This is a genomic window from Methylomonas sp. AM2-LC (genome assembly GCF_039904985.1).
In the GTDB taxonomy this organism is placed as follows: domain Bacteria; phylum Pseudomonadota; class Gammaproteobacteria; order Methylococcales; family Methylomonadaceae; genus Methylomonas.
This window is the reverse complement of the sequence record NZ_CP157005.1, coordinates 57,672-173,014: the sequence shown is the minus strand read 5'-3', so window position 1 is coordinate 173,014 and position 115,343 is coordinate 57,672. Positions and strand designations below refer to the sequence as shown.

The following is a 115,343-nucleotide window of genomic DNA, read 5'->3' as shown; positions in this document are numbered from 1 at the left end:
CAGCACCAATAATACCGCCTACGCCCAATACTGTTAAATCTTTGGCTGTTAAAGTTTGCTTAAGGCCATTTTCTTCTAGGGCCAGTCGTGCCAGGGGTTTTCGCTGCAATAATTGTTTAGGTAGCGTCATTTTTAAATCCAGATTTGATTATTTAATGTCAGGTTTGTTCTTGGCACCATCAAAGCGTGTACCAATAGTGACGGTGTTGCTAAAATTGGCATCATGTAATTTCGACTCCGAGAAATTAGCATCTGTGAGGTTGGCGCCCGTTAAGTCTGCACCATCCATGTCGGCAGAGTACAGATCAGTCTGTTCTAAATTAGCATTATTCAATTTGGCGTGTCTTAACATGGCGCGCCCCAATTTGGCATGGCTTAAATTAGCGCCTGTTAAATTTGCGCCTTTTAGATTGGCTCGCATTAAACCCATTGATTGGTTTTTCATATCGGCAGCCCAATCGGCATTGCTGAGATTGGCATGCTGTAAATTAGCCCCATCCATTACCGCTATTACACGGCTACCACTCAAATCAGTATTACTCAGATCCGCATGCATCAAACTTACCCCAAAGATACTGGTGTTGGCCAGATTAGCATGACTGAGATTAATGCCCGTCATAACCGTTAAATCGAGGGTCAGGCCTTTTAGATTACTGTTGCTGAAATTGGCTTGGCGCAGATCAGCACCCCATAAATCAGCATTACGAAAATCGAGTCCTGATAAATCTACGCCTTTTAAATCTTTACGGCGTAAATCCGCAGGATGTTGTTTATCTGCTTGAGCCAGTAATGTTTCTACTTGTTTGCGGGTCAGGTCGGCTGCATTGCTTAGTGATGTGGAGCAAAAACATACTAACAGTACAACTTTGTAATTTAAACAAACTTTCATCATTAATCTCCAGAAAGTCTATGGGTTAATATCGTTGGATCAAAATCCCAACTGTTTCAGAACAGAGTAACACAACGATTTTAAAAGCTGAAGCCGGATAGCTTTGCTGTTTTTTCCTGAAAACAATGATCTAAGTTTAGGTGATCAATAAATGATGGGAATAAGCTGTTTGATGTTTAGTATGACAGAGCATTATGTTGTTTTTTGTCGCCAAGCTGATGGATTGGGTTGTTTTAAAAGCTGTGCGGCAAACTCACATGCCAGTTGTAAATTATGCTCGGCGGCAGCGGATAAATCGTCGCCTAATTCGAAAGAAAAGCCTTTTATGCCCAATAAAAAACTCGGTGGCGGCGGTGTGTTGGTTACGGTTTGGTATACTTGCAAAACAGCTGAGGGACTTAGAGCATGACTGCTAAAGCTGTGATCTTTTGCAGCAGTCAGTTCGATAAAATCAAAATAGTCATTATGAGTTACAGAGGCATCCACAAATAACACCAAGGTACGCTGTTGTATATCCAGTGCGTGTTCAACCTGCAACTGAAAATCAGTTACTAATTCAATGTCAGTTAATGTTTCATGCTGCTCAATGTAATCCAGCAATAAAGGTCCAAGCGCATCGTCACCTCGACTGAGATTGCCACACGCTACCACCAGTAGCGGTTTTTTCATTGCTGACCACGTACAAATTGTCCATCACTATGACGAGTAAGTAGATCGACTATTTTTCCATCAACATCGATTAACTCCAGTTGTAGTGGCATTTTGCCAACGGCATGGGTGGCACAGGACAGGCAGGGATCATAAGCGCGGATAGCCACTTCCAGATTGTTAAGCAACGGTTCGGTTAGTTCTTGTCCAGATAAATATTCAGCAGCCACTTGCCGAACTGATTCATTCATGCCCATATTATTACTAGTGGTGGAAACAATTAAATTGGCTTTGGTGACAATATCGTTTTCATCGACCTGATAATGATGGAACAAAGTACCACGAGGTGCTTCAATGACTCCAATACCTTCGTAGCGTTTTTCAGCTTTTACGACCAGTTCCCCCCGCATAATATCCGGATCGTTTAGCAGATATTGGATGCTTTCTGCGCTGTGCAGTAGTTCAATGAGACGCGCCCAATGAAAAGCCAGTGTGCTATGCACCATGGCTTCTTCCGCATGCGCTTTGAAATCGATGCGTGCTGCCTCGGCCAAGGGCGTGTCTATAAAATCACAGTTGTTAATTCTGGCTAGGGGACCCACTCGATACCAGCCTAAATCAGTACCTAACGCGGTTAGGTACGGAAACTTCATATAACTCCAGGATCGCACTTCTTCATGGATTATGTCGTTGTAATGGCAATAATTAAAATGATCCAACAAGGTTTCGCCACGATCATTTTTGGCACGTATACCACCATGATAAAACTCTAAAGCGCCGTTGGGTTTAATCAGTCCCAAGTAGTTACTGCGGATAGTCGCAAAATTGTCGTAATAAGGTAAATTAGAGGTGTGCACTTTTTTTATTAAAGCCACTGCGCCCGAAGCCCAGCTTATAATCTGTGCAACATCTTGCCATAAATAATCACGTTCTTCCCGGTTCAGTAACTTATTCATGCCTCCCGGTATCGCTCCTGTACCGTGTATGCGTTTACCAGATACCATGCGAATGACTTCCTGACCAAATTTGCGTAGCTTAACGCCTTGCAAACCAATATCTGGATAATCATTCAGTACGGCAATCACATTACGTTTACTGATGTCACTTTCAAAACCATATAATAAATCGGGACTGGAAAGATGAAAGAAATGCAGAGCATGTGATTGCAGCATTTGCCCAAAATGCAATAAACGTCTTAATTTATCGGCAGAAGGAGTTAAATTGTCCGGGTCAATGCCTACTAATTGATCAATGGCTTTTGCTGCCGCTAAGTGGTGGCTAACCGGGCAAATACCACATAAACGTTGCACCAAAACCGGCAACTCCCAGTAAGGGCGTCCCTGAATAAATTTTTCAAATCCACGAAATTCAACAATATGCAAGCGCGCTTGCTGAACTTTATTGTTCTCGTCCAACAATAAGGTGACTTTACCATGACCCTCAACACGGGAAACGGGGTCAATAACTACCCGTTTCAGGTTGGTGGGATTTTCTGCGGTTTCTAGATGTTCGTACATAATGAGTCTCTAAAGTACGTGTATGGGTAGGCTACAGGCATCTAATCAAAATGAATTAATTCATTGGCCAAGTTCGGTTCGCGTCCTTCTAGTAAATCGCTTAGAAAAGACCAGAATACATCAGCCGAGGGTGGGCAACCGGGTAAAAAATAATCAATTTTGACGACTTCGTGAATAGGTCGCACTTTATCCAATAATAAGGGTAATTCCGGATCACTGGGGATTTGTGCGTTTTCGACACCTATTCCATCTCGATAGGCTTCCAGTAAACACTCTTCCAGCGAAAAACTGTTACGCATGGCAGGCAGACCGCCATTAATGGCACAAGCACCCACGGCAACCAAAATTTTGCAGTTTTTCCGAAATTCGCGTAATACATGCACATTCTCGGAATTACACACACCACCTTCAATTAATCCGATGTCACATGTGCTGCTGCAGTGTTCAATGTCAGTGAGTGGTGAGCGGTCAAATTCTACCAACTCAGCTAGCGCAACCAGTCGCTCATCCAAATCCAGAAAAGACATGTGACAACCAAAGCAGCCGGCCAGAGAAGTGGTAGCAACGCGGATTTTATTCGCCATGTTCTTGCTCCTGCGTTAAGGCCACCGTGCTGATAGATTGGTGATCATAAATACGTTGACCAATAGGTACCTGATAACCTGTTCTTTTAATCAAAATTGCACCTGTTGGACAGACATGGGCTGCACAGTCGTTGATGTCAATTGCACTGTCTTTCAGTTTGCCACTGGCTGAATTTACAATTAAATGTTTATTGATGCCTCGGCCACTGATGGCAAACACATTTTTGCCATCTTTTTCTGCACTGGCACGTACGCATAAATTACAGAAAATACAGCGATTATGATCGAGTAAAATATCTGGATGGCTGGCATCCATTTCTCGGTGCGGATAAAAGTGCGGAAAATGATTGTCAACCATATTCAGCTGATAGGCGACTGCCTGCAATTGACAGTTACCGGTTTTTTCACAGGATGGACATAAATGATTGCCTTCTACGAACAACATTTGTGTAATTTTTTGCCGATCATGGGTCAGTTCACGGCTATTATTTATGATATTTTGACCCTCTGCGGCAGGAAAAGTACAGGCTGAGCAATTGCGACCATTCACATTCACGGTACACAACTTACAACTACCATGTGGTGTATATCCGGGCTTATGGCAAAGATGTGGAATATAAACTCCCGCTGCGGTTGCTGCTTCAATAATAGTCTGACCTTCTTGGAAAGGGATAGTCTGGCCGTCGATATTGATAGTGTTACTCATCTTAATCCTCCACTTGTATCAGATGAGCCGCGCTATCATTCCGATGCGCCATTCGCCTTGCTACATCCAGAGCGGCATCCAAATCAAAACCGGGTTCATAACTGATTTTTTTCAATTGTTGCTGGTACAGCTCAGGGTAGCGTTCCAAGGTGGTAAGAATTGGATTGGCTGCGGTTTGTCCTAATCCGCAGTGACTCTGGTTTTTTACCAGCTTCGACAGAAGCTCTAGTTCTACCACATCACCTGCCGAGCCATGCCCTTCGACAATTTTGTCGAAACGGTTTTTCAGTAATGAGGTTCCGACTCGACAGGGTGTACAAAAGCCACAGCTTTCATGAGCAAAGAAATGGGTAAAATTTTTGACTATGTCAAAAATATTGCGAGTCTCATCAAAGACAATAAATGAACCACCCGTGGCTAAATCTTCAAACGCAAGTTTGCGGTCTAATTCCTGATTAGAAATAAATACGCCAGAAGGCCCACCGATTTGTACTCCCAATACTTGTTTTGCGCCACATTCATTGAGAATAGTGCGGATAGGTGTGCCAAAAGCATATTCGTAAATGCCGGGCGATTCACAGTCGCCACTGATACTTAAAATTTTGCTGCCCGCTGATTTTTCAGTGCCGACTTGTGCAAACCATGCACCGCCATTAACAGCAATCGCTGCTGCCGCAAAAAAAGTTTCTACGTTATTGACTACGGTAGGTTTATTTAAAAAACCTTGGCTAACTGGGTAAGGCGGTCTATTGCGAGGAATACCCGGTTTGCCTTCCAGTGATTCGATCAAAGCAGATTCTTCGCCACAAATATAAGCACCAGCGCCTAGGCAAATTTCAATATCAAAATCAAATCCTTGCTGCAAAATGTTTTTGCCTAATAAGCCATTGGCGCGACGTTGTTGCAAAATAAATTCTAGCTTGTGTTTAAGATACAGATATTCGCCGCGTAAATAGAGAAATCCCTGTCGGGCGCCAATGGTAAATGCGCATAAGGTCATACCTTCAAAAACTTGATCAGCGAAGCTATTAAGCAATACCCGGTCTTTAAATGTACCAGGCTCACCTTCGTCGGCATTACACACGACAAAATGCTGATCGCTATTTTCTTCGGCACACAGACGCCATTTCGTGGCTGTTTTAAATCCAGCACCGCCACGGCCACGCAAACCGGATTGTTCGAGTTCGTCCAGGGTATCAGGTAATCCACGCGTTAAACTGGCTGTTAAGCTGGAACCTGAAGTAATAAGGTTATTCAGTAACAACCCAGATTTTTTGATATTATCCGCCACTACCAATAAATGCGAAGGCCACTCTGTGACAGGCATTTGCTGGAAAATTAATGTGGCAATTTCATCTATCTTTTCTCTATCCAGACGTGGTACTGGGTAACCATTAATTAGTGCGGCAGGGCCTTGATCGCAAATGCCTGTACAAGAGGTGTTATTGAGGCTAACTAAACCGTCTTTGCTCAGTTGACCTACTTTGACATCTAAAACAGCTGATAAGTAGTTGATGATGTTTTCTTTGCCGAGCATCAGATCAGTAATTGAATCGCTAATCAGAATATCGTAACGACCTTGTGGCGTTAAATGAAAAAAACTGTAAAATTCGATAACTGCAATGATACGCGTTTTTGGAATATTTAGCATTTCTGCTAAATAAACAATGGCCTCCGCCGGAATATGCTGGTATTGAGTTTGAACTGCTCTTAATATTTGTAACAGCCTAGTGGGTTGATATTCGGCTTCTGCAAGTACAGTTTGAATAAAATTTTTCATTGTTTCTCACCGATTGCTTAATTGATATTGGATTCTTCATGGCTAGTTTAAAAAATACTGCGTTTAAATCGGCATTGGATTTTCAAACTCGGCAGCTAACCTTGTCCATGGAAATTATCGCTACCCAAATAGCATTGCTAAATTTGGTTAGAAGTGCATTACCGGATGAAATTGCCGTTCATGTTCAACATTGTGTACATTCGGGTAAGAGGTTGTTGATCTATACCGAAGCGGCAAGCTGGGCATCACAAATCCGTTTTTTTCATGTGGCTATTCTAAACAAAGTTAGCACTGCTGGACAGATAAATATTCAGAATGTGCAAGTAAAAATTAGTCAGCAATCAGTCGAGCAAAATCTAATCCGTTCTGCTCGTTTACCCTCTATGGAAAATATTAGGCAGATTCATGCTCAATCTGCTCAGCAACAGCAATCGGATGTGTTGCAACAAGCTCTGAGCAGACTAGCTAATACTTTGGAACGACGTAAGATCTTAAACAAAAATTAACTCAGTAATCTGATAATCAATTCTCGGATTGTTTCGGGTTCGAAAGGTTTGTCCAGCAAAGCTGATACGCCAGCTTGCTCTACAGCGGCCAACCGATTTTTATTTTGTTCACTGGTTACCATTAAAATAGGTACAAATTTTTTATCATCATCAGCACGTAGATGTTTGATTAATTGTAGGCCATCCATTTCCGGCATATTAAAATCAGTAACAATAAAATCAAAATAGTGTTGTTTACAAATAGATAGAGCTTGTTTGCCGTTTTCAGCTAGAGTGAAATTTTCTATACCAATGTCAGTTAAGATGCGCATAATGTATTTGCGTGAAAAATCACTGTCATCGACAATAAGTACTTGTAAATCAACTATGTCAATCTGATGCAGGTTGATTTTATGTGGATGCAGATAATCGATTGTTGCCTTAAGTGCGGTCATTAACTCGGCTTTAGTAAAAGGCTTGGGTAAAATAGCAATAGTGCCTGCCTGACGAATCGGTTCAAGGTATTTGATATTGGTTTCGCTGGAAACTAATAAAAACGCCATATCATAAGATGCGTTGTTACTACGAATGGTGTGCAACAAATCCACGCCAGTCATGTCAGGTAAATACATGGCGCTTAGGATAAGATCAGGTAAAGCATGATCAAGTTCGGCAATGGTTTCACTGCCCGATTTGAGGTACTTTATATCGACTATTCCTGCTTCGGCAAGATATTGTCCAATTATATGTTGTTGAGTGTGCGAAGGCTCAACGAGAAAAACTTGTAATGTGGATAGCTGTTCATCTATCATCGCTATATGCCATTAAGATTGTGTAATTGGCAAAATAAATTTGCCATGAGCGGACCTATATAGTTCAGTGCACATCTAATCTGAAACAAACTACAGATTTTGTACTTAAAAAATAGGACAGAAAAAATAAGTATAGATATAGATTACACAGTTGGCTGAAATTAATACACACTCTTCTCGAATTCTATTATGGGTAACACGTAAATTACCGTGATTCAGCTTATTTAAGGCGGTTGAGTCTGTTGGGATTGTGTCAGGTGATGGTCTGAATAACTAGCTTTCAGTGAAAGTTTTATTCTAACTACAAAGAAGTGGATTTGCATACAGTTTAGTTTAAGGGGCCCAAACTACTGCCAGATGCTTAACTTCGCAAGCCTCGGCTTTTGATGTTAAGTAGATACGAAAAGCCTACCCTGCACTTAAGCTAAGTTAGTTGCAGGATAGGCGACATCCTATTGGGTTATTTTTTTAGAATGCCAATACCTTTCAATAAATTCAGCGCTTCGTTTAACGGATAGTCGCGCAAGATTTTATCATCAATCTCTTTTTCGGTATCCTCAACACCATCTTTATCTTTATCCTTATCAACGTCTTTTTCTTCTTCACGCTCTTTCTGATCTTTATGCTTTGGAGCGTTGGCATTGATTAAATGATGACTAAGATCAGCTTCTTTAATGCCTTCAAATTTAGCTTTGTCAATTGCTTCCAGTTTTACTCGTTCCAGTTTAACATCAGGCTCTATACCTTCTGCTTGAATGGATCTACCGGATGGGGTGAAATAGCGTGCTGTTGTTAGCTTGATAGCCGCCCCATTTGTGGTAGGAAGTATAGTTTGTACAGAACCTTTGCCAAAGGATTTTTCACCCATGATAATGGCACGTTTGTGATCTTGTAGTGCGCCAGCGACAATTTCTGAAGCAGATGCAGATCCACCATTGATAAGAACTACAATGGGTGCGCCATTAATAATATCACCCGATGCCGCGTTAAAACGCATTTCAGAGTTTTTAATGCGTCCTTCGGTAAATACGATCAAGCCGCTATCCAAAAAGGCGTCACTCACTTCAACAGCAGCATTCAGTACGCCGCCAGGATTATTACGAAGATCCAATACTACGCCTTTCAATTGTCCTTCATTTTCTTTTTTCAATTCGTTAACTGCGTCTATGAGACCTTGACCAGTACCCGATTGAAAACTACTGATTCGTAAGTAACCATAATTTTTTTCAAGTAAGCGCTGTTTTACGCTTTTAACTTTGATAATGTCGCGGGTTATAGCAAATTTTAAGGGCGCTTCCTGTCCTTCACGAACCACAGTCAGTACTATCTCGCTACCTGGTTCACCACGCATGGTTTTTACAGCGTCTGCAAGCGTCATCCCTTTTACTGGTTTGTCATCCAGTCTGACTATCAAGTCTCCAGCTTTGATACCGGCTTTTTGTGCGGGTGTATCATCAATGGGTGAAACAACTTTGACAAAGCCGTTTTCCATACCCACTTCAATGCCTAATCCGCCAAACTGACCTGTAGTACCTTCTTGCAGTTCTTTATACTCATCGCTGGCCAGATAGGCAGAATGAGGATCCAAGCCTGACAGCATGCCACGAATAGCATCTTCCAATAATTTTTTGTCCGAAACGGGTTCGACATAATCCTGTTTTATACGGCCAAAAATTTCGGTGAAATTGCGTAACTCATCGAATGGTAGAGCTTGCAATTCTTCTCTTTTGGGCGCTATTTGGGGTTGTTCTTTTTCCGCTAATACGCTACTGCATAGGCTTAACGTGGCACCTAAAAGAATTCCAACCAATAAAATTAAACTATTTCTGTGTTTTCGCATGTGTATTAAAACTCCAACAACCTGTTTCCTGTAAAAATTAATTTTTCCCTGGTGTTCTGCACCATAGCTCTGGATTTACCGGCCTACCCATTTTTCGTATACCGAAATAAAGTGCAGCTTCAGCTCGTCCACCACTACGACCAACAGAAGCCAAAGTTTCCCCTGCTACTACCTGTTCACCGACGTTTTTATGTAAACTTTGATTAAACCCATACAAACTCATGTAACCACCTCCATGATCAAGTATCAGCATTAGGCCATATCCACGTAACCAATCAGCATAGACCACTTTTCCAGCAGCTATTGCATGAATATCCGCACCTTCACGAGCGCTTAAAATCGCTCCATCCCAAGTGGTTTCGAATCTGCGACTACCAAAATGCTCGGTTATCGCACCCATAACAGGCCAGGGCAACTGTCCCTGTAGGTTTAGAAACGATTGATACGTACCGCTTTTATGCTCATGTCGGGCTTGTGTTTCTGATGATTTTTGGTCATCTATCTCATGGTTTGGCTCCTGTTTATTAACAGTCGCTAAAGGTTCTTGCTCGGTATTATCATCAGTTTTTTGTAATGACGCCACTAAGCTTGCTAATTTTTTCTCATCGTGTAGCAATCTTTCCATTTGCTGGTTTTTACTTAAGTAATCACTATCTAACTTTAGCAGTAATTTTTCTCGCTGAATTTTTAACGCTTGCATGTTATCCGTTTCTTGTTGTTTCTTTTCCAGAGCGAGTTTTAATAATTGATTTTCATTGTCTTTTTCAGATTCTAGTTGATGCAATGTTTTTGAGTTTTCTTGTATTAGTTGTAATTTTTGTAAACGTGCTCTACTGATATAGTCGTGATAAATCAACATACGTCCAGACAAACTAGGATCACGCTGATTTAGAATCAGTTTTAGACCTTCCATGTCACCAATGGTATATGCGGATTTTATCAAACCTTCAAGAGCGTGTTTTTGGGTGTGAAAATCTTTTTGTGCTAGGGTGATTTTGTTACGTATTTCTTGAAGCTTCTCTTCTTGCTGTTTTATATTTGCTTTAATACTAAGCACAATATTTGCCATCTCGCCATAGCGTTTTTCTAAAATTTTCAGTTGATCCAACTGTACAGATTTTTCGGCACTAAGATTTTTTAACTCCGTAGTAACTTGCCGAATTTGTGATTGCACATCACTTAATTGATTTTGCTTTTCGGTAACAGCTGCAAGTGCCAAGGCAGGACTGCTACCCATTATTGCAATCAATAGACCGATACAAAATTTCATGCTGATTAGATGAGTAAACATCCGATCATTTTAACGAATTATTGTTTGCCGAGTATGGCAAAACATAGTCACTGCTGAATTAGTTCGTGTTTCTAAATTTGGCAAAGCTATCTTTAGGTCGATATGAACCAGATAGACTGGATTTGTTGATGGTTTCCTACGCGTTGCCATTAATAAACTCCAAACATTAATTTTTTGCATATAGATAGAGATTTTTTAAGTCAATGGAAAAAATTAAAATTCCGCCTAGGGCAATTTAAATTACTTAGCCATGTATCCAGGTATTGAACAAAAATGCACAGTCTGTTAGATTTGATGATCTTTTTGTGACTATGCCGTGCTTAAATTCCACTGTTTTTCAACATTATAACAGTAGGTCAATTCTGTCGTAGTGTGAAAATACCGTTGGACTCAACACTTTATCTTTAGCAATTATTTAAAATATGGACGCCACTGACAATTTTATCCACTACGACGATGTAGAAATCGACAGAGCGGCGAGGTGTTTAAAGGCTATGTCACACCCTTTGCGCTTAAAAATTCTCTGTGTTTTGGGTAACAATTCAATTAGCGTACAAGATATCGTCAAGCAAGTGGGAACCAGTCAAAGTAATATTTCTCAGCATTTAGCCATCTTACGTGATAAAGGTATACTTGACTTTAAAAAAGAGGCTAACCGCGTATACTACTTTATAGATGACGAGCGTGTAATTCATCTAATCCAAATGATGCGTGGTGTGTTTTGCGGCGCTTGACCTATTAAATTTAACAACTAATTAGACTTTGCAATGGATCAATATATTCAATTTGTTACCAACCATTACCTGCTTTTTTTTGCATTGGTATGCGTTATTTTTTTGTTAATTCAGGATTTGTTATCAAATTCTTTTAACAAGTTTTCTAGCATTTCTCCGGTGATTGCCGTAACAAAAATGAACAGTGATGACACCGTTATTGTTGATATCAGAGAGCCTGCCGAATTTAGTAAAAGTCATATCGAAAATGCGATTAATATTCCTTTAGCTAAGCTTGATGAAAAATTGCCTACATTGGAAAAATTTAAAAATTCGCCATTGATTGTTGTTTGTCAAACTGGAGCACGTTCGGTAACAGGGTGTAAAACACTTAGCAAAGCCGGTTTTGTACAGGTTTTTAATTTGCTAGGTGGTATGCAATCTTGGGAAGATAATAAGTTTCCCATTAAAAATAGCAGCAAGATTAAAGATTAATTTAATAAACAAGGAGTAAAACATGTCTGAAACTAACGGCGCAAACGACAAGCAGTTTGCCATTCAAAAAATTTATACTAAAGATATTTCTTACGAAACACCTAATGCACCGAAAATTTTTACCCAACAATGGGAGCCTACGCTAGATCTAAACCTGGGTACCCATGTAGATACGCTGGAAAACTCAATCTATGAAGTGACTCTTAGAATCACGGTTACTGTAAAAATAGGCGAAAGCACTGCTTATTTGGTCGAAGTAAATCAAGCGGGTATTTTTTCGATAGCAGGGTTTTCAGATCAGGAGCTGGGACCAATGCTGGGTAGTTTTTGCCCAAACATTATATTCCCTTACGCAAGAGAAGTGGTTTCTGACTTAGTGAGCAAAGGGGGCTTTCCGCAATTAATTCTAACCCCCGTCAATTTTGATGCTCTTTATGTACAGCATCTACAACAAGCGCAACAGTCTACAGAAACACCGACTTTAAATTAGATTGAATGTCGCAATCACTTTCTATTCTAGGTGCTGGTTCTTGGGGAACCGCATTGGCATTGCTAGCTGCAAGAAATGGTTGCGATACCCTCTTGTGGGGGCATAATTCCCAACATGTTGCTGATTTAAAACATGCTCGCGAAAACCAGCGCTATTTGCCAGGGTTTTTATTTCCAGATAAATTAAAGGTTACGGATGATCTGCGGGATGCTGTACAGTCAAGCTCCATCATTCTAATTACTGTTCCAAGTCATGCTTTTAAAACAACCTTATTAAACATAAAACCCTATTTGAACGGCAGTCCACAAATTATTTGGGCAACAAAAGGATTCGATAGAGAAAGTGGTTTATTGTTAAGTGATGTGGTTTTTGACGTTTTAGGTAAAAATATTCAAATTGCTGTTTTAGCTGGGCCAACGTTTGCGCGGGAAGTGGCTGCCGATTTGCCGACAGCAATTACCATTGCCTCTAACTCGGATACTTTGACAGCACGGCTTACCCAGATACTGCATAATCAACGTTTTAGAACCTATACCAGCACTGATATTGTAGGCGTGCAGGTCGGTGGTGCCTGTAAAAATGTTTTGGCTATTGCTGCAGGTATTGCTGATGGCCTGGGGTTTGGTGCCAATACTCGCGCAGCACTTATTACACGAGGTTTAACAGAAATCATGCGTATGGGTACGAAGTTGGGTGGTCAGCCAGATACTTTTATGGGTTTAACGGGTTTGGGCGATTTGATTTTAACTTGTACTGATAACCAGTCCAGAAATCGCAGATTTGGTTTGGCTCTTGGTCAAGGTAGAGATTGGCAACAAGCTGTTGAAGAAATAGCTCAAGAAATTGAAGGAATTTCAGCTGCTCAAGAGGCTTATGGATTATCTGTTAAATACCAGGTAGAAATGCCTATTACCGAACAGGTCTACAATGTACTGTTTAATAAACTTGACCCCAAGCAAGCCGTGAATAATCTACTCGGACGTGATAAAAGATCTGAAATATAATTTGACTTTAAGTTTGTTATGTTGTGATTCGCTGCGCTTATGTGCGACCATCTCTTTAAAATATCCTTAGGACGTGTGTTCCTGCTTTCATTTCGCCATTAATTTAGTACGCCATACTGGATTGTTTTTGTTAAATTTATTATATAAATCATGTGCTTATGGTTTTTATGTGATTTCAATGACTATTTAAAGCGACATTCCTTTTTTCCAGACATTAAAAACTCCTGTATTGAGATCGGTGATACGATTTTTTTGTATTCACTTTCATCTAGTTTAGGTGTTTGGGCATATATATAAATATATTAGAATATACTAATTAACTTATTTTCAAACTTTATGTTTTAGAGCAATAAATACCATTAACTTTTTGATAAAGATGGGTTTTATTATTTAGATTTTCATCTTAGTTTCGACGCTAGAAAATGTTTCCTAAGTCATTGTAGAAAAAGAAAGAAATTAATTTACACAGCTCTTGACTAAGCGCGTGTTGAAAACTATAGTGGTACGAAAATGAGGGAAAGTGGAAAAATATGGAGATTTTTGGAAATTTGAGGTGAATTTTGTTTCGAGGCATAAGTTCTATCAGTTTGGATAATAAAGGGCGTGTTGCAATTCCAACCCGTTATCGGGATGAATTGCAAGAATGCTGTGAGCGGCAATTGATTGTCACTGTTGCGGTGGACGAGAAATGTGTTGGCGAATCCGGCTGTCTGTGGCTTTATCCGCTTCCTGAATGGGAAAAATTGGAACAAACCATCAGCAAATTACCTACGTTGAATAAAATGGCAGGTCAATTACGCCGTTTTGTAATTGGTAATGCCTCTGAATGTGAAATGGACAGTCAAGGTCGATTGTTATTGCCTGAAAAATTAAGAGAGTTTTCAGGGATGGAAAAGCATATTGTTTTGGTTGGACAGTTAAATAAATTTGAAATATGGAATGAAGCTGCTTGGCAGGCCAAGGAGCAGGCATGGCTGAATGGTAGCGATTGCGAGGGCCTAGAGGAGTTGGGCTCCTTGTCGTTTTAGATGTTTGCACATCAGGCTGTTTTATATGAAGAAGCGTTAGAGTCACTTAATATACAAAAGAGTGGTCTTTATTTGGATTGCACTTTTGGGCGCGGTGGACACAGCAGTGGCATATTAAGTCGATTGAATACCTCTGGACGCTTACTGGCTTTAGATAGGGATCAGGAAGCAATCAATAGCCCCGATGCTACCCGGCTGAGTTTAGATCAACGATTTAAATTACATCATGCTTGTTTTTCGGAGTTACTTGGATTTGTTGAAAGCCAAGGGTTCAAGAACAAAATTAATGGCATATTAATGGATTTAGGTGTCTCTTCTCCTCAGCTGGATATTGCTGAGCGGGGATTTAGTTTTTTAAGGGATGGTCCGCTTGATATGCGCATGGACACCAGTCGCGGTTTATCGGCTAGCCAATATCTTCAGCAAGTTGAAGAGCAAGCTTTAACCAAAGTGATTTTTGAGTTTGGTGAAGAGCGATTTGCAAAGCGGATTGCTAGAGCAATTATTGAGCAAAGGCAGAAGCAGCCATTGGAAACTACATTGCAGTTGGCAAAATTGATAGAAGACTGTGTGCCGTTCCGTGACAAATTTAAACATCCGGCCACTCGTACTTTTCAAGCAATTCGAATGGAAATAAATCAGGAATTGAGTGAGATAAGTACAGGTTTAAAGCAAGCTGTTGAAGTTTTGGCTCCTCAAGGTCGTTTAGTAGTCATTGCATTCCATTCGCTTGAAGATCGTATTGTGAAGCGTTTTATTCGGAATGAATCGGGACTTAAAAATAACCCTGGCAGATTACCCGTTAAAGAAGAAGATATTGAAAAGGGAATTTTAAAAAAAGTGGGGAAAGCAATACGCGCTGACGCACAGGAAGTAAAGTTAAACCCAAGAGCCCGAAGTGCGGTAATGAGAGTAGCAGAGAAATTATGATGTCTACAGCAAAAAACTTATTACTGATTATGCTGGTGGTCGCGCTCATATTATCTGCAATTGCGGTTATTTATAGTAAATATCAAACACGTCTGATCTTTATGGAAATCCAAAAAAAAGAACAGGAACTTGATGATTACGAAGTTGAATGGGGAAGATTGCAATTGGAATTAACTACATTAACTGAAGAAAATCGTATTGAAATTGAAGCAAGAAATCGTTTACTACTCACTTTGCCAACGCAGGACAAAATTATTTACATAAAACCGTAGATGCACATTAATACGCGTACAAAAACATTGCAACACAGTTCGGACATTTTTGATGTCAGGCGTAAGTTGCTGTTATACACCATGTTATTAGCTATGCTGATACTGGTTTGTCGTGCCGTGTATTTGCAAATATTAAATAAAGATTTTTTACGTGATAAAGGCGAAAAACAACATGTTGACGTTGTTTTAGTTTCAGCCTATCGCGGACAGATTCAAGATAGAAATGGCGAGCCTTTAGCAATCAGTACGCCAATGCAGTCAATTTTAATAAATATGCACCAGTTAAAAGATAACGGGCAAGAAAAGTTAAATGAAATGGCAAAAATTTTGGCTATTCCAGAAAGCGAATTTCAAGCCATTCTTAAAAAAGAAGCTAAAAAGCATTTTTTTTATCTGAAAAGACAAATTAATCCTGCTTTGGCAGAAAAAGTCAAAGATATTGATTTAACTGGTGTTTATTTTGAACGGGAATTCAAACGTTACTATCCTGCTGGTGCGGTGTCAGGACATTTGTTGGGTTTTACTGATATTGACGATGTTGGTCAGGAAGGATTAGAGCACGGATACGAGCAAATCTTGCGTGGCAAAATTGGCAAAAAACGAGTTATCAAAGATGGTAAAGGTCAAATTATTAAAGATGTGGAGAACATTGAAGAGGCTGAAGCAGGTCGGGATCTGGTTCTGACGATTGATGAACGAATTCAATATTTAGCCTACAGAGAATTACAAAATGCGATGGTTCAAAATAAAGCTCATTCCGCTTCATTAGTCGTCTTAGATGCGAAAAACGGTGATGTGTTGGCTTCTGTTAGTCAACCAGCATTTAATCCGAACAATCGTAAAGAATTAAGTAGTAGTCGTTATCGCAATCGCGCAATGATGGATAGTTTTGAGCCTGGTTCTACCGTTAAGCCCTTTGTTATTGCTGCGGCTTTGGATGGTGGTTATGTGGACCCAAATGTGATTATAGAAACCCATGGCGTCTATCATCTGGGACATAACGTAGTTAAAGATGTTCATAATTATGGCACCTTGGATTTAACTCATGTTTTGCAAAAATCCAGCAATATTGCGGTAACCCAAATTGCCATGACTATGCCGCCTGTTTATTTTTGGAATGTTTATAGCAAACTGGGTTTTGGATCATCCGCCGGAGTTGGATTTCCAGGAGAAGCAAGTGGTTCGCTATTGGATTATCAAAGCTGGCATGAATTTGATCAGGCTTCATTATCATTTGGCTATGGCGTATCAACGTCAATATTGCAATTAGCTCGAGCCTACACTGCATTGGCTGATGATGGCATAGTGCATTCAGTAACCATACTTAAGCGCGATGAGGATCCAGATGCGCAAAGAATCTTCAAACCTGAAACTGCTCGTATGGTTAGAGAAATGTTAGAGCATGTAACCAGCAAAGAGGGTACAGCTTACCAAGCCAGAGTAGAAGGTTATAGAGTGGCCGGTAAAACCGGAACGGTTAAAAAAGCAACGGCGGGTGGTTATGCGGATGATAAATATTTATCGGTATTTGTGGGGATGGCACCCGCGAGTAATCCACGTTTCATTATCGCAATTGTCGTTGATGAGCCAACCTCCGGTCAGTATTACGGTGGCTTAGTTGCCGCACCTGCATTTTCCAAAGTGATGGCAGGTGCCTTGCGAGTATATGGAGTCGAGCCTGATGGTTTGGATAATATGCATTTATTGTTGAGTAGACAATGAAACTTAAACAGTTACTTTGCGATGTTCTAGACACAGAAGTTGATTTTGAAATCAACGGCTTGGCTATTGATAGTCGTTTAGTGCAGGCGGGTAATGCTTTTATAGCTCTACAGGGTTCATCCCAACATGGCATGGCTCATGTTGATGAGGCCATTGCAAACGGGGCTTGCGTGGTGCTTTACGAACCAGCTGGTTTAATAATGACCAATTTAGACGAATTATTGATACCGCATTTTCCGGTTCCTGATTTGGCTCAACATTTAGGGAAAATAGCAGCGAGATTTTATGATTTACCCGCAAGAAAATTGGCGATCATTGGTGTTACTGGCACCAATGGGAAGACAACTTGTAGTCAGTTAATTGCGCAGGCTTTGGATGATTGTGGGGTAATCGGTACTTTAGGTTGGGGTGTTCCGGGTGAGCTCTCCCCTACTCTGAATACAACGCCTGATGCGCTATCAATACAGCATATGCTAGCGCAATTTGTCAGCCAAGGAAAAGCGGTTGTGGCTATGGAAGTTTCTTCACATGGTTTGCAATTGGGCCGCATTAACTCAGTGAATTTTACGGGTGCTGTTTTTACAAATTTAAGTCGCGATCATTTGGATTTTCACGGCAGTATGGAGGGTTATTTTCAAGCCAAATTGTCACTTTTTAAATCAAGTAACCTGAAATTTGCTGTATTAAATGCAGATGATCAAGCCGTGTTAACAGTCAGGAATCATTTGGCTGCAAATGTAAAGTGTTGGACATTTAGTACTAAGGGTCGATTTGTAGAGGGTGCAGAAAGCATTGTAGCGAAACACATTGTTATGAGTGCCGATGGCATTCGTTTTCAAGTTATTTGGGGGGAGCAGATTGCGGACGCATTCACGCCACTGGTTGGTGACTTTAATTTGGAAAATGTGTTGGCAGTGTTTGCAGTTATGTTAGCCATGGGTACGAGCTTTTCTGTTGCTGTAGCAAATTTGGGTAAATTGAAAGCGACTTTAGGACGTATGGAGAAGTTCGGTGGTAATCATAAACCAACCGTATTTGTTGATTATGCGCATACTCCAGATGCATTAGAAAAAGTATTAAAAGGTTTGAAAGGTCTAGGTCAGCTTTGGGTAGTGTTTGGTTGTGGCGGTAATCGCGATACAGGTAAACGTCGAGAAATGGGACATATCGCAGAAACTTTAGCTGATCAAGTCATTATTACCGACGACAACCCACGTGATGAAATTGCTAGCGAAATTATTAACGAAATATTGATGGGTTGTCAGAGTCAAAAAGTGAAGGTTATTCAAAATAGAAAATTAGCCATTGATACCGCAATTCAACAAGCCACTAAAAATGATTGTATTGTCATCGCGGGTAAAGGACATGAGGAGTATCAGGAGATAAACGGTGTTAAATTTCCGTTTAGTGATCAGGCTGCCGTTCAACATTCCTTAGCGAGTTGGAATCATTGAGATGAAAATGCAACTCACTGAAATTGCAAAAGTGATTGATGGCACTTTGCTAGGTAAGGATCGGGAAATTGTTGGTGTAAGTATTGATACCCGCACTCTTGTTGCAGAACAGATATACCTTGCGTTACAAGGCAAAAATTATGATGGACATCAATTTATCAAGCAAGCACAAAACGCGGGAGCTTCAGCATTAATAGTCGAACGTCACTGTGAAAGCGATTTACCGCAGATTATTGTTAAAGATAGTCATTTAGCATTGGCCGAGTTAGCTGGATTTTGGCGTAAACAGCTTAATATTCGAGTGGTTGGCATTACTGGTAGCAATGGTAAAACCACGGTAAAAGAAATGATTGCGGCCATTTTAAGGACTAAGGGAAAAACTTTGTATACGCAAGGAAACTTGAATAATGACATCGGTGTACCTTTAACACTGTTGCAACTTGATAATAGCTATCAATTTGCAGTGATAGAAATGGGTGCCAATCACGCCGGTGAAATTGCTTATACCAGTAAATATGTATTGGCGGATGTGGTCATGATTACTAATGTTGGTACCGCACATATTGAAGGGTTTGGAAGTTTAGACAACATCGCTAGAAGCAAAGGCGAGATTATAGAAAGCTTAGGAAGTGATGGTACTGCAGTGCTGAATAAGGACGATACTTTTTATGATTATTGGCTGCAATTGGCCGCCGAGCGTAAGACCTTAAGTTTCGGTTTTACGGAAACAGCAGATGTTACAGCTAAGAATATTTGTACAGAACTTAAAAGAGATGGTTTTGAAACTAGTTTTACATTAATTACTGCTGGTGAAAACTTAGATATTCAACTGCAATTAGCCGGTGAGCATAATGTCAAAAATGCACTGGCCGCTGCCGCTGCAGTTAAGCCATTCGATATTGATTTGCCAAGTATCAAACAGGGACTTGAGCAAGTAACACCCGTCATTGGACGTATGCAGTTATTACGGGGACGAAAGGGAAATTTTATCATTGACGATACTTACAACGCCAATCCAAATTCACTAAAAGCGGCTTTAGAAGTTCTGGATAAAAACACTAACAACTGGTTAATTTTAGGTGCATTTGCCGAATTGGGTACTGATAGTTTGGCTATACATCGGGAAATTGGAGAAATGATTAAATCCATGCCAGTAGAGCGTTTATTTGCAGTGGGTCGGGATGCCAAACAAACTGTAGAAGCTTTTGGATGCAATGGACAATTCTACGATAGTCAGGAGCAATTGCTGGCAGAGTTAAATAAAACACTAACGGGTAAGGAAACACTTTTAGTCAAGGGTTCACGATCACAAAAAATGGAAAATGTGGTTGCGGCTTTAGTCGATAATTTCAGAGCAGCATAATGTTACTATTATTCGTAGATTTTTTATCAAACTTGGATAGCGGCTTTAGAGTGCTACATTACTTAACATTCAGAGCAATTCTGGGTGTTTTGACTGCTTTGGCGATATCACTTGTCATTGGCCCTGTCATGATCAGACGCTTAACACGTAATAAAATTGGTCAAAGCGTCCGTGAAGATGGTCCACAAAGTCATTTTTCAAAATCAGGTACGCCCACAATGGGCGGAACCATGATTTTATTTGCGGTGGCGTTCAGTACTTTGTTATGTGCAGATCTTACTAACCGATATATTTGGGTCGTGCTGCTAGTAACACTTGCGCATGGAGTAATCGGTTTTATTGATGATTATCGAAAGGTATTGAAAGGTAATAGTGATGGTTTATCAGCAAAAGCTAAATATTTTTGGCAATCTGTAGTCGCATTGAGTGCCGCATTATATTTATTCAATACCGCTCAACTTTCTGCTGAAACTCAATTTATTGTGCCATTTTTCAAAAACGTAACCTTAGACTTAGGTTGGGGATATGTAATATTAACCTATTTTGTCATTGTGGGTTCTAGTAATGCCGTTAATTTGACAGATGGTTTGGATGGATTAGCCATTATGCCAACGGTAATGATTGCAGCTGCTCTGGCAATATTCGCCTATCTATCTGGACATAGCAATTTTGCCCAGTATTTAGCTATTCCACATATTCCCCGATCTGGAGAACTGGTCGTTTTCTGTGCAGCTTTGGTGGGTTCGGGTTTAGGATTCTTGTGGTTTAATGCCTACCCTGCGATGGTATTTATGGGTGATGTCGGTGCCTTGGCATTGGGTGCTGCTTTAGGCACAGTTGCTGTGTTAGTAAGACAGGAAATTGTGCTGGTAATAATGGGCGGAATCTTTGTCATGGAAACTATTTCAGTCATTATTCAAGTTGCTTCTTATAAAACAAGAAAAAAACGGGTGTTTCTAATGGCACCTATTCATCATCACTTTGAGCTTAAAGGTTGGCCGGAGCCACGTATCATTGTACGTTTCTGGATAATATCCGTGATTTTAGTGCTGATTGGCTTGGCAACTCTAAAGCTGAGATAAGTATGAATACTTCTGAACTACTCAGTGCTTTAGAATTCAATTTCAAGCTAAATGCCATTGATTCGCGCTTATTAATAGTTGGTTTAGGCATTACAGGATATTCAGCTGCGCAGTTTTTACAAAATACACCCATAAAATTTGCAGTTATTGACAGTCGCAGTAATCCACCTCTGATTGATTCATTGCGAAAACAAATGCCAGATGTCCCCGTATTTTTAGGTGGCTTTAATCAATCTGCGTTTGAGGTGGCTACACATTTGTTAGTTAGCCCTGGAGTATCGCTTAGTGAAGTGATGATACAAAAAGCTATAGCAGCAGATGTTACCATCATGAGTGATATTGATTTATTTGCATGTGCGACTGATAAGCCAATTATTGCCATCACTGGTTCGAACGGTAAAAGTACTGTGACTACTATGTTGGGAGAAATGGGTAATACCGCAGGTGTGAAAACTGCAGTGGGTGGCAACTTGGGTACGCCCGCCCTAGATTTATTGGAGCAGAATGCTGATTTATATGTGCTGGAACTCTCCAGTTTTCAATTGGAAAGAACAACGGCCCTTAATGCCATTGCTGCGACAGTTTTAAATATAAGTCCTGATCATCTTGACCGACACGAAGACGTTATCGCTTATTCCAAAGAAAAACAGAAAATTTTTAGTGGAACAGGTGTCATGGTTTTGAATGCTGATGATCCACTCGTTATGAATATGAAAAGTAAAGAACGTACTTGTCTTACTTTTTCTACTCAAAAGCATGCCGATTTCTATTTACGACGCGGTGAAAGCAGCTCTTTAATGCAGGGTGAACAATTTTTGATGTCTACTAGTGAATTACGACTGGAAGGAAATCACAATGTTGCCAATGCCTTGGCTGCTTTGGCTTTAGGTTCTACGATTGGTTTGAATATCGAAGCCATGTGTAAGGCATTAAAAAAATTCAAAGGCTTGCCGCATCGCATGCAGAAAGTCAGTGAAATTGGTAGGGTGCTGTGGATAAACGATTCTAAAGCTACCAATATTGGAGCATGTATCGCTGCACTTGAAGGATATGAGCATAAGGTTGTACTTATTGCGGGTGGTGATGCAAAGGGTGCCGATATGCGCGATCTCTTGCCAGTAATTAAGGCTAAAACAAAAAGCGTTATTTTAATCGGTAAGGATGCCAAGTTAATTGAAGCTGCTTTGGAAGCGTGTGTGCCTATTTATTATGCAAGCAATATGAAAGAGGCCGTGAGAATTGCACAAAATCAGACTATTGCAGGTGACACTGTGTTGTTATCTCCAGCCTGTGCCAGTTTGGATCAATATAAAAGCTATGCAGATAGAGGAAATAAATTTATCGAAGCTGTATTGGAGCTAGGCACATGTTAAAGCCAACTGCAAATCAACGTTCATCTAATCGCATGCATATTGATCAGATACTACTATTGGTTTGTTTCAGTTTGCTCAGTATCGGTTTTGTGATGGTGACTTCCGCATCTTTACATTTAGGTGTAAAGATGGCGAATGATATTTCGCATTATCCATTTAATCAACTAGCACATATTATTCTCGGCTTGGGTTTTGCTGCTTGTATTACACAAATTCCAATGCGTGCATGGGAGCGTTGGGGGCAGAGTCTATTCATTATTGGCATTTGTTTGTTACTAGTTGTTTTAATACCTGGGGTGGGTAGTAAAGTTAATGGCAGTATTCGTTGGCTTTCAATATTTGGTTTACGCATACAAGTATCAGAAGTCGTAAAGTTTATCTCTGTAATTTACGTTGCTGGATACATCAACCGTCATGCTGATCACGTTAGAACATCAGCCTATGGTTTGCTTAAACCGTTGATGTTGTTTTCAGTTGCCTGTGTATTACTCTTACTGGAACCTGATTTTGGTTCAGCTGTTGTTATTTTGATTATTGCCATGGGAATGATGTTCTTAGGTGGAGCCCGAATCTCGCAATTTTTAGTGTTACTGACTTTTGTGACGCTATTGGCCGTGACATTGGTTTATGTTTCCCCTTATCGTCTGGCTCGGGTACTTAGTTTCAGAGATCCCTGGGCCGATGCGAAAAATACAGGTTTTCAATTGACTCAAGCTTTAATTTCTTTTGGTCGAGGAGAATTTTCTGGGGTGGGTTTAGGTAATGGTATTCAAAAACTATTTTATCTACCTGAAGCACATACAGACTTTTTATTTTCAGTACTGGGTGAAGAATTAGGCTTAATAGGCGTCATTCTAATAATTTCCTTGTTTTCTGCTTTGTTAATACGTGCTTTTGCAATTGGTGCGCAAGCTGAAAAAAATGGAGCAAGATTTTCAGCCTTGGTAGCGTATGGTTTGGGTATATGGTTTTGCTTTCAATCGTTTGTGAATATGGGCGTAAACATGGGTATGTTACCAACCAAAGGTTTAACCCTACCGCTAATGAGTTATGGTGGAGGCAGCATGATAGTGATGTGTGGTGCTATTTCGGTATTATTTCGAATTCATTATGAAGTTACCGAACAAAGTAAAGGGACTATCAATAAGGATGTGTACAAATGAATCAACGCATTGTCATTATGGCGGGTGGAACAGGTGGACATGTGCTTCCTGCTTTGGCTGTTGCTGAGGAAATGCTGTTACGTGGATGGCAAGTCAGTTGGCTCGGAACTCAAAAAGGATTAGAAAGCCGTTTGGTACCCTCGCGGGGAATTGAAATAGATTGGTTAGCTGTCGAAGGCATTCGTGGCAAAGGAATAGTCTCTAAAGTCATCGCAATTTTTAAGTTGATGCAAGCTTGCTTACAGGCGTTGCGTATTTTAAAACAGCGTAAACCTAATGTTGTATTGGGTATGGGTGGGTTTGTTGCAGGCCCCGGCGGATTGATGGCAAAAATATTAGGTATACCCGTTGTTATTCACGAACAGAATCGTATTCCAGGAACTACAAATCGATTATTGGCGAAAATTGTTGCATGCAAAATATTAGAAGCGTTTCCTGATAGCTTTGTGAAGTCAATGCAAGCCATTTGGACCGGTAATCCACTACTCAATACCTTTCTTACTCAACCCGAAAAAGCCGAGTGGAATATTCAAGCTGGAAGATCTCTACGGGTTTTGGTCGTCGGTGGAAGTCAGGGGGCAAAAGTTTTAAATGATCACGTACCTTATGCATTGGCAGAGTTTGGTGGGATTGAAGTTAAGCATCAAACAGGGTATGCCATGCACCAAGAGGTAGAAAAATGTTATAGCGATTTAGGCATAAGTGCAGAAGTATTGGCATTTATTGATGATATGCCGACCGTGTATCAATGGGCAGATCTAATTATTTGCCGGGCAGGAGCCATGACTATCAGTGAGGTGGCTGCGTGTGGCTTGCCTAGCATTTTAATACCGTTATTGAATGCAATTGATGATCACCAAACTGCAAATGCTAATTATTTAACAGATGCGGGTGCCGCACTATTATTACCACAAACCGAATTGAATACTGAAAACTTGCGTAAAAAAATTGAACAAGCCATAAACTCCTTGCCTGCAATGCGGCAAGCTGCCAAACAAAAAGCCAAACTATCGGCAACACAATCGGTTGCTGACATTTGTATTGCGGAGGCGGCGTAATGAATAGACCCAACTCTCAGTTTATTCAACATGCTCTGGGTGATATAGACAAAATACATTTTGTTGGTATTGGCGGTACAGGTATGAGTGGTATTGCAGAAGTTTTGTCTAATCTGGGCTATCAAATCTCCGGTTCAGATATAAAAGCTTCTGCGACAACTGACCGTTTACAAGCATTGGGGGTTAATGTTTATTTTCAACATCATGCCGATAATGTTAATGGTGTTGATGTAGTGGTGACGTCAACAGCTGTAGATAGAAGCAATCCAGAAATCAGTACCGCTTATGAAAACCGCATTCCAGTGATTCCGCGTGCGGAAATGTTGGCGGAATTAATGCGTTTCAGATTTGGAATAGCTGTTGCAGGTACGCATGGGAAAACCACCACAACCAGTTTAACCACCATGATGCTTGCTGAAGGTGGATTAGATCCAACTTTTGTAATTGGTGGGCGTTTGAATAGCGCCGGCAGTAATGCTAAGTTGGGATTAGGTAAATATCTGGTTGCTGAAGCAGATGAAAGTGACGCTTCGTTTTTATATTTGCAGCCTATGGTTGCTATAGTCACCAATATTGATCAAGACCATATGGAAACATATGGTGGTAGTTATCTGCGACTGAAAGAAACATTTATTAAGTTTTTGCACCAGTTGCCATTTTATGGCTTAGCCGTATTGTGCATTGATGATCCAGGTGTTCGGGAAATTTTACCGGATATTTCTAAGCCAGTTAAAACCTATGGTGTAAGCCCTGAAGCTGATGTTCAAGCCATTGACATTAAAAAAGATGGTTTGCGTACGCATTTTACTGTATTGCGCTGGGGAAATATGCCGCCGTTAAAAGTGACGCTAAATTTGCCTGGTTGGCACAATATGCTCAATGCTTTAGCTGCTATCACTGTAGCCACTTCCTTAGGTGTGGATGATGACGCTATTTTGAAAAGTTTAAATGAATTTAAGGGAGTTGGTAGACGTTTTCAAATAAATGGAGATTTAGACATTGAAGGTGGAAAGCTGACTTTGGTAGATGATTACGGGCATCATCCCCGCGAACTGGCTGCCACCCTGGAAGCTTTAAAACAGGCATGGCCAACACGCAGGAATGTCGTTGTTTTCCAGCCACATCGATATACACGTACTCGAGATTTATTTGAAGATTTTGTAGAGGTGCTATCGGGTGTTGATGTTCTGATATTACTGGATGTCTATTCTGCGGGCGAAGCAGTGATAACTGGAGCTGATGGTAAAGCATTATGTCGATCAATCAGAATACGTGGCCAAGTTGATCCCGTATTTGTACAAAATCGTAATGATCTGGCCACTATTTTAGCTGGAATAGTGCAAAAAAATGATGTGATTTTGACAATGGGTGCAGGCAATGTAGGTCAAATTGCAGCTGAATTACCCGGTGATCTGGCAAAGGCGTTGTTGCAATATGTCTAAGCAAACGACCTTAAAAGGTACCTTACTTTACAACGAGCCACTGTCTAAATATACCAGTTGGCGAGTAGGTGGTCCTGCATCTCAAATGTATATACCTGAAGATAAGGCCGATTTAATTGCATTTATTTCGAGCTTGCCGACTGGAGAACAACTCTTTTGGATGGGTATGGGCAGCAATTTATTGGTGCGTGATGGTGGTATTAGAGGCACCGTTATCAATACTCGTAGTCGTTTGAAAAATATGTATTTGCTTGATGGTGAACGCGTATATGTAGAAACAGGGGTGCCTTGTGCACATGTGGCTCGATTTTGTAGCGACCTGGGTCTGGTTGGTGCAGAGTTTTTGGCGGGTATACCAGGCACTATGGGCGGTGCTTTAAGAATGAATGCAGGAGCTTTTGGTGGCGAAACCTGGAGTATTGTCGAGCAGGTTGAAATGATTAATGCGCAGGCAGAAGTGACTTTGCGTGGTAAAGAGGCTTTTGAAGTTGCTTATCGCTCGGTTAAAGGTATAGAAAATGAATGGTTTTTATCGGCGCAATTACAATTAGGTAAAGGTGATATTGAAGCCAGTCAACGGCAAATTAAGGCGCTTTTAGAAAAAAGGAATGCGAGTCAGCCAACCAATAAACCAACTTGTGGTTCGGTATTTAAGAATCCTCCAGGCGATTTTGCAGCCAGATTGATTGAAGCTTGCGGACTTAAAGGGTATCAGATTGGCGGTGCCGTTGTTTCTGAGAAACACGCTAACTTTATTGTAAATATGGGTAACGCAACTGCATGCGATATAGAAAATTTGATTGAAGATATTCAGGTCAAGGTAAATGCACAATTTGGCGTCAAGTTACAAACAGAAGTATGCCGGGTAGGTGAAATATTATGAAGAGATTACACACGCACAGCATGACTGATTTTGGAAAAGTTGCTGTATTGATGGGGGGCTCGGCTGCGGAACGGGAAGTTTCTTTGCGTAGTGGTCACGCTGTCTATCAAGCTCTAAAACAGCAAGGCATAGATGCCGTTGCCGTGGATGTGACAGGCAATGTGATTGATGCTTTAGCCAACATCAAAGTTGATCGTGTTTTCAATATTATACATGGTCGTGGTGGGGAAGATGGTGTATTGCAGGCAGTTCTCGAAGTAATGGGCATACCCTACACCGGATCTGGGGTTATGGCTTCAGCATTGAGTATGGATAAATTACGTACCAAGCTTTGCTGGCAAGGTATGGGTTTGCAAACGCCAAAATGGCAGCTATTAAAGAATGTTCAGGATATTGATATTTGCATAGAAAAGCTGGGTTTTCCTGTGATTGTCAAACCTGCCAAAGAAGGCTCAAGTATAGGCATGAGTAAGGCCGAAAATCGCCAGGAGCTTGTGTCTGCATTTGAGCTGGCGAATCAATTCAATTGTGATGTTTATGCGGAAAAATGGATAAAAGGAAAAGAATATACCGTATCGATACTGGCTGGTGAAGCTTTGCCTGTTATCCATGTACAGACACCTAATGTTTTCTACGATTTTGAAGCGAAATATCAGGCTAACACTACCCAGTACCATTGTCCTTGTGGGTTGAGCAAACCGCAAGAGCAACATCTACAGGAACTTGCACTACTGGCTTGCGATGGATTGCAGGTAAAAGGCTGGGGTAGAGTTGATGTGTTTATTGATAGCGATGATTGCGCACAATTGATTGAAGTAAATACCGTACCAGGTATGACAGATCATAGCTTGGTACCTATGGCAGCAAAAGCTGCGGGTATCGATTTTAAAGAATTAGTTTTGAGCATACTGGAAACCAGTTTAGAAGGTTAATGTGTCCAGGCTGAAGGTTTTTACAATTTTTTTATTGTTAATTGGGGGCGTTTGGCTTGGTTGGCGACAAGTTAAGCTGACTAACGTCTATTTTAGGCCGATTCATTACGTAAAAATTGAAGGCTCATTTCAATACACCAGTAAAGAACGTTTGCAACAGTTATTAAATCCGCTCATGAAGCGCGGATATTACCAAGCGGATATGGAGGCAGTGCAACAAGCCATTAAAACCCTATCAATGGTTGATAAAGTTGATGTAAAACGGGTATGGCCTGATGCGGTATATATAAAAATTACTGAACATAAACCGATAGTACGCTGGGGAAGTAATGCGTTACTCAATAAACAGGGTGAAATTCTAATTCCTGAGAATATTGAAGAATTTAAAAACTTACCTTTAATTACGGGTCCTGAAGGACAGGAAAAAAAATTGCTGGAAATAATGAAAGGTATTTATATCGTTTTAAAGGATAAATCCATGCAATTGGCAGAGTTTCACGTCAATGATAGACGTGCTTGGCGGATCAAACTGGCTAGTGGCTTGGAAATGCAATTAGGTAGGAAAGCACCACTCGAAAACATGCAACGCTTTTTAAAAACAATGGATTTAATAGGTACAGAACAGGTTGAGATGATGGCAAATGTGGATACTCGCTATCCAAATGGATATGCAGTGACCTGGAAACCTGATCTGCCGAAAATCGATTGGAAAGCAATCGTTGAGAAAACAAGAACCTGACTTAAACGCTTATAGAGCATAACAATGGCCAAAAAAACAGATCGAAATTTATTAGTAGGCTTAGATATTGGTACTACTAAAGTTGCCGCCATAGTCGGCGAATACCGGGGCGGTGACGAGATAGAAGTCATCGGTATAGGTACAGCACCTTCAAAGGGGTTGAAAAAAGGCATTGTCGTTAATTTGGAATCGACTGTTCATTCCATACAGCGTGCAATTGAGGAAGCTGAGTTAATGGCTGGTTGTCAGATCAAATCGGTATTTGCCGGGATCGCAGGTAGCCATATCAAAAGTTTAAATTCGCACGGTATTGTTGCGATTAAAGAAAAAGAAGTAACGCAACACGATATTGATCGAGTGATAGATTCGGCAAGAGCGGTTGCGATTCCTGCTGATCAGAAGATTTTACATATTTTGCCGCAGGAATTTGTTATTGATCAGCAGGAGGGCATTAAGGAACCTATCGGTATGTCGGGTATTCGCCTTGAAGCGAAAGTGCATATGGTTACTAGTAGTGTTAGCGCTGAACAAAACATTGTTAAATGTATTCGTAAATGTGGGTTGGATGTAGATGACATTGTGTTGGAACAATTGGCATCCTGCTCCGCAGTACTGACTGATGATGAGAAAGAGTTGGGTGTTTGTCTGATTGATATTGGTGGTGGAACCACTGATTTGGCGATTTTTTCTGAAGGTGCCATTAAACATACAGCAGTCATACCGATTGCGGGTGATCAAGTTACCAATGATATTGCCGTGGCATTACGCACACCCACTAAAAATGCTGAAGATATCAAACGTAAATATGCTTGTGCACTAACGCAATTAGCTGATCCACAACAAATGATAGATGTTCCCAGTATTGGTGATCGTGAACCGCGCAAAATTTCTGCACAAAACTTGGCTGAAATTGTTGAACCACGCTACGAAGAATTGATGTTGTTAGTTCAAGCCGAGCTAAGACGGAGTGGTTATGAAGATTTGATTGCCGCAGGTATGGTCATTACCGGTGGTAGTTCACAAATAAAAGGACTAATAGAGTTGGCAGAGGAAATTTTCCATATGCCGGTAAGAATGGGGGTGCCATTGTATGTTTCAGGATTAACCGATGTGGCACAAAATCCTATTTATTCAACCGCTGTGGGTTTGTTGTTGTATGGCAAAGACCATCACGGGAGAGCTTTAGGGTCAAATGATGATGGTTCAGGTGTGTTGTCAAAAATCAAAAACTGGTTTCAAGGTAATTTTTAATTTTAGGGTCTGGAGGGTAGCAAAATGAAATATGAACTAATGGACAATAGTGGTAATGCTGTTATCAAAGTGATTGGTGTTGGTGGTGGCGGTGGTAATGCGGTTAATCACATGGTTAACGGTGGTATTGATGGGGTGCAATTTATTTGTGCTAATACCGATGCTCAAGCATTAAGACAAATGAGTGTAGAAACCATCGTTCAATTGGGTGTCGAATTAACTAAAGGTTTGGGTGCAGGTACCCGCCCTGAAGTGGGTAAAGCAGCCGCAGAAGAAAACCGTGATCGTATCCGCGAAGTAATGGATGGTGCAGATATGGTTTTTTTAACGGCCGGCATGGGTGGTGGTACTGGAACAGGTGCTATTGCAGTATTTGCTGAAGTTGCTAAAGAACTGGGAGTATTAACTGTTGCGGTTGTCTCAAAACCATTCGATTTTGAAGGGGCTAAGAAAAAGGCGGTTGCCGAAGCGGGTTTAAAAGAACTGGAAAAATTGGTTGATTCCTTAATTATCATACCTAATCAAAAATTGTTGCCCACCTTAGGAAATAATCGTTCTTTAGTCGATTCATTTAGAATTGCAAATGAAGTGTTATTGGATGCAGTGCAAGGTATTACTGAATTAATTACCCATCCTGGTCTGATGAATGTCGACTTTGCTGATGTTAGAACTGTTATGACGAACATGGGCAGTGCCATTATGGGTACTGGTATTGCTAGTGGTGAGAACCGTGCCCGACTGGCTGCGGAAAAAGCGATAGCCTGTCCGTTACTGGAAGATATCAATCTGCAAGGTGCACGTGGTATTTTGGTCAACGTAACCTCTAATGGTGATTTAGGTCTGAATGAATTTGACGAAATCGGCAGTATTATGCACAATTTCGCCTCTGAAGATGCTGATATTAAAATCGGTATGGCTGTCAATCCAAGTTTGGGCAATGAAATTAAAGTCACGGTGGTTGCAACCGGGATGGGCGAAAAAGTAAAAGCTAATACACCGATTAAATTAGTGCAAAAAGTTGCAGCTGGCGAAATTAATTATGATCAATTAGAAAAGCCAACTGTTATTCGTCAGCAAAGACAGGAAGCGACTCGTGAATCGCGTGAAACACGTTTTGGTGCTCAACCCAGAAATGATATTGATCTGGAATATTTGGACGTACCTGCATTTCTACGTCGTCAGGCTGATTAACAGCAACTTGCAAGTCTCTGGGGGGAGCTATCATATAAATTGTGATAGACTTCCCAGCCTTGTTTTCCAATTTCTCGGTATTTCATGATTAAACAGCGCACTTTAAAAAACACCATTCGTGCCACTGGTGTCGGTTTACATACCGGCGACAAAGTCTATCTGACTCTGCACCCTGCTGAACCTAATACAGGTATTCGCTTTCGTCGTGTCGATTTGGAAAATCCGGTTACTATAGAAGCCCGCCCAGAAAATGTGGGCGAAACCAAACTTTCAACTACCTTGGTACGTGACGGTGTAAAAGTCTCAACTGTGGAGCATTTGTTGTCCGCATTGGCTGGACTAGGCATTGATAACGCACTTGTAGATGTCAGTGCACCAGAAGTTCCTATTATGGATGGCAGTGCTGGCCCATTCGTTTTTTTACTGCAATCTGCAGGTGTAGTGGAACAAGATGTTCCTAAGCAATATATTCGCATCAAACATGCAATAAGAGTTGAAGAAGGTGATAAATGGGCAGCATTTGAGCCTTTTGATGGTTTTAAGGTAACTTTTACCATTGACTTTGAACATCCCGCTTTTTCGGATCATCTTAAAACAGCTGTTATGGATTTTTCTTCTACGACCTTTGTTAAGGAAGTAAGTCGTGCTCGTACCTTTGGCTTTATGAAAGATATTGAGTTTTTACGTGAAAATAATTTAGCATTGGGTGGTAGTCTTGATAATGCCATTGTGGTTGATGAAGACAAAGTCTTAAACGAAGACGGACTGCGTTATGCTGACGAATTTGTTAAACATAAAATTCTCGATGCGATTGGTGATCTATATTTACTGGGTTATAGTCTGATCGGTGAATATCAAGGGTTTAAATCAGGACATGCACTCAATAATAAATTATTGCTGAGTTTATTGAACGATAAAGATGCCTGGGAAATGGTTTCGTTTGATAATGTAGACGAAGCACCCATTTCCTTTATGCGTTCTGCACAAACACCTATTCCAGCGGCAAAATAATTTAAATTCTAACGCTAACCGGTCTGGCTTTTGTCCAGTGCCGGTTTGGCTGTCGGCCGGTTTTTTAGTTTCAATCACAAGAATTTACGGCCTAATGCATGACTAGCACACATTTTCTGGTTTTAATCGGTTAAAATTGCTAGTTTTAAAATCTAGCACCGCGCATGAACATTACAGCAATTTATCCCGGCACTTTTGATCCAGTAACCAATGGACATTTGGACTTAATTCATCGCGCATCGAAACTTTATCATCAAGTTGTTGTCGCAGTAGCTTCCAGTCAGGGTAAAAATCCTTTGTTTTCGTTGGCTGAACGAGTGGAAATGATTAAACTTGAGGTTGATACTTTTAATAATGTTGAAGTAGTCGGTTTCAATACCTTGTTAGTTGAATGTGCTAAAACACATCATGCCTCAGTGATAATACGAGGACTACGTGCGGTGTCAGATTTTGAATATGAATTTCAATTAGCTGGAATGAATAGGCGTTTGTCACCGGAAATTGAAACGGTATTTTTGACGCCAGCCGAACAATATGAGTTTATTTCGTCCAGTATGATTCGGGAAATTGCAAAATTCAAGGGAGATGTCAGTAGTTTTGTGCCGGATACTGTAAAACAATGCTTAATTAACAAATTTGCAACGGAGTAATTATGGCACTGCTGATTAGTGATGAATGCATTAACTGTGATGTTTGTGAGCCGGAATGCCCAAACGGCGCAATTTCGCAAGGCACAGATATTTATATTATTGCTCCAGAGTTATGTACTGAATGTATTGGTCATCATGACAAGCCGCAATGCATGGAAGTTTGTCCGGTAGATTGCATTAGTCAAGATCCCGATGTGGTTGAAGACAAAGATAGTCTTTACCAAAAGTTTCTTAAGATCAGTGCTTAGTTTTCCTCTTTAACCCAGTCTTTATAGGGGTACTTGCTTAATTGATTGTTGTAATAGCGAATGTCAGTAGTGACTTCAACACCTATCCAGTCAGGCTTCGGGAATGTTTCATCCAATTGTGATAATTCGATTTCGGCAACAATTAAGCCCGTATTATCGCCCATAAATTCATCAATTTCCCACACATGTGGGCCTCGATACACAAAATGGCGGATTTTTTCAATCAAGGGTTTGATGCATAAATCATCCAGTATGGTTTGTGCGTCCGGCAGAGGAATGGCATATTCGAACTCTTGCCGATGATTGCCTATGGTGGCACTTTTGATATTTATCCAGGCCTGACTGTCAGAAATTCTTACCCGTACCGAGCTGAGTGGACTGCTACTAAGATAGCCCTGCTTATAATGAATAGAGTGTTTAATTTCATTACGCCAGTCAGCATTTGCCAGCAAAAATTTATGTTCTATTTCAATTGCCATTTGAATTGTAATTTACTGCTCTATTTGTGGGTAAGTTTGGTTAGGACAAATTTCATACAGATTTGATAATGATCATTTTTTCGCAAGGGTGTTAGAGCTATTTTTAAAAGCTTGGGCTAATTCATGAACAGCCATAACATAGTAAGTACTATGATTATAACGGGAAATAGTGACAAAATTAGGATGACCAAGCAAATATTCATCATTGTGATCATGTCTTAACAATAAAAGGCGTAATGGATAATCACATGGGCAATGGCTTACCGGTGTTACACCAGCTTGTTGTAATGTACTCAGCGAGTATTGTTGATCTATGCCGGGTTCTAAATTTTCTACACCAGACAAATAGCCACGAGTAGGACTGACCACTGGTTTACCCGCTTGCCAACCATGTTGAGCAAAATAATTAGCCACGCTACCGATAGCATCTTCAGGATTCCATAAATCACGGCGACCATCACCATTATGGTCTACAGCCCATTTTAGAAAGCTGCTGGGCATGAATTGTCCCAAACCCATAGCACCTGCGAAAGACCCCACCGGTTTTGCAGGGTCTATGCTTTCATTATTGGTCATGATTAAAAAGTTTTCCAGCTCGGAACGGAAATACTCACCACGACGCTGATAATCAAAGCCTAAAGTGGTCAGTGCATCCAGAATACGATGGTTACCCACATTTGCACCAAAACCAGTTTCTACGGCAATGATACCCAAAATGTATTCCGGTGGAACACCATACTGTTGTTGAGCGCGTTGCAAAGCGGAACTATATTTTTGCCAGAATGCGATACCACCATTAACATGGTGATCATCAAGAAATTGTGAGCGATAGCGAGTCCAACCGCCTTTGGCTGGTTTTCCTTTTAGGCCCTGATCAGATTTAGCCAGATAATCTAAAGTCCATTGTTTACGTTTCGCTTGCGAAAATAAACCGTATAAATACTCGCGCTTAAAGCCATGTTTTTGAGACATATCTTCTATAAACTGCTTTAAGGCAGGGTAAGCAGCATAATCTCCTGTTAGGGCGCTGGCATGGTAAGCACCGACAGTAGGATTTAACTGTTTTGATGGTTGAATGCTGGTGGGTGGCAAATTAGTTTGCACTGCGATAGAGTTATCACCTGGTTTTATCGGCGGATTTGCGCAGCCAACCAAAAGAACTAACAATAGTAAATTGCTGGTTTTGCATAAAGATAATTTATTAAACGCAAATAAATCTGTGATAGGCATAAGTGAAAAGTCAGTGCAAAAATTTTGTCCGCAATTGGCAGAACCGGCTAATAAATAGCAGTATACAAAATCCTGCTCTGATAATCACATCCCTGTGCAGATATAAATCAGGCGGCCTGCAAAACTAAAGCACCTCTAGCCAGTACAGCGTCTCTGGCTGCTTCTGCCATAGCCATTATTTTAGTGGCTTGTGGTTCGGCGAGGTTCAGTTTTTTTAGGGTGGAGGCTAAAATTTCTAACACCACATCATAATTCTCATCGTCTGGACCGAGTTTGAACAGATGTGAATGTGCATCGCAAATTAAGGTAACGGTACGAATTTCCCGTCCACCAATGACATCCAGCAGAAAAGCAAAATCGTTACCAGTAACCAAGCTAGGGTGAGCGTTACCTCGTGCAAAGGCTGCCATAAAATAATCACCCAATAAAGTGGCCAAATCAGTGGAGCTATGCTTATTACTGCCCAATGCAGCAGCAAGAAATGTTTTTAAAGGTGCGGATTGTTCGGCTATGGGTCTGCTATAAAAAAATCGATTAACTCGATAATCGTCCAGCATCATTTCATACCATAAATCTACAATAGCCGATATTGAGCCGATATCAACGCTACCTATATATTCTGAAGGAATTTCAACGCTATTATTTATGTCCATCACCTGTCTCCGAGTATTGTTATTATTGTAAGGAAATAGCGCATTCTTCCTGCAAAATTGCAATTGTCAAGGCAAAGGTAGATAAATGTCAAAGTGTGCTATTCAGCAATGGTTGAATATGAAGGATAGTGGATGCATTCCTGTTCATAACAACCGTTAAATTAAGATAGGGTACAGGAAATATAATTAACAATTAATTGCGTAATGTCATCACTTGTTTAAGCTAAATATCAATTTCATGTGTCCATTTAGGTAAACTACTCCGTGAAAGATAGTCTACTAGGCTTTTGGTTCCATAGTACTGTATACGCCCATTGTGACTATAAGCCAGTGCAGATTGATCAACTTTCAGTCCTAATGCTCTGGATTTTTTAGTAAGCAGAGCAAGCAAATTTGCATTGCCACTCTCACCCGTGGCAGCCGATTTTGCTTCAAAAACGACAAAATCTATCCAGCCGCCTGATGTTGCTCGTTCTCTAATGTGTGCGAGATTAATTTTCAAATGAGATACACCCAATTAGCGTCGTCAATATTACTGATAAAATACATTATCTTTAGCATAGTTGAAGTTTCGGTAAAAGCTATATTTGCTGGGAGCAATACTAAAATTTCACGTAGCCTCGCCTTGGTTTGTATGGGTATTTATGTAGAGCGTTAACATTTGATGTGTTCAAGATAATCGTCCAACCCAATATTGGACGATTTCCATGTTAGACAAAGTTAGTGTTTATGCAGTAGATTCGCAAACTCTTGTTTAAAAACCTAAGGCACTTTGTCCGATTTTATGACATCCTTTGGGTAAACTTATTTTTTCTGTAAAAACTGAGCCAATGCTAAAGTGCGATCACTAGCCACCTTTTGCACATGCGGGCGACCTTCCATTTGTTTGAAATAGGCATCTATACCAGGAATAATTTCAGCGACTAAGTCTTTGCCATAAATAATCTGGGTGGATGCACTTATCAGTTGCAAATGTGGCCAGGCCACTATGTCTGCGACACTGAAATGTTCGCCCAAGGCATACGGTGCTAACTTTAATAGCCTGGTTAAACCTTTCAAACCGGTTTCGACTTTGGTTTTTACGTCTTCTTTTACTTCATCTGATACCTTGCCGCCAAAAAAAGCTTCCATGTAAATACGGCGGGCAATCAGTTCTACATTCAATTCTAGATGCTGAATAAATTCGCGGGTTTTTGCGCGTTCATAGCTATCGGCCGGACAGAGTGGGTGTGCCGGGTAAGCATCTTCCAGATATTCCACTATCGCTTGTGATTCCGATAAATATTGTCCAGACTCGGTTTTAATAAAAGGTATTTTTCCCAGTGGTGAACGTTCTAATAAGGCTGCGTCTTGACTTGGGGTAACTGTTACTTCGATAAATTCGATGTTTTTTTCTAATAAAGTCAGTTTGACTTTGTTGTAATAGTTGCTAATGGCAAAACCGTACAGGGTAATCATCTATTTTCTCCTTTTTAGTGACATTAAAAAAACAGACTGTATAGACCGGTCTGTCTATTGAAACTATACATACTGTTCTGTATAGTTGCAAAATATTTTTTTGATGTATTGCTAATGTCCCGAAATCTCCATGACCATATTTTGCAAATTGCTTCTGGGCTGTTCTATAGTCATGGCATAAAAGCGACAGGCATAGACGCTATTGTCAAAGCCAGTGGCATTGCCAAAATGAGTCTGTACAAATATTTTCCATCTAAAGACGATTTGGTGTTGGCGTATCTGCATAAAAGTGCAGAAAAAATGCAAAATATGCTGTTAGTGGGTCTTGCTGCGCGGCAATGTACGCCCAGGCAAAAACTACTATTAATCTTCGAAATTTTTGCCGAATTAATTGCTAGCCCTGAATTTCGGGGTTGTCCGTTCTTCAACGCCACAGCCGAATGTGCTGATGCCAGCAGTCCTATCCAACAGGCGTCAACTGCTTTCTATGAGTCGTTTTGCACGCAACTAACAGTGTTGGCAGAACAGGCGGGTGCACAGGAACCTGCAGAACTTGCACGACAGCTTACTCTATTGATTACAGGGGCTCTTGTCAGTGGGCAACTGCAATCCAATTCTCACGCTATGCGTTCTGCATACAACGCTGCGGAAGTTTTGATTAATTGTAGTGTGGATAACAATCGATAAAGCGTGTATCCACGCTTTTGGCTAAACTTATAGTTGCCTATCCAGCAAACACATCGGGTGTAATAATTTCTGCGTATCGGTATGCATAAATGTCGTGCAACCAAAGTTACTACTCACCAATATATCTGCTTCGGCAGCCGCTATGACTTGTTTTTTCATGCTCAGCAACTTAGCAGCGTTATCTGGATGGCTGAGCATGTAGCTTCCACCTGCACCACAACAAATCGAATTATCGGCTAACGAAGTAATTTGTAAGTCGGGAATTTTTGCCAGCAAGGCATACACTGTTGTGGTGTTTTTTAGCACATTACGTTGGCTGCAAGGTTCGTGTACCGCAGCTTTCTCTTTGAGTGGACGTAAGTTTAATTGCTGCGGCCAATGCTTAAGTACAAAGTCATTAATGTCTTGCAAGCGTTGTTTAAAGTGTGCGCTTTGCTGATTATCATCAGATTGGTAATCCGCTAACATTGCTCCGCAACCTGTGGCGGTATAAAGCACAGCTTCAACAGACAATGCATTAAAAACTGCCATATTTTTCGCCATCATCGTTTCAGCGGGTAAACCATTGTGCTGATGAATGGCCCCGCAACACACTTGTTGAGGGGGGACTAATACCTCATAACCCATCGCATTCAGTACTCTAATGCTGGCTTGCAAGGTTTCACGATCAAAATGTTCAGCAATACAGCCAGTAAACAAGGCTACTTGACCACGATTAGTATTTTTACCTGGATAATATGCAGCCAAACTGGATAGTGCCGGAGGCGTAAGTAAGGCTTCTGCCTCTGCTAATGCCCATTTTCTTAATAAGCCACTGCGCTGTAGTGGCTTACGCAAACCCGAGCGCAGATAGATTGCCAACACAGGCATCAGTCTGCGCCGCCACTTTTTATAAGTGATTAACCATAATCCCCACTTGGCCAGACGCGTCGGTGTGCGCTTAAGTGCCAATAGAGCCTGATCAAACAGTTGCCCATAAGCCATACGGCTGGGACAAACCGTTTCGCAAGCTCTACATTGCAGACAGTTTAGTAAATGTTGTTGTTCATCGGCACTGATGGCTTGGTCTTCAATCAATAGTTTATTGATAGTACGGATACGCCGCCGAGGTGTTTCTTCATCAACAGCTAGTAAGCGAAAAGTCGGGCAACTGCTGACACACATGCCGCAACGCATACATTCGCTGGCATCTGGAATATAGGGGCCAGTGCTGGTTGGCAGTGCAGAGGAGTCTGCAAAATCCATATCCATGAAGTCGAACATATTAACCTTCCATTACTTTTACATAAGCGCGGCGTAATAACTCCATTTCTGCCGGAGGCCTGCCACGTAGTTCCGGCAAGGTTTTCAGCTGACAATGTTGATTAGCCAGTAGTTTATGTGGAGGATCCAGGACATTAAAACGTGCCATATAAACAGTAATAATGCCGCCAGGGGCATCTATCTGCTCGCTAAATCCAGATTCAACGCTCAGTAAATCTTTGTTGAGGTGCCAGGCTGTGTTGATAGTATTGACCAAAGCGGCTGGATGCATGCTTACCTTGTTATGCGCCATTTCATTTTCCTCCAATGCCACTGATAAAGCAGGTAAGGCATCAGGAAAACATATGCTGCCACTGGCTTGTTGGGCAAATAAGGTTAAGGCGCTGATATTGCCTTTGTAATACAACAATAAGCGATACTTATTAAACGGAGTCAGCGCAGCCATGCCTTAAGTCAACTAATTTGCGGTGGCATGCTGATCCCACAGTGTTTTGTAACTGCTATCCATGCGCGACAAACGAGTATTCACCTGTTCCAGAAGATGATAAGCCGGATATCGTGAAGTAACTCCAGATGCATACCATGTTTCCATTTCTGCGCTTATCCGGTTTTTTTCGGCTACGCAACTGGCAATTTGCTGCTGTAACCAACTCATGCTGGCTGTCGGTGCAAGTTCTGCAATACGGTAGCGTAAGCCATGACCAAAGATGCGTACCCCACCACCCTGCGCAATGGTTTGTTGTAAGCTTTTAATGTCATACACTTCTACGCCTGCCAGATAATCTATGCCAAATTCATGTAATTGTGGCAGCCAGGGTACGGTTGGCCCCATCAATACTGTTTTTGCGTTTTGCGATAATTCTGCTAATCGTGGAAAGGTTTTGTTGGGAATAGTGCTGGCTGTCAAAAATACCCAGTCGGCTTGTGGTAGCAAAAACTCACAGGCAGAATCGGGTAAGTCACAGGCATTGGGTTGCCGTTCCAGTATATTGAGCTGCATATACTGTTCATAGCGCTCTATACCGGGATAGCGGCCAATGACCACGACTTTTTTGCCTTGTAATTGTGGCAAAAAATGATCGAAAACGGCTAAATTGGGGAATTCTGCGTGACTGTCCAGCACCAGTGATTCGGGTAATGGTCTGCTATTGATACAGCTATTGATTACCGCCATGGCTACCGTGGCTTTGTACGGTTCCCATTCTAATATCCAGGCCGCCAGATCAATAACGGGTTTATCCAACAGAGTACCCGACCAGGGTAAAGTGCGCGTGGTAAGTCCTGGGCTCATGGCTAGGCCCGCTGAAGAACAATCTCTGCGTTGGCATAGTGTCCATACCAAACCGATGATAATATTATCGATTACGGCTTCGGCACTGCAATAATCCAATAATAATTCATAAAGGCGTTTTGGGCTGCTCATACCGGTGCTTCTTGTGGAATTTCCAATAATTTGGCTTCAGCTTTTATATTATCTTGTTTGCCCCAGGCATTAATGGCTTCAACAAACCACTGTTTTTTGCTGGGGTGAGGTTGTACTATATCAAATTCTGCGTAAAAACTGCCATCACCATTAAAACGGATTTGGCCAATACGCATTTTATTTTCAGCATACCAGTAGCCCACTAAATCTTTTGATTGAGTATAAGGATCAGTGACCAGAGTAAATTCTGCTGCAGTAAATACGGGAAGGTTAAGGTGGACAGTAGTCGGGAACCCCAGCTTGGTGATAACCTGACAAATTTTCTGACATACAGCATCGCCATAGGTTTGTTTTTCTGCAATATGGTCAGCTATTTGAGCGTTTATAGTCATACTGATTCCTCATCTAAGGCTTGCGCTAACTGCATGATAACTGAACCGCCACAGCGATCTTCAGGATCAATCTCACGTAAAAGTGTCAAAATCTGTTGCGCTTCAGATGTGTGTTGCTGACGTAATTTTATAAACGCCAGCGCTTTTAAAGTATACAAATAAAATAGACGGGTTTCGCTGGCATACATATCCCAACAATTTACCTCAAGCGCCAGCAGCCGATACTCTCCGGGCAAACCCGCTTGTTTAGCCGCAACCTCAAGCCCCGCCAAAACCTGATTTTCGGCTTCCTGTAAGCGCCCCTGATAAAAATAAAATTTATACAAGGCAAAATAAGTTTGCAGACAGTTGTTATCCAATTGCTGGGCTTGTTTAAACAGCTGTTCAGCACGTGGTCTATCTGCATGATTTGCCAGCACACCTGCTTGCAATAGATTATTAACTGCTTCCGGTAAATTTGGACTGAATAATACCCGGTCTTCCAGCAAGGTGAGCTGGCTCATGCCTACCACACCTCGGCCGGCACTTGCAGCGCTGTTACTGGCTTATTACCTAATAAATGTTCATCAATAATTGTTTTTACGTCCGCCTTGCTAACGCGCCCATACATAACGCCGTCTGGGTAGATCAATACACTTGGTCCTAACATACAGGGGCCCATACACCCAGTATTGGTCAACGCAATTTGTTCAAACAAGTTACGATTTTGGATTTCGTTCATAAATTCATTCATAACCTCAGCGCAACCACTGCTGGCACAAGAGCCGCGAGGATGCCCTTCAGGGCGGTTTTGAGTACACACAAATACGTGTTTATTAGGTTTGGGCATGGTAAAGACTCCTTACATTTGGACTCGATTAAATCAAAACGAATATAGCGTTTAGGTTAGTGACTTGTGCTGATGCGTAAAACAATCTTTTGGACACACTTTTGAACAAGCCTCACAACCAATACAATCGGCAGCATTTTTCAAAACCATTACCTGAGTATTGTCGTCATCTTCAAAATCCGCATAATCATCGCCAAAATCTTCTGCTTCAAGGACATCATCCCTATCTACCAGATCAAAAACATCGCGTGGACACACTTTAAAACAACGACCGCAGCCAATGCAGGTACGTGCATTTAAGTCAGTAACATACGCGGGCGTCCATACGGTTCCGCCAAAAGTTGTTCCGGTTACAAATTCAGTCATAATCGCCTCTTAGCTTGCGCCGCCACTAGCGGCCATGAATTTTTTATTCGCTTCATCCCACGCTTTGCATGCATCAAAAGTAGCTTGAGCAATTCCCATCAATTCAGCATAGGCATCGGGCAAACGATCTTCAATTAAATCGTGTAACTCCATGGCCTGTTCACTGGCTAATCGTTTGGTTTTTTTTACATCTTTTTCCAGTTTTTTAAGTTCTTCTTCTGTCATAAGCACCCCCATTAAGCCTCTGCGACTTCTCGGTATTGCTCAATCAGGCTAACCGCTTTGCTAATTGTTTGTTCAGTTTTTTCTACCATATCTTCCAGACTTGGAAATCCCCAGCGATGTACATCCCGCAGAATTTTATCCACGACTATTAATTTGCCAACCAACACAAATGCCCTGCCAAAACCTTCATGGCTAATATTGATTACAGGTACTGCCAACAAGCCGCTTTGTTTTTCAACCAAGGTAGCAATACTGTTGTAATAGGCTTTTACTCGTGCCAGGGTAATTTCATCAGGATCGCCGACGATGGGGATTTCGCGTTTACGTTCTTTGGTTAAAATGATTGGATCGATAATTTTTTCTTCAGACCAGCCTTCATAGCTGTCATATGTGTCTATTGCCCGTAATTGTTTGAGCATGGCTAGCACCACATCCGAACTCATTAGTGGGTTGCCGATTTCAACGGCTAGTGCAGCTTGAGTCATAAAATTCTCCTGTCAATGTTAAATGTAGGCAAACCAGGTTGCCCGCTTGGTTAATAATTAGTAGGTAGTTGGTCTGCGTTTTTGCTGACCAGAGTTGATTTATGCAATACTTAGATTTACTCCTGCCAGCCTTCATTTTCCATTTCATCAAAGCGTTGTGAGTTGGGTCCCTTGTGCTGATTGATCGCTTTAGCCAGCCAACTGGATGGGCCTGACTTCATCTCGTTTTGCAAGTCACCGACTAAGTCTTTAATGGTACAGCCTTCATGTACCTTAATAGGCTGAATGCCGTGCGCCACGATTTGTTTAATTGCAGAGGCTCCCACCGCCTGACAATATACTGCTGCGCAGCCTTCCAGTAATTGCAGTTTCACTGACAATTTATCTTCATTGCCATCCTGTGATAGTTCGCCAAACTGTAAGGCTTCCAGCATTTGCGCATTTTCTGGATCAACCGCATATAAGGCGAAACATTGAGCGGAGCCAAAATGTTGATTGACGTGCGCCATATCGGAGGTGGCAAAAGCCACTTTAATAGCTGTTTCCATAAGCATCCTTTGTTCGTGATGATGCACAATATGCATGCGGCGAGTTAATGACATGTTGGTGAGCAGGTATGACGTTCAGAAGCGGGCTTTTGCGCATACGGCGAGTGATAAACCTCAATCTCTTCATGTGCAAAATTGATCACCAAATTGGCCAGGTCAAACAATGCTTGTCGGGTGCCGCGATAACCAATCCAGGTTTTTTGATAGGCACCTATCATGTCATACAGTGGAAAGCCAGCACGTAGTATAGGTATCCCTAAGCGTTCAGCACTGGCAACCGCATGAGAATTGCCGATAACCAATTGCGCTTTACCTTGTTTGGCCAGCAACTCCAAATCTTCTAGGTCGCCAATTTTGATAGTTTTAACTGGCGCAGTTGCCAGCACCGGTGTATTTGCTGCCGCTATTGCCGCTACCACCTCTGCCCCCATACCATTCACTAAATGAATAAACGCATTTAATTGATCTGGGTCTGCGGCAATAGCTATGCGTAGTTGTCCTAACATAAAATGTGTATCCAACATGGCATCCTGTAATTGCGCACGTTGTCGCTCTATAATGGCCGGAACGGGTTGGGCACTGATTTCCGCCAAAGCCATGATGAGTGTATCGTTGGCCTGTAAACCATACAGATGATCGAATTGATAGCTAGGCACCCCAGTTCTTTCCTGCAGTAAATCTCCCGCTTTTTGTAGAGATGCTCCTATCACCAAAGTGGCGACGGCTTCGCCCAGAGTATATACTTCAGAAATAGAGGTGCCACCGATGGTGACTGGCGAGAATTCATCTTCGGTCAGGCTGCCATCCAGAGATTCTGAAATATCGGGTATCAATACTGGACGCAAATTAAATTGTTCAATCAAATGCCGTAAGGCTTCCAGATCGCCTGGAGTTAACATCGGGCTAACCAAAACATTAACCTGACGCTGACGATTTCCCGCTTTTGTTCCCGCTGTGTCAGCGTTTGGCACCAAGGCATCAATCAATGCATACACAGCAGCGGCATAACCTGTTTCCACGCAGCCAGTAAAATCGGGAGTATTAACTGCTACCACCGCCACATGCTGATATTCTGGATATCTTTCCCGAAATTCACGCACATTGCGATGTACATCCGCGCCCTGTGTTTCGGCTAAGCCTGTGGTTAACACCATAATCAAGGCTGGATTAGACTTTTCCGCGATGGCCTTAATGCCTTCTATGACATTTTCATCTGCACCCAATACCGAGCTACTCTGATCCATCGCTGTGGTTTGTAAGGGGATAGGTTCACGAAAATGTCGAACAAAAAACACTTTAGCGAAAGCTGTACAACCTTGTGAGCCATGCAAAATTGGCATGGCCCGATCAAAACCCAAGCAGGCCAAAGAGCCGCCCATAGGCTGACTGGCTTTTAGTGGATTAACCGACATTGCTTTATTACGTTTAATAATCTCCGCCATATCAAGCCGCCTGTGTTTGTAGTGAGTCGAGTGCTACTGCCGATTCTGTTACTTTCACTCTTGCTGTTTTCCAGGGCGGTGTGGCTCTTACTGCCGACCAAACCGGGCTTTCCATTGTCAATGCTAATTGCCGTACTAACTCCAGCATGCCCTGATAGCCTTCGTAACCAAACTCGCGTTCCTGATTGATATCCAGAAATGGTATGCGCGCCTTTAAAGCGGTGTACATATTCCGGCCACCAGCAATTAAAATATCGGCTTTATAATCACGCACTATTTGCAGCAATGCTTTAGGGCTGCCATCTTCTATCATTAAGGTATCTTCGCCCATCAATTCGCGAATACGTGCCTTATCCTCTTCGGTCGATTTTTTGGTGCCGGTAGCCACCACCACCATGCCCAAATCCTGTAAAGCTGAGATTACCGACCAACTTTTCACGCCACCCGTAAACAATAACACCCGCTTACCTTGTAAACGTTGTTTCCAAGGTTCTAATTCGATACGTATGCGTGCTTCCTCACGAGCAATAATGGCTTCTGTGCGGCTAATTAAATCAGCGTCGTTAATCACTCTGGCAAAGTCACGCAAGGCCTGACTGGTATCAGTAATGCCGTAAAAACTGCCCTCAAACCAAGGAGTGCCATAGTCTTTTTGTAAACGTCTGGCCACATTCACCATCGCTTTAGAACACACCATCATATTGACTTCGGCTTTGTGCATGGTTTGCACTTCACGGAAACGTGCGTCTCCAGATAAGGTACACAGAACCCGCAAGCCCATTTCATCCAGCAACGGCAACACATGCCAAAATTCGCCAGCGATATTGTATTCACCCACCAGATTTACATCGTGTACCTTAATTCCGGGGCGTTCTGATCCAGGTGGCAAAGGGTCTGGGTCACGAGTGCCGATCACGTAATTCAGCATGGCATCACCGGCAATGCGGTTACCTAGATTTTTGGTGCCATAAAAACCCGCGCAATCGATCGGTACCACCGGTACACCCCAGCGTTCAGTAGCCGATTTGCAGGTGGCATTAATGTCGTCCCCCACCAGAGCGGGTACGCAGGTGTTGTAAATAAATACTGCGGGTGGATTGTAAGTATCAATGGCTTGCTTAATTGAATGAAACAGACGCTTTTCACTACGTCCCATTACTACATCCTGCTCGGTAAGATCAGTGGTCATGCCAATTCGATACAATTCTGCACCCGAAGATCGAGTGCCACGGTTATCCCAAGAGCTACCTGCGCAAGCAATCGGGCCATGAACGATATGGGCCACATCGGCAATTGGCAACAGTGCAATTTGCGCACCGTCAAAAGCACATCCACCTGCAGCCGAACCCGGTTTGGGTTTGGAACAGCCGGACTTTTCCTTCTTGTTATGCTCACAAGCCGGTTCGTCTAACATTTCTGCAATATCTTTGCTCGATTTCATGGCAACACACCTCGCTTTGTTGTATTTAACAATGCAACGCGTATGCCATTTATTAAATCATTGATTTTTATTTGTTTTGTGGGCTATATTCTTGTCGCAAATGCTACAAAGGTGTGTGCAGGTGTTGGGCGTGAGGCTACAAAGGTTTGTATGGCAGTCATTGTGTCATGTATATAATTTCTAGTAGTCAGTCCGATTTGTTATAAGGAAAAAGTAAAATTTGTGCTCTGCAACACGCAACTGATAAGGTGTTGTTCTGCACCATTGTAGTAGGGGTATAATCATACGAAAATTTACCCTTATCTATCCAAGAATTAAAATGAAAGAATACCAAGGAAGTTGTCATTGTGGCGGTATTCGTTTTTCATTTAGGGGTGCTGAAATTGTGCGCGGTTTGAAGTGTAATTGTTCAATTTGTCTGCGCAAAGGGGCCATTATGACGGATTATTTGCTTGATCCATCTGCACTTAAGTATGAAGTGCAGAATAGTTGTATGGCAACCTATCAATTTGGCAGTCAGGTCGCTAAACATTATTTTTGTAATAAATGCGGTATCTATACCTTTAATGAATCGCTTCGAAAACCCAGTCATTTTCGTATCAATATAGGATGTATTGCCGACATAGATGCATTAGCACTAGAGTATGATGTTTTCGATGGCGCATCACTGTAAATGTGGAATTAGACACATTTGTAATCTTAACTGAGTCCTCTACTATGCAAATTTTAGATCTTAAAGACGAGCCTGAGCATTTGCCAACATTGGCCGAATGGCATCATCAGCAATGGTATGCTCTCAATCCTGGTGATAGCATTGAAAAACGCATTGTCTATATGCAATCTTATCTGAGTGCCGATTTTATACCCACCACTTTTATCGCAAAAAACGAAGTGTTACTCGGCTCGGCGGCCATTGTCGCTAACGATATGGATACCGAGATGGGTTTGAGTCCCTGGTTGGCGAGTGTGTTTGTGGCACCTGAATACCGAAATAAGGGGGTGGGTAGTCGTTTGGTTAAGCATGTAGCTCTAAAAGCTCAACAGGCGGGTATCGACACGCTTTATCTTTTTACAGATAGAGTCGGCTTTTATGAAAAATTAGGCTGGCAAGTTTTTTCACAGCAGGTTTATTATGGACATAGAGTTACGGTTATGATTATTGAACTAAATAAATCTTAAGCACTCATTTATAACTGAGTTGGTTCAGGAATATCGTAATCGCGAACTGCTCTTGATGTTACTTGGAGATTGCGAACATTTTGAGTTTGGTGTTGGTGTGTTTGGGCTGTGATTTAGGTGATGATAAGCTGACTTAAGCCTATTGGAGGATATTCACGACAGAGCTTAGGCACCAAACTTTCTGCTTTATATTCGTAAATACAACAGATAATGAGTGATTTTTTGTCAGTAACTTAGCTATAAAAAAGACTACTGCCGATAATTAGCGAATACTATGAAATTGCACTGTACTTTAGTTTTGCGCCAATTTAGATTGAGTCGCCTGCTGCTTGCCCTATTGCTGCTTATGCAAGCTGCATGTATGCCTATGACTTATCCGCCAGGTACCAAAACAAGTAACGCCCAGCTTAGTGAGCAAGCATACCTTACCGAAGATGGAGCCAGTTTGCCATTAAGGCAATGGTTACCAAAAAATGAACCCCATGCAGTAATCATCGCCCTGCACGGTTTCAACGATTATAGTCATTTCTTTGATTTGCCAGGTGCCTATTTCAGTCAGCACGGTATTGCTTGTTTTGCTTATGATCAACGCGGTTTTGGTGCAGCTCCCCAGCGGGGTTTATGGGCAGGCAATGAGGCATATGTAAAAGATTTACAGGATTTAGTCAGGCTGGTTAAGCAGCGTTATCCTGCTTACCCCCTGTATCTGCTGGGCGAAAGTATGGGAGGGGCCATTGTTATTACTGCCATGCGTCAGGCAGACATGCCGGAAGTGTCTGGTATTATTCTCGCTGCTCCGGCACTATGGGCCAGATCGACTATGCCGTGGTATCAAACGGGTTTACTGTGGACCCTCGCACACAGCATGCCCTGGTTAACCTTGACTGGCAGAGGTGTGCATGTAATGGCATCGGACAATATCGATATGCTGCGCGCCATGGGGCGTGATCCTTTGGTTATCAAAGCTACACGGATAGAAACGGTCTACGGTTTAACTGATTTAATGGATGCTGCATTTGAAAGTGCCACTTCGCTACGCGTCAATACGTTGATGCTTTATGGTGAAAAGGATGAAATTATTCCTAAGGAACCCACTTATGCATTTTTGCAGCGATTTCTGGCAACCTATGAGGTGGAAAAAACGGTGGCAATTTATCGAAATGGCTATCACATGCTATTACGCGATTTGCAGGCACCCACCACTTGGCAAGATATTGATGCCTGGATTAATAACACGCCAGAGCAGCTACCTTCTGGTGCCGATGTTTGGGCAAAGCAATTGTTAACTAGCCAATCTGAGCATGTTGAATAGCATTAACAGCGCGCAGTTGTTGTCCAATTAACAACCCCAACGTAAAGCGGCAGTATTTACAGGTGCATCCCAATAGTTGAGCATCTCATCATCCAGTAGGCATAAGGTAATGGAACAGCCTGCCATATCCAGTGAGGTGGTGTAATTGCCGACTAATGAGCGGGATATCTGTAAACCGCGCTGTTGCCAAAACTCCCAAGCTAACGCATACATTAAATGCAGTTCAACCATTGGGGTGGCGCCAAAACCATTAACATGCAATAAAACTTGTTGGCCGGGTTGCGGGTTCAGTTCTTCTTGAATATGTCCCGAAAGTCGTTCGACTATTTGGCTGGCGGATACAAGTTTAGTGGTTTCTCGACCATGTTCACCGTGAATGCCAACACCTAATTCAATTTCATCATCCGCTAATATAAAAGTGGGGTGACCCAATGCTGGAACTGTACAGCTAGTTAAGGCGACCCCCATTGACGCGGTAGCCGCATTTACGCGTTCAGCCAGTGCTTTACAGGTAGCCAGATCTGCACCCTGTTCTGCGGCGGCACCCACTATTTTTTCTACAATTAAGGTACCAGCCACCCCGCGTCGCCCTATACTATGGTTCTTCGGTAATGAAACATCATCGTTAATCAGTACCGTGGCATTAGGTAGATCTAGCATTTCTGCAGCCATTTCAAAATTCATTACATCGCCGGCGTAATTTTTGACTATAAAAAGTACGCCCTGACCAGCGTCAACAGCTTGTGCTGCTGCCAGCATCTGATCTGGAGTAGGAGAGGTAAAAATTTGGCCGGGACAGGCTGCGTCGAGCATACCAAGCCCCACAAAACCGCTATGCAGTGGTTCGTGTCCAGAACCTCCACCAGAAATGATGACGACTTTGTCTGTTTTGCCTGTTTTACGCTGTACAAAGCGCGGATCATTATGATACTTAACAATATCTGCGTGTGCCTTGGCAAAGCCTTGCAAGCTGGTTTCCAGTAAGTTTTCTATCGAGTCGATAAATTTTTTCATATGAGTCGTGCCCAAATAATAGTTTTAGGTCAGTTCACGCAGCATACGAGTTATATCTCGAATGTCTTGTCTGATCCAGGTTGGGGAATATTCAACGTGTTTTAGGTCATTTTCATTGGAAATTCCGCTCAACACCATCAGACTGCGGATACCAGCGCGGACTGCGCCAAGTATATCGGTATCTAGTCTGTCGCCAATGGCTATGGTGTAGTCCATGTCTATTCCTAATAATTCCATGGCCTGTTGGTAGATAATCGGTTCGGGTTTGCCGATAATGGTGGGGGCAACGCCTGTTGCAGTTTGCAGGGCGGCCAGTATGGCGCCATTGCCGTGAGTAACGCCATGTTCAGTTGGTAAGGAAATGTCGCCGTTGGTACCAATAAAATAGGCGCCTGCGCGAATGTTTAAAGTAGCCGTTGCTAATTTATCCCAGGATAAGTCTCTATCTAGTCCGCACACTACCAGTTGGGCGCGTTGTTCTGGGTTGGTTTCGTATAAACCTGTTAGGGTAAAACCCAGATCAATTAAAGGTTGACGAGCGCCAATACCGCCAATGACAAACACACGGGTGTGTTCAGGATGATAGTGTTTTGAAAGAAACAGTGCGGTTGCCATACCTGATGTTAAAATTTCATTTAAGGCAACACAAACCCCCATTTTTGCCAGTTTTTCCACGTATTGTTGGGCAGTCATGCTGGCATTATTGGTGGCCAGAACAAAGGGTAGTTTTATGTCGCGCAAAGTTTGAAAAAATTCGACTAAACCAGCCTGTGGCTGGTCGCCATGCCACAGCACGCCATCCATATCGATGATGAGTGCGCGTATATCGGTAAAGTTTTGCATAGTTTTGTCTCGGCTGCTGGGTTGGGTGCCTGTAATTAACTTGGCCCGACTGATTTTTTGCAAAAGAATTGCATAGAATAGTCGTTACTGTCCAGTTATCAGCTAATATTCTGCTAATAAACTTGACTTGTAGAGCATTAATTAGTCTAATACGCGGCTCTTGACGCCCAGGTAGCTCAGTCGGTAGAGCAGAGGACTGAAAATCCTCGTGTCGACGGTTCGATTCCGCCCCTGGGCACCATTAAGATAAGCAATCCGGGTGGTGCCAAAGCTCCTACAGTTGCTTTGGCACATCAGGCTGCAAAGTTAACTGGTTTATGTCAGTTTTTAATTTCTCCTGCAAGCCCTCCACATTGCAACATAATTAAGCCCTCTGAAAATAAACCTATTTTTTTGCCGGATGATTATTCAGGTTAATGCAAATTGGTTTTACATTTCAAGAAAATTCAGTTAGAATTGTCGTACTGACTTGCAGTAAGGTTTTTTCCTTATTAGTTATATTATTTACAGAGTATTTGTTTTTTACAAAACTGTTTACGAGCTGTAATTTTATTTTCAAGATTAATACCGCCCAGGTAGCTCAGTCGGTAGAGCAGAGGACTGAAAATCCTCGTGTCGACAGTTCGATTCTGTCCTTGGGCACCATGTCTTGGTTGGTTTTTTTAAACGACCCCTTTATGGGGTTTTTTATTTTGTGGGCTATTGAATTAGTCAGCAGAGTTATTGTTTAGGGAAGAGCCGTGGGCTCTTTTTTTTTGGGATTTAAAAAGGTGAGGTGTAAATGAAGCAGGCTCCTGAGCATTTGGTAGATTTGATAGAACCAATTGTGGAAGGTCTTGGCTACGAGTGTGTGGGTATTGAATACAATCCGCATCCGCAGCATGGTCTGTTACGTGTTTACATTGATAGCGAGAACGGTATTTTAGTGGATGATTGCAGCAAAGTGAGTCATCAGCTAAGTGGTGTTCTGGATGTGGAAGATCCCATTCAAGGGAATTATCAGTTAGAAGTATCGTCTCCTGGTGCTGATAGGCCTTTTTTTAAACTCAGTCAGTTTCAACATTATATTGGTGGTACAGTCACTATTAATTTGTTTAGTGCCATCGATAAACGTAAAAAATTAACGGGTCAAATTCACGCAGTTGAAGGTGACGATGTTCTGCTACAAGAAGGTGAGCAGATTTTAAGAATTCCATTCCAGGTGATGAGCAAGGCTCGCTTAGTACCGGAATATTTAATATCTAAAGGAGGTCGCAATGGCAAATAAAGAAATTCTATTGGTAGCAGATGTTTTTGCTAATGAAAAAGAAATTGATAAGGAACTTATCTTTCAGGCCATTGAATCAGCCTTGGAAGCTGCCACTGTAAAGCGTTACGAAAATCCGATTAAGGTTAGAGTTTCAATTAATCGCCACACAGGTGATTATGTTACTTACCGTCGTTGGCAGGTAGTAGAGCCTAATCCAGATATTAATGGTGATGTTGAATTTCCCGGTTCGCAGACTCTGCTAGAAGCCGCGCAAATGGAAGAGCCCAATATAAAAGCGGGCGAATTTATTGAAGAGGAAATAGAGTCCGTTGCTTTTTGCCGGATTGCAGCACAAACGGCTAAGCAAGTTATTATTCAAAAAGTTCGTGAAGCGGAACGTAAAAAAATTGTCGATGCTTATCAGGATCGAGTGGGCGAATTAATTACGGGTATAGTTAAACGTCTGGAAAAAGGTAGTGTTTATCTGGATCTAGGTGGACATGTCGAGGCGTATATTGCTCGCGAGGATATGATTCCCAAGGAACCAGTGCGTATGGGTGATCGTATTCGCGGTTATTTAAAGTCGGTACGCTCTGAGTCACGCGGGCCACAGTTATTTGTTAGCCGTACTGCGCCGGAATTGTTAATTGCCTTGTTTCGACTGGAAGTACCTGAAGTTGGCGAAGGCATGATTGATATTATGGGTGCCGCAAGGGATCCTGGCTCTAGGGCTAAAATTGCTGTTAAGGCTAACGATCCGCGATTGGATCCTGTTGGCGCTTGTGTGGGTATGCGTGGCTCAAGAGTACAAGCTATTTCCAATGAGCTTGCTGGCGAAAGGGTGGATATCATCTTATGGAATCCCAATGAAGCACAATTTGTCATCAACGCCATGTCGCCTGCGGAAATTCAATCAATAGTGGTCGATGAAGACAAGCACAGTATGGATTTAGCTGTTTCTACAGATAGCCTTTCTCAAGCCATAGGTCGCGGCGGTCAAAACGTGCGACTGGCCACTGAATTAACGGGTTGGGAGTTAAATATTCACGACTCGGCACAGGTAGACAAAAATCTAGATGCTATTAAATCAAAAGCCATAAAAGAATTTATTGAATTGTTGGATGTCGATGAAGAAATTGCCGCGGTATTAGTAGAGGTTGGGTTAAGCAATATCGAAGAAATTGCATATATACCAGTAGAAGAAATGCTGGAAATTGAAGGTTTCGATGAAGAATTGGTTGAGGCTTTACGTAGTCGTGCCAAAGATGCTTTATTGATAAAAGCCATAGCCTCAGAAGAAAAAATAGAGACATCTGTTCCTAGCGATGAATTATTGGCGATGGAAGATATGGACGACAAATTGGCGCACGAATTAGCCGCTAAAGGGATCGTCACTATGGATGATCTAGCCGAACAGGCGATTGACGACATCATCGAATTTTCTGGCATGACTGAAGAGCGTGCCGGTAAACTAATCATGAAAGCCCGCGAATCTTGGTTTGCAGAGGACAAGGGTTAAGGCAGGAGGACAGTATGAGCGATAAAACAGTACAGGAATTAGCGGAAGTAGTCGGTATTCCTCTTGATCGTTTTTTAGAACAACTGAAAGAAGCTGGCTTATCTGCCGATGCTCCTGATGATGTGATAAACGAAGAGGAAAAAGTTAAACTATTAGCGCATTTACGACAACGTCACGGCAAAACTGCAAAAGATCAGGAAGCTGCCGCCCCTAAGCGTATTACCTTAAAGCGCACCACTAAAACTGAGTTGCGACAATCTTCCATGCCCGGCACTGCCGCTAAAACCGTTAGTGTTGAAGTGCGTAAACAAAAAACCTACATCAAGCGTAGTGATACGGCGCAAAATGAAGAGTCTAAATCGGAAGAACTGGTCAATCCAGATCATGAAGAGCTTCAGCAGGCAATAATCGCTACGGAAATTGAGAATCATTCCGTAACGGAACCTCAAGAGCAGATTGAGATTGCACCGCCTGTGGACGTTCAAATTCCCGATCAGCTTGCTCAAGAAGAAGTGATGGCTAAAGTTGATGAATCTCCTGTAGAAACAGCGCCATTAGCACCCGAACCACAGATAATAGACTCAGTTCCAGTTGTCGAGCAGAATATTGAAAAGGTTGAACCGCTTCCTAAACAGGTTGAGCCTGAGCAAAGTGCTGAAGAGTTATTGGAGATTGAGAAAAAACAACGTTTGGAAGCAGCTGTTCAGCGCACGGCCGAAAAAGTTAAAAAACAGGCCGAAGCTAAACAGCAACAGACGCTACATAAGAAAAAACAGGAGTTTAAACCTGTGCGCCCCACTGCGGTAGCTGCAGAAACTGATTTGGATCGGGGAGATGTGGCACGACGTGGTAAAGGTAAAAAAGGTAAATCGCGTCGTGAGAAACCTGAATTTGATATTGGAGGCGTACCTTCCAAGCATAAGTTTGAAAAGCCTGTTATTCCTGTTGTAAAAGAAGTCACTATTCCTGAGTCGATTATTGTGTCAGATTTGGCGGCTAAAATGAGCGTCAAGGCTGCTGAAGTGATTAAGCATTTGATGAAATTGGGCATCATGTCCACCATCAATCAGCCCATTGATCAGGAAACTGCGGTCATTTTGGTTGAGGAAATGGGTCATACCGCAATTATGCAAAGTGAAGATGACTTTGAACAGGAAATGCTGGCCGAAGTTAAAAGCGAAGGCGATGATCGCAAATTGTTGCCAAGAGCGCCGATTGTTACCATCATGGGTCATGTTGACCATGGTAAAACCTCATTGTTGGATTATATTCGTAAAACGCGTGTTGCCGCTGGCGAAGCGGGTGGAATTACCCAGCATATTGGTGCATACCAAGTGAAGACAGATCATGGATCTGTTACGTTTCTAGATACACCTGGACACGCAGCGTTTACTGCTATGCGTGCCCGTGGTGCCGAAGTCACTGACATTGTTATTGTGGTGGTTGCAGCGGATGATGGCGTTATGCCACAAACCCGCGAAGCCATTGATCATGCGCGTGCAGCTAATGTGCCTATTATTGTGGCACTGAATAAAATTGATAAAAATGAAGCGAATCCTGACAAAGTAATGCAGGAGATGGCAACACTCAATGTAGTCCCTGAAGAATGGGGCGGTGATGTACAGTTCTTAAAAGTATCGGCTAAAACGGGTGCAGGCATTGATGAGCTGATCGAAGCCTTGATTGTACAGGCCGAAGTTTTGGAATTGAAAGCACCCGCAGAAGGTATTGCTTCTGGTATCTGTATTGAATCACGCTTGGATAAAGGGCGTGGCGCAGTTGCTACTGTTCTAATTCAGAAAGGTACCTTAAGTAAAGGTGAGTTTGTGTTATGTGGTCATGAATTTGGCCGTATCCGTGCTATGTTTGATGAAAACTCACACGCTATCAAGTCAGCTGGACCAAGTGCTCCAGTGGAAATTTTGGGTTTGTCCAGTACTCCAGATGCGGGTGACGAATTTTTAGTCGTACAAAATGAACGGATTGCCAGAGAGCTGGCTGCGCATCGTGAAGATCGTAAACGCAGTAATCGACATGCCGCGCAACATGCTTCTAAACTGGATGATGTATTTTCCAGAATGTCAGCCGGTGAATCTTTGACCTTGAACGTAGTGATTAAAACTGACGTGCAGGGTAGTTTGGAAGCATTGCGAGAATCTTTGGTTACTTTATCGACTGACGAAGTTCAAGTTAAATGTATTTATGGTGGTGTGGGTGGTATTAATGAAGGTGATGCCAATTTGGCACTGGCCTCTAGCGCCATTCTAATCGGCTTTAATGTACGTGCTGATGCGGTTGCTCGTAAGCTTATCGAAGAAAAAGATATTGATCTTCATTATTACAGCATCATTTATGAAGCTATTGACGAAGTTAAACGGGCTATTAACGGTATGCTTGCGCCTGAAATACAGGAAAAAATTGTGGGTCTGGCTGAGGTTCGGGATGTATTCCGCTCACCCAAATTCGGCGCAATTGCTGGCTGTATGGTAGTAGATGGTCTTGTTAAACGTAACTTACCTATACGGGTATTACGTAATAACGTGGTGATATACGAAGGACAGCTTGAATCTTTGCGTCGCTTTAAAGATGATGTCAATGAAGTAAAAATGGGTATGGAATGTGGTATTGGCGTTAAAAACTACAACGACGTAAAACCTGGCGATCAGATCGAAGTTTTTGAACGTATTGAAGTGAAACGGGAAATATAATCCATGCCAAAAGAGTTCGGTCGAAGCCAGCGCGTAGCATCGCAAATGCAAAAAGAGCTGGCAACGATTATGCAAAGAGATGTGCGTGATCCGCGTTTGGGTTTAGTGACGGTCAACGAAGTGGTGCTATCCAAAGACTTGGCGGTTGCCAAAGTGTATATCACCATTTTGAATAGCGATGACACTAATAAACTGGGCGGTGTGGCTATTTTGAATGAAATGGCACCCTATATCCGTCATGAGTTAGCCAAACGTATGCGTTTACGACATATATCCGAGTTACATTTTTATTATGATCATTCTTTTGATAATGGAATGAGAGTGTCTGCATTACTGCAGGATTTGGATACTCCTCAACAGGAAGAGGATGTCTAAACGTAAGTCTGGGTTAAATGTGCATGGCATATTGTTGCTCGATAAGCGTCTTGGGGTGTCCTCTAATCAGGCTTTGCAGGAAGTCCGGCGCTTGTTAAATGCAAATAAAGCCGGGCATACTGGCAGTCTGGATCCACTGGCTACCGGTTTGCTGCCCTTGTGTTTTGGTGAAGCAACCAAGGTTTCGACATTAATGTTGGATCATAATAAGCGCTACCAGGTAACCGTTAAGCTGGGTGTGATGACGGATACTGGAGATGCTGAAGGGCAGATTATTGCTGAAATGCCTATACCTGTATTATCGGAACAAATTTTGCACGATTGTATGCAGCATTTTTTAGGTGATATTGAGCAGGTGCCGCCCATGTATTCGGCGCTTAAGCATCAGGGTAAAAAACTGTACGAATTGGCTCGCGAGGGCAAAACCGTAGACAGGCCCGCGAGGCGTATTCATATTTTTTCGCTCAAGTTGTTAACCTTTACGGCCGACCAGCTAATGTTGGATGTGGCCTGTTCCAAAGGTACTTATATCCGTTCGCTGGCCGAAGATATGGGGCATTACTTGGGTAGTTGCGGCACGGTTACTGCTCTACGTAGAATAGAATCAGGCCCTTTTTCCATTCAGCAGGCAATTACTCTGCCTGAGCTGCAGGAGATGGGAAGTGCGCAAGTGATTGATAAGTTGTTGCCGATAGATCTGCCTTTGGCAGATATACCCATGGTGAATTTATCACCAGAACAATCTATTTGTATCAAACAAGGGCAGCAAATTTCTTACGCTGCGCCCAAGTTGGGATCGGTTAGAATTTACTGTCAAAATGCCTTTTTAGGGTTGGGAGAATTGCTAATAAATGGTAAACTAGCCCCTAAGAAAATCTTTAATTTGGATAATCACATATTAGGATAATCTGAAAAAAAATTCATTGGTTTCTGCACCCTATTGTCGAAACCATGATGTACTCGCCGTCATTATGGCGGTTTTATTAAAACTTTATATATTTGATAGGGATTAACAATGTCGTTAACCGCAGAACAAAAAAAAACCATCGTCGAAGAATACCGTTTATCAGACTCTGATACCGGTTCCACAGAAGTGCAAGTGGCTTTATTAACTGCCAACATTAATCAGTTGACACCACATTTTGCCGCGCATAAAAAAGACAACCATTCACGTCGTGGTTTGCTGCGTATGGTTAACCAACGTCGTAAGTTGTTGGATTATCTTAAAGATTCTGATATTACCCGTTACCGCTCACTGATTGAGCGTTTGGGTATCCGTAAGTAATTTCAAGTATGAAACGGCACATACAGTTGTCGTTTCATATTGCTATCAATTCAAATCAACCTAACCCAGGAAGCTTATAGTGACTCCTATCAGGAAACAATTTCAATACGGCGATCGTCTCGTCACACTAGAAACCGGAGAAATTGCCCGCCAAGCCCATGGTGCCGTAATAATCGATGTCGACGGTACTTCTTTGTTGGTGACGGTAGTTGGCAAAAAAGAAGCGAGTGGCGGTGATTTTTTCCCGCTTACTGTCAATTATCAAGAAAAAGCATTTGCTGCTGGCAAAATTCCAGGTGGCTTCTTTAAACGCGAAGGTCGTCCAAGCGAAAACGAAACACTGATTTCTCGCTTGATTGATCGGCCGATACGTCCACTGTTTCCCGAAGGTTTTACCAACGAAGTACAAATCATTGCGACTGTGGTTTCCCTAAATCCAGAAGTGGATACAGAAATTCCAGCCTTGTTGGGTGCTTCTGCGGCATTAGCTATCTCCGGATTACCTTTCAATGGTCCGTTAGGTGCGGCCTGTGTAGGTTATAAAGATGATGCCTATATTCTGAATCCTTCCTTGCCTGCTTTAAAAGAATCGCGTCTGCAATTAGTGGTAGCCGGTACTCAGAAAGCGGTACTAATGGTTGAATCTGAGGCTGATTTACTGTCCGAAGAAATTATGTTGGGTGCCGTTTTATTTGGGCATGAACATCTGCAAGTGGCTATTAATGCCATTACTGAATTTGCTGCTGAAGTGGCTACTCCGGCGATTAGTTGGACACCAGCTGCCAGCAACGATGCATTGAAAGCGGCAGTAACTGCTGCAGCTGAAGAAAGCATTAAAGCTGCTTATCAAGTTGCTGAAAAACTGGCCAGACAAGACCAGCTTAGCGATATTAGACGTGCTGTTGTGGACAAACTGACGGCTGATGAATTGTTTGCCGAAAAAGATATCCGCAATGCCATTGAACAATTAGAATACGAAGTGGTGCGTGGTGCAATTTTGCAAGATCACAAACGTATTGATGGTCGTGATTTAAGTACCGTTAGACCCATTCATATCAGAACAGGGGTACTGCCAAGAACTCATGGTTCGGCACTGTTTACCCGTGGTGAAACTCAGGCATTGGTTGTGGCTACATTGGGTACTGATCGTGATGCACAAATTATTGATGCACTGTCAGGCGAATACAAAGATCCATTCATGCTGCATTACAATTTCCCTCCTTACAGCGTAGGCGAAACTGGTTTTGTTGGTTCACCAAAACGCCGTGAAATTGGTCATGGTCGTTTGGCTAAACGTGGTGTAGCGGCAGTGTTGCCAAACATGAATGAGTTTCCTTACGTGATTCGGGTAGTATCAGAAATTACCGAATCTAACGGTTCCAGTTCTATGGCCAGTGTCTGCGGCAGTAGTTTGGCATTAATGGATGCGGGTGTACCCATTAAATCACCGGTTGCAGGTATTGCCATGGGTTTGATTAAAGAAGGCGATGCATTCGCAGTACTATCAGATATTCTGGGTGATGAAGATCATCTGGGCGATATGGATTTCAAAGTCGCGGGTTCTGAAAATGGCGTGACAGCATTGCAAATGGATATCAAGATTGATGGCATTACAGCTGAAATCATGAAAGTGGCGCTGGAACAAGCTAAACAAGGTCGCTTGCATATTTTGAGCGAAATGAATAAAGCCTTGTCCAGCACACGTGAAAACATGTCTGATTATGCGCCGCGTATCATTACCTTCAAAATTGATCCGAGCAAAATTCGTGAAGTTATCGGTAAAGGTGGTGTGACTATCCGCAGTATTACCGAACAAACCGGAGCAAGCATTGATCTTAATGATGATGGTGTAGTTAATATTGCCTCTGTAGACAAAGCCGCCGGCGAAGAAGCTCGTCGCATGATCGAAGAAATTACAGCTGAAGTTGAAGTGGGTAAAACTTACGAAGGTAAGGTAGTTCGTCTGATGGACTTCGGTGCATTCGTTACTATTTTGCCAGGTAAAGATGGTTTGGTACACATTTCGCAAATTTCTGATGAACGTGTAGAAAAAGTCAGCGACAAATTATCAGAAGGCGATGTCGTCAGAGTTAAAGTACTGGAAATTGATCGTCAAGGTCGAGTGCGTTTAAGCATGAAAGATCTAGAAGACTAATGATCTAGTCCTTTCTTAGGCAAACAGCAGATAAACCCGCGTAATACTTTAAGTGTTATGCGGGTTTTTTATGTATGAAAGAAATATAAGGTTTTAAAATGTTATTTTTATCTGTCCACATAGATTGCAACACCAATAGCGTGTAGACTAAGCATATAGCAATCGACAGTTTTTCCACGTCGGTCAACAAGTCAATTTATTCTGCCAAACAGCTAGCGGGTATGCCCACATCTTATCCTAACCCCTACCCCAGCGGTAAAACTATCCACATATATGGTGTAGTGCAAGGAGTTGGTTTTCGACCAACTGTTTGGCGACTGGCGCAAAAGTTTGGATTAATTGGTAGAGTTTGGAATGAGGGTGACAATGTCACTATTCAAGCTTGGGGTGCGCCATCAGCCTTAACCGACTTCATTCAGCAGCTAAGTTTACAAGCGCCACCACTGGCCAGAGTCCTACAAATAACCAGCAAACTACTGGATATGCCAGCTGATATTGCCGAGTTTTGCATTGTTGACAGTGAAATAGGCGCCACCTATACACAAATCGCAGCCGATGCCGCTACCTGTATTGCCTGCTTGGCAGAAATAAACAATCCAGCTAACCGTCGCTATCGTTATGCGTTTACTAATTGTACGCATTGTGGTCCGCGATTTTCCATCATACATAGCCTGCCATATGATCGTAAGCATACCTCCATGGCTGAATTTGAACAATGTCCCGCTTGTTTAAGCGAATATGAAAATCCGGCAGATCGGCGTTTTCACGCGCAGCCGAATGCCTGCCCTCTTTGTGGGCCACAGTTAATGTTAGTAAACCGGCAAGGTTTGTCGCCTGTTTCGCTAGATAACAAAAAAGATGTTATAGCCATCACCGCAGATTTAATTCGTCAAGGTTATATTATTGCCGTTAAGAGTCTGGGTGGTTTTCATCTAGCGTGTGATGCTACTAATCAACAAGCAGTCAGCGAATTACGCAAACGCAAACAACGTGATCAAAAACCGTTTGCGATTATGGTCAGGGATACCGATATGTTACATAGTTTGGCGTCATTCACTGTGGTCGAACAGCATTTATTAAAGCAAGCTGCAGCACCCATAGTGTTGCTGGCAAAAAAAGATAATGAAATGCTGGCAATAGCCATTGCACCTGGACAAAATACGCTGGGCTGTATGCTGCCCTATACACCGTTGCACCATAGCCTGATGCAGGATCTAAATCGTCCTATGGTATTGACCTCTGCCAATCGAAATGCCGAACCACAATGTGTGGATAATCATGACGCTCAACAACGCTTAGCGGATATTGCCGATTATTGGCTGCTACATAATCGACAAATAATAAACGGACTTGATGATTCAGTAGTGCGCGTTATTGATTCCCAAGCTAGGCTGTTAAGAAGAGCGCGTGGCTATGCCCCAGTATCGTTAGCATTACCGGGTGGTTTCGAAAAAGCACATGGCATTATAGGTATGGGAGGAGAATTAAAAAATACCTTTTGCCTGCTGCAAGACCAGCAAGGGATTTTATCACCCTATATCGGCGATCTGGAAAATGCCTTAACACATCAAAATTATCGGCATAAATTAGCGTTGTATCAGGATTTATTCAATTTTAAAGCACAAGTCATTGCTGTAGATCGTCATGAAGGCTATTTATCGACACAATATGGTCGGCAATGGGCAGCAGCACAGTCTCTTAAAATAGTCACCGTACAACATCATCATGCGCATATCGCCGCCTGTATGGCGGAGTATGGTTTAGCTATCGATACTCCTGCACTAGTGGGCGTAGCTTTGGATGGCCTAGGGTTGGGAGAAGATGGGCAGTTATGGGGCGGCGAGTTTTTCAAGGTAGACTATCGTCAATGTGCGCGTTTAGCAACTTTTCAGTCTATTCCTATGCTGGGTGGTACGCAGGCCATTTTGCAACCTTGGCGAAATACCTATGCCCACCTCAAACAGTATTTTGATTGGCAAACCGTAAACCAGCAATTTGCTGAACTGGACATCATGCGCTACCTTAACACGCAAGCTCTCAATGTATTTGACCGGATGCTGGAAAAACAAATAAATACACCACTAACCAGTTCCTGTGGGCGCTGGTTTGATGCCTTTGCCGCAGTGCTAGGTATTTGTTTGGATACTTGCAGTTATGAAGGCCAAGCTGCTATCAGTTTGGAAAATTTGGCAGAACCCATGTTTATTTCGCAGCGCGGTTTCGGGTATGCCTATAAAAGCAGTAGCGAAAATGATGTGTTGATATTAAGCTGGCAACCATTTTGGCTAGGTGTGCTGAACGATTTATTGGCAGGGGTAGATAAAGCCATCATCGCCGCACGTGTTCATCACGGGCTGGCGCAAGCTATTGCTCAAACTGCATTACAGCTATGTACGCAAGTTAATAGTGATATTGTTATTTTAAGCGGTGGCGTGTTTCAGAATCGTTTACTGTTGGAAGAAGTCAGTCAACTTTTACGTTTGGCAAATAAACTGCCGTTATCACCGGCTAAACTGCCTTGTAATGATGGTGGGTTGGCACTGGGGCAGGCTGTGATTGCAGCGGCTAGGCAGGAGAGTTTATGTTAACCCAATCGCGTATAGTCAGATAAATCTGTTACACATCCGCTTACTATGTCAGAGCTCAAAATTATGAAATGGTATACTAGTAAATAAGGTAGAGAGCTGTTAATCAACAGGTTAGGATTCCCGTGAAACACGCTCATCGCCGCTAATCAGCGAAGACAATGTGCGCTACAATAAATTTATTTGCGAGAATAACCACATGTCTACTTTATTCATACATGGTGATGACCACATTCCCTATAATCTCATTAATGCACTGGGCTTAAAACCTGGTGCTGAGCTAGCTTTTGAGCGTCAAGGTGACGCAATTGTTATGCGGCAGGTTAAATCAAAAAAATCTCTCGGGTTGAAGATGGCCCCCGAATTTTAGGTTATACCTGTTCAACAGTTACGCTGGAAGAAATGGATGCTGCCATTGCCAAAGGCTCGGCGCAATCGTTGTGAAGAGCCGTAGGCTGGGTTGAACAACGTGAAACCCAGCAAATGCTTTGAAATTACCGAGCTTTTTTGCAATCAAACTATCCTTTGGATTGCAATGCTTATCAGCTTTGAAGCTGGGTTTCATTATCATTTACCCCAGCAGTGCTTTGCCAAGCACTAAAATTATCTTAATCTTTCAATCCCAACACATCTTGCATATCGAACAAACCGTGTTGTTTGTCTGCTAACCACAACGCTGCTCTAACAGCGCCATTGGCAAAGGTCATCCGGCTGCTGGCTTTATGCGTAATTTCAAGACGCTCACCTTCATCCGCAAACATAACCGTATGTTCGCCTACAATATCGCCAGCACGAATAGTTGAAAAACCGATGGTTTTACGATCACGTGCGCCAGTATCACCCTCACGACCATAAATGGCACATTCCTGTAAATTACGCCCCAAAGTTGCGGCAACCACTTCGCCCATGCGCAACGCTGTTCCAGAGGGCGCATCAACTTTGTGGCGGTGATGAGCTTCTATTACTTCAATATCGGTGTACTCCCCCATCACTTTGGCAGCTATTTCCAGAAGTTTTAGGGATAAATTGACACCTACGCTCATATTAGGTGCCATAACAATAGCAATATCTTCAGCGGCAGCATTAATCACAGCTTTCTGCGCATCGTTATAACCGGTAGTGCCAATCACTATTTTTTTACCTGCTTGTTGGCAGATGTCAATAATGTGCATGGAAGGTTCGGCGCGGGTAAAATCAATCAGTACATCAAAATCATCAATAACTGACGCCAAATCATCCGTTACCTTAACTCCCAGTGTGGCTATGCCAGCCAGTTCTCCTGCATCTTTACCAATAGACAGGCTTTCAGGTCTTGAAATAGCAACAGTGAGTTGGGTTTGATCATTTAAGGCAACTGCCTTGATTAAACTTAACCCCATGCGGCCGGATACGCCGACTAATGCGATACGCTGCATGCTTTATCCTGTCAATTTATCGAAAAAGTTCTTAACGCCATCCATAAAGCTATGTTCCTGAGGGCTGTGGTGCTTACCGCCGCCAGACAGGGACTCGCCCAGTTTTTCGATTAAGGCTTTTTGTTCTTTAGTTAAATGCACAGGTGTTTCTAATTGCACCCGGCATAATAAATCCCCAGTGATACCGCCACGCACCGGTTTCACGCCTTTGCCACGTAATCTAAACAATTTGCCAGTTTGAGTTTCAGGCGGGATTTTAAGTTTAACTTTGCCATCCAGAGTCGGCACTTCCAGTTCACCACCTAAGCAAGCAGTAGGGAAACTGATGGGGACTTCGCAAAATAGATTAGCGCCGTCGCGCGTAAAAATGCTGTGATCCTTGACTTGTACTTGCACGTATAAATCGCCGGAAGGTCCGCCGTTTACGCCAGCTTCGCCTTCGCCACCCAAACGAATCCTGTCACCAGTGTCAACCCCAGCGGGTACTTTAACGGATAGTGTTTTAGTTTCCTGTATACGTCCTTGCCCGTAACATTTTGGGCATGGATCTTTAATTTGTTTGCCATTACCCCGACAAGTGGGGCAGGTTTGCTGTACAGAAAAGATACCCTGCTGCATTCTGACCTGACCGTGGCCATGACAGGTAGTACAGATAATGGGAGAACTGCCTTTTTTGGCACCACTACCGCTACATTCACCACAGGTAGTCAATACAGGCACTTTTACGGTGGCTTCGGTACCGCCTACCGCTTCTTCCAGCGTTAATTCTAGGTTATAGCGTAAGTCCGCGCCGCGCTGCACGCTGCTACGCTGCTGGCGTCCACCCGCAGCACCGCCGAAAAAATCGCCAAACATTTCGCTAAAAATATCGCCAAAACCTGCGTCGCCAGGGCCGCCGCGTCCACCACCCATGGATTGATCAACACCCGCATGACCAAACTGATCATAAGCGGCACGTTTTTTAGGATCGGATAAAATCTCGTATGCTTCCTTGATTTGCTTAAATTTCTTTTCGGCTTCATCAGGGTTGTCGTTGTTTCTATCGGGGTGAAACTTCATAGCCATACGCCGATAACTTTTCTTGATCTCGGCGTCGCTTGCGGTTTTATCGACTTCTAACAGTTTATAAAAATCTTCTTTTGCCATAACGTAGAAAACCGTTGGCGCTAACCAACGGTTACTTAATAAATAAAATTAAGAAAATGATGAGCAGTTATACACTGCTCATCCTGGCCCTGTCCACTATCGGTAAGGGTAGAATACGAATGACATTATTTTTTGTCGTCTTTAACTTCTTCAAATTCAGCGTCAACCACATTGTGATCATGCTCTGCTGTTGCATGCTCAGACGAGCTGCCACCCGCATGAGCAGCTGCATCACCTGCGCCTGCGCCATCTTTTTGAGCATAGACACGTTCCGCTAGTTTACCTGATAATTCAGTTAATACATGGGTTTTGGCTTCAATAGCCTCTTTGTCATCGCTTTTTACCACAGCTTGCAAATCTTTAATGGCTGATTCGATAGCGGCACGCTCTTCGCCTGATACCTGATCACCTAAATCTTTTAGTGATTTTTCGGTAGCATGAATCATGCCTTCTGCAGTGTTACGTGTTGTAACAAGAGCAGCAATTTTGCGGTCTTCGTCCGCATGTGCTTCAGCGTCTTTAATCATGCGTTCAACTTCGTCATCCGATAAGCCGCTAGAAGCCTTAATTACAATAGACTGTTTTTTGCCTGTGGCTTTATCTTTAGCCGATACATTCAAAATACCATTAGCATCAATATCAAAAGATACTTCAATTTGTGGAATGCCACGTGGTGCAGGTGGAATATCCTGCAAATCGAAACGACCCAGCGATTTGTTTCCAGAAGCAACTTCACGCTCACCTTGCAGCACATGAATAGTTACAGCGGTTTGGTTGTCTTCCGCAGTTGAAAATACTTGTGCGGCGTTGGTAGGTATAGTGGTGTTTTTTTCGATCAGTTTAGTCATTACGCCGCCCATGGTTTCGATACCCAGGGACAGAGGTGAAACGTCCAGCAACAACACATCTTTAACATCACCACCCAATACGCCAGCCTGAATGGCTGCACCCAAAGCCACTGCTTCGTCTGGATTAACATCTTTACGAGGCTCTTTGCCAAACAGGCTTTTAACGAAAGCTTGTACTTTAGGCATACGGCTTTGACCGCCGACTAAAATAACATCGTTAATTGCAGAAGATGAAATACCGGCGTCTTTAATCGCTTGCAGACAAGGACCTTTGGTTCTTTCAATCAATTCATCAACCAGAGATTCCAGTTTGGCACGGCTTAATTTAACATTCAAATGTTTTGGGCCGCTGGCATCTGCCGTAATATAAGGCAAATTAATATCAGTTTGCTCAGAAGAGGATAATTCGATTTTAGCTTTCTCTGCCGCTTCTTTTAAACGTTGTAATGCTAAAGGATCGTTATGTAAATCAATACCTGAGTCGCGTTTAAATTCACCCGCTAAAAAGTCAATAATACGTAAGTCAAAGTCTTCGCCGCCCAAAAAGGTATCGCCGTTAGTCGCTAATACTTCAAATTGGTGTTCGCCTTCAATTTCAGCAATTTCGATAATGGAAATATCAAATGTACCGCCGCCCAGATCGTAAACGGCAATAGTGGTATCGCCCTTGGGTTTGTCCATACCAAAAGCCAGTGCAGCAGCGGTAGGTTCGTTGATGATGCGTTTGACATCCAAACCTGCAATACGGCCAGCATCTTTGGTAGCCTGACGTTGTGAGTCATTAAAGTAAGCTGGTACAGTGATCACTGCTTCAGTGACTTCTTCGCCCAAAAACGCTTCAGCATCTTTTTTCAGCTTCATCAAAACGCGTGAAGACACTTCAGGTGGTGCCATTTTTTTACCGTGGCATTCTACCCAAGCGTCACCATTATTGGCTTCCATAATTTTATAGGGAACCATTTTAATGTCTTTTTGTACAGCCTCTTCTTTGAAGCGACGACCAATCAAACGTTTAATAGCAAACAAGGTATTTTCAGGATTGGTAACTGCCTGACGTTTTGCAGACTGACCAACCAGCACTTCGTTATCGCCGGTAAAGGCTATGATCGACGGTGTCGTTCTGGCGCCTTCACTATTTTCGATAACACGTGCTACACCGTTTTCCAGGACTGCTACGCAGGAGTTTGTTGTTCCGAGGTCAATTCCGATCATTTTAGCCATTGATGTCTCCAGACTTGAATTTGTTAAATTTGTGATTATTAAGAGTTGTTACAGATATGTGGTTGATAGTTTAATTTTCAAGCCTGCTCATCAATTTTTGCACTATCCGTTGGTTTGTCTTCAGCTTTAGCTACCACCACCAAGGCTGGGCGCAATAAGCGACCATTAATTACATAGCCCTTTTGGAATACGGTGATCACTTTGCCAGGATCAACAGTCGAACTGGGCTGCATAACCATGGCTTGATGTAATTCTGGATTAAAAACCTCACCGACAGGGTCAATGGCTTCTATGTTAAATTTGGCAAATGCCGACTCAAACTGTTTCAATGTCAATTCGCTGCCTTCACGCAGTTTAAGCACTTCTGGGTGGTCACTGTTAATAGCACGTAAACCCAATTCAAGGCTATCCATGACACTTAATAATTCTTTGGCAAATTTAGTTAAACCGTATTTGCGTTCATCATCTAAATCTTTTTGCACTCGTTTTTTCAGGTTTTCCATGTCTGCCTGAACGCGCAAGGCCTTGTCCAGATTGCCACTGGCTTGTTGTTGTGCCAGGGTCAATTCAATTTTCAGTGCTTCTACACTCAATTCCTGATTTTCCGCAGGGCTTGCAGCGGCTTCTTGTTCTTCAAATGCGGTATTGGTTTGATCAAGAACCTCGGCAATTAATTCGCTATCCGGCTTCGATTCGTGGCTTGATTGTTGATGACTCATTATAATTAACTCCGTAGTTCTAAATTTTAGCTTGGCCTTAAGGTAGGGGCTTTTATTTGGGATTCAAGGCCGCACCCAATAATTTTGCCGTGACATCGACAAAAGGAATCACTTTTTGGTAATTCATGCGGGTTGGACCTATCACTCCAAGTACCCCCACCACTTGCTCATTTACTGAATAAGAGGCAGTGACCAGACTGCAATGGTCAAAAGCACGATAGCCAGACTCTTCACCGATAAAGATCTGTACACCTTCGGCTGCCAGACACTGATCCAATAAATGAATAACACCGCGTTTGTGATTGAATGCTTCAAATAGCTGCTTGAGACAATCCATGTCGGCTAATTCTGAAAAGCCCATCAGATTGGTTTCGCCACTCAATACATAATCATCTTTGGGTTGTTGGGCAAATGTTAATTGTGCCATGTTCACGGCATCTATCATGCCCTGATTAACCAAGTGCCGATCATTGTCTAAATCCTTTAATACCATCTCGCGTATTTTGGACAAACTATGGCCTACGTAAACCGAGTTAAGGTAATTCGCTGCCTGTTGTAATTCTGCGGCACTAAATAATTTGCTGGTATGGATAATTTTATTGTGAACTTCATCCCCTTCGGTAACAAAAATCACCAATACTCGGGTGCTGGACATTGGTAGAAACTCTATCTGCCTTAACACCACCGATTCACGCCTTGGCAAGGTCACTACACCAGCCATTTGCGTGACATCGGATAATAATTTGGAAGCCTTGCCAACTACATCACTCATGTTTTCGGCGTCCACACCCAGGCTGGTTTGCAATTGGTTCAGTTCATTGGTTGCCAGTGGTTTAACCGTCAATAAATTATCAACAAACAACCGATAACCACTCACGGTAGGTACGCGGCCTGCGGAAGTGTGGGGTGAATGTATCAAGCCCATATCTTCCAGATCCGCCATAACATTGCGAATACTGGCCGGACTTAATTTTAATTGCGGATCTTTAGATAACAGCCTGGAGCCTACTGGCTGACCATCCTGAATATAACGTTCAACTAAAGTTTTTAATAGATACAGCGATCGCTCGTTTAAATCCTGATTTTTTATCACACTGACACCCGATTATGGCAATTAGCACTCTAAATACAAGAGTGCCAGAGAAAGCTATCAGTAAGTTAAATTATTGTCAATAAGATAGAAATCACAAATTAGAAAAAATACGTATTTTTTAAAAGTAATGTGAATTCAGGTGTTTCGTTAAGTGTTTTTGACTGGCAAAATTACCATTAGGCTTTAGTAAAACAAGTTTTGAGCGTTCCTTTATAATTTTGTTAAAATTAAAGTTATCCCGGCTTTGTTGTTTTATCCTCGCTAAACCACTATTTCTTTGTATAATCGCACCAACCTTTTAATCCAGCACAAATATGCTCACCACTTTCCCGCGTATTGGCATCATCGGAAAATTCGGTGACCCCGTCATAGCTCCAACCCTTAGTCAACTCTATCGGTATTTGCTAAGCCGGGGCCATCAGGTACTGGTTGATACTGAAAGTGCCGTTTTACTCAAAGAGACATCTGTTACAAATCTGGACATAGAGCAATTACCCAAACACTGTGATTTAATAATCGCGGTAGGTGGAGATGGCACGTTTTTAACTGCCGCACGGGCAGTAGCGGATGTTGAGATACCCTTGCTGGGGGTGAATTTAGGTAGAGTTGGATTTTTAACCGATATTTCACCAGAACAACTACTCAAACATCTAGAGCAAATATTACTCGGTAAGTTTAAAACCGAACAACGCCGCTTGTTGCAAGCTATGATTATCCGCGATGGTAATATTATCCATCGGCAAACAGCAGTGAATGAGGTGGTGGTACATCGCTGGGTAACACCCAGTATGATAGAAATTGTTACGACTATTGATGGTGTTTATTTAAATACGCAGCGCTCCGATGGCTTAATCGTGGCAACGCCAACCGGTTCCACCGCTTATTCTCTTTCGGCAGGCGGACCAATATTACATCCCGCCTTACATGCATTGGTGCTGGTGCCTCTTAATCCGCATACACTTTCCAACCGGCCTATCGTGGTGGATGACCGTGTGGAAATTGAAATTCGCTTTAGTCAGACCCGGCAGATCAATGCTTTGGTCACCTGCGATAATATGGAAATACCAGATGTACACATCGGTGACAAAATTGTCATTAAAACAGCTGAAAAACCGATTAGAATTTTACATCCTGAAGATCACGACTTTTTTCACATTCTAAGAAGTAAACTAAATTGGAGCGGCGGTTACCCCGTCTAATACGATGCTGGCAAACCTTAATATAATAGATTTAGCGGTAGTTGATGCTTTGGACCTTAACCTCGAGCAGGGCATGTCGGTGCTGACCGGCGAAACGGGGGCAGGTAAATCTATTTTATTAACCGCACTCGGTTTAGCGTTGGGAGACCGTGCCGATTCGGGCTATGTGCGCCCCAATTGTAAGCGTGCGGAAGTGAATATTGAATTTGAGTTGGCAGATGCGCCGCAAGCTCTACAATGGCTGTTAGATAAAGAGCTAGATGATGATCAGCAATGTTTGATTCGTCGTACTATCAGCGATGATGGCCGCTCTAAAGCTTATATCAACAATCGTCCGGTTAATTTACAGACCTTGCAAGAACTTAGCCGCTTACTGGTGGAAATTCACGGCCAGCATGCGCATTTAACCTTGCAAGATAACGAAGAGCAACGGCGGTTACTGGATGATTTTGCCAATAATCAAACCCTATTGGAGCAACTTAACAGCAGTTATCAAAATTGGAAACAGGCGCATAAAGAATTACAGCACTTAATTAAAACCAGTAGCGAGCAAACCGAACGCGAAGAATTATTACGCTATCAATTGGAAGAACTACAGCAGCTGGATCTCGATGAATACGATTTTCAGGCTATAGCCGATGAACATCATAAACTGGCAAATCTGGGTAAAATTCTAAGTGTAGGTCAGCAACAATTGGATGTTTTATACGATAACGATCAACATTCAGTGGCGGAAATGTTGGGCCATTGCCTACATGGTATTCAAGAGCTATCCCAATATGCACATGAACTGACTGAAATTAGCAGTTTATTGACTGAAGCGGAAATTCAGGTCAGCGAAGCGGCTCAACAATTACGCCGCTTTCTGGAAAACCAGCAAGCCGACCCACAGCAATTTGCCTATCTGGAACAGCAGATTGCTGTTATTCAAAGCCTGAGCCGCAAACACAAAACCGCCCCTGAAGCCTTACCGCAATTAGCAGCACAACTGGCTGCCGAACTTAACAATCTTAGTCACAGTAGTGAGCGTATCGAGAGCTTGAGTGTAGATAGTCAACGATTCCTTGCCGATTATCAAGCCTTATCGCAACAACTTTCTCAGCGCCGTCAACAGGCGGCGGCAGAATTGCAACAGCGCATTTCAGCCACTATTAAGGAATTAGGCATGCCACATGGCGAGTTTTTAGTTAATGTAACGCCTGCCTACCACAGTGAGCCGCAGCGCAACGGTCAGGATGGTATCGATTTTCTGGTAACTACCAATCCTGGTTTGCCTGCCAAGCCACTGGGCAAGGTGGCGTCTGGCGGAGAATTGTCGCGCATCAGTCTGGCCATACAAGTGACCACCAGTCCCGATAAAACCACCCCTACTATGATTTTTGACGAAGTAGACTCAGGTATTGGTGGTGGAATTGCCGAAATTGTTGGTCAGAAATTGCGCAGCTTAAGTAAAAATCGGCAAGTGTTGTGTGTAACGCATTTACCTCAGGTTGCGGCTCAGGCCAATCAGCATTTATTTGTAGCTAAAAATCAAAAAGCGTCTATCACTTCATCTACCGTCAGACGCTTAAGTGATGAAGAGCGCGTTAATGAAATAGCACGTATGCTAGGTGGGATTACTATTACCGAAAATACTTTGGCCCATGCCAAAGAGATGCTAGAAAACGGCAACGTGCAAATCTAGGCTTTTATAAAGATTTTATAAAACCGCGTATAAAACAGATTTGCGCTTGTTGTTGTGTAATGGCAGAGCTAATATTGTTCTCATGAATCAAATACGAGTCGAACAAATTACTGGCATCTTTAGGGGTGATATAGGTATAGGTTCCGTAGCCTTTTAAGTAGAGAAACTCATGGTGGAGTTGCTCTATAAAACCGGCACGCTCATGCAATAATGAGGCCTTGTTCATGACACTCTCCTGCTAGTTAGTTCGTGTATGCTATTGTATTTATTTTTAATAATTTATCTGTGATACGGTGATTAATTCAATACGAATGTTCAAAATAAATTTGCACCTTTGCACATAATACATAGATTTTTATACGCCCGATAAGTTCACTGTTTAATGTATGCTTTACCGCAAAGTTAAACTGAACACCCCTAACATTACCAATACTGCACCACCTATCTGCAAATTGGTTAAAGTTTCACCCAGAAATACGGTCGCCAATAATAAGGTGGAGACTGGACCCAGCGAACCAATCAGCGAAGTATGGCTGGAACCTATCATGCGGATAGCTGCCGACAGCATGAATACCGGCAATACGGTAGAAAAAATGGCCATTACTACGCTGTATTGATAAACCTGCATCGGCAAATCTAAAGCCTGTATAGGATGGGTGCACAAAAATTGCACTACAGTTGCTAAACATGCTACAAGCATGGCATAAGCCGTAAAACGCGAAGCACCAATTTTAACCACAAACTCCCCAGTACCTATCAGGTAAAACGCATAAGTTAGCGTACTGGCAAACACAAAGCCGGCACCTAACCATAAATGTTCGGCCTGAATATGCAGCTGATCAAACACCACCACGCCGATACCGCTATAACTAAGTAGCATAGCCAGCAATTCTTTACGCCCAAAAGGTTTGCGCAAAAAAACCGCAGACAAAATTACGACCAACGTGGGGTAAAGAAACAGTATCAGACGTTCCAGTCCAGCAGAAATGTATTGCAAGCCAATAAAATCAAACAGACTGGATAAATAATAACCAGAGAATCCCAGCACCAATAAAGCCAGATAATCCTTTCTATTTAAAGGTGTTTGCTGATTGCTGTGGGCATGGCGCAAGGCTATCAGTAAAAAAAAGGGTGCGGAAAACAACATGCGTAACGCCAGCAGCGTCACCGCATCAACCGGATAATGATAGGCCAGTTTTACTAGAATAGCTTTGGTGGAGAAACCAATTGCCGCGAGAGTGGCTAAGGTAAACCCCAATAGGGTTTTAGGTTGGGTAGCGATTGGGTGGGTTTTATGTGGCATAAGGCTCCATGGTTAGTGCGAGCCTTATGCGAGTAACAAAGCAAACGCGGAAAGCCCGCGGTTTGCTTCAGAAAATTATAAAAACAGCAACACCGCAGCAACAGGATAAGCCAGTCGCCATAGTAGGTTTTTATAAAGAGTGAGATTAATATGCATGGGGTGAATATTATTAGAGTAGATGGTGGCGTGTCAATTATTTATTTTTGAGTTTGAATTAGCTTAGATTCTAATAAAGAATTAATTGTTATACAATCTTCTGAATTTTTCAATATGTTATAGCATTGGTTTTGAGTGATTATGCACCTCATCAATTTAAGGGTAAAGAAAGTGGACATATGGTCATAGGATCAGTGACAGAGATACGGATGCTTGGGGAACAACTGCAGGCTCTTACTGCTGAAAACTCCAATTTTAGCGATAAGAATTGGCCTCCATTAGTTGTATCAACTCTAATCAATCGAGCTTCTGATTATTCATTATCATTTCATATCGAAACCAAGATTGGCAATTGCCCACCATCAAACATGCCACAAAGTGAGACTCGAAAAACTATCTTTTTCATCTTGTCGATTGTCGGTTTTATTAGCTTAGTGAGATTGGGGTTAACCTATATTTTTTAAGCTTGACTCGAACAAATACTCAGAATAAAAAACACACGGAAAGAAAAACACACGGGGTCATATATGGTCTACCCCGTATTGCAAGAAAAATTTCACTCGTGACAAAAAGAATATTGCTTCCATATATCCGGCCTTTAATTGCTGAGGAACCATTATCCTCTAGCCCTGATGGAATCCGCACATTCCTACCTCATCAGTTCCACGGCTTCTAAGAGCCCGAGACCCCATCAGGTTCATAGGAATGCAGGTGTTACCTTTTTTGCCATCACTTTAATTTTATCCACGCAATTCGTTGTTAGCCTCATTCCTAGTGACTTTTATTAAAATCTAAACCCTAGCGATCCTCTCGGCGAGGGTGGGGTAAGCCGCACGGCTAGGGGCAAAGCCCCTAATGAGTGCTTAAAATAAGGCATTATTCCAATCATCGATTATGCCGCCGCTTTGTAGTTGACCTTGTGTGTCAGTACGGCCCAGGCAATCCGGGCATTTTTGTTTGCTACGGCGACGTTGGTGATGTCAGTGATCCAGCGGCTGCGTTTGTCTTGCTTCTTGTGCGCCACTCTAACCGTCGATCGTCCACCATGAATTAATAAGGTTCGTAAGTAAGTATCACCTCGCTTGCTGATTCCCAGCAACGTCTGTTTCCCACCTGTTGAGTGCTGTTTCGGCACAAGCCCTAGCCAAGCAGCCAATTCCCGGCCATTTTTGAATACCGTTATGTTGCCAATCGCAGCAATTAAGGCTGTAGCCGTCAGTAAACCGATGCCCGGTATAGTGAGTAACCGTTGGCAATCTTCATTCTGGGTGCACAACGTTTCTAATTTTTTCTCTGTCGATTCAATGCGTTTGTCCAAATGCACAAATTCTTCATACAACTCATTCAGCAATCCTCTGAATAAGGAACTTAATCGATTTTCGCCGTCTTCGAGAATACAAGGTAGAGCCTTTCTAACATAATTAATCCCCTTGGGAATGACGATGCCGTATTCCAACAGCAAACCTCTCACCTGATTGGTTTGAGCTGTTCTTCTGGCAACCAATTGACTACGGACACGATGCAGACTCTGAATATCCTGCTGCCCAATGCTCTTGGTGGGTACAAAACGCATGTTTGGCCGCTGTACGGCTTCGCAGATCGCTTCGGCGTCCACCGCGTCATTCTTATTCGATTTTACATAGGGTTTAACAAACTGTGGAGCAATCATTCGGACAGAATGACCCAGCTGGGTAAACTCACGCTCCCAAAAGTGCGCTCCACCACAGGCTTCAACCCCAACCAGGCACGGCGGTAATTTAGCCATGAAATCAAGCAATTGATTTCGACTGATCTTCTTTCTAAGAACCACATGGCCTTGGTCATCAACGCCATGTAGTTGAAAACTCTGTTTTGCCAAATCGATGCCCAACACTTTTAATTCTCTTCTTTCGCTAGTGGTTGCAGTTGCGTTACTATGTTTCACGGTCTATCTCACTTCTGTTTTGATGTAGGTTTGAAAAATTACATCATCGCCCATTTCGAGGCCGGTTGGGAAGTGGGGTAGACCATTCCATTAGTTCCCGCATTTCAACATTTCGTTTTTACATTATTCAAATTAGTTCAATACGTAGCGAGTGCCAATACTTGACCTCGTTATTCTAAAAATAATTCTGCGTTCTGGTTGGGGGCTTAGGCGGATTTAAGAAAGTTCGCTGGGACTACTGACATCCATAGTCCAATTAACCAGTTTCAAAGCCGGAACTTTTTCGAAATGCTTGGTATTGTTGGTTACTAAATTTGCATCAAGACTCAGAGCATGGGTAGCGATCAAGGTATCATTTACGCCAATTGGTGTTCCCTTATTGAACAACAAAGTTTGTAAATCGGCGAATTGTTCGGTGGCCTTAGCGTCCTAGGCATATATATCCGGCAGGTGTTCGCACAATTCAGCAATAAGGCTCTAGTGTTTTACGGGGTTTCCCTAACGTTTCGCGCCCAATATTAATTCTGCATAGGTGATGGCAGAAATGGCTATCTCGTGTCCTTGTCTGATTTCAATATTCATTGCCTCCAGTACAATGGTTGGGTTTTTACGGATAATATAGCTACAGGTATCCGTATCAAGAATGTAAAGCGTCAAAAAATGCTCCTGGTATTTTCCATCAGATCTGGACGCGAAATTATGAAATTGGCATCCGCCTTGTCCACATTGGCAAATGATGTCCAGCTTTTGCGTTGAGGTGTAATGAAGACTGTGTTGCCTTGTCTGCGAATCACCACTTCATCAGTACCTACGAACTGAAATTGCTTTGGAATCCGCACCGCCTGACTTTGTCCGTTTTTAAACAGTTTTATGGTAATAGTTTGCATGATACCTCCGTCTTAAGCCTATACATAGGCTATGCTGCTGTCAAGCGACGAGTAGACATCTTTATTTGTACCTGTCTGGGTCGATTTCATAAAAAAGCTGTCGAACAGTAATTGCGCCCTAGATTCAATTGATTCAGTACAGCAATCCTTAATAACAAAGGACTTTATAAGGTATCAATTTCAACAATGGCTTCGCCAGATGCCAGTAGAGATTGGGCTTGAGGAAATACTGTGCCAAATAGCGCTTGTAAGTGGAGGTTGGTGACATTTCCGCAAGTGACCCATATTAATTGCGGTGGTGTGCCCAAGCGTAATATCAATTCCACAAAATCACTGTCTTTGCTAATGATTACGACATTTGCCTGCCGTGCTTTTTGAAAAATGACTTCGTCATCAGCATCGCGCAAATTTAAGGTGCGTAATGAATAAGCTTCCACCTTAAATGTCCAACTAAGCCAGTCGGCTAATTGTGGTGGTAGCTGTGCATCAACCCAATAGATCACGCCACTAAACGCTCAAAGTTAACTCGGCGAGCGGCATACAAGAAACAGGCCTGGATATCTTGGGGCTCAAGATCAGGAAAATCCTTTAGAATCTCTTCACTGCTAACTCCTTCCCCCAGCATTTGTAAAATATCGCTGACGCGAATGCGCATGCCGCGCACACAGGGTTTACCGCCACATTGGAGTGGGTTAAAGGTAATTCTGGTTTCAAGATTCATGACCTCATTCCTTAAAACAAACTGGATTGCTGTAAAGCATACCGTTTGCCTAAATAATTACAAGCCTCAGTTACCATTATCGTTTCGCCATTGAAAAACGAATGTGTAAAAAGTCTGGTTTTTTCTTTTGCCTGTAATCAACAACACGAAACTTAAAAACGTTGGCCTAATGGCTTCAGCACGAACATTGGTGCAGTAAAAGAAACAGGTTCCGAGCCCCATAATGTGATGCGTAGGGGTTGGCTACGCTAGCTTTGATCTAAGCAAAGCCTAATACCAAATAGTATTAGGCTTTGAAGTCATTATATTGAATGGTTAACCAAACGCTTTTTTGAAAAATTCGGGTTTGGCTAAACTGGCTTTGTGTATGTCGCTGTTGTAATACACAGTATCAAAACCTTTATTTAAAGCGTCTTGTTCTCTAAAACCTGTTAATTCAGCTTTGCTAGCCAACGTTGCACTCCACCAGCCAGAGGGGTATAGGCATTGTGGAAAAAATACAGTTTGTAAATTTTTAAAACCGGCTGCTTGCATTTCGCCACGCATTTCTGCCAAAATTTTCATATGAAACAAGGCTGATTCGCTTTGTTGAATGACAATACCGTTTTCTGTTAAACAATTGAAACAATCACGGTAGAATTCTGCACAAAACAGGCCTTCTGCAGGTCCTACTGGGTCTGTGCTATCCACAATAATAATATCAACACTGTTAGGTGCGGCATCTTTTACCCATTTAATGCCATCAATAAATTTAAGCTCGGCACGTGGGTCGCCGTTCGATTCACATAATTCTGGAAAATAAATTTCTGCCAGACGTGTGACACGCTCATCAATATCAATTTGTACCGCTTGTTCAACACCGGGATGTTTCAGTACTTCTTTTAAAGTACCACAGTCACCACCACCAATAATCCACACTTTTTTAGGGTTAGGATGGGTAAATAACACCGGGTGGCTCATCATCTCGTGGTAAAAAAAGTTATCGCGGGTGGATACCATGGTGCAGCCATCAATAACCATTAAATTACCAAAGTGTTCGGTTTCGTAGATTTCCAGAAACTGAAACTCGGATTGTTCTTCGTGGAGTTTACGTTTGATTTTGAGAGAGAAGGCAGAGCCATCGGAAGGGACAGCTTCACTAAACCATTGGTCATCTAACATGATACATCCTTAAAAAAGTCATAATATTTACTTCATTATACTTTAGAATTAGATCAAATTTATGACAGCATGAGGAACGCGGGTGCACAAACTGCAATGGTCGATAGAACAATCTAAACAACTTTATGCCATTCAACAATGGGGAGATGGCTATTTTTCTATTAACAGTAAGGGTCATGTCTGTGTAAAGCCACGCGCTGATTGTGCAACAGAAGTAGATGTGTTTGAAGTTGCAGAGGCTTTACAAGGTAAAGGCTTAAGCTGGCCGGTGTTAATTCGTTTTCCCGATATTTTGCGTGATCGTATCCGTAGGCTGCAACAGGCTTTTAATGATGCACGTACTCATCATCACTATACTGGTCTTTATACGCCAGTCTACCCCATCAAAGTTAATCAGCAAGGCCATGTGGTGGAAAGCATCGTTTCTGCTGATGGCATTGGTCTGGAAGCAGGCAGTAAGCCAGAGTTATTGGCAATATTGGGCATGGCGAAAAGCGGCGGCACTATTGTTTGCAATGGTTACAAAGATCGATTTTATATCCGTATGGCCTTGATGGGACAATTAATGGGCCTGTCTGTGTTTATTGTGATCGAAAAACCATCGGAATTAGCCCTGATTATCGAAGAAGCCGCTAAGCTGTCGGTTAAGCCTTTAATTGGTCTGAGAGTGCGATTGTCTACTATCAGTGCGGGCAAGTGGCAGAACAGTGGCGGCGAAAAATCAAAATTTGGCTTGCATGCTAGCGAGGTGCTGGAACTGATTGCACATCTTAAACAGCAGAATATGTTGGACTGTTTGCAACTGATGCATTTTCATATGGGATCGCAGATTGCCAATATTCATGACATTAAACTGGCATTAAAAGAAGCGGGTCAATTTTATGTGCAATTGCGTCAGCTCGGCGCACCCATTACTACCGTTGATGCCGGTGGTGGTTTAGGGGTAGATTATGATGGCAGCGGTTCGCGGCGAGAATGTTCTATCAATTACAGTCTGGCTGAATATGCAGAGAATATTGTGCGTAGTTTTGCAGAAACCTGTCACGATTATTCCTTGCCACAACCTAATATTATTACCGAATCCGGTCGGGCAATCACTGCGCATCATGCCATCATGATTACCAATGTCACCGAAATTGAGCGTTTGAAAGGCGACACCTTGCCGCATGAAAACCTGTCCCAAAATGTTTCGGAAACCTATCACAATGCTCAGTTTGATATGGCTGAAGCACGCGCCCAATTTGTACAAGGTGATTTAAGCTTGCCGGAATTGGCTAATGCAGAACAGCATTATGTGGGTTTATGTTGGCAGGTGCAACGCCAATTAAATGCAGAAAATCATCATCATCGCGAAATTTTACAAGAATTGGAAGAAAAATTGGCCGATAAGGTGTTTTGTAATTTTTCTTTGTTTCAATCTATGCCGGATATCTGGGGTATAAATCAAATTTTTCCCATTATGCCTATCCATAATCTGGAATTGCAACCAACACGGCGTGCAGTGATTCAGGATTTAACCTGCGATTCTGATGGCCGTATTGATCAATATGTTGATCAGCAAAATATTAGTCATACCTTGGCTTTGCACGATATTACTGTACAGGAGCCTTATTTACTGGGGTTTTTTATGCTGGGTGCCTATCAGGAAATTTTGGGTGATATGCACAATTTGTTTGGTGATACTCATTCCATTAATATCGAGTTACACGAGCAGACTTATCGATTTGTAGATTTTATGGAAGGTGAGGATGTGAGCGAACTATTGGAATATGTGCATATCAATGCCGAGGACCTAAAGTTGGCCTATCAGCAAAAACTGGATGCCAGCCCGTTAAATGCTGACCAAAAACAACTATTTTTACAGGAATTATTAACGGGCTTAAATGCTTATACCTATTTAGAAAAATAAATTTTGTATGGGCAAATCAAGGGATAGTTCTAAGCTTTTCCTGCAAGCTCAGCAAGCCTTTATGTGATGAATATGCTTCCAATCCTTCTTGGACTTTTTTCAGTGCGGTGGCCCTATCATTTTTTTCATAGGCTTCCCAGGCCTGTTGTTCTAATAAATCGGCAATTTTGAGCATACCGTCTTTGGCTTGCTGGTTATAAGGATCTATTTTAAGCACTTCCTGATACGCCCATAAAGCGTTGCTGCCTGTAGGAGCAGTTAAATATCCGACATCGGTATGGATGCTAGCTAATTCCAGAAAGTCTTTAATTTTTTGTTGTTGTTCTGGGGTTAGAGGGGCAGCAATGATGGGTGCTTCTATCACAGTGGGGGGTGCCAGAAAGCTTTGGTAAATATTACCGCCTAATAGGCCAATACTAAGAATACCTGCGCCCCATAAGCCATAAAATAAGGCGGAACGAGGGCCTAGCCCGGTTAAAAACTCATTAATGTTGCTGGTGCGCTGTTCTTGTTGAAATGCTAGGGCTTTTTGCAAACATTTCCATTGTCGATGCGATAATTTACTGATTGGTTTAACTTGCAAATTAACTTCGAGGGCTTTTTCCGCAGAAAGCCGACCAAAGGGATGTTTGCCGGTTAATAACTCGTAACTGACGCAAGCCAGGGCATAAATATCGTCGCGCTGATCGGGTTCACTGAATCGTAATTGTTCCAGACTGGCATAAGCAGGGGTCATGGCACCTAAAGAGCGGGCATTGAATACCGTAGCATCTTGATGGTCTTTGTCACTACGGCCTATTGCGCAGGCAATGCCGAAATCCAATACCCGTACCTCATTGCTTTCATCAATGAAAACGTTGCCTGGCTTAAAATCGGAATGCACAATATTTTTTTTGTGGGCATAGGCTAATGCGTCAGCCATGGCATGAATGATAGGCCAAGCTTGTTTATAGGATAAACCATTGACATCATGCTCTTTGATGAGATGACTGAGGGGGCGACCTTGCAAATATTCCATGGTCATGAACACATGCCCACCATCACGGTCAAAATCATAAACTTTGATAATGTTGGGGTGAGCTAGCGTCTGTGCCCGCTTGGTTTCTCGTTGCAAAGCAATCAATGCCATTGGGTCGGTCTGGAAGTCTTGGTTTAAAACTTTCAAGGCCACGAAAGGTTCTTTATCGGCTGCTTCTATTTTGCGTAAATCCACCGCTTTGAACACCAAACCCATACCGCCTACACCTAATAACTCTTGCAGTACAAAGCGGTTGTTTAGTGTTGCCCCCACTTTAAGTTCTGATAGGCCCTGACCTTGTGATAAACCCGTTAATAACGACTCGGTATGCATGGGCATGGACGTAAGTGATGGCGGGGGTAGATTGGATTCACTGCCTGTTAAAGGAGGTAATAACTGTGTAGCATCTGTATCGTAGTTTGTGGTTTCGATCAGTATTTGGGTTTTGTCCAGATCAAAGTCGCTAGGGTGTGTATCACTCAACTCGGCTTTCAGATTTGCATAAGTTTCATCTGATAATTTGCCCGCCTGGTGTTCATTTTTTAATAAGTTATGCAAAATATCAACTTCAGGCGCGGCAATACCTGTTTTTTTCAGGAGAGCGATTAGCTCGATAAAGCTAATCTGCGATTGATGAAATGCTTGTAATGCCTTATCAAATGAAGTCATGATGCCAACCAAGGGTAAGTTTTTTGCTTAATTTTAGCTGAAACCTGACCTATCTGTGGCATACAAAATTATCGGATTCAATATTTGAATGACAAAAATACCTGTTTTTTTTATCTATTGCGGGTTCTTGCTGTGTTTGATGGCCTGTAATGCGCCAACTGAGCGTCTGCTTGCTACAGCTAAACAGTTTGGTATGCAAAGTGTGGAATTAAACGCCGAAGGATTTGTACTTAGCTGTTTTTATCAGCCGGGTATCGTGGGAGGTAGAGTATTGCATATATATCTTGAAGGTGATGGACGACCTTGGCAAAATGGTTTGCTGCCAGCCGCAGAACCTACTACACGTGCCTCACTGATGTTACCGTTAATGGCAATGGATTCTAGCCCTGCCCTGTATCTGGGGCGTCCTTGTTATAATGGTCATGCAAACGATGCGGGTTGCAAGCCAAATTTGTGGACCAGCGCCCGTTATGGTGAGCAGGTTTTAGGCTCAATGACTGTGGGTATTAAAGAGTTTGTAAACCGATATGGTTATAACGAATTGGTTCTGATTGGACATAGTGGCGGAGGTAGTCTGGCGATGTTGCTAAGCAGTCGTGTACCGAATACTAAGCATTTGTTAACATTGTCAGGCAATTACGATATTAATCTTTGGGCGGATTATCACGGTTATCAGCACTTGAGTGAGTCTGAAAATCCAGCGGATTATGTTAATAATGGTGCGCTTGAATGGCATTACATGGGCGCAGAGGATAGTAATATACCGCCCAAGTTGTTTATGCATTTATTAGAGTCCCGAGCCAATAGTCGGGTCGAAGTGCTATCAGGTGTAAGTCATCAGCAAGGATGGTTAGTTTACTGGGCAGAGATACTTTCCAGACTTGAGGGTTCGCATTAGTTATTTGTCAGTCAAGACGTTTTCTGCTATGTTCAATGTAGGTATTTCTGTTATTCATCAGGCGGCTCCTTATGTATTTAAAAAGTTTTCAGGTTCGGCGTTTGGCGGTTTGCATCGCTGCCATTTTATTAAATGCGTGTGCTCATGAGGTAGGTAAAGCCGAAATGGACAAGGCAACCGAAGGTTTTTCTATTCAGGATACCAATAAGCTTTTAGTTGTTGATTGTTTATTGCCGGGGCAAGTGCGCCGCTTGGGTGCGGAAGCCACCTATCTTACTCAACGCCGCCCTGTGCGCACCAGTGCAGCGGATTGCGAAGTACGCGGAGGTGAATATGTCGCCTATGATCGCGCTAATTATGCCAGTGCCTTAAAAATTTGGTTGCCAAAAGCCCAGGAAGGCGACGCTGCCGCGCAATTATACGTAGGTGAAATTTTCGAGAAAGGTTTAGGAGCGCAAGCCGATTATCAAGCAGCAGCTCAATGGTATGAGAAATCGGCAAATCAAGGTAATTTTCAAGCGCAATTAAATCTCGGTCATCTTTACGAAAAAGGGTTGGGCGTGCCGCAGAATCAGGAAACAGCGTTGCGTTGGTATCGTAAATCTGCAGGCTTGGATGATGCCGGTCTGCAATTTACACCAGCCGTGAATGCAACCTCTATCAGTAGTCAGGAAGTGGCTGCTTTGCGACAAGAAGTAGCCAAATCTCATCAGGAAACAGAACAATTACGCGATCAGTTAAAAAATACGCGTGAAGAAGCTTTACAGCAACAAGACAGCTTGCGTCGCGCTCAAGATGAATTGGAAGCACTAAAAACCAAGCTGCAACAACAAAAATCTGCAACGCCAAGCGGTAGTGCTGAAACTGAGGCATTGGAGGTTCAACTGCGAGATAAAGAAAATCAACTGAAATCGCAACAAGCCAAATTAGCGACTCTTACGCAAGCAATGAGTGCTGAACGGCAAACCATGAAACAGGAATTGGCAACTGCACGTAAAGATAAATCCAGCGTTAAAACCGTGGACAATGCCAAAGTTGACCTGGAAAATCGCCTGAATGAAAAAATCGTCAGCTATCAAAACCAATCTGCGGAACTGACAGGTTGGTTAACATCCGGCAGTAAACTTGATCGTTCCCAGATTGATGAGCGCAAACTAGCCTTACAGCAACAAGCGCGTGATATTGCCAGCCTCAAAGAAAAATTAGAACAACAAACGGCAACGCAAGTAGCCATGGGAGATGGGCCAGATATCGAGCTTTTAGAGCCGCCGATGACTGTCACGCGTGGTATACCCAGTATTCAATTTGCTATTGGCGAAGCCAGCAAGCACCTAGTTGGCCACATTAATACTAAAAATGGGTTACGCAAGTTATTGTTAAACGATAAACCGTTAATTGTTGATGCCAATGGCCGCTTTGAAACCGATATTGTTTTAAAGGGAACAGAAAATGAAGTGCATTTTCTGGCAACTGATAAATCGAATCAAAGCAGTAATTTGAATGTACGTATACAGACTGCAGAAGCCACTACTCAAGAGACTTTTCCAGTTACAGATACCAGAAAGGGTAATCAGTTTGGAGATGTTCAGTTTGGTAAATTTTACGCTCTGATCATCGGTAATAACGACTATAAGGCTTATCCAGATTTAAAAACACCGATTAATGACGCTAAAAGTGTGGAATTAGTATTACGCGAGCGTTATGGCTTTAAAACTAAGCTTTTAGTCAATGCCGACCGACACGCCATTATGTCGGCGTTGAACGAAATGAGTCAAAAACTCACTGAACAGGATAATTTAGTTATTTATTATGCGGGTCATGGCGAAATTGACAAAAAATCACAAACGGCTTACTGGTTACCTGTGGATTCGGAAGTGGGAAATGCAGCCAACTGGATTTCTAGCGAAAATATTACTGAGTATCTAAGCATTATGGCTGCTCGACATATCATGGTAGTGGCAGATTCCTGTTATTCAGGCGCATTGACAGGATCTGCGGTTGCTAAGTTGCCCGAGGGTATGGATGATGCTAAGCGCGACCGCTGGCTGAAAGCCATGAACAGTCGAAAAGCACGCACGGTGCTTACTTCCGGTGGCGTGCAGCCCGTGATGGATTTAGGTGGTGGCGATCATTCCGTATTTGCCAATGCCTTTTTAAAAGTATTACGTAGCAATCAGCGCGTGATTGAGGATTATGATATTTTTCGAGATGTTTCTAATCAAGTTAGATTGGTAGCGGCACGCGCAGGGTTTGAGCAGTCTCCGCAATACGCGCCCTTGCAGCATGCAGGGCATGAAGGTAGCCCGTTCTTTTTTGTACCTGAAGCTTGATACAGAATATTAATTTAAAATTCTAGTCGCAAGGTTCCTTCTATGCTGTGATTGACGGCGCCTTGCATGACCATTGAGCGATAATTGATCAGGCTAGATAAGCCATTCGGCAGTACCATTTGTACCCCGGCTCCGAGATTGGCCCAATCTTTACCTATTGCGCCAGCACTAATAGTAGTAGAGCCGCCACCTTGAATCACCGCTTGCACCTGTCTAGTGTCATTAGCATATTCGCGCACCCATTCACCAAATACTCGTGGAATAACCACACCAAATGGCATACTGGTTGAGTAACTCAATTCTGTGCCAAAAGTGCTGGTAATAGATAGCACGTGCTGGTTGCTGACATTTAGCAAGCCTGTCAGTGCAGTGCCGCTTTCACTATAGCCACCGATATCCATATAGATAGACGATGCCTGACCGTATCCACGCAGACTTAATGCCCCAAAACTATGCGTATAGCCCAAGCCTGTGAGTATATTGTATTCCTCGGTACCGAAGTTGGCAGTTGCAGAGCTTAGGCAAAACAGGCAGTTACGTTGCGAATTATTGTCATGGTGCGCATAGCCTACTGAAAAATCAACATAGGTATCATCAGTAGGTGACAGGCTGAAGTAAGGAGAAACTCTAAAAATATTGGCATCAAAACTACCGCCATTGTCACCTACATTGACAGCTGAACTGGTGTAACCAAATAGTAGACCAGTTACTAGCCGCTCATTAATTTTGTAATCCAATCCGGTATTAAAATTGCGCGTGTAGGTATGGTAGCCGGCAAGAGTATTGGTAGAGTTAATCGTGCCGAATGTGCCGCCAGCATTAAAAAACAAGCCAATAGGCCCCATTAATTCATAAACATCACCAGCGCCAGCCCCCTGTTTGGATGTGCCCGGATTATCCCGCAACGTGCGCATGGACTGTAATGAATTGCTAATTTCAGTGGTAGTTCGGTTAAGTTGCAAGTTGACTGTTGTAGCTGAGGTCAAGGCATTCGTCGTTTGCTGTTCTTTGGATCCGGTTCCTACTAAGTCGAAGCAGCTATTGAAATTAGAACCAATCTGAACATTGGAACTGTTATAACAATTGACTGAAAGCGAAAGTCCATCAATAGTTACTGGGGTGCGACTATTTAATAGGGCTTTAACATCTGCAGCTAATGCTGCGGTGGAGCCGTTAAATATATCAGAATTAGTAACTGTTTCAGTAAAGGTTACATAATTTCCGGTAGACGTATTAACCACTTTTAAATCGAAACTACCTTCGGATTGGCTTAAAAGCGAGTCAAGGTTAGGTGAAGTAATAAGTTGCCCGTCAAAATAAGCAAGCGCTTGCCCTTGAGCTCTGGATGCTGTAAAAAAAAGCATGCAAAACAACATAATTATTCTCACAATAACCTCCAAAAATAAAATTTAACTGGCAAAGTATAGCTACTTTCTATGCAAAATAAAGCGAGGGGAACGAGTTGTTGTAACCAAAAAATAAAAAACTATAAGATTTGTGTTATGGGATAATCTAATACTAAATTAATGGCTTAGCTGAACTTTATCATAATTTAGGTTGGATAAACAAGGTTTCAGTCATAATTGGTTTTGAATCCTATTTGGCGAAAAATATCAGAACGGTACTCAAATTTTTCCCTATGCGTCTAGCGGTGGGTGCGAACCAGCATGGTTTTACGATACAATATCCGGCTTTTGTTAAGGCACAGGTGGCTGATGTCTTGGTATTTTTCTTTTAGGCAGTATGTCTTCGTGATGTGGAGTTATTGATATGCGCGTAATCTTGTTAGGCTGTCCCGGTTCGGGAAAAGGCACTCAAGCACAATTTATTACTGAAAAATTTGGCATTGTACAGATTTCAACTGGCGATATGTTGCGCGCAGCGGTTCGTGAGGGCACTGCACTGGGTCTTGCCGCCAAACAAATTATGGATGCTGGTGGCCTGGTTTCGGATGATATTATCTTAGGTCTTATTCAAGCCAGAATTGCTGAGAATGATTGTAAAAACGGTTATTTATTAGATGGCTTTCCACGCACGATAGCTCAAGCAGAAGGTCTGGCAAAAATGGGTGTGGAATTAGATTATGTGATTGAAATTGCGGTTGATGATCAGGAGATTATCAAGCGTATGAGCGGCAGACGTGTGCATTTAGGCTCTGGTCGTACTTATCATGTTTTATATAATCCTCCCAAACAGGAAGGTATTGATGATATTTCAGGTGAAGCCTTGATTCAGCGAGACGATGATAAGGAAGAAACCGTGCGTAAGCGTTTACAAGTTTATCATGAACAAACCAAGCCACTGGTCGGTTTTTATTCTGGACCTGAACAATCAGCCAAATTTGCTTCAATACCTGGAGTGGGTTCGGTTAGCGAAATCACCGCCAAGCTTTTTGCTGTATTAGCTTGAACGAATTTTGAATAAATTAACCCATTTGGAAAGTAGCAATGGCGGGTAAAACTTTATACGACAAACTTTGGGATGATCATCTGGTCGCTACTGAGGAAGATGGTTCGTCGCTAATTTATATAGATCGGCAATTATTACACGAAGTAACCTCTCCGCAAGCATTTGACGGCTTGCGATTAGCCAACCGCAAGCCTTGGCGTATATCCAGAAATTTGGCAGTGGCCGATCACAATGTACCAACCACTCAACGTGATCAGGGAATTGCTGATGCAGTTTCTCGTTTGCAAGTGGATACACTCGATAAAAATTGTGAGGAATTTGCGATTACCGAATTTGGTATGCATGATATACGTCAAGGTATTGTGCATGTTGTTGGGCCTGAACAAGGAGCAACATTGCCCGGAATGACCGTAGTTTGTGGCGATTCTCATACTTCGACACATGGCGCTTCGGCTGCACTTGCTTTTGGTATTGGAACTTCGGAAGTGGAGCATGCACTTGCAACGCAATGCTTAGTACAAAAAAAAGCTAAAAACTTTTTAATTAATGTTAATGGGAGAACGCCCGTTGGTGTAACTGCCAAAGATATAGTGCTGGCTATTATTGGTCGGATTGGAACTGCGGGTGGCACTGGTTATACAATTGAATTTGCAGGAGAAGCAATACGTAATTTATCCATGGAAGGCCGTATGACAGTTTGCAATATGGCGATAGAAGCAGGTGCCAGAGCAGGGTTAATTGCCGTTGATGATATCACGGTAGATTATTATCAAGGCCGACCTTACGCTCCGCAAGGTGATGATTGGCATATGGCTGTACGTTACTGGCAAAAATTGCATTCTGATAGCGATGCTGTGTTTGATAAGGTACTTGATGTTGATGTGAGTGAGTTAAAACCACAAGTCACTTGGGGAACTTCGCCAGAAATGGTGGTAGCAATTGATGGTCATGTGCCCGATCCTGCTGCCGAAGCAGATACCGTAAAACGGGAAGGGATGCTACGTGCCCTCAACTATATGGGTCTAAAGGCTGGACAAAAAATTACCGAAATTCCTGTGGATAAGGTATTTATTGGTTCTTGTACCAATTCGCGAATTGAAGACTTACGTCAGGCAGCTGCCGTGGTGCGTGGTGGCAAACAGGCTGCTACTGTTAAGCAGGTGTTAGTGGTTCCAGGTTCTGGGCTGATTAAAAAACAAGCTGAAGCGGAAGGATTAGATAAAATTTTTATTGAGGCAGGTTTTGAATGGCGTGATCCTGGCTGCTCTATGTGTTTAGCGATGAATGCTGATCGATTAGAGCCTGGAGAGCATTGCGCATCAACTTCAAATCGTAACTTTGAAGGACGGCAAGGTTACGGCGGGCGCACGCATTTAGTTAGTCCTGCTATGGCTGCCGCCGCCGCAATTGCTGGTCATTTTGTTAATGTGACTGAATTTGAGCAGGAGTAAAAATATGAAAGCCTTTACTGAATTGACTGCTTTAGTAGTGCCGTTGGATCGCGCCAATGTTGATACAGATGCGATTATTCCCAAACAGTTTTTAAAATCAATTCGGCGCGCGGGTTTTGGTCCGTATTTATTTGATGAATGGCGTTACCTTGATAGAGGTGAGCCGGAAATGGATTGTAGTGTCAGACCCAAAAATCCAGATTTTGTGCTTAATTTACCTCAATATCAAGGTGCGCAAATTTTATTGACCCGAGAAAACTTTGGGTGTGGCTCTTCACGTGAGCATGCGCCTTGGGCATTGGAGGACTATGGCTTTTATGCCATTATTGCCACAAGCTTTGCAGATATCTTTTATAACAATTGTTTTAAAAATGGAATTTTACCCATAATACTGTCTGCTGAGTTGATTGATCAGTTATTTAGCGAAATTAAGGATGGCTATCAATTAACCATTTCGTTATCTGCACAAACCATTATTACTCCGAGTGGACAAAAAATTGCTTTTAATATCGATGAAAATCGTCGTTATCGTTTATTAAACGGTTTGGATGATATAGCACAGACCTTGTTGCTTGCCGATAAAATTAAAGCCTATGAAATCGAGAGGGCCAAGCGTGCTCCCTGGTTGTTCAAAGAAGCATCGATACGTTAAACAGGAAACATAATGCCAAAAAAAATTGCAGTTCTGTCTGGAGACGGTATAGGACCTGAAATCATTAGCGAAGCGATTAAGGTTTTGAATTATTTGAATACCGATATGGACTTGGGATTAGTGTGCGATCAAGCGTTGATTGGTGGAGCCGCATATGACGCTTTCGGAACGCCTTTGCCTCAACAGACATTGAATTTGTGTAAAAATGCAGATGCAGTACTGTTGGGCGCTGTCGGCGGTCCAAAATGGGAAGGATTGGCGCATGCCGTTCGTCCAGAGCGCGGTTTGTTGGGCGTTCGCTCGGAACTTGCCCTATTCTCAAATTTACGCCCTGCCTTTTTGTATCCACAACTGGTCGATGCCTCAACGTTAAAACCTGATGTTGTCTCTGGTTTGGATTTGATGATAGTGCGTGAATTAACGGGTGGTATTTATTTTGGTGAGCCACGCGGCATACGTACGTTAGAAAATGGTGAAAAGCAAGGTTTTAACACCAAAATTTATAATGAGTCAGAGATACGCAGAATTGCACATTCGGCATATAGAATTGCTCAAAAGCGTAGTAAAAAACTATGTTCGGTTGATAAAGCTAATGTATTGGAATGTACTGAGTTATGGCGTAATGTCGTCACTGAGGTGGGTAAAGAATATCCAGATGTGCAACTTAGCCATATGTATGTGGATAATGCAGCAATGCAATTGGTAAGAGCGCCTAAACAATTTGATGTGATTGTAACTACCAATATGTTTGGCGATATTCTTTCCGATACGGCTGCCATGTTAACCGGATCAATTGGTATGCTACCTTCTGCCGCCTTAGACGCAAATGCAAAAGGTATGTATGAACCCATACATGGTTCGGCACCGGATATCGCTGGAAAAGGGATTGCTAATCCACTGGCAACAATTTTATCGGTTGCTATGATGTTGCGTTACACCTTTAACGAAGCAGAAGCAGCCGATCGAATTCAAAAAGCGGTGAACGATGCTTTGGATGCGAATGTTCGAACTGCAGATATTTATTCTGAAGGTATGGTTAAGGTGAGTACTTCTGGCATGGGTGATGCTGTTTTAAATGCTTTAAGGGTAAGCTGATTATGTCAAAAACGTATAATATTGCTGTCGTAGGTGCTACTGGTGCAGTAGGTGAGGCGATGATTTCTATTCTGGAAGAGCGAAATTTTCCAGTGAATACTCTTTACGCTTTGGCCAGTGAGCGTTCGGCAGGCAAGCGCATTGCCTTTAGAGGCGAGGCTTTGGTTGTTAAAGATCTGGCTGATTTTGATTTTTCAAAAGTACAGATAGGCCTATTTTCACCGGGAGCCAGTGTTTCTGCCGAATATGCTCCAAAGGCAGCAGCAGCAGGGTGCGTAGTCATTGATAATACATCACAGTTTCGATATGATGATGATATACCTTTAGTGGTGCCGGAGGTAAACCCAGAAAAAATTGCTGAATATACCAATCGTGGCATTATTGCGAACCCAAATTGTTCTACCATTCAAATGTTGGTGGCTTTAAAACCAATATACGATGCTGTAGGTATTACACGTATCAATGTTGCTACCTATCAAGCTGTTTCTGGTACCGGTAAGGATGCCATCACTGAATTGGCAACGCAAACGGCTAATTTGTTAAATGCAAAACCGATAGTTGCCAGTGTTTATCCAAAACAAATCGCATTCAATGTAATTCCCCAGATTGATGTGTTTATGGATAATGGATATACAAAAGAAGAAATGAAAATGGTTTGGGAAACCCAGAAAATTATGGGCGATAAGCAGATTATGGTTAATCCAACTGCCGTGCGAGTTCCTGTGTTTTTTGGGCATTCTGAGGCAGTACACATAGAAACCCGGCAAAAAATTACCGCAAAACAGGTGCGTGAGCTGTTGTCAAATGCACCCGGCATCAGTATCTTGGATGAGCGGGCTGACGGTGGCTATCCAACTGCAGTAACCGAGTCATCTGGACATGATGATGTTTATGTGGGTCGGATTCGAGAAGATATTTCTTGTGAAAAAGGCATAAATCTTTGGGTGGTAGGGGATAATGTTAGAAAAGGCGCTGCTTTAAACAGTGTTCAAATAGCAGAAATTTTAGCAAAAAACTACATGTAGTCTATAATCCAAGCTCTGTGTTTACTTTGAGTGCTAAAGCTGTTGAGGTAATGATAAGTGAAGGAAATGAAAGTGGGGAAACTAAGTAAAGTTTTGGGTATTGCTATCTTGGCACCTTCATCGGTTTATGCCTTAAGTATTGGTGATATTCAATTGAATTCGGCTTTGAATCAAAATCTCAATGCCGAAATCAGGTTACATGTTGATGCTGGAGAAGACCCGCGAGATATTGCAGTCAGAGTGGCAGCCCCTGAAAAATTCGATCGTGCTGGTGTTCCATGGAGTTATTTCCTATCCAAGATTAAGTTTGAAAGTAGTATCAAATCTGATAATACTATCGTGGTAAGACTTACTTCTCAGGACGCTTTAACTGAGCCATTTTTAGATGTTTTACTTGAAGTAGTTAGCGCAGAAGGCAGTCAGTATAAAGAATTTCCTCTTTTGATTGATCCGCCCAGTAATTATAATAATCCACAGTTTTCAGTGGCTGATAATAGCAATTTTCACGAAAAAGCCACGCAGTCTTTAGAGACAACCTATAGCAAGCCATCCGCAGTAGTTTCCAGGCATCATAGTCAACGTCGTCATCAAGCACAACCCGCTTTGGCAGCAGATACCAATAATGCAAATTTACCCATAAATGGTGAATTTGGGCCAACCAAGTCTATGGACAGTTTGTGGCAAATTGCCAAAAAAGTGGCTGCCGAACAGGGTGTCACACCTCATCAAATGATGGCAGCCATTCATAATGCCAATCCTGAGGCTTTTGTTGGCAATAACATTAACGCGCTTAAATTGGGTGTTAAATTAAAAATACCTGCTGTTGGTTCCACTACGCTGGCAGCAGAAAAATCAAAAGCAAATACAGACGGACATAAACCGCCATTATCAAATGGTAAGCCGTTAGAATTACTTTCCCCAGTTGATGCGAATAGTCAAACTGGAAATCAAATTGCTTCCGATCAGAGTGGCAGTGCTGCAAATGCGCAATCGACAGACGGAAAAAGTGTAGAATTACAAACCCGAATTGAAAAACTTGAGCAGCAGCTTGGGTTGATGCAGCAATTGTTGACGCTTAAAGATCAACAATTATCTGAATTACAAAATACTGATAAAGCTTCTCCACAAACTACGCCAAGTTTGTTAACAGTGCAATCTCCTGTTGCAGAGCCAGTTCCAGTGAAAGCAGAGCCTGCTCCTGTTCCACCCCAACAGACAACGATACCACTCCCTGTCGTTGCTCAACCCTTGCCGATAGCTCAAACTCCGACACCTGCACCTGCACCTGCACCTGCACCTGATCAAGGTTTGTTTACCTCAGACTCCTACTATTTAAGTGTTGCAGGTGTGGGTTTTTGCCTATTGTCAGTATTAGGTTGGTTGTGGTGGCGTAAACGTACAATTGATTTGCAAACCAGCAGAGAAAGTATGTTTGCCAATAATGATCAAATTAGTATGCCAGAGCTAGAAAATAGTCTGTCTATACCCATTTTGGATATGGAAAACTCAGCCGCTTTCTATGATGTGGGTATGGTGGGTGAAAGTTCTTTTATTAGTGATTTTACTCCAAGCGATTTTGATGCTTTTGATACAGAACAAAATGAAGTCGATCCACTTTCTGAAGCCGACGTTTATTTGGCATATGGCCGTTATCAGCAAGCGGAAGAGTTGATTCGTCATGCTATTAATCAAGAACCTGAAAAAGATGTTTATAAGCTGAAACTGCTGGAAGTTTTTTATGCTGGCGAAAACAAACAAGGGTTTTCAGATTATGTGCAGGAATTAGTTGCTAAAGGAAAACAGGATGATAGGGCGTTCTGGAGCAAAGTAACTGAGATGGCCCAGGAAATTGTAGTCGATTTACCTGTATTAGGTGGAACAGTTGATAACGGTTTACAAGCGACTAATTTAGAACAATCATTTATCTCAAGTTCAATTATAGAAAGTATCGATAGGCATTTCGATAATAACGATTTTGAGATGGAAGCAAGTGATTTTAATGATTCAAGATTTACAACATCGTTGGATTCCACGGATTCTAATCCCACCAGTCTTGATTTTACGGTTACAAGCCATGAAGCCGCTAATCTAAATGAAAAAATCGATCAGCCTAAAATAGAGAATAGTTTTGAAAGTATAGAGTTTGATCTTGGCGATCTGTCATTTAATGATGCAAGCGAAAAAGTGTTACCCGTAGAAACTGAGAACTCTTTAGATGCTTTCGATTTTAAATTTGATATTGAGACGTTAAAGCCTATACCCGATAAAATCAATTCTGATAATACTATAGAGCTGGAGCATGAGCAGACTTTACAGTTAGAAGATGATTATTTTGCCGATGCTGATTTATTTGCAGGAGAGAGTCTGCAAATGCAAAATGAATCGGAACAACAGTCAGATGATGTTACAAACCAAGGTGGTTTTGATTTCAATTTTGATTTTAATATGCCTGTTACTGATAACAAGGATGAGTTTTCAGAGTATGATTTGGGTGTTGCTGACTTAACAGATATGGATGAATTTGAAACCAAAATTGATCTGGCAAAAGCCTATATCGACATGGGTGATGCTGAAACCGCAAAACTTATTGCGGAAGAAGTATTAAACAAAGGCAACTCCGAGCAGAAAACTCTAGCAAAAACTCTGTTGGATGAAATTAACAGTGTTTAGCAGTGACTTGACTGCTTGATAAAAAACAAAACTCAAAGAGTTGAATGTATTATACCCATCAAGTGTAAAGTCAAAACCAAATCTGACATTTAGGTTTTCTTGCTCAGATCAGATCGGACAATGACTGGCAAAGTTCGGCCAAAAGCCGCCCTATGGAAGAGAAGTGCCAATGACAAATATTCAGCCAAAAGCTGGCATAGGGTATCGTGAGCTTACTTACCGCACCAATCGCGATTACCGGCTTGTCCGTTGTAACGAATCGTTGATATTTAGTTATCCTCCTGCGGGAAAAGCTCGTTAAACAAGGCGACTGTAGTTTCGTCTGCTATGCCTTTGTCAATCGACTCATTTAGTATACTTTTTGCTCCCACAGGATCCTTCGCCATATACTTTGCGACCGCCAATTTTCTGTAACAACTGCTTAAAGTTAGAACCTTACCACCTCCAACTGGCACAATGTAATAGTCCTTGTCGAATCTTTTAATACAATCGGAATAAATCTTTGCGGCACTTTCAAAACGATTCAAATGAAAGTAACTAACTCCAAGGTTTTCAACAAGAATTGCATTTTTCTTATCTTGCTCATACTGCTCTTCAAAAATACTTAAGACCTCGGGATCTTCTGCAACGCGACCAAAATCGGGACCAATATTTTGCCATCCCCTGGCGACAGTGTGGTCCAATTTGATGTGCTTTGTGAAATACAGAATTGCTTTCTCATATTCACCCTTTTCACCGTATAACGAAGTTAATACACCATAAACGGAAGCCAGTGTCAATTTGTCTTCTATTAGATCAATTCCTTCAGTAGTCGTCCCTGAAAAAGCCGAAATTTTCATAGATACTCGGTCTTATGCTGCCAACAAGAATTGTTCGTCAGATGGAACTCCCCAGAACCGAGACAGTGCTTGCCAAAAATAAGACCAAAAAATCCTCAACCGCCTGAGGATCAAACGGATGTTGTGGCCGGCACCGCACAGGACGGCATGCAAGGCATCGCCCATCTCGCCTTTCAGGTAGTTGCGTCCCAACAAGCCGTCGTTTTTCAGGTGGCCGATAATCGGTTCGATGGCGTTGCGACGTTTGAGTGCACGTTTGAGTCGTCGGGTATCCACGCCGCGTTTTTGCCGGGCTTTGTAAATCGTGATGCCCGCGAGCTCGACGCCCCGGTAGCCCAGATCGACAAACACTTCTTTGGCGCGGATGCCGCTCAGAATTTCCGCCTGTTCCAGACAGGATTCCAGTGTATGGCCATCGTAGGGATTGCCAGGGAAACTGCGGGCACCCAGCACGAAATTGCTCTTGTTGGTGACCGTGATCCCTACCTTGACGCCAAACTCGTATTTTTTGTGTACCTTACCTTTGGCAATACACTCCACTTCTGGGGCGTGAAAGCTGTACAACTTGTTTTTATCCTGGGTTTGCTGAGTCAGAATACGTTGTGTTTTCTCCAAGGTGTCCTTGAAAACCAGCTTGACGGCATCGGATTGATCAAGCAATTGGCGATCAATATCCCGGTAAACCCGTCCCACTAGGGTTTTCAGTTGCTTGAGCATCTTGCGTTTACGCTTCATTTGCTTGGCATGACTGTAGCGGTTTGCCATTAGCAGCAAATACGGGGCTTTGCGATTGTAGTTCTGCCTCAGCGAGATTTCATGTTGCTCGGCCAGGCGCACCAGATGCTGGCGGCAGCGTTCATACAATTTGCCATCGGTCGGATAAGTAATAGCTTTCTCCTGGACGGTGCTATCCACTGTCACTGCTTCAAAGTCCTGCTTCATTACCGTCTTACTGTCGATGCCTGCTTGAATGGTCAGTGCCAATAATTGCTCACAACCTGCTTCGCCGATGCGCTGCCGCCATTTGGTCAGCGAGGTGGGATGACAAGGCGTGTCGTGCCGAAAGAAGGTTTCGCCGCAAAAGAATTGCCAATACGGATTCTCCAGCCAGCGGGCTACGACCGCCTCATCGGACAACGCGAAGGCGTGTTTCAGGTAATGCAATCCCGCCACCAACCGCGTGGACAGTGCCGGCGCCCCTTGTGTGGCGACAAAGTACTGACCGAAAGAATCGTCAATCGTTTTCCAGTCGATCAGTTGGGCGAGTTGGTACAACTCGTGACGGGGGTTCAGCAGATCGGCCAGCGGGGTGTTGAACAAATCGATTTGGCCGCTCGTTTCTTGGGATTTTGGCTTCATTTTGAATAAAAATTTGCAAGAAATTAATATCTATTTTACCCATTTCTTGCAATTATTACCCGTCTTTATATGTAAGTATTAATTATGAATCAATGCGTTGCCTGTTGATTTGCGGTTTTTCAGGGACGACTCAGTAAGAGCGTTTTCCAAATATCCGATTGTTTTATTCTTATCTTGCTCTAAATATGAGCCTGCCAACGCAATTTGAATTTTAATCTCTTGTTTATCAAAAGGCCGTCCTAAAGGTCCTTCCGTGTATTCTGTTTTCAGTTTATCCAGTTGCTTTTCAACATTCTGCCAATCTTGCTCCAAGGTAAATATTTGTAACCAGGATTTTGTGTATAAAACCTCGTATGTTAAAAATTCAAGATCCCCATTTTTTTCATCAACCTTAGATAGATACTTTTTTGCTTTATCGAGTGATCGAAGTTGAATCAACGATTTAATATAATATGTACTAGCAGATTCGCTTCTAAACTGCTGATTGAGCAAGACATCTTCTAAAATTTCAGATGCTTTTTCCATTTTAGACTTGTCTCCGGTCTGAATGGAATTGTGATAAAGCAATATTGCATGAAGCGCAATAGCTCGTTGATTTTTTCGATAAAGCTTCAAGGCTTTATCAACTTTCCTAGCTGCTTTATTTAAAGAGTAAGTGGAGATTGGTTTATCAAAGTACTCAGAGCCATCTCTTCCTCCAAGATCATCCCACGCTGAATAAATTAAGTCATTGGATTCAAGTTCTGCTTCCAGCATACTATTGTTGGCAGATGTATAGTAAGAGAGTATTCCGATACATAGCGCCAGGACAGAGATAACTAAGGATATATTATCTTTGTCGATGTATCTTCCGAATTCTACAAACTTTCTTGGCATGCAAATCTTACCTCGATTTTCTTGAAGCCTTTACGACTAAAGTTACTTGCTTGAGCGATTGCGTAGATCAGGTTAGCCAGTGGTTATGACTGGAAAAGATTGAAAAGCGGACCAACGCACATCTGCCTTAGTGACCGCAATCGAATGGATAGCTGCTTGATACTGTATATGACTGAACGACCGGGGTAGCTCTCAAGTAGCCTCGATTCCATCGAGGCTACTTGAGGCGCCGAGAATAGGCGGTTAACTTGAAGGAGAGCATCATGCTCACTCTATCGAGCCATATGTTTTATTAAGCGTATAATTAAAATTACTCCACATCAATTTTACCTTCAATATTATCAAGACGAGTATTTTTAATTAACGCTCCCTTGAAACTAGCATTTTGAATGATTATTCTAGATAAATCCGCATCTGACAAATTTGCATTATCAAAACTTGCTCTGGTAGCATATGCCTCTCTGAAATTGCTGTATCGCAAATTCGCATTTACAAATACAGTATCAATTAATTGAGCATTCATGAATTTTGATCCAACAAGTGAAGTGCTAAAAAAAATACAATTCTCAACACTGACATCGGTGAAGTCCGCACTGTCTAGAAATAACGAAATTGGGAAATAATATTCGGGTCGCCAACCGGCACTATTAATACGCGCGACATAATTTGAAAAATAGTGAGAATTATCACCAGAGGGTTTGAATCGTATTTGATTATTGCCGCCGATACTTCCTATAGATTGATAGCGTCTTACTTCGATATTATTGACACTATGAGATTCGCCCCATTTTGCTTCAATTCCAGGAGGTACTGCCACATAGTGATGAACTAAAGCTGTCAATCGGCATAAACCATCTCCTAAATGCGAATCAATGGCCGTGGTTCGAGGAGGGAATAGAGATTGCTCTTTATCTGGCGCTTGCGGCATAGTCCATTCTACTAGTTCCATGACATAAGGATTTTCCCAACCTGTGCGTTTTTTTCCCTGATATTTTGGCTGCATTCGAAGATGAACCGCTTCTCCCCACCAATCCCAAAGATCGGCCAAACCATCACGAACCTTTTGCCAAGCACGTATATCAAGTGCTTGCGTAGGCTGCCCAACGATAGTTTTGTCATGTTCGTCATAAGTACGCGCTAATTCCCACTCAATTAACGCATGCACGTGTTTAGCTACTTCTTTCGTAATCCATTGTGGGGCCAACATTTGGCTCAAACGACGAGAAAAACCGAAGCGAATATCTTCTAAATCAAAATCTTTCCAAAATACAGAGCGTTCAGGCAAATAATCAGGTGCACCGCGTCCATAGGCTTTAAGCGTTTCTACTAGACACTCAGCAAAAAGATATTCACGAAATGACTTGTGAAGAAATTCAGCACCAAGTTCCCTATGACCACCTTTAAAGAAAAATCCAATCATCAAAACTGTGAGAGGATGATCCTTGGTTGTCTCCTGCACGCGTTGGATTAATTCTTCGTCTAATGCTGACAAGCGGTAATCCAGTTCATCGTAAGGGATATGGTCCAGTCCAAACACAGTCATGGAAACAGCCGTTTCATGCAGTAATCGCCTTAGTTCTGTAGTTGGTAATTTTGGCTCGTAGACTCCTTGACCATACCGCCCTCCTTTAATGCATGTGATATCAGTGAGGTGGCGATACAAAGTGGTAGGATTATTTACTAAAACCTGCAAGTCAGATCCAACCCAACAGACCATTAATCGCACTGCTAAGTGCGCTAATAATGGTAAGCCCAATACTTCCATCGTGTCGATATCCCTCTCAATATTGTTTCGCTTGTTCTCCAACAACTGTTGATACCCTGTCCGATATCCTTCCAATACCGGCTTAAATCGTTCTGGATTTGCCATTTCAAGCTGTTTAGGATCAGTGAAATAGCGGGCCAAACGACAGACGAATCCATCAAGCTTGCTCGGAGGTAAAGGACGGATTGTAAATAAGCGAGTTGTTTTGGTCATAAAGCTGGAGCTAGAAACTGCATCAGATGGACGACCAGTTAGCACAACACGAACGACAGGGCGATTACCGCGATTAATGAACTTATCGCGAATTTGGCTAAGAATATCGTTTACGCGAATTGCAAACCCTTTTTCAACAGCTACGCTAACTTCGTCCCAACCATCAATAATCAATACCCATGGACAAATTGGGCAACCGTTAAAATCAACTTGTTGGTCAAATAAGCTTTGGTCAGCAAAAAGCTCATCCGGTTTTGCTTTGGGGGTTTCAGTTGGGCGATCCTCAATATCCCAAAATCGAATAGCTTCTGGCAGCGCATCTTGAATATTACCAATATGCAAAGGTAAATCTCGAAATCGTATGCGAATAGGTTTGAGTCCATTGTTCAATAACTCAACGCTTAGGCGCAGGGTAAAAGCAGATTTTCCAGACCCAGCGGGCCCTTGAATTACGATAGCATCCTTAAAGCTTTTGTCTCCAATTAGCTGCATCACGGTTGGCAGTAATTCATGTTGACCACCAACATGCAAATCGAAAGGATCTATTCTAACCTTACCTTGTTGAACAGACTCTTTGGCCTGATTATTATCAATCAGTTTTCCGTCTTGTATTTCCTGCCATTGTAGAACACCACATTCTGTTTCTATATAAACATCAGATAGAGTAAAAGGCTCCTCGCCAAAAACTTGTTTATCTTCGTACAAATAACGTTGATATTCAAAATGATCTTGCCATGCCGCATCAACACGCTCTGGATTCTCGAAATGGAAAGCTTCTGTAATTGAAATAAATTTATCGCGGGTGCTTGGGTGGGTTAGTAAAACTATAAGCTCCCTTGGAAATCGCATAGATACTTCGTTATGTACTTTGCGACGTTCACTCTCATTGTATCCTACAGCTTTTAAAGCTTCATCAAGTATTGCATCTGCTTGCTTAATGAATGTATGGTTCAATGGATCACTCAAAGAGTACGTTGAAAAGCTTGCTCCTTCTTTTGGTAAATCAATATCTTTATTTGGATCCCATTCAATTTTTTCAGATTTTACTGAGGGATTTCCTATCGTTTTTAGCGACTTCTCAATCGCTCGTTGATACGCTGTGGTAAACGCAAGGTAAGTTAAACGGTCAGGGTCCTTAATTTCGCCAAGTTTGCTAAATAACGTAGCTACAAATTTTATTGGTGGTGCCGCAGCGGATGCAGATTCACCGATAATTTGCAACCACCAAGGGCATATTTCTGAAAGCTTTGACAGCCAATCTTTATCTTCGCAAGCTTCAACGATATCCGAAATAAACTCAGCAACAGATTTTATATTTACTGTGGTTTTTTCGATTGATTCTTGATCTTCAGCAGTTAAGCCGAGAAGTTTTGATAACTTAGAACTCATTATAAAAATTCTCCCTGAAATTTTTAAATAAATTTATCATGAACCGATTAACTCGTAGATTTTATTAAGACGTCAATTAAATTCAGTGTAAATACCACTAATTGAGTGAATAACAGAGGTTATTAATCACACATATTTAGTTTTCTAGTTAGATAGGACATAGTTTAGCCCGTGTAGCTTAGATTAGCGATAGAGTAATCAGAGAAATGCTGGCTTCGACCCTGCGATTACGCAAGCTAACCACAGCTACATTTTGAACGGCAGCTTATTTGCCTTTTCTTGTCTGTTCAAATTCATATTCATTGGCTGCTTTGGGTCGAACCTTCTCTTTCATTGTACGATTAGATTGCAACTGGTTTTCTAAATTGTCAGATTTAATGCTGATTTTTACACATCAAGCTTAGGTCGATTTTTTGTTTAAACTTTACTTTAAGCGCTTATAGCTTTAATTAAGCGATTAATAAATTACGCAAGATCTGTTCGTAGATATCACTTAATGTCTCTAAATCGGCCAGTGCTATATTTTCATCTATCTTGTGAATACTAGCATTAATAGGGCCAAGTTCAATGACTTGAGTACCTGTTGGCGCAATAAAGCGGCCGTCAGAAGTACCGCCTCCAGTGTCGTTTACGGTGTCCACACCACAAATTGTTTTAATGGCTGCATGCGTAGCCTCCAATAATTCGCCCTGTGTGGTCAGAAAAGGCTGGCCGGATAAGCGCCATTGCAAATCATATTTAAACCCATAATGATTGAGAATAGCTTCGGTTCTGGATTTAATAGTAGATTCATTCAATTCGGTACTAAAGCGCAAATTAAACTGCACTTCAAGTTGTCCCGGAATAATGTTTTCTGCGCCTGTACCTGCAGCAATGTTAGATACCTGTAAACGTGTGGGTGGAAAGAAAGCATTTCCATAATCCCATATTTCATCTGTCAGTGCTTTTAAGGCAGGAGCAAAGCGGTGAATAGGATTTTCCGCTAGTTCGGGATAGGCAACATGTCCTTGTATGCCAAATACTGTTAGTTTTGCACATAATGAGCCACGTCTGCCGACACGTATAACATCACCTAAAACAGTTTTGCTTGAAGGTTCTCCTACCAGGCACCAGTCTATTTTTTCTTGGCGTTGCGTCAAAACGTCTATGACTTTTACTATGCCGTTACTTGCAATACCTTCTTCGTCGCTGGTCAACATAATAGCGATCGAACCTTTGTGTTGGGGGTGTTCAGTAATAAAGCGTTCAACTGCCGTAATAAAAGCGGCTATACTGCCTTTCATATCAGCAGCGCCACGCCCGTAAAGCTTGCCGTTACGTATTTGTGGTTCAAACGGCGGTGATTCCCAGTCGGTTATTGGACCGCTTGGGACAACATCCGTATGACCAAGAAAAACAAAAAGCGGCGATTGTTGGCCTCGGCGTAACCATATATTTTGAGTGTCGGCAAAGTCCATCTGTTCTGCATTAAAACCTAGCTTATGCAATCGTGTGGTGAGTAAATGCTGGCAACCGGCATCATCAGGTGTTACGGAGGGCAGGCGTATCAGTGTTTCTAATAGTTTTAGACTTTCACTCATCAGTTTTGTACATAGTCATTTGGATTAAATCCGACCAATAATTTTTCACCAGTGTCTATTATAGGTCGTTTAATTAGAGTGGGATTTTTCAAGATAAGTTGCAAGCCTTGCTCGGAATTTATCTGATGTTTTTCTTGTTCACCCAGTTGTCGCCAGGTGGTGCTACTACGGTTGATCACGGCATCTAGACCGAGAGTGGTCATAAAGCTTTGCAGTAAAATGGCATCCAGACCATCAATTTTGTAGTCATGGAATCGATAATTTATCTGTTGAATATCAAGCTGTGCCCGGGCTTTTTTAACCCGGTCACAGTTTTTGATGCCGTAAATCACCCACATATATATCAGGCATCGCCAGCCAATAAATCATCCAAATCAGGTAAAGAATTATCCGATTTTGCGCGTGCTTTATAGACATCAACGAATTCCATAAAAGCTTGCTCAAGGTCTTCAAGTACTTCTTCTTCATCGCTAACATCATCAGCCGGAATTTCTTCAGATTCCAGATAATCTTTTTGAATGGCAATCTCACCGTTTAGTGATAGTAGGGCAAGGATTAAAGCATTGTTGGAAATATTTTCAGACATGATTAGCTCGCTAGTTGAGTGAATGGGGGAACTTGGACTATGTTGAATATACAAATGCACATTGAAACCTGATCCTTAGTTGTTCTGTATTAGAGTGTCGTAAGAACATTTGGAATAGACTAGTATCGGCATCGAAATTTCTTAAGCAAATACCCAAACACTGACACACTAAGGGTTGCCGCGTTCCGAAATTTAAACTGCGTATTGTATAAAACAAATTAAGCTGCAAATCAATGCTGCTGATAATAACCATTGTAACGCATTCCCGCTCAATTATGCTAAGAGTTAAAAGCGGCAAAACAGATGTTAAACGAATGCAAATAATCAGAAATTAGTTTAATCAATGCTGCTCTAGTGCTTATCAAGGCGGTGAGTTTATTGCTGATTAATGTTAATTTATTGATTATAAAGAGTAAATGTTTGTCTTGGCAGAAAAGTTTAAGTTTTGGTTAAATGATGCTTTGTGCACATCAAATTTTGGCACTTGTTGGTCTGGCTTGGCTCCGCAATAAAAAACGGGAGCTTGAATCTGCATTCTGATACCTAAACCGTGCCGAAATTTGATGTGTCTTTGTCAGATTTATTGAATTTTTATGAGCTCAACATCGAAAATTAAAGCAGCATTTGGACCAATATCGCGGCCAGCGCCACGTTCGCCATAGGCCAAGTTAGATGGAATAAATAATCTAGATTTACCACCCTCTTTCATTAATTGTAAGCCTTCAGTCCAGCCTGGAATAACTCTGTTCAATGGAAAAGAGGCAGGAGCTCCACGTTTGTAAGAGCTGTCAAATTCCTTGCCTTCAATTGTGGTACCTTGATAATGCACCGTAACATTTGCGGTGGCGCTGGGCGATTTACCCGTACCTTCAGTAATTATTTGATATTGTAAACCGCTGCTGGTAGTGATCACACCAGGTTTTTTGGCGTTTTCAGCTAGAAAGGCTTCTCCAGCGGCTTTGTTTTCTTCGGGGGTGGTAGCGTTAGCCATTGATAACATTGCAAATCCTAATAGAAAGGCGATTAAAGTTGCGATAATACGTTGTTGAGTAATTTTCACGGATTCTCCTGATTGGTTTAGTTATAGCACTATCAGTTTATCATTTTTTAGCATCCAGCTCTTCTCTGCATGTGGCTAGTTGTGCATCATAACGTTTGGCTCGTTGCTGAACTTTTTTGGCAATATTTAAAAGCCAAGGCTTTTGTGCATAACTACTACGTTTAAAGCCAGTAATTCCTTCATGGTAGGTTAGATATAAATTAAGCGTATCATTATTGGCTATTCCAAGTTTTTTGTGGGTTGCATCACAATACCAAGCCACAAAATCGCAACTATCGGAAAAATCTTCGCGACTTGCCCAATTGTTATCCGCATTATGTTGGTATTCATCCCATGTTTCATCTTTGGCTTGTGGATAGCCGTAAGCACTACTGGAGCGAAACCAGGGAATAAAGCCTAAAATCAAGGGTATGGGAGGTTGTGCGTCGGCTTTAAATGCAGATTCTTGGTTGATAATAGCCATTTGTACAGCTATCGGAACTCCCCAGCGTTGTGCTGAGTTTAGCGTCGCTGTGTACCAGTCCACATTTTCACGAAAAATTTGGCAAATATTTTCAGTGTTTTTGGGAGGTACCGTTGTACATGCCGATAAAAGGGTTAGACTTACAATACTTAAAAATTTATTATACATACTAATAATAACTCATTTGCATTTAATGTCCGATAAGATTTATGGTTGAATTATTACCTGCTTTTGACACACGTATGGCGCGTGAAACTTTGCATGGACTTGGTTGGGTATGTATTGGTTCCGTTGAGCATAAAATTAGTTTATTGAATGTTTCTCTGACTGGGATTCTGGCAGAACTTCAATATAATGATCAAGTACCAGATTACTACGAATTATTTAAGTCTTTACAAGCCGCTCCGTTGATTGATTTTTATCTGCCGGAGATGCGATTGGCTGGCGAAGCGGTGGTGGTAAGGGTTGAATCGATTAAATGTGGTTTTCATTTAGGTATCGAGTTTCGAAATCTGACCAGTAATATCGATGAGCTATTATATAAACGCAGGGTCTTCAGAAAAAATTTAGTTTCCCTCGGCCATATTTTCTTTCATGATAATCATTATAGCTTCAATACCGAGAGTGTTTCCGTGTATGGTATGGTGATACGCATACTCAATCGTATTGATTTCGAAATTGGCAGTGTTACGCGTTTTGAGTTCAAACAGTTGGATTTACAGGGGGAAGTTCAAATAATTTGGGGGGATCGTGATTACAATTCAACCTTACTTGGATTGCAGTTTTTGCAAAAAGCAAGAGGTGTGGCGTCAGATAACAAGCTCATTGATAACGCGCTAAACGTTGCTATTTAAGTTTCATGTTGTTTCAATTTACCAATAACAATGATTGTTTGTCTCGCTCTATCCATAGCTTTTCTGCCAGCATATGCGCATCGATTTGATTATTGGCTTTGCCTAGCAGTTTTAATGCAATCGCGCAGGTAGCAATCACTGTGGCCTCGGCGAATTCGTCCTGTATTTCTCCATGCCAAAGTTGTGTTAGTTGCAGAGGATTGAGATCTTCAGCTTTTAAGTGACGACGCGTAAATATCGCGGGCCATAGCTCATCATCAAGTATCTCTCCATGCACGCTCTGTACTAGACATTCTACGTCAGGATTACGTTCAGTTTCTCCTCCTTCGCCTTTTAATACAGCCATATGCGTTTGGTTGAGTAATAATGCCGCTTTTTGATGTACCTGACGGTAACTGGGATGGAAGATACCTTGTAAGCAATGGCTGGCATTCAAAGGATTCAATAGCCGGACCAATGTATGCACTGGTGAGCGTAAGCCCATTAAGGGCCTAAGATTAATCATGTCATAGAGTTGTGGACATAAGTGTGCTAATGACAGATAGCTAAAGTTGTAACGCAATAATTGTTGTTCAGCTTCTGTTATTGAGGCGGCCACGGGTATTCCCAAAATCTCCAGAACCTTTTCAGTATAAATTCGCCCTTCGGTATGCCCACCAGCTCCGTGCATAAAGACTTTAATACCATTATTGGCAAGTAATAGGGTTGAAAGCAGAAACCAGGGTAAGTGTCGACGTTTTCCTGCATAGGACGACCAATCAAGGTCAACTTGTACCCGACAGGCAGAAACATCAATGTTTTGCTTGGCTGCTTGAACGAATCCAGCCAATTCTTCGCTGGTTTCTTCTTTAATGCGCATTAGCATTAAAAATGCGCCGAGTTGTATGGGTTGCACCTGACCAGTCAGGATCATATGCATAGCGCGATATGCCTCATTCTGAGTGAGGGGACGTGAACCTTTTTTGCCTTTGCCTAAGATTTTGATAAATTCGGCAAAGGGATGTTCTGGTGTTTGCAAACTCATGACACAGTAAAACGAAAATAGTGGTCGATCAATAACGCAGCAAAAATCAGCATTAGATAAATAATCGAATAGGCAAATGTGCGCATTGCGGTTTGATTATCTTTTTTACGCATCATCTGTACCGCAAAAAATATAAAACCAAAGCCGAGCAATATGGCTATGGATAGATAAATCAAGCCGCTCATGCCTGTTAGATAAGGTAATATCGTAGTAATAAGCAGTAAGATGGTATACAGCAGAATTTGTAAGCGCGTGAAAGCGACGCCATGCGTAACAGGAAGCATAGGAATATCAACTTTCGCATATTCTTCACGACGGGCAATGGCCAAGGCCCAAAAGTGAGGCGGTGTCCACACAAATATGATTAGGAATAGTAATAGTGCATGGGGATGTATGTCACCTGTGATGCTGACCCAGCCTAGCACAGGTGGAGCTGCACCAGCGGCACCACCAATTACAATATTTTGGGGGGTCATTTTTTTTAGATAAACAGTGTAAATAACCGCATAACCTATCAACGATAAAAAAGTTAAAAAGGCAGTTAATGTATTAACTTTTATAATCAATATGAGCATCGAGGCTACGCCAATGATGCCAGCAAATGTCAGTACATGCCAAGAATTCAGTTCGCCCATCGGTAGTGGGCGGTAGCGGGTACGAGCCATTTCGGCATCAGATTTTTGATCGATAAAATGATTGAGCGCTGCAGCTGATGACGCAGCCAGTGCGATTCCCAGTGTGCCATAGAAAAATTTGTCGAGCGGGGGCATGCCAGGTACGGCAAGCAGCATGCCAACGATAGCTGTGAACACAATTAAGGCTACGACTCTGGGTTTGCAGAGTGCTAGATAATTTTTCCAGGAATGTACGGTTAGTTTATGGCTCATTCAAATCCGAATAGTGTCTATGTCGTTAAGCATATAGAATAACAGTGAACCTTTGATAATTAAAATCATCACAGGCATTCATTTTTTCTATCAACGAGGGATGTATGAAATATAGGCTTACAGCTTTGCTGTTGTGTTGTCCGATTCTCACCGCGCACGCTGAGAATAGCAAGGTACATGAACATATTTTTGGTAATGGTTTGAAAATATTGGTGAAAGAAGATCGTCGCGCTCCAGTGGTGGTCTCTCAGGTTTGGTACAAAGTGGGTTCCAGTTATGAGCCTGGTGGTATTACCGGTATTTCACATATGCTAGAACATATGATGTTTAAGGGTACCAAACTTTATCCAGCCGGAGAGTTTTCTCGTATTATTGCCGAAAATGGAGGGCAGGAAAACGCTTTTACAGGTAATGATTACACTGCTTATTTTCAAACCATGGAAAAATCTCGCTTGGAAATTAGTTTTAAACTGGAAGCGGATCGAATGCGTAACCTGGATCTAAAAGCTGAAGAATTGGTTAAAGAGTTGCAGGTTGTAACAGAAGAACGGCGGATGCGTACCGATGATCAACCGCGCGCTAAAACGCAAGAACAGTTTAACTCGGTGGCATTCTCAAATAGTCCTTATAAAAATCCAGTTATCGGTTGGCCATCGGATATAGCTAATTACAAAGTTGAAGATCTAAATGCTTGGTATCAACAATGGTATGCTCCAAATAATGCCACACTGGTAGTAGTGGGTGATGTTGACGCAGAGCAGGTAATTAAGTTGGCTGAACAATATTTTGCTGGTTTAAAACCTAGTGATATTAAACCTTTAAAACCGCAGGATGAGATCGAACAGAAGGGTGTCCGGAAATTGACCGTTAAAGCGCCTGCCAAACTACCCTATATCATGATGGGTTACAAAGTGCCGGTACTTAAGACGGTTACCCAAGAAAGTGAAGCTTATGCGCTGGAAGTGTTGGCGGCCATTCTGGATGGTGGTAACAGTGCTCGTTTGCCTACACATTTGGTGCGCGGTAAAGAAATAGCGGTATCTGTGGGTGCTGGTTATGATTTAACCTCGCGGTTACCCGATTTATTCTTGCTGGAAGCAACTCCCGCTGAAGGCCATACAGTATTTGATATGGAATATGCCTTGCTGGACGAGGTTTACCAATTAAAATCTGAGTTGGTAAGCAAGGAAGAATTACAGCGCATTAAAGCACAAGTCTTGGCGAAAGATGTATACCAGAAAGATTCTAATTTTTATCAGGCTATGGAGTTAGGAATGTTGGAAACAGTAGGCGTTGGTTGGCAAAAAGCCGATGATTATCTGAGTAAGCTTAATCAGGTGACTGCCGAGCAAGTACGTGCCGTGGCACAGAAATATTTAATTGAAGATAATCTTACTATTGCTTATCTGGATCCCCAGCCTATTACCGAAGCGCCCAGACCGGCTAAAATGATTGGAGGTCATCATGCGTTTTAAATTGCTTGGATTACTCCTGCTAACTATAAGTCAGCTTGGTTGGGCAACTGTCAAAATTGAACATTGGCAAACCACTCAAGGTGGGCGTGTTTATTACGTATACACACCTACTTTGCCAATGACCGATATTCGTCTAACCTTTGATGCCGGTAGTGCGCGTGATGATACAAAGTTTGGCTTGGCAGCTTTGACAGCTTCATTACTGGGTAATAGTTCGGGTGAATGGACAACCGATGAAGTGGCTAACCGTTTTGAATCGGTGGGAGCAACATTTTCTAACGGTGTGTCAGAAGATATGGCTTGGCTATCGCTACGCACTCTTACCGATAAAACACTGTTAGATAAGGCATTGGCTACCTTTCAAGAGGTTGTCAGTCATCCTGCCTTTAATAGTGTGGATTTTCAGCGTGAAAAAAATCTGACTTTAGCAGCCTTAAAGCATAGAGAAGAATCACCTGCGGCTCTTGCCAGTATTGCCTTTCATAAAGCACTCTATAATAATCATCCTTATGCACATCCTGAAGAAGGTGTCGTGCAAACCGTTTCGAGTTTTGAAGTTGATGATCTTAAGAACTTTTATCGTAAATATTATGTGTCTGCAAATGCCACAGTGGTCATTGTCGGTGATTTAAGCCGTACACAAGCAGAACAGATTGCTCAAACGTTGTTGAATGGTTTGCCGGTTGGTGAAAAACCTGCAGAAATTCCATTAGTAACGATGCCTACGCAATCAAGTAGTCAGCATATTGATTTTCCATCTACACAAACCCATGTTTTAGCAGGTTTGCCAGGTACCTATCGTAAAGATCCAGATTATTTTGCTTTGTACGTGGGAAATTATATTTTGGGTGGAGGAAGTTTAGTCTCAAAATTGTTCGATGAAGTGCGTGAAAAACGCGGATTAGCTTATAGTGCCTCTAGTCAATTTGCACCTTTATATCGTCAGGGGCCTTTTACTATTGGTCTACAAACTCGGAATGACCAAGCTGCCAAAGCTATCGAAGTGATGAATACCACTTTGAGTAACTTTATCTCTAATGGTCCGAGTGATGCTGAGTTAAAAGCGGCCAAGCAAAATATTACGGGTGGATTCGCCATGCGTATTGATACCAATAGTAAATTAACTGATTACGTAACGATGATTGGTTTTTATCAACAGCCTTTAGATTATTTGGAAACTTTTTCCAGTAAGGTGGACGCTATAACCACAGCAGATATTAAGGATGCGTTTCAACGTCGTGTACGCCCAGAATTGCTACAAACGATTACCGTTGGTGGTAAGTAGGGGTGAGTAATAAGCTGCGTATTATTGGTGGAGAATGGCGCAGCCGGCATATTGTCTTTGATGATGTTCCCGGCTTGCGGCCTACACCGGATAGAGTCAGAGAAACATTGTTTAACTGGCTGCAAACAGATGTTGTAAATAGTCGTTGTCTCGATCTGTTTGCGGGTAGTGGTGCTTTAAGTTTTGAAGCTGCATCCAGAGGTGCAAAAAGCGTTGTACAGGTAGAGAGTAATCACTCTGCCTGTCAAAAGCTTCGGCAGAATACTGAGCTATTAGCTGCAAAGCAGGTGCAGCTAATAGTTTCAGATGCATTGCGATTTTTGCAGCAAACGCCACAATGTTTTGATTTGGTGTTTATAGACCCTCCTTTTCGACAAAATCTCATACCTGTAACGTGTCAGCAACTTGAACAAGGAGGTTGGTTGGCTAATTACGCTAAAATTTATATAGAAGCCGAACGAAATGTTGAATTGTCGGATTTGCCGGCTAATTGGGATTTACTCAAGAAAAAATCAGCAGGACAAGTCGATTTTTATTTGTTTCAAGTGATCAAATAGAGCTACGCACCACATTGATGGCTTTTTTATACGCCACTGAGTAGATTGATGTAATAAAAAATTAATATTTAAAAGACAAATGCTCTGCATAACGACAGATTTATGTAATAATTCCGAGCTTTTGTGGGATTTATCCCGCGTCATAATAATTACAAAGGGGTAAGTCCATGTGTTGGAGTGGAGAGGCATCAGGGGTATTGGCTGCGGCAGGTTTGGCTACTGCAGTTTATGTGGCTTATAAAGGCGAATCCAAGGAATTGTGGATTCCTTTGACCTATTTTGCATTGATGGAATTATTGCAAGCTGCAACGTATGTCTATATTAATCTGTGTGACAACCCTAATAATCAGGTTTTAACCTTGTTGGGGTATCTGCATATTGCTTTTCAGCCATTTTTTGTGAATATGGTGGCTATGTATTTCATTCCCGAAAGTGTCAAACTCAAAATTAGAACGACAGTCTACACTTTCTGTGCAATTAGCTCTCTGGCAATGTTAATTAAAATGTTCCCATTTGCCTGGGCTGGTAATTGTGTTCCTGGCGTGGAAGGGTTTTGTGGTGTACAGACTTGTTCAGTATCTGGTGATTGGCATATTGCCTGGCAAATGCCGCTAAACGGCCTCATGTCTAACCCTGTGACTTGGTTACTCGGATTTAACTGGGGTTTGCACGCGTTTTCATATATTTTGGCTGCGTTTGTTATGCCTATTATTTATGGTTCATGGCGTTTTGTCGCTTTTCATTACCTCATAGGCCCTTGGATTTCAGATATTACTACTGATGATCCAAACGAGTATTGTGCAGTATGGTGTTTGTTCTCCATTGCATTATGTGTATCGGTAATTAAAACGCCAATTAGAAAACATTTACATGTTAAAAAATGGCCATTTTATCAGCGTGAAGTCGGTGATAGTCTCTAATCTGTTATGAGTATAAAAAAACAAGAAATTATTGATGCTTATTGGTTTCGGCATGCTTGTAAAGAATTTGATGCGACGCAAAAAATAAGCGATGAGGATTTTGGCTTTATTTTGGAAACTGGGCGTTTATCACCTAGTTCTTTTGGGATTGAGCCATGGAAGTTTCTGGTGGTCCAGAATATGGAATTACGCGAGAAGTTAAGAGTGCATACTTGGGGTGGACAAAAACAATTGCCTACCGCCAGTCATGTGATTGTATGCTTGTTTCGTAAAAGTTGTTTTATGCGTTATGACAGTGATTATGTGCAGAATTTTATGCGTCAAGTACAGGGCTTTCCTGAGCCGGCTGTACTGGCGCGAACAGCTATCATTGAGAAATTTCAACGCTATGATTATGCCTTGTTGGATTCCGAACAAGGCATGAGTGAATGGTCAATCAGACAAACCTATTTGCCATTTGCAAATATGATGACATCTGCGGCAATGATAGGCATTGATTCCTGTCCAATTGAAGGATTTGAGAAGACGGCATTGGAACAGGTGTTGGTAAATGATTTTGGGGTTGATCTGGAAAGTTGGGGGCTTGCTTATCTGCTCGCTTTTGGCTACCGAAAAGGAATACCTGCTCGTGAAAAAACTAGACAAAACATGGAATCGGTGGTTGAGTGGTTTATATAAACCACTAATTCAATAAACAGATTTGGTTTGTAGTATCGTTTAAAGAAACAGGGTTGTGAGAAGGACGACGTACTGCGGTAAAGCGTTCTCGCCAATAAGGCTGGTTAAGGTCGGAAACCATTACTTTGCCGGTATGAGAGCTGGGGGCATGTACAAACTTGTCATGTCCGACATATATGCCAACGTGTGATAAAGGTTTGGTGTTTATGTTGAAAAATACCAAGTCCCCCGGTTGACGCTGATTAAGTTGTATAGTGGGTAGCTGATTGGCAAGTGACCAGGTATCTCTTGGTAAATTAAGTCCTTGTTTTTTATAGACATAAAATACAAGGCCGCTACAGTCAAAGCCTTCATTGGGAGATTTTCCACCCGGAACATAAGGGTGGCCTTGTAATTGCAAAGCTTCCTGAGCGGCTTTGTTATTTCCAGAAGACGAAAACTTTTCTGCTGGCTGGGTAAGTTTTAGCTTTTCGGTTGTTGCGCAACCAGACAATATCAATACAAACAATATTAAAGGGAATTTATTCATTCCCGGCATAAAGGCACGTATGCATTGCATTTTTCAGCTCCCATATAAACACGTTGTTAATTTTAGACCAATTTCTGTAACTCTGCTGAAATATGAACATTAATTCATTATAAGTTTTGTGGTATTTGAGACAATTTTTGTGACAATAGTCATCAAAATGGGTTTTAAAAATAGCAGGAATACACGTATTTCAATAAATACATAAATTGGTGCAAAAGTTGCTTGTATAATGAGCGATGCTTTTTGTTAAGCATCTAGAAAGAACAGTATGCTTTTTAGCGTTAGCTGTTGCCGGCCATCTTCGTTAACTAGAATGTTAGCCGGGCTTATTTAATTTTTGCCGTTTTGATGGTTATTTAGGAGTGAAGTATGAATGAAATTTTATTGTTAATGGTGCTGCTGTTTGCGGTTTATTTATTTTTGCCTGAAACTTGGCATGCTAAATTTGCTTTGAAAGCAAAATCGGAACTGACTGGTCAATCTGATGAAAATGCGCTGATTCTTCCTGAAGATTCAGTGCTAAGACGCCACTATATTACCCAATTGCGGGCAGAAATTGAGCAAGGTTTATTTCCGCGCCCAACCGACTTTACCTTACAGCGACATTATGATGCCTTAGTTGAGGCAGAACTGGAAAGCCGTTTATCTGCTCTTGCCACCTTGGCGGCATAGTTTAAAAATTTAGCATTGTTGGCTTAGTCTCCATAAAACACATCAATGACTATTGATGTGTTTTATTTGTTGGTAGACCATATTTGGTCATAGGCATTAGATGTTTGAAAGTAATAGTTGATTTCAACTTTTTAAGCGATGCCTCTATATCAATATTTAATTCCCCTCCTTCAGTTTATAACGCTGATTCATTTTGTAATAATCTTTTATTAACTTTGCGGTAGAATTACAAAAATTGGTTTGTGTACTCAATATTGGAAATGAGTTTCTTTTTTTGTTTAGGAATTGTATGGGAAAACAGGTCGCATTAATTACCGGCATAACCGGTCAGGATGGTTCATATTTAGCAGAATTCCTGTTGGATAAAGGATATGAAGTACATGGTATCAAACGACGAGCCTCTCTTTTTAATACCGAACGGGTAGATCATATCTATCAAGATCCGCATATTAAAAATCCAAAATTTTATCTGCATTATGGAGATTTAACCGATAGTTCGAATTTGACTCGGCTATTGAGTGAGATAAAGCCAAACGAAATTTATAACCTGGGTGCAATGAGTCATGTTGCCGTCTCGTTTGAATCTCCAGAATACACAGCGGATGTTGATGCTATTGGTACTTTGCGATTACTTGAGGCGATGCGATTTTTGGGAATGGAAAAAACTGCCAAGTTTTATCAGGCTTCCACTTCTGAACTTTATGGCTTAGTGCAGGAAATTCCGCAAAAAGAAACCACTCCGTTTTATCCTAGGTCTCCTTATGCTGTAGCCAAGCTTTATGCTTACTGGATTACTGTCAATTATCGCGAAGCATACGGTATGTTTGCTTGTAATGGTATATTGTTTAATCATGAATCCCCTCGCCGAGGAGAAACCTTTGTCACCCGCAAAATTACACGTGGTTTAAGTAATATTGCTTTAGGCTTGGAACAATGTCTTTACATGGGGAATATGGATTCGTTGCGAGATTGGGGGCATGCCAAGGATTATGTACGTATGCAATGGATGATGTTACAGCAGGACACACCAGAAGATTTTGTCATTGCGACCGGTGTGCAATACTCTGTGCGCCAGTTTATCGAACTTGCTGCTAAAGAATTGGGTATTAGTTTGCGCTGGGAAGGCCAAGGTGTTGAAGAAACGGCTGTTGTGACTGGAATTTCAGGTGATAAAGCCCCAAACCTACAAATTGGGCAAACGATTGTAGCAATTGATCCACGTTATTTTAGGCCTGCAGAAGTCGAAACCTTATTAGGCGATCCAAGTAAAGCTAAACAAAGATTAGGCTGGGAACCGCAAATTACGTTTCAGGAAATGGTCAGTGAAATGGTGGCGCACGATCTTCAACAAGCGCAAAAGCATGCGCTATTGAAACATCAAGGCTATAACGTAGCGGTTAGTCGAGAATAAACACTGTTCGCATCCAATAACCTTAGGCTGTTTTATAGAATAGGGTTATTGGGTCATCAACTTGCCAAGCTTGATATTTGTTCATGATAGCCATAAAGTTTGCGGAGTTTGTAAATGCGAATAGCCACTGTTTCACAGCGTTATAGCGACAGTGTTTAAACCATTCGTCATCTACAGCTGCTAACTGCCGAATAAAGGGTAATATTGCTGCGTCTGCCAAACTGAAATGCGCAGCACATAAAAAGTCTTGATGAGTTAAGCGTTGTTCAAGTTCAGCTAAAAACAATTCAGCTTGTTGGCGATAATAGTTAGCAGGGTAGTCAGGGTAGCGATCAGCGTATTTATAGCGATCCAGAGCACCTTTAAATTCAGTATCGTTCCAGTCTATCAGGTACTGAGCCTCTTTTAGGCTAGCTGGCGCAAGCCAGTGTTCAGGGTCGTTTTGTTGTAAAGCCCAAAACATAATATCCAGGCTTTCATCAAGTACTTGGCCTGTTTTCAGTTGCAGTACTGGCACAGTTGCTTTGGCAGAAATATCCAATAAAGCTAAAGGTTTTTGGCGTAATTCAACTTCCCTTAACACCACGCAAAGCCCAGAAACCCAGATAGCCAGACGCGCACGCATGGCATAAGGGCAGCGACGAAAACTGTACAGTATTGGGTGGGTGGAGTCTGAGCTAAATCGTTGCGTCATTTCAGCAGTAATTCTTCGTCCCATGCTCCGGCAAAAAATTGTTTAGTTAAAGCGTTTCTACTGCGATCTGCTGCTTCTGCGCTTTGAAAATCGTTAGCTAATTGGTTTACGTCAGCCTGATATCCCACGGCTATCATGGCCATAGGAGTGGCATTGTCAGGTAAATTGAAAACCTGTTTGGCTTGTTCTGCATCAAAACCACCCATCTGGTGTGAAACTAAACCCAGCGCATTTGCCTGTAAACATAAACTTAGTGATGCTGCACCAGTATCATAGCTGGCCCAACGGTTTGGCTTGTCGTTATGTGAAAAATTATTCATGGCGACACTCAATAGCAAAAGCGGGGCATTTTTAGCCCATAACTGATTCTTTTCGACTATTACGCTAAACGCTTTTTCCCAAGCGGAGGCATGCGTGTGTTTATTGCAGACAA

115 protein-coding genes and 2 tRNA genes (2 of these 117 cut by a window edge) are annotated in these 115,343 nt (G+C 42.2%); 59 read left to right on the top strand and 58 right to left on the bottom strand.

The annotated features are described in order from the left end of the window. The 7 genes from ABH008_RS00805 to ABH008_RS00775 form a co-directional block, all read right to left on the bottom strand. Window positions 1–130 carry the beginning of an amino acid permease gene (locus tag ABH008_RS00805; protein WP_347987976.1) on the bottom strand. 1,277 nt of this gene lie to the left of the window's left edge, so 130 of the gene's 1,407 nt are visible here — the first part of the coding sequence; it begins with the start codon at window positions 128–130; its stop codon lies off the left edge, out of view. A gap of 18 nt (window positions 131–148) precedes the next feature. Beyond that, window positions 149–892, bottom strand: coding sequence for a pentapeptide repeat-containing protein (locus ABH008_RS00800; RefSeq protein ID WP_347987975.1), 744 nt, complete (start codon window positions 890–892; stop codon window positions 149–151). A gap of 189 nt (window positions 893–1,081) precedes the next feature. Continuing rightward, window positions 1,082–1,558 carry a hydrogenase maturation protease gene (locus tag ABH008_RS00795; RefSeq protein WP_347987974.1) on the bottom strand — a complete coding sequence of 159 codons (477 nt, stop codon included), beginning with the start codon at window positions 1,556–1,558 and terminating at the stop codon, window positions 1,082–1,084. Next, window positions 1,555–3,054, bottom strand: coding sequence for a Ni/Fe hydrogenase subunit alpha (locus ABH008_RS00790; protein WP_347987973.1), 1,500 nt, complete (start codon window positions 3,052–3,054; stop codon window positions 1,555–1,557). The genes ABH008_RS00795 and ABH008_RS00790 overlap by 4 nt, the downstream gene beginning before the upstream one ends. 41 nt (window positions 3,055–3,095) lie before the next feature. Continuing rightward, a complete protein-coding gene (locus ABH008_RS00785) occupies window positions 3,096–3,638 on the bottom strand; it encodes an NADP oxidoreductase (protein WP_347987972.1) in 543 nt (180 codons plus the stop codon). Next, on the bottom strand, window positions 3,628–4,344 hold the full coding sequence (locus tag ABH008_RS00780; RefSeq protein WP_347987971.1) for a 2Fe-2S iron-sulfur cluster-binding protein: 717 nt from the start codon (window positions 4,342–4,344) through the stop codon (window positions 3,628–3,630). The genes ABH008_RS00785 and ABH008_RS00780 overlap by 11 nt, the downstream gene beginning before the upstream one ends. 1 nt (window position 4,345) lies before the next feature. After that, on the bottom strand, window positions 4,346–6,124 hold the full coding sequence (locus ABH008_RS00775) for an NAD(P)H-dependent oxidoreductase subunit E (RefSeq protein ID WP_347987970.1): 1,779 nt from the start codon (window positions 6,122–6,124) through the stop codon (window positions 4,346–4,348). Window positions 6,125–6,162: 38 nt separating this feature from the next. Between ABH008_RS00775 and ABH008_RS00770 the strand changes: the two genes are divergently transcribed. Further along, entirely contained in the window at window positions 6,163–6,630 is a 468-nt protein-coding gene (locus tag ABH008_RS00770; protein WP_347987969.1) for a DciA family protein, read from the top strand. On the opposite strand, the gene ABH008_RS00765 is transcribed toward ABH008_RS00770, so the two are convergent. The 3 genes from ABH008_RS00765 to ABH008_RS00755 form a co-directional block, all read right to left on the bottom strand. Beyond that, complete coding sequence (locus tag ABH008_RS00765; RefSeq protein ID WP_347987968.1) at window positions 6,627–7,421, bottom strand: response regulator; 795 nt, start codon at window positions 7,419–7,421, stop codon at window positions 6,627–6,629. The genes ABH008_RS00770 and ABH008_RS00765 overlap by 4 nt on opposite strands. A 460-nt stretch (window positions 7,422–7,881) precedes the next feature. Next, window positions 7,882–9,261, bottom strand: a complete 1,380-nt coding sequence (locus ABH008_RS00760; protein ID WP_347987967.1) for a S41 family peptidase — start codon at window positions 9,259–9,261, stop codon at window positions 7,882–7,884. A 37-nt stretch (window positions 9,262–9,298) separates the two neighbouring features. Next, entirely contained in the window at window positions 9,299–10,531 is a 1,233-nt protein-coding gene (locus ABH008_RS00755) for a peptidoglycan DD-metalloendopeptidase family protein (protein WP_347987966.1), read from the bottom strand. Between the two features lie 443 nt (window positions 10,532–10,974). Here ABH008_RS00755 and ABH008_RS00750 point away from each other — a divergent pair, with 443 nt between their 5' ends. The 23 genes from ABH008_RS00750 to ABH008_RS00640 all read left to right on the top strand — a co-directional run bounded on the left by ABH008_RS00750 (window position 10,975) and on the right by ABH008_RS00640 (window position 33,046). Next, the gene (locus ABH008_RS00750; RefSeq protein ID WP_347987965.1) at window positions 10,975–11,286 is read left to right on the top strand and encodes a metalloregulator ArsR/SmtB family transcription factor; all 312 of its coding nucleotides are present in this window, start codon (window positions 10,975–10,977) and stop codon (window positions 11,284–11,286) included. 33 nt (window positions 11,287–11,319) lie between these two features. After that, a complete protein-coding gene (locus tag ABH008_RS00745) occupies window positions 11,320–11,760 on the top strand; it encodes a rhodanese-like domain-containing protein (protein ID WP_347987964.1) in 441 nt (146 codons plus the stop codon). 22 nt (window positions 11,761–11,782) lie between these two features. After that, window positions 11,783–12,250 carry a protein-export chaperone SecB gene (secB, locus tag ABH008_RS00740; RefSeq protein ID WP_347987963.1) on the top strand — a complete coding sequence of 156 codons (468 nt, stop codon included), beginning with the start codon at window positions 11,783–11,785 and terminating at the stop codon, window positions 12,248–12,250. 5 nt (window positions 12,251–12,255) lie between these two features. Further along, window positions 12,256–13,254, top strand: a complete 999-nt coding sequence (locus tag ABH008_RS00735; RefSeq protein WP_347987962.1) for an NAD(P)H-dependent glycerol-3-phosphate dehydrogenase — start codon at window positions 12,256–12,258, stop codon at window positions 13,252–13,254. A gap of 560 nt (window positions 13,255–13,814) precedes the next feature. Next, on the top strand, window positions 13,815–14,282 hold the full coding sequence (gene mraZ / locus ABH008_RS00730) for a division/cell wall cluster transcriptional repressor MraZ (RefSeq protein ID WP_347987961.1): 468 nt from the start codon (window positions 13,815–13,817) through the stop codon (window positions 14,280–14,282). Then, window positions 14,283–15,212: a 16S rRNA (cytosine(1402)-N(4))-methyltransferase RsmH gene (gene rsmH, locus ABH008_RS00725; RefSeq protein WP_347987960.1), complete on the top strand. Its 930-nt coding sequence runs from the start codon at window positions 14,283–14,285 to the stop codon at window positions 15,210–15,212. It begins immediately after the preceding gene. Further along, window positions 15,212–15,484 (top strand): cell division protein FtsL, encoded by a 273-nt coding sequence (gene ftsL / locus ABH008_RS00720; RefSeq protein WP_347990012.1) that lies wholly within the window; start codon window positions 15,212–15,214, stop codon window positions 15,482–15,484. The genes rsmH and ftsL overlap by 1 nt, the downstream gene beginning before the upstream one ends. Beyond that, window positions 15,485–17,206 carry a penicillin-binding protein 2 gene (locus tag ABH008_RS00715; RefSeq protein WP_347987959.1) on the top strand — a complete coding sequence of 574 codons (1,722 nt, stop codon included), beginning with the start codon at window positions 15,485–15,487 and terminating at the stop codon, window positions 17,204–17,206. It begins immediately after the preceding gene. Then, the gene (locus ABH008_RS00710) at window positions 17,203–18,660 is read left to right on the top strand and encodes a UDP-N-acetylmuramoyl-L-alanyl-D-glutamate--2,6-diaminopimelate ligase (RefSeq protein ID WP_347987958.1); all 1,458 of its coding nucleotides are present in this window, start codon (window positions 17,203–17,205) and stop codon (window positions 18,658–18,660) included. The genes ABH008_RS00715 and ABH008_RS00710 overlap by 4 nt, the downstream gene beginning before the upstream one ends. Window position 18,661: 1 nt before the next feature. Then, window positions 18,662–20,023, top strand: a complete 1,362-nt coding sequence (gene murF, locus ABH008_RS00705; protein ID WP_347987957.1) for a UDP-N-acetylmuramoyl-tripeptide--D-alanyl-D-alanine ligase — start codon at window positions 18,662–18,664, stop codon at window positions 20,021–20,023. Further along, window positions 20,023–21,105, top strand: coding sequence for a phospho-N-acetylmuramoyl-pentapeptide-transferase (mraY, locus tag ABH008_RS00700; protein ID WP_347987956.1), 1,083 nt, complete (start codon window positions 20,023–20,025; stop codon window positions 21,103–21,105). Before murF ends, mraY begins: the two co-directional genes overlap by 1 nt. Window positions 21,106–21,107: 2 nt before the next feature. Further along, the gene (murD, locus tag ABH008_RS00695) at window positions 21,108–22,478 is read left to right on the top strand and encodes a UDP-N-acetylmuramoyl-L-alanine--D-glutamate ligase (RefSeq protein ID WP_347987955.1); all 1,371 of its coding nucleotides are present in this window, start codon (window positions 21,108–21,110) and stop codon (window positions 22,476–22,478) included. Next, entirely contained in the window at window positions 22,472–23,641 is a 1,170-nt protein-coding gene (gene ftsW / locus ABH008_RS00690; RefSeq protein WP_347987954.1) for a putative lipid II flippase FtsW, read from the top strand. Before murD ends, ftsW begins: the two co-directional genes overlap by 7 nt. After that, a complete protein-coding gene (gene murG, locus ABH008_RS00685; protein WP_347987953.1) occupies window positions 23,638–24,699 on the top strand; it encodes an undecaprenyldiphospho-muramoylpentapeptide beta-N-acetylglucosaminyltransferase in 1,062 nt (353 codons plus the stop codon). Before ftsW ends, murG begins: the two co-directional genes overlap by 4 nt. After that, on the top strand, window positions 24,699–26,141 hold the full coding sequence (gene murC, locus ABH008_RS00680; protein WP_347987952.1) for a UDP-N-acetylmuramate--L-alanine ligase: 1,443 nt from the start codon (window positions 24,699–24,701) through the stop codon (window positions 26,139–26,141). The genes murG and murC overlap by 1 nt, the downstream gene beginning before the upstream one ends. Continuing rightward, window positions 26,134–27,024 (top strand): UDP-N-acetylmuramate dehydrogenase, encoded by an 891-nt coding sequence (gene murB, locus ABH008_RS00675; protein ID WP_347987951.1) that lies wholly within the window; start codon window positions 26,134–26,136, stop codon window positions 27,022–27,024. The genes murC and murB overlap by 8 nt, the downstream gene beginning before the upstream one ends. Then, window positions 27,021–27,956 carry a D-alanine--D-alanine ligase gene (locus tag ABH008_RS00670; RefSeq protein ID WP_347987950.1) on the top strand — a complete coding sequence of 312 codons (936 nt, stop codon included), beginning with the start codon at window positions 27,021–27,023 and terminating at the stop codon, window positions 27,954–27,956. Before murB ends, ABH008_RS00670 begins: the two co-directional genes overlap by 4 nt. Before the next feature lies 1 nt (window position 27,957). Then, a complete protein-coding gene (locus tag ABH008_RS00665; RefSeq protein WP_347987949.1) occupies window positions 27,958–28,695 on the top strand; it encodes a cell division protein FtsQ/DivIB in 738 nt (245 codons plus the stop codon). 24 nt (window positions 28,696–28,719) lie between these two features. Further along, complete coding sequence (ftsA, locus tag ABH008_RS00660) at window positions 28,720–29,946, top strand: cell division protein FtsA (RefSeq protein ID WP_347987948.1); 1,227 nt, start codon at window positions 28,720–28,722, stop codon at window positions 29,944–29,946. A 24-nt stretch (window positions 29,947–29,970) separates the two neighbouring features. Continuing rightward, window positions 29,971–31,137 (top strand): cell division protein FtsZ, encoded by a 1,167-nt coding sequence (ftsZ, locus tag ABH008_RS00655; protein WP_347987947.1) that lies wholly within the window; start codon window positions 29,971–29,973, stop codon window positions 31,135–31,137. Window positions 31,138–31,221: 84 nt separating this feature from the next. Continuing rightward, the gene (gene lpxC / locus ABH008_RS00650; RefSeq protein ID WP_347987946.1) at window positions 31,222–32,148 is read left to right on the top strand and encodes a UDP-3-O-acyl-N-acetylglucosamine deacetylase; all 927 of its coding nucleotides are present in this window, start codon (window positions 31,222–31,224) and stop codon (window positions 32,146–32,148) included. Window positions 32,149–32,312: 164 nt separating this feature from the next. Then, complete coding sequence (gene coaD, locus ABH008_RS00645) at window positions 32,313–32,798, top strand: pantetheine-phosphate adenylyltransferase (RefSeq protein ID WP_347987945.1); 486 nt, start codon at window positions 32,313–32,315, stop codon at window positions 32,796–32,798. Between the two features lie 2 nt (window positions 32,799–32,800). Beyond that, window positions 32,801–33,046 (top strand): YfhL family 4Fe-4S dicluster ferredoxin, encoded by a 246-nt coding sequence (locus ABH008_RS00640; RefSeq protein ID WP_347987944.1) that lies wholly within the window; start codon window positions 32,801–32,803, stop codon window positions 33,044–33,046. Here the strand turns inward: ABH008_RS00640 and ABH008_RS00635 are convergent. The 5 genes from ABH008_RS00635 to ABH008_RS00615 all read right to left on the bottom strand — a co-directional run bounded on the left by ABH008_RS00635 (window position 33,043) and on the right by ABH008_RS00615 (window position 36,866). Beyond that, window positions 33,043–33,525: a CYTH domain-containing protein gene (locus ABH008_RS00635; protein WP_347987943.1), complete on the bottom strand. Its 483-nt coding sequence runs from the start codon at window positions 33,523–33,525 to the stop codon at window positions 33,043–33,045. The two genes, ABH008_RS00640 and ABH008_RS00635, sit on opposite strands and share 4 nt — an antisense overlap. Before the next feature lie 72 nt (window positions 33,526–33,597). Further along, window positions 33,598–34,755 (bottom strand): lytic murein transglycosylase B, encoded by a 1,158-nt coding sequence (mltB, locus tag ABH008_RS00630; RefSeq protein WP_347987942.1) that lies wholly within the window; start codon window positions 34,753–34,755, stop codon window positions 33,598–33,600. A 107-nt stretch (window positions 34,756–34,862) separates the two neighbouring features. Then, entirely contained in the window at window positions 34,863–35,408 is a 546-nt protein-coding gene (locus ABH008_RS00625) for a hypothetical protein (protein ID WP_347987941.1), read from the bottom strand. 223 nt (window positions 35,409–35,631) lie between these two features. After that, window positions 35,632–35,910, bottom strand: coding sequence for a hypothetical protein (locus tag ABH008_RS00620; RefSeq protein ID WP_347987940.1), 279 nt, complete (start codon window positions 35,908–35,910; stop codon window positions 35,632–35,634). 302 nt (window positions 35,911–36,212) lie between these two features. Continuing rightward, on the bottom strand, window positions 36,213–36,866 hold the full coding sequence (locus ABH008_RS00615) for a glutathione S-transferase (RefSeq protein ID WP_347987939.1): 654 nt from the start codon (window positions 36,864–36,866) through the stop codon (window positions 36,213–36,215). A gap of 114 nt (window positions 36,867–36,980) precedes the next feature. Here ABH008_RS00615 and ABH008_RS00610 point away from each other — a divergent pair, with 114 nt between their 5' ends. Further along, window positions 36,981–37,553, top strand: a complete 573-nt coding sequence (locus ABH008_RS00610; RefSeq protein ID WP_347987938.1) for a TetR/AcrR family transcriptional regulator — start codon at window positions 36,981–36,983, stop codon at window positions 37,551–37,553. 27 nt (window positions 37,554–37,580) lie between these two features. Here ABH008_RS00610 and ABH008_RS00605 read toward each other — a convergent pair whose 3' ends face one another. The 12 genes from ABH008_RS00605 to nifE form a co-directional block, all read right to left on the bottom strand. Further along, on the bottom strand, window positions 37,581–38,816 hold the full coding sequence (locus ABH008_RS00605) for a (Fe-S)-binding protein (protein ID WP_347987937.1): 1,236 nt from the start codon (window positions 38,814–38,816) through the stop codon (window positions 37,581–37,583). A gap of 1 nt (window position 38,817) precedes the next feature. Further along, window positions 38,818–39,261 (bottom strand): hypothetical protein, encoded by a 444-nt coding sequence (locus ABH008_RS00600; RefSeq protein ID WP_347987936.1) that lies wholly within the window; start codon window positions 39,259–39,261, stop codon window positions 38,818–38,820. 12 nt (window positions 39,262–39,273) lie between these two features. Further along, window positions 39,274–40,239, bottom strand: coding sequence for a DUF364 domain-containing protein (locus ABH008_RS00595; protein ID WP_347987935.1), 966 nt, complete (start codon window positions 40,237–40,239; stop codon window positions 39,274–39,276). Continuing rightward, a complete protein-coding gene (locus tag ABH008_RS00590) occupies window positions 40,236–40,631 on the bottom strand; it encodes a hypothetical protein (protein ID WP_347987934.1) in 396 nt (131 codons plus the stop codon). Before ABH008_RS00590 ends, ABH008_RS00595 begins: the two co-directional genes overlap by 4 nt. Next, window positions 40,628–41,134, bottom strand: coding sequence for a hypothetical protein (locus ABH008_RS00585; protein WP_347987933.1), 507 nt, complete (start codon window positions 41,132–41,134; stop codon window positions 40,628–40,630). The genes ABH008_RS00590 and ABH008_RS00585 overlap by 4 nt, the downstream gene beginning before the upstream one ends. Window positions 41,135–41,136: 2 nt before the next feature. Next, a complete protein-coding gene (locus tag ABH008_RS00580) occupies window positions 41,137–41,460 on the bottom strand; it encodes a (2Fe-2S) ferredoxin domain-containing protein (protein WP_347987932.1) in 324 nt (107 codons plus the stop codon). A 51-nt stretch (window positions 41,461–41,511) separates the two neighbouring features. Further along, window positions 41,512–41,826 carry a ferredoxin III, nif-specific gene (gene fdxB, locus ABH008_RS00575; protein WP_347987931.1) on the bottom strand — a complete coding sequence of 105 codons (315 nt, stop codon included), beginning with the start codon at window positions 41,824–41,826 and terminating at the stop codon, window positions 41,512–41,514. A gap of 9 nt (window positions 41,827–41,835) precedes the next feature. Then, complete coding sequence (locus ABH008_RS00570; protein ID WP_347987930.1) at window positions 41,836–42,051, bottom strand: CCE_0567 family metalloprotein; 216 nt, start codon at window positions 42,049–42,051, stop codon at window positions 41,836–41,838. An 11-nt stretch (window positions 42,052–42,062) separates the two neighbouring features. Beyond that, window positions 42,063–42,536 carry a NifX-associated nitrogen fixation protein gene (locus ABH008_RS00565; protein WP_347987929.1) on the bottom strand — a complete coding sequence of 158 codons (474 nt, stop codon included), beginning with the start codon at window positions 42,534–42,536 and terminating at the stop codon, window positions 42,063–42,065. 116 nt (window positions 42,537–42,652) lie between these two features. Continuing rightward, window positions 42,653–43,138 carry a nitrogen fixation protein NifX gene (nifX, locus tag ABH008_RS00560; RefSeq protein WP_347987928.1) on the bottom strand — a complete coding sequence of 162 codons (486 nt, stop codon included), beginning with the start codon at window positions 43,136–43,138 and terminating at the stop codon, window positions 42,653–42,655. Then, the gene (nifN, locus tag ABH008_RS00555) at window positions 43,129–44,526 is read right to left on the bottom strand and encodes a nitrogenase iron-molybdenum cofactor biosynthesis protein NifN (RefSeq protein ID WP_347987927.1); all 1,398 of its coding nucleotides are present in this window, start codon (window positions 44,524–44,526) and stop codon (window positions 43,129–43,131) included. The genes nifX and nifN overlap by 10 nt, the downstream gene beginning before the upstream one ends. A 1-nt stretch (window position 44,527) precedes the next feature. Then, a complete protein-coding gene (gene nifE, locus ABH008_RS00550; protein ID WP_347987926.1) occupies window positions 44,528–45,967 on the bottom strand; it encodes a nitrogenase iron-molybdenum cofactor biosynthesis protein NifE in 1,440 nt (479 codons plus the stop codon). Window positions 45,968–46,286: 319 nt separating this feature from the next. On the opposite strand from nifE, the gene ABH008_RS00545 reads away from it, so the two are divergent. The 3 genes from ABH008_RS00545 to ABH008_RS00535 all read left to right on the top strand — a co-directional run bounded on the left by ABH008_RS00545 (window position 46,287) and on the right by ABH008_RS00535 (window position 48,458). Continuing rightward, window positions 46,287–46,640: a GFA family protein gene (locus tag ABH008_RS00545; protein ID WP_347987925.1), complete on the top strand. Its 354-nt coding sequence runs from the start codon at window positions 46,287–46,289 to the stop codon at window positions 46,638–46,640. A 44-nt stretch (window positions 46,641–46,684) separates the two neighbouring features. Beyond that, complete coding sequence (locus ABH008_RS00540) at window positions 46,685–47,146, top strand: GNAT family N-acetyltransferase (protein ID WP_347987924.1); 462 nt, start codon at window positions 46,685–46,687, stop codon at window positions 47,144–47,146. A gap of 361 nt (window positions 47,147–47,507) precedes the next feature. Continuing rightward, window positions 47,508–48,458 carry a lysophospholipase gene (locus tag ABH008_RS00535; RefSeq protein WP_347987923.1) on the top strand — a complete coding sequence of 317 codons (951 nt, stop codon included), beginning with the start codon at window positions 47,508–47,510 and terminating at the stop codon, window positions 48,456–48,458. A 27-nt stretch (window positions 48,459–48,485) separates the two neighbouring features. On the opposite strand, the gene dhaK is transcribed toward ABH008_RS00535, so the two are convergent. Together dhaK and ABH008_RS00525 are read right to left on the bottom strand one after the other, a co-directional pair. Then, window positions 48,486–49,472, bottom strand: coding sequence for a dihydroxyacetone kinase subunit DhaK (gene dhaK / locus ABH008_RS00530; protein WP_347987922.1), 987 nt, complete (start codon window positions 49,470–49,472; stop codon window positions 48,486–48,488). 24 nt (window positions 49,473–49,496) lie between these two features. Continuing rightward, complete coding sequence (locus ABH008_RS00525; protein WP_347987921.1) at window positions 49,497–50,315, bottom strand: HAD-IIA family hydrolase; 819 nt, start codon at window positions 50,313–50,315, stop codon at window positions 49,497–49,499. A 165-nt stretch (window positions 50,316–50,480) separates the two neighbouring features. Between ABH008_RS00525 and ABH008_RS00520 the strand changes: the two genes are divergently transcribed. The 11 genes from ABH008_RS00520 (at window position 50,481) to ABH008_RS00470 (ending at window position 62,561) form a co-directional block, all read left to right on the top strand. After that, window positions 50,481–50,556: transfer RNA gene (locus ABH008_RS00520), tRNA-Phe, on the top strand. A 328-nt stretch (window positions 50,557–50,884) separates the two neighbouring features. Further along, window positions 50,885–50,960, top strand: a tRNA-Phe gene (locus tag ABH008_RS00515). 136 nt (window positions 50,961–51,096) lie between these two features. Further along, window positions 51,097–51,582 (top strand): ribosome maturation factor RimP, encoded by a 486-nt coding sequence (gene rimP / locus ABH008_RS00510; RefSeq protein ID WP_347987920.1) that lies wholly within the window; start codon window positions 51,097–51,099, stop codon window positions 51,580–51,582. Then, window positions 51,572–53,083, top strand: a complete 1,512-nt coding sequence (nusA, locus tag ABH008_RS00505; RefSeq protein ID WP_347987919.1) for a transcription termination factor NusA — start codon at window positions 51,572–51,574, stop codon at window positions 53,081–53,083. The genes rimP and nusA overlap by 11 nt, the downstream gene beginning before the upstream one ends. Window positions 53,084–53,097: 14 nt before the next feature. Beyond that, window positions 53,098–55,791: a translation initiation factor IF-2 gene (infB, locus tag ABH008_RS00500; protein ID WP_347987918.1), complete on the top strand. Its 2,694-nt coding sequence runs from the start codon at window positions 53,098–53,100 to the stop codon at window positions 55,789–55,791. A gap of 3 nt (window positions 55,792–55,794) precedes the next feature. Continuing rightward, on the top strand, window positions 55,795–56,166 hold the full coding sequence (rbfA, locus tag ABH008_RS00495) for a 30S ribosome-binding factor RbfA (protein WP_347987917.1): 372 nt from the start codon (window positions 55,795–55,797) through the stop codon (window positions 56,164–56,166). Next, window positions 56,159–57,073, top strand: coding sequence for a tRNA pseudouridine(55) synthase TruB (gene truB, locus ABH008_RS00490; RefSeq protein WP_347987916.1), 915 nt, complete (start codon window positions 56,159–56,161; stop codon window positions 57,071–57,073). The genes rbfA and truB overlap by 8 nt, the downstream gene beginning before the upstream one ends. Window positions 57,074–57,181: 108 nt before the next feature. Then, window positions 57,182–57,451 (top strand): 30S ribosomal protein S15, encoded by a 270-nt coding sequence (rpsO, locus tag ABH008_RS00485; protein WP_347987915.1) that lies wholly within the window; start codon window positions 57,182–57,184, stop codon window positions 57,449–57,451. Between the two features lie 79 nt (window positions 57,452–57,530). Continuing rightward, window positions 57,531–59,606, top strand: a complete 2,076-nt coding sequence (gene pnp / locus ABH008_RS00480; RefSeq protein WP_347987914.1) for a polyribonucleotide nucleotidyltransferase — start codon at window positions 57,531–57,533, stop codon at window positions 59,604–59,606. Between the two features lie 221 nt (window positions 59,607–59,827). Continuing rightward, a complete protein-coding gene (gene hypF, locus ABH008_RS00475) occupies window positions 59,828–62,194 on the top strand; it encodes a carbamoyltransferase HypF (protein WP_347987913.1) in 2,367 nt (788 codons plus the stop codon). Window positions 62,195–62,390: 196 nt separating this feature from the next. Continuing rightward, window positions 62,391–62,561 (top strand): AbrB/MazE/SpoVT family DNA-binding domain-containing protein, encoded by a 171-nt coding sequence (locus ABH008_RS00470; protein WP_347987912.1) that lies wholly within the window; start codon window positions 62,391–62,393, stop codon window positions 62,559–62,561. Window positions 62,562–62,799: 238 nt separating this feature from the next. Here the strand turns inward: ABH008_RS00470 and dapB are convergent, their stop codons facing one another. The 5 genes from dapB to hrcA all read right to left on the bottom strand — a co-directional run bounded on the left by dapB (window position 62,800) and on the right by hrcA (window position 68,633). After that, complete coding sequence (gene dapB / locus ABH008_RS00465) at window positions 62,800–63,606, bottom strand: 4-hydroxy-tetrahydrodipicolinate reductase (RefSeq protein WP_347987911.1); 807 nt, start codon at window positions 63,604–63,606, stop codon at window positions 62,800–62,802. 3 nt (window positions 63,607–63,609) lie between these two features. Beyond that, the gene (gene dnaJ / locus ABH008_RS00460) at window positions 63,610–64,752 is read right to left on the bottom strand and encodes a molecular chaperone DnaJ (protein WP_347987910.1); all 1,143 of its coding nucleotides are present in this window, start codon (window positions 64,750–64,752) and stop codon (window positions 63,610–63,612) included. Window positions 64,753–64,877: 125 nt separating this feature from the next. Further along, window positions 64,878–66,857, bottom strand: coding sequence for a molecular chaperone DnaK (gene dnaK / locus ABH008_RS00455; protein WP_347990011.1), 1,980 nt, complete (start codon window positions 66,855–66,857; stop codon window positions 64,878–64,880). Between the two features lie 41 nt (window positions 66,858–66,898). After that, window positions 66,899–67,540: a nucleotide exchange factor GrpE gene (gene grpE / locus ABH008_RS00450; protein ID WP_347987909.1), complete on the bottom strand. Its 642-nt coding sequence runs from the start codon at window positions 67,538–67,540 to the stop codon at window positions 66,899–66,901. Window positions 67,541–67,592: 52 nt separating this feature from the next. After that, complete coding sequence (gene hrcA / locus ABH008_RS00445; RefSeq protein ID WP_347987908.1) at window positions 67,593–68,633, bottom strand: heat-inducible transcriptional repressor HrcA; 1,041 nt, start codon at window positions 68,631–68,633, stop codon at window positions 67,593–67,595. Window positions 68,634–68,947: 314 nt separating this feature from the next. On the opposite strand from hrcA, the gene ABH008_RS00440 reads away from it, so the two are divergent. Beyond that, complete coding sequence (locus ABH008_RS00440) at window positions 68,948–69,832, top strand: NAD(+) kinase (RefSeq protein ID WP_347987907.1); 885 nt, start codon at window positions 68,948–68,950, stop codon at window positions 69,830–69,832. Window positions 69,833–69,836: 4 nt separating this feature from the next. Next, window positions 69,837–71,516: a DNA repair protein RecN gene (gene recN / locus ABH008_RS00435; RefSeq protein WP_347987906.1), complete on the top strand. Its 1,680-nt coding sequence runs from the start codon at window positions 69,837–69,839 to the stop codon at window positions 71,514–71,516. A 4-nt stretch (window positions 71,517–71,520) separates the two neighbouring features. Here recN and ABH008_RS00430 read toward each other — a convergent pair whose 3' ends face one another. Together ABH008_RS00430 and ABH008_RS00425 are read right to left on the bottom strand one after the other, a co-directional pair. Next, window positions 71,521–71,742 (bottom strand): hypothetical protein, encoded by a 222-nt coding sequence (locus ABH008_RS00430; RefSeq protein WP_347987905.1) that lies wholly within the window; start codon window positions 71,740–71,742, stop codon window positions 71,521–71,523. A gap of 165 nt (window positions 71,743–71,907) precedes the next feature. Continuing rightward, window positions 71,908–72,819 (bottom strand): DMT family transporter, encoded by a 912-nt coding sequence (locus ABH008_RS00425; protein ID WP_347987904.1) that lies wholly within the window; start codon window positions 72,817–72,819, stop codon window positions 71,908–71,910. A gap of 287 nt (window positions 72,820–73,106) precedes the next feature. On the opposite strand from ABH008_RS00425, the gene ABH008_RS00420 reads away from it, so the two are divergent. Further along, window positions 73,107–73,439, top strand: coding sequence for a hypothetical protein (locus ABH008_RS00420; RefSeq protein ID WP_347987903.1), 333 nt, complete (start codon window positions 73,107–73,109; stop codon window positions 73,437–73,439). Window positions 73,440–73,867: 428 nt separating this feature from the next. Here ABH008_RS00420 and ABH008_RS00415 read toward each other — a convergent pair whose 3' ends face one another. The 6 genes from ABH008_RS00415 to speE all read right to left on the bottom strand — a co-directional run bounded on the left by ABH008_RS00415 (window position 73,868) and on the right by speE (window position 77,668). Beyond that, window positions 73,868–74,899, bottom strand: a complete 1,032-nt coding sequence (locus ABH008_RS00415; protein WP_347987902.1) for an IS110 family transposase — start codon at window positions 74,897–74,899, stop codon at window positions 73,868–73,870. Between the two features lie 498 nt (window positions 74,900–75,397). Next, window positions 75,398–75,556 (bottom strand): hypothetical protein, encoded by a 159-nt coding sequence (locus ABH008_RS00410; RefSeq protein ID WP_347987901.1) that lies wholly within the window; start codon window positions 75,554–75,556, stop codon window positions 75,398–75,400. Then, complete coding sequence (vapB, locus tag ABH008_RS00405) at window positions 75,553–75,786, bottom strand: type II toxin-antitoxin system VapB family antitoxin (protein ID WP_347987900.1); 234 nt, start codon at window positions 75,784–75,786, stop codon at window positions 75,553–75,555. The genes ABH008_RS00410 and vapB overlap by 4 nt, the downstream gene beginning before the upstream one ends. 164 nt (window positions 75,787–75,950) lie before the next feature. Then, window positions 75,951–76,289 (bottom strand): DUF5615 family PIN-like protein, encoded by a 339-nt coding sequence (locus ABH008_RS00400; RefSeq protein WP_347987899.1) that lies wholly within the window; start codon window positions 76,287–76,289, stop codon window positions 75,951–75,953. Next, window positions 76,286–76,507, bottom strand: coding sequence for a DUF433 domain-containing protein (locus ABH008_RS00395; RefSeq protein ID WP_347987898.1), 222 nt, complete (start codon window positions 76,505–76,507; stop codon window positions 76,286–76,288). The genes ABH008_RS00400 and ABH008_RS00395 overlap by 4 nt, the downstream gene beginning before the upstream one ends. A 315-nt stretch (window positions 76,508–76,822) precedes the next feature. Then, window positions 76,823–77,668, bottom strand: a complete 846-nt coding sequence (gene speE / locus ABH008_RS00390; protein WP_347987897.1) for a polyamine aminopropyltransferase — start codon at window positions 77,666–77,668, stop codon at window positions 76,823–76,825. An 82-nt stretch (window positions 77,669–77,750) separates the two neighbouring features. Here speE and speA point away from each other — a divergent pair, with 82 nt between their 5' ends. After that, on the top strand, window positions 77,751–79,577 hold the full coding sequence (gene speA, locus ABH008_RS00385) for a biosynthetic arginine decarboxylase (protein WP_347987896.1): 1,827 nt from the start codon (window positions 77,751–77,753) through the stop codon (window positions 79,575–79,577). A gap of 16 nt (window positions 79,578–79,593) precedes the next feature. On the opposite strand, the gene ABH008_RS00380 is transcribed toward speA, so the two are convergent. Continuing rightward, a complete protein-coding gene (locus ABH008_RS00380; protein ID WP_347987895.1) occupies window positions 79,594–81,264 on the bottom strand; it encodes a serine/threonine-protein kinase in 1,671 nt (556 codons plus the stop codon). An 88-nt stretch (window positions 81,265–81,352) separates the two neighbouring features. On the opposite strand from ABH008_RS00380, the gene ABH008_RS00375 reads away from it, so the two are divergent. Next, on the top strand, window positions 81,353–82,162 hold the full coding sequence (locus ABH008_RS00375; protein WP_347987894.1) for an alpha/beta hydrolase: 810 nt from the start codon (window positions 81,353–81,355) through the stop codon (window positions 82,160–82,162). Window positions 82,163–82,233: 71 nt separating this feature from the next. Then, window positions 82,234–84,492, top strand: coding sequence for a caspase family protein (locus ABH008_RS00370; RefSeq protein ID WP_347987893.1), 2,259 nt, complete (start codon window positions 82,234–82,236; stop codon window positions 84,490–84,492). Between the two features lie 14 nt (window positions 84,493–84,506). Here ABH008_RS00370 and ABH008_RS00365 read toward each other — a convergent pair whose 3' ends face one another. After that, on the bottom strand, window positions 84,507–85,856 hold the full coding sequence (locus tag ABH008_RS00365) for an autotransporter outer membrane beta-barrel domain-containing protein (protein ID WP_347987892.1): 1,350 nt from the start codon (window positions 85,854–85,856) through the stop codon (window positions 84,507–84,509). A 406-nt stretch (window positions 85,857–86,262) separates the two neighbouring features. Here ABH008_RS00365 and adk point away from each other — a divergent pair, with 406 nt between their 5' ends. From adk to ABH008_RS00335, 6 genes are all read left to right on the top strand, one after another. Then, window positions 86,263–86,901 (top strand): adenylate kinase, encoded by a 639-nt coding sequence (gene adk / locus ABH008_RS00360; protein WP_347987891.1) that lies wholly within the window; start codon window positions 86,263–86,265, stop codon window positions 86,899–86,901. Between the two features lie 38 nt (window positions 86,902–86,939). Beyond that, window positions 86,940–88,352 (top strand): 3-isopropylmalate dehydratase large subunit, encoded by a 1,413-nt coding sequence (gene leuC, locus ABH008_RS00355; protein ID WP_347987890.1) that lies wholly within the window; start codon window positions 86,940–86,942, stop codon window positions 88,350–88,352. A 4-nt stretch (window positions 88,353–88,356) separates the two neighbouring features. Further along, window positions 88,357–89,004 carry a 3-isopropylmalate dehydratase small subunit gene (gene leuD / locus ABH008_RS00350; RefSeq protein ID WP_347987889.1) on the top strand — a complete coding sequence of 216 codons (648 nt, stop codon included), beginning with the start codon at window positions 88,357–88,359 and terminating at the stop codon, window positions 89,002–89,004. Window positions 89,005–89,016: 12 nt separating this feature from the next. Continuing rightward, the gene (leuB, locus tag ABH008_RS00345; protein ID WP_347987888.1) at window positions 89,017–90,099 is read left to right on the top strand and encodes a 3-isopropylmalate dehydrogenase; all 1,083 of its coding nucleotides are present in this window, start codon (window positions 89,017–89,019) and stop codon (window positions 90,097–90,099) included. Between the two features lie 2 nt (window positions 90,100–90,101). Beyond that, entirely contained in the window at window positions 90,102–91,124 is a 1,023-nt protein-coding gene (locus ABH008_RS00340; protein ID WP_347987887.1) for an aspartate-semialdehyde dehydrogenase, read from the top strand. 66 nt (window positions 91,125–91,190) lie between these two features. Beyond that, window positions 91,191–93,794 (top strand): FimV/HubP family polar landmark protein, encoded by a 2,604-nt coding sequence (locus tag ABH008_RS00335; protein ID WP_347990010.1) that lies wholly within the window; start codon window positions 91,191–91,193, stop codon window positions 93,792–93,794. Between the two features lie 269 nt (window positions 93,795–94,063). Here ABH008_RS00335 and ABH008_RS00330 read toward each other — a convergent pair whose 3' ends face one another. From ABH008_RS00330 to ABH008_RS00290, 9 genes are all read right to left on the bottom strand, one after another. Then, the gene (locus ABH008_RS00330; protein WP_347987886.1) at window positions 94,064–94,633 is read right to left on the bottom strand and encodes a tetratricopeptide repeat protein; all 570 of its coding nucleotides are present in this window, start codon (window positions 94,631–94,633) and stop codon (window positions 94,064–94,066) included. 12 nt (window positions 94,634–94,645) lie between these two features. Next, window positions 94,646–95,992: an IS5 family transposase gene (locus tag ABH008_RS00325; protein WP_347987885.1), complete on the bottom strand. Its 1,347-nt coding sequence runs from the start codon at window positions 95,990–95,992 to the stop codon at window positions 94,646–94,648. 78 nt (window positions 95,993–96,070) lie between these two features. Then, window positions 96,071–96,868, bottom strand: coding sequence for a hypothetical protein (locus tag ABH008_RS00320; RefSeq protein ID WP_347987884.1), 798 nt, complete (start codon window positions 96,866–96,868; stop codon window positions 96,071–96,073). Between the two features lie 310 nt (window positions 96,869–97,178). Then, complete coding sequence (locus ABH008_RS00315) at window positions 97,179–100,235, bottom strand: pentapeptide repeat-containing protein (protein WP_347987883.1); 3,057 nt, start codon at window positions 100,233–100,235, stop codon at window positions 97,179–97,181. Between the two features lie 449 nt (window positions 100,236–100,684). After that, window positions 100,685–101,815 (bottom strand): succinyl-diaminopimelate desuccinylase, encoded by a 1,131-nt coding sequence (dapE, locus tag ABH008_RS00310; protein ID WP_347987882.1) that lies wholly within the window; start codon window positions 101,813–101,815, stop codon window positions 100,685–100,687. Continuing rightward, entirely contained in the window at window positions 101,815–102,153 is a 339-nt protein-coding gene (locus ABH008_RS00305) for an ArsC family reductase (RefSeq protein WP_347987881.1), read from the bottom strand. Before ABH008_RS00305 ends, dapE begins: the two co-directional genes overlap by 1 nt. A gap of 5 nt (window positions 102,154–102,158) precedes the next feature. Continuing rightward, a complete protein-coding gene (locus ABH008_RS00300; protein ID WP_347987880.1) occupies window positions 102,159–102,401 on the bottom strand; it encodes a hypothetical protein in 243 nt (80 codons plus the stop codon). Between the two features lie 580 nt (window positions 102,402–102,981). Beyond that, a complete protein-coding gene (locus ABH008_RS00295; RefSeq protein WP_347987879.1) occupies window positions 102,982–103,461 on the bottom strand; it encodes an FKBP-type peptidyl-prolyl cis-trans isomerase in 480 nt (159 codons plus the stop codon). A gap of 40 nt (window positions 103,462–103,501) precedes the next feature. Then, window positions 103,502–104,092 carry a hypothetical protein gene (locus ABH008_RS00290; protein WP_347987878.1) on the bottom strand — a complete coding sequence of 197 codons (591 nt, stop codon included), beginning with the start codon at window positions 104,090–104,092 and terminating at the stop codon, window positions 103,502–103,504. Window positions 104,093–104,133: 41 nt separating this feature from the next. On the opposite strand from ABH008_RS00290, the gene ABH008_RS00285 reads away from it, so the two are divergent. Next, on the top strand, window positions 104,134–104,778 hold the full coding sequence (locus tag ABH008_RS00285) for a PilZ domain-containing protein (RefSeq protein WP_347987877.1): 645 nt from the start codon (window positions 104,134–104,136) through the stop codon (window positions 104,776–104,778). A 13-nt stretch (window positions 104,779–104,791) separates the two neighbouring features. Here ABH008_RS00285 and ABH008_RS00280 read toward each other — a convergent pair whose 3' ends face one another. Together ABH008_RS00280 and cyoE are read right to left on the bottom strand one after the other, a co-directional pair. After that, window positions 104,792–105,802 carry a glycosyl transferase family protein gene (locus ABH008_RS00280; RefSeq protein ID WP_347987876.1) on the bottom strand — a complete coding sequence of 337 codons (1,011 nt, stop codon included), beginning with the start codon at window positions 105,800–105,802 and terminating at the stop codon, window positions 104,792–104,794. Then, entirely contained in the window at window positions 105,799–106,689 is an 891-nt protein-coding gene (gene cyoE / locus ABH008_RS00275; protein WP_347987875.1) for a heme o synthase, read from the bottom strand. The genes ABH008_RS00280 and cyoE overlap by 4 nt, the downstream gene beginning before the upstream one ends. A gap of 104 nt (window positions 106,690–106,793) precedes the next feature. Between cyoE and ABH008_RS00270 the strand changes: the two genes are divergently transcribed. The 5 genes from ABH008_RS00270 (at window position 106,794) to ABH008_RS00250 (ending at window position 111,604) form a co-directional block, all read left to right on the top strand. After that, entirely contained in the window at window positions 106,794–108,164 is a 1,371-nt protein-coding gene (locus ABH008_RS00270; protein WP_347987874.1) for a pitrilysin family protein, read from the top strand. Next, window positions 108,154–109,449: a pitrilysin family protein gene (locus ABH008_RS00265; protein WP_347987873.1), complete on the top strand. Its 1,296-nt coding sequence runs from the start codon at window positions 108,154–108,156 to the stop codon at window positions 109,447–109,449. The genes ABH008_RS00270 and ABH008_RS00265 overlap by 11 nt, the downstream gene beginning before the upstream one ends. A gap of 2 nt (window positions 109,450–109,451) precedes the next feature. Next, window positions 109,452–110,006 carry a 16S rRNA (guanine(966)-N(2))-methyltransferase RsmD gene (rsmD, locus tag ABH008_RS00260; protein ID WP_347987872.1) on the top strand — a complete coding sequence of 185 codons (555 nt, stop codon included), beginning with the start codon at window positions 109,452–109,454 and terminating at the stop codon, window positions 110,004–110,006. A gap of 167 nt (window positions 110,007–110,173) precedes the next feature. Then, window positions 110,174–110,926, top strand: coding sequence for a DUF5765 domain-containing protein (locus ABH008_RS00255; protein WP_347987871.1), 753 nt, complete (start codon window positions 110,174–110,176; stop codon window positions 110,924–110,926). 6 nt (window positions 110,927–110,932) lie between these two features. Continuing rightward, window positions 110,933–111,604, top strand: coding sequence for an NAD(P)H-dependent oxidoreductase (locus tag ABH008_RS00250; RefSeq protein WP_347987870.1), 672 nt, complete (start codon window positions 110,933–110,935; stop codon window positions 111,602–111,604). A 4-nt stretch (window positions 111,605–111,608) separates the two neighbouring features. Here ABH008_RS00250 and ABH008_RS00245 read toward each other — a convergent pair whose 3' ends face one another. Then, entirely contained in the window at window positions 111,609–112,163 is a 555-nt protein-coding gene (locus ABH008_RS00245) for a C40 family peptidase (protein ID WP_347987869.1), read from the bottom strand. Between the two features lie 339 nt (window positions 112,164–112,502). Between ABH008_RS00245 and ABH008_RS00240 the strand changes: the two genes are divergently transcribed. After that, a complete protein-coding gene (locus ABH008_RS00240) occupies window positions 112,503–112,805 on the top strand; it encodes a hypothetical protein (RefSeq protein ID WP_347987868.1) in 303 nt (100 codons plus the stop codon). A gap of 289 nt (window positions 112,806–113,094) precedes the next feature. Then, complete coding sequence (gene gmd, locus ABH008_RS00235; protein WP_347987867.1) at window positions 113,095–114,216, top strand: GDP-mannose 4,6-dehydratase; 1,122 nt, start codon at window positions 113,095–113,097, stop codon at window positions 114,214–114,216. A gap of 22 nt (window positions 114,217–114,238) precedes the next feature. On the opposite strand, the gene ABH008_RS00230 is transcribed toward gmd, so the two are convergent. Both ABH008_RS00230 and ABH008_RS00225 read right to left on the bottom strand, forming a co-directional pair. Continuing rightward, on the bottom strand, window positions 114,239–114,934 hold the full coding sequence (locus ABH008_RS00230; protein ID WP_347987866.1) for a glutathione S-transferase: 696 nt from the start codon (window positions 114,932–114,934) through the stop codon (window positions 114,239–114,241). Beyond that, window positions 114,907–115,343 carry the 3' portion of a nitroreductase family protein gene (locus ABH008_RS00225; RefSeq protein WP_347987865.1) on the bottom strand. Its footprint extends 172 nt past the window's final position, so 437 of the gene's 609 nt are visible here — the last part of the coding sequence; the start codon falls outside the window, past its right edge; its stop codon occupies window positions 114,907–114,909. The genes ABH008_RS00230 and ABH008_RS00225 overlap by 28 nt, the downstream gene beginning before the upstream one ends.

Coding starts and splice junctions, on each gene's coding strand:
- ABH008_RS00605 (WP_347987937.1), bottom strand. CDS start 38,816: ATGTTCGACTTCATGGATATGGATTTTGCAGACTCCTCTGCACTGCCA.
- ABH008_RS00380 (WP_347987895.1), bottom strand. CDS start 81,264: ATGACTTCATTTGATAAGGCATTACAAGCATTTCATCAATCGCAGATT.
- ABH008_RS00245 (WP_347987869.1), bottom strand. CDS start 112,163: ATGCAATGCATACGTGCCTTTATGCCGGGAATGAATAAATTCCCTTTA.
- coaD (WP_347987945.1), top strand. CDS start 32,313: ATGAACATTACAGCAATTTATCCCGGCACTTTTGATCCAGTAACCAAT.
- recN (WP_347987906.1), top strand. CDS start 69,837: ATGCTGGCAAACCTTAATATAATAGATTTAGCGGTAGTTGATGCTTTG.
- ABH008_RS00300 (WP_347987880.1), bottom strand. CDS start 102,401: ATGTCTGAAAATATTTCCAACAATGCTTTAATCCTTGCCCTACTATCA.
- ABH008_RS00755 (WP_347987966.1), bottom strand. CDS start 10,531: ATGAAATTTTGTATCGGTCTATTGATTGCAATAATGGGTAGCAGTCCT.
- ABH008_RS00610 (WP_347987938.1), top strand. CDS start 36,981: ATGTCCCGAAATCTCCATGACCATATTTTGCAAATTGCTTCTGGGCTG.
- ABH008_RS00240 (WP_347987868.1), top strand. CDS start 112,503: ATGAATGAAATTTTATTGTTAATGGTGCTGCTGTTTGCGGTTTATTTA.
- rimP (WP_347987920.1), top strand. CDS start 51,097: ATGAAGCAGGCTCCTGAGCATTTGGTAGATTTGATAGAACCAATTGTG.
- ABH008_RS00535 (WP_347987923.1), top strand. CDS start 47,508: ATGCCTATGACTTATCCGCCAGGTACCAAAACAAGTAACGCCCAGCTT.
- ABH008_RS00375 (WP_347987894.1), top strand. CDS start 81,353: ATGACAAAAATACCTGTTTTTTTTATCTATTGCGGGTTCTTGCTGTGT.
- vapB (WP_347987900.1), bottom strand. CDS start 75,786: ATGCAAACTATTACCATAAAACTGTTTAAAAACGGACAAAGTCAGGCG.
- ABH008_RS00625 (WP_347987941.1), bottom strand. CDS start 35,408: ATGGACATAAATAATAGCGTTGAAATTCCTTCAGAATATATAGGTAGC.
- truB (WP_347987916.1), top strand. CDS start 56,159: ATGTCTAAACGTAAGTCTGGGTTAAATGTGCATGGCATATTGTTGCTC.
- dapB (WP_347987911.1), bottom strand. CDS start 63,606: ATGCAGCGTATCGCATTAGTCGGCGTATCCGGCCGCATGGGGTTAAGT.
- lpxC (WP_347987946.1), top strand. CDS start 31,222: ATGATTAAACAGCGCACTTTAAAAAACACCATTCGTGCCACTGGTGTC.
- ABH008_RS00440 (WP_347987907.1), top strand. CDS start 68,948: ATGCTCACCACTTTCCCGCGTATTGGCATCATCGGAAAATTCGGTGAC.
- ABH008_RS00670 (WP_347987950.1), top strand. CDS start 27,021: ATGAAGAGATTACACACGCACAGCATGACTGATTTTGGAAAAGTTGCT.
- leuD (WP_347987889.1), top strand. CDS start 88,357: ATGAAAGCCTTTACTGAATTGACTGCTTTAGTAGTGCCGTTGGATCGC.
- ABH008_RS00780 (WP_347987971.1), bottom strand. CDS start 4,344: ATGAGTAACACTATCAATATCGACGGCCAGACTATCCCTTTCCAAGAA.
- ABH008_RS00565 (WP_347987929.1), bottom strand. CDS start 42,536: ATGACTCAAGCTGCACTAGCCGTTGAAATCGGCAACCCACTAATGAGT.
- ABH008_RS00395 (WP_347987898.1), bottom strand. CDS start 76,507: ATGAATCTTGAAACCAGAATTACCTTTAACCCACTCCAATGTGGCGGT.
- ABH008_RS00795 (WP_347987974.1), bottom strand. CDS start 1,558: ATGAAAAAACCGCTACTGGTGGTAGCGTGTGGCAATCTCAGTCGAGGT.
- leuB (WP_347987888.1), top strand. CDS start 89,017: ATGCCAAAAAAAATTGCAGTTCTGTCTGGAGACGGTATAGGACCTGAA.
- murB (WP_347987951.1), top strand. CDS start 26,134: ATGTCTAAGCAAACGACCTTAAAAGGTACCTTACTTTACAACGAGCCA.
- ABH008_RS00540 (WP_347987924.1), top strand. CDS start 46,685: ATGCAAATTTTAGATCTTAAAGACGAGCCTGAGCATTTGCCAACATTG.
- ftsW (WP_347987954.1), top strand. CDS start 22,472: ATGTTAAAGCCAACTGCAAATCAACGTTCATCTAATCGCATGCATATT.
- leuC (WP_347987890.1), top strand. CDS start 86,940: ATGGCGGGTAAAACTTTATACGACAAACTTTGGGATGATCATCTGGTC.
- rpsO (WP_347987915.1), top strand. CDS start 57,182: ATGTCGTTAACCGCAGAACAAAAAAAAACCATCGTCGAAGAATACCGT.
- ABH008_RS00585 (WP_347987933.1), bottom strand. CDS start 41,134: ATGAGCCAGCTCACCTTGCTGGAAGACCGGGTATTATTCAGTCCAAAT.
- ABH008_RS00525 (WP_347987921.1), bottom strand. CDS start 50,315: ATGCAAAACTTTACCGATATACGCGCACTCATCATCGATATGGATGGC.
- ABH008_RS00750 (WP_347987965.1), top strand. CDS start 10,975: ATGGACGCCACTGACAATTTTATCCACTACGACGATGTAGAAATCGAC.
- ABH008_RS00255 (WP_347987871.1), top strand. CDS start 110,174: ATGTGTTGGAGTGGAGAGGCATCAGGGGTATTGGCTGCGGCAGGTTTG.
- murC (WP_347987952.1), top strand. CDS start 24,699: ATGAATAGACCCAACTCTCAGTTTATTCAACATGCTCTGGGTGATATA.
- nifX (WP_347987928.1), bottom strand. CDS start 43,138: ATGTCATTAACTCGCCGCATGCATATTGTGCATCATCACGAACAAAGG.
- ABH008_RS00600 (WP_347987936.1), bottom strand. CDS start 39,261: ATGGCTGCGCTGACTCCGTTTAATAAGTATCGCTTATTGTTGTATTAC.
- dnaJ (WP_347987910.1), bottom strand. CDS start 64,752: ATGGCAAAAGAAGATTTTTATAAACTGTTAGAAGTCGATAAAACCGCA.
- ABH008_RS00320 (WP_347987884.1), bottom strand. CDS start 96,868: ATGCCAAGAAAGTTTGTAGAATTCGGAAGATACATCGACAAAGATAAT.
- ABH008_RS00745 (WP_347987964.1), top strand. CDS start 11,320: ATGGATCAATATATTCAATTTGTTACCAACCATTACCTGCTTTTTTTT.
- nusA (WP_347987919.1), top strand. CDS start 51,572: ATGGCAAATAAAGAAATTCTATTGGTAGCAGATGTTTTTGCTAATGAA.
- ABH008_RS00325 (WP_347987885.1), bottom strand. CDS start 95,992: ATGAAGCCAAAATCCCAAGAAACGAGCGGCCAAATCGATTTGTTCAAC.
- ABH008_RS00365 (WP_347987892.1), bottom strand. CDS start 85,856: ATGCTTTTTTTTACAGCATCCAGAGCTCAAGGGCAAGCGCTTGCTTAT.
- adk (WP_347987891.1), top strand. CDS start 86,263: ATGCGCGTAATCTTGTTAGGCTGTCCCGGTTCGGGAAAAGGCACTCAA.
- ABH008_RS00715 (WP_347987959.1), top strand. CDS start 15,485: ATGCACATTAATACGCGTACAAAAACATTGCAACACAGTTCGGACATT.
- ABH008_RS00735 (WP_347987962.1), top strand. CDS start 12,256: ATGTCGCAATCACTTTCTATTCTAGGTGCTGGTTCTTGGGGAACCGCA.
- rbfA (WP_347987917.1), top strand. CDS start 55,795: ATGCCAAAAGAGTTCGGTCGAAGCCAGCGCGTAGCATCGCAAATGCAA.
- ABH008_RS00595 (WP_347987935.1), bottom strand. CDS start 40,239: ATGAGCAGCCCAAAACGCCTTTATGAATTATTATTGGATTATTGCAGT.
- ABH008_RS00315 (WP_347987883.1), bottom strand. CDS start 100,235: ATGAGTTCTAAGTTATCAAAACTTCTCGGCTTAACTGCTGAAGATCAA.
- cyoE (WP_347987875.1), bottom strand. CDS start 106,689: ATGAGCCATAAACTAACCGTACATTCCTGGAAAAATTATCTAGCACTC.
- ABH008_RS00305 (WP_347987881.1), bottom strand. CDS start 102,153: ATGTGGGTGATTTACGGCATCAAAAACTGTGACCGGGTTAAAAAAGCC.
- ABH008_RS00265 (WP_347987873.1), top strand. CDS start 108,154: ATGCGTTTTAAATTGCTTGGATTACTCCTGCTAACTATAAGTCAGCTT.
- ABH008_RS00770 (WP_347987969.1), top strand. CDS start 6,163: ATGGCTAGTTTAAAAAATACTGCGTTTAAATCGGCATTGGATTTTCAA.
- ABH008_RS00615 (WP_347987939.1), bottom strand. CDS start 36,866: ATGATTACCCTGTACGGTTTTGCCATTAGCAACTATTACAACAAAGTC.
- nifN (WP_347987927.1), bottom strand. CDS start 44,526: ATGGCGGAGATTATTAAACGTAATAAAGCAATGTCGGTTAATCCACTA.
- ABH008_RS00800 (WP_347987975.1), bottom strand. CDS start 892: ATGATGAAAGTTTGTTTAAATTACAAAGTTGTACTGTTAGTATGTTTT.
- ftsZ (WP_347987947.1), top strand. CDS start 29,971: ATGAAATATGAACTAATGGACAATAGTGGTAATGCTGTTATCAAAGTG.
- ABH008_RS00785 (WP_347987972.1), bottom strand. CDS start 3,638: ATGGCGAATAAAATCCGCGTTGCTACCACTTCTCTGGCCGGCTGCTTT.
- mraY (WP_347987956.1), top strand. CDS start 20,023: ATGTTACTATTATTCGTAGATTTTTTATCAAACTTGGATAGCGGCTTT.
- ABH008_RS00470 (WP_347987912.1), top strand. CDS start 62,391: ATGTCTACTTTATTCATACATGGTGATGACCACATTCCCTATAATCTC.
- murG (WP_347987953.1), top strand. CDS start 23,638: ATGAATCAACGCATTGTCATTATGGCGGGTGGAACAGGTGGACATGTG.
- ftsL (WP_347990012.1), top strand. CDS start 15,212: ATGTCTACAGCAAAAAACTTATTACTGATTATGCTGGTGGTCGCGCTC.
- gmd (WP_347987867.1), top strand. CDS start 113,095: ATGGGAAAACAGGTCGCATTAATTACCGGCATAACCGGTCAGGATGGT.
- ABH008_RS00340 (WP_347987887.1), top strand. CDS start 90,102: ATGTCAAAAACGTATAATATTGCTGTCGTAGGTGCTACTGGTGCAGTA.
- dapE (WP_347987882.1), bottom strand. CDS start 101,815: ATGAGTGAAAGTCTAAAACTATTAGAAACACTGATACGCCTGCCCTCC.
- infB (WP_347987918.1), top strand. CDS start 53,098: ATGAGCGATAAAACAGTACAGGAATTAGCGGAAGTAGTCGGTATTCCT.
- ABH008_RS00545 (WP_347987925.1), top strand. CDS start 46,287: ATGAAAGAATACCAAGGAAGTTGTCATTGTGGCGGTATTCGTTTTTCA.
- secB (WP_347987963.1), top strand. CDS start 11,783: ATGTCTGAAACTAACGGCGCAAACGACAAGCAGTTTGCCATTCAAAAA.
- ABH008_RS00335 (WP_347990010.1), top strand. CDS start 91,191: ATGAAAGTGGGGAAACTAAGTAAAGTTTTGGGTATTGCTATCTTGGCA.
- ABH008_RS00230 (WP_347987866.1), bottom strand. CDS start 114,934: ATGGGACGAAGAATTACTGCTGAAATGACGCAACGATTTAGCTCAGAC.
- ABH008_RS00640 (WP_347987944.1), top strand. CDS start 32,801: ATGGCACTGCTGATTAGTGATGAATGCATTAACTGTGATGTTTGTGAG.
- ABH008_RS00760 (WP_347987967.1), bottom strand. CDS start 9,261: ATGCGAAAACACAGAAATAGTTTAATTTTATTGGTTGGAATTCTTTTA.
- ABH008_RS00290 (WP_347987878.1), bottom strand. CDS start 104,092: ATGTATAATAAATTTTTAAGTATTGTAAGTCTAACCCTTTTATCGGCA.
- hypF (WP_347987913.1), top strand. CDS start 59,828: ATGCCCACATCTTATCCTAACCCCTACCCCAGCGGTAAAACTATCCAC.
- ABH008_RS00425 (WP_347987904.1), bottom strand. CDS start 72,819: ATGCCACATAAAACCCACCCAATCGCTACCCAACCTAAAACCCTATTG.
- mltB (WP_347987942.1), bottom strand. CDS start 34,755: ATGCCTATCACAGATTTATTTGCGTTTAATAAATTATCTTTATGCAAA.
- nifE (WP_347987926.1), bottom strand. CDS start 45,967: ATGAAATCGAGCAAAGATATTGCAGAAATGTTAGACGAACCGGCTTGT.
- ABH008_RS00710 (WP_347987958.1), top strand. CDS start 17,203: ATGAAACTTAAACAGTTACTTTGCGATGTTCTAGACACAGAAGTTGAT.
- ABH008_RS00430 (WP_347987905.1), bottom strand. CDS start 71,742: ATGAACAAGGCCTCATTATTGCATGAGCGTGCCGGTTTTATAGAGCAA.
- ABH008_RS00775 (WP_347987970.1), bottom strand. CDS start 6,124: ATGAAAAATTTTATTCAAACTGTACTTGCAGAAGCCGAATATCAACCC.
- rsmH (WP_347987960.1), top strand. CDS start 14,283: ATGTTTGCACATCAGGCTGTTTTATATGAAGAAGCGTTAGAGTCACTT.
- ftsA (WP_347987948.1), top strand. CDS start 28,720: ATGGCCAAAAAAACAGATCGAAATTTATTAGTAGGCTTAGATATTGGT.
- ABH008_RS00790 (WP_347987973.1), bottom strand. CDS start 3,054: ATGTACGAACATCTAGAAACCGCAGAAAATCCCACCAACCTGAAACGG.
- fdxB (WP_347987931.1), bottom strand. CDS start 41,826: ATGACTGAATTTGTAACCGGAACAACTTTTGGCGGAACCGTATGGACG.
- ABH008_RS00270 (WP_347987874.1), top strand. CDS start 106,794: ATGAAATATAGGCTTACAGCTTTGCTGTTGTGTTGTCCGATTCTCACC.
- grpE (WP_347987909.1), bottom strand. CDS start 67,540: ATGAGTCATCAACAATCAAGCCACGAATCGAAGCCGGATAGCGAATTA.
- ABH008_RS00250 (WP_347987870.1), top strand. CDS start 110,933: ATGAGTATAAAAAAACAAGAAATTATTGATGCTTATTGGTTTCGGCAT.
- ABH008_RS00330 (WP_347987886.1), bottom strand. CDS start 94,633: ATGAAAATTTCGGCTTTTTCAGGGACGACTACTGAAGGAATTGATCTA.
- murF (WP_347987957.1), top strand. CDS start 18,662: ATGAAAATGCAACTCACTGAAATTGCAAAAGTGATTGATGGCACTTTG.
- ABH008_RS00280 (WP_347987876.1), bottom strand. CDS start 105,802: ATGAGTTTGCAAACACCAGAACATCCCTTTGCCGAATTTATCAAAATC.
- ABH008_RS00570 (WP_347987930.1), bottom strand. CDS start 42,051: ATGACAGAAGAAGAACTTAAAAAACTGGAAAAAGATGTAAAAAAAACC.
- ABH008_RS00635 (WP_347987943.1), bottom strand. CDS start 33,525: ATGGCAATTGAAATAGAACATAAATTTTTGCTGGCAAATGCTGACTGG.
- murD (WP_347987955.1), top strand. CDS start 21,108: ATGAATACTTCTGAACTACTCAGTGCTTTAGAATTCAATTTCAAGCTA.
- ABH008_RS00765 (WP_347987968.1), bottom strand. CDS start 7,421: ATGATAGATGAACAGCTATCCACATTACAAGTTTTTCTCGTTGAGCCT.
- ABH008_RS00370 (WP_347987893.1), top strand. CDS start 82,234: ATGTATTTAAAAAGTTTTCAGGTTCGGCGTTTGGCGGTTTGCATCGCT.
- ABH008_RS00590 (WP_347987934.1), bottom strand. CDS start 40,631: ATGACTATAAACGCTCAAATAGCTGACCATATTGCAGAAAAACAAACC.
- ABH008_RS00285 (WP_347987877.1), top strand. CDS start 104,134: ATGGTTGAATTATTACCTGCTTTTGACACACGTATGGCGCGTGAAACT.
- ABH008_RS00580 (WP_347987932.1), bottom strand. CDS start 41,460: ATGCCCAAACCTAATAAACACGTATTTGTGTGTACTCAAAACCGCCCT.
- speE (WP_347987897.1), bottom strand. CDS start 77,668: ATGTTAGATGACCAATGGTTTAGTGAAGCTGTCCCTTCCGATGGCTCT.
- dhaK (WP_347987922.1), bottom strand. CDS start 49,472: ATGAAAAAATTTATCGACTCGATAGAAAACTTACTGGAAACCAGCTTG.